The following is a 115343-nucleotide window of genomic DNA, read 5'->3' on the forward strand; positions in this document are numbered from 1 at the left end:
ACGTTGTAAATCGTCAGCTGAATTTCCGAATGTTCAGCAAGATCGTAACGAATCGTCGTCGTTGGATTGAATGGATTCGGGAAATTAGGATACAAGCTGAATGTTTTTGGAATCGATGCATCGGCGCCGTTTTGAATGCTTTCGTTGTAGAATACCTGGTATTTACCAAAGACATCGATGGTCGCATTGGCCGTTTTATCGACCGTGTTAACGGTCGTCGGTACGTATGTCAGAGCATTCTTATCGATGCGGTAAATGGCAATATGCGCAGGATTCATGTTCGCGAATTCGCTATAGGCGAACGAAACGGAAGCGGAGGTGCCGGGCTTCCACGCGACCGGACCGACGGTATAACTTTCTGACAACGACGTCATGTTGGATTTTAACTGAGCGCCTGGATTGTGCAGAATGGTCAGATACACATCGTCTTTGAAAGAATTCGCCGTGACGGTCAGAGTCATTTTTTCATCCGGGCTTTTCAGGACAGCCGATTGGCCTGCTTTGGCGAGCACCGCTGCCAACGTGCGATTGATCGTTGACGTATTGTACGTGGTGTCAACCGTCGCCATTTCAAACGTATAATTGCCTGCCGAAGCCAGTTTGAAACTGGTGTTATACACATGTTTGGATTCATCCGTTGTCGTAACCGTCAGGTTTTCTACCGATGCATTCGGTTTCGTAACTTTGGCGGTCGGGACGGATCCTAATTTTTCATCGGCGACGTAGACCACATTCAGATATTGCGTGAGTACGTTGTCCTGGAAGAAACTGATATTGACATCAGGTCCGGCCACATCGTTTTGAACGCTCATTTCAATCGGAATAATGATTTCCGGCTGATCCGGGTCGGAGCTCTTGATCGTCATATCGGCGAAATAGCTTCCGAGCGCGAGAGTATCGGATTGGAACTTGAGCGTGACCACTTGATTTTGCCCGGCTAAGATGGTGCCGGATGTCTCTACAGCCTTGACAAACGCCGGTTGGTAATAAAACGCAACGGCCATGCTGTCGTGCAGCGCAAACTGATAAGCCGTGGATTTTGTGAGCGATTTGCCGATTGTCCGGGCTTCTTCACCGCCTCCGCCGTCGTAGCCATCTTGAACGACTAATCCAACGGTTCCGTCGGCGTTTTCCAATCCAATCGTACCGGTAGCCTGATCAATACCATTGATAAAATTAAGATATTGATAAGTGATACGTCCGTCGGAATGAATGATCACTTCGGCATTAATTTGAGGTGTTTCAGTGCAACATTCACTGTAGTTATTAAATTGAATGACTAATTCACTGCCATTCGATTCATAGAATACCGTCGCTGTTTCGGATGGATATAAATCAGTCCAGAACCAAGGCAGAATGTTGTTGGGCGTGTTAGTACTTGGAATGATGTTATCGGAATAATTATCAAATTCGTCCGTGCTGTCCGGACCTTTGAATCCAAGGAAACCGTTGGACGAGACGTAGAACGAATCGTAAGTCGTTCCGTAGAAATTGAAACTGAAGCCGATGGGGAACGGTCCCGCAAAACTGTCGTCCGATAACTGATCATCGATCTGGGTACCGGTCGCGCTGACATCTTGCCAGTCAAAGAGAGGTCCTCCTTCTTCATCGCTGGTGATCCAATTATATCCGTACGAATCCGGGCTGTGTTCACCGGTTTGAATATTAACGCTCCATTCCAATTCACCTTCACCGGTATTCGATATCGTAAACGTTTTGCTGGCGCTGTCATTCGGCGCAACATTTTGCCGGATCGGATCCGTGACGACGGAAATATTCGGAGGTAACACGGTCATGTGGATCGGGATGGATTTGACCGCGTCGACGGAATCTTTATCGTTGCTCATTACGAGCAGATTGGCTTCGAATTCGCCGGCATTAAGTCCGACGGCGCTGAAATTGAGCGTAATGTGAGCCGTTGAATCGATTTGAACCGCGCCACTCAACGGATCAGGATAGAGCCATGCGGCGCCATTGACAACACCGTGGCCTTCGTTGGGGAACCATTCTTCAGGTCCTTCTGTACCGAACACACCCGAAATATTCATCACGCCGTCGTCGTTGCCAAGATCTTCCAATGGAATGCTGAATTCAAGGGATGTAGGCGTAACGACAACCGGATAAGAGGCGACGTCTGTTTCCAATCCGGTATCATATAGCCCGATAATTCCTTGTCCTAAATCGAAGAATTGGATTTCAAATTCCGCACCGATGTCTTGCCCGGGAAGTCCATACGAAGGTGGAATACCGGTTGAAGGGTTTTGATCGATATCCAGCGACATATAGCCGCCAGTACCATTCGGATTAAAAGGTGAGGCGAATTCAATAACCATATCCACCGTTCCATTGCCCAAGCCGCCACGGACAAACGTAATGTCCGTGTAGGACGGCGCATCACCGGTCGGATCTTCGATGACAATCGGTAACAGTGAACCTTCCGGTACTTCTTGCGCGCCATTGGTAATAGCCGTTTTGCTGGCGGTAGAGAATGTTTTGTTCAAAGGCTGTTGTTTGTTGCCCCAAGGTTTAACATTTCGCAAAAGATTTTTTTGAACAATTTTTTCTTTAGAAGGTTTTTTAGCGGCTGTTTTACCGGCGATAATTTTTGATTGAACCGATTTTTGAAAAGCCTGTACCTCGCTTTGTACAGGTTCGATCTGCAGCCGATAATATAATACTCCTACGCCGACGTTGCTGATGTCCAGCGTACGCTGAAGTTGTCCGCCAGCCGGAACGCTGACATCAAAAGACAGCGGTGAAATACTAATGTCGCTTTCAAAACCGAAGGCAATCGCGTCAAGTCCGGCAATCGATTCGCCCAACGTATCCGTTAGTCCTGACGATGTGTCTATGGTAACAAGATAATTAACGGCGCCAGATTTGAGGGAACCGAATAATTGGCCGGTAATCGGATTAAAATCCATGGCATTGATTCCTGACGGAACATTACCGGCTGTTCCCGGAATGATCGTACCCGCTCCGGTCTCAGGATCAAGCTCTACAAGTCCATTGGCATCGTCTGGTTTTGCAAAGATCCGTCCGGTATTCGGATCGATAGCTAGCCCGTTGCCTCCGCCTTCGAAACCGCTGAGGCCAATCGGCGTTCCAAAGCCATTTAACTTATTAATCATCCACAGTCCTTCCACGGCGCTGCAGCGATCACTGTAGCCATACAGGATATCGTTAACAGGATCGTAAGCCAAATCAGGCATACGCCCGCAACCATCAACGGGAGGGGCAATAATTTCATTTGGAATAATTTCTGTTCGAATTGCTTTTCCTTCGCCGCCCGCGCTCTGACTAATGATGCCAAGTAATTTGCCTGCGCCAGTCTTGGGATCGATTTCTATATAAACAGATGTGTAATAGCCAAACAACGCATCGCCATTGGCCGAAGCAACTAAACGGCCGTTGCCCAGTATAGCCATACCGGTGACATTATCGAATCCGATCGGACCGATTAATGTTGCTTCGCCGGTGGCTGGATCCAATCTATATAAACTACTCGGGCCAACACCGCTTCCTCCAAAGCCTTTGGATGCTCCGTACATAACGAGTTGGCTCCAGGCTTCTGATGCACTCATCGTGAGAGCGATCATTAGTACCAATAAAACTTTTGAATATATCTTCATGGTCATACTCCTCTTAAGATCGATGAATGTTTGAATCACAGCACAACCGAACGAAGTTGTTCGATGGCATCGGCCAGATCGGCAACATACGTGGGGCTTGCTGAATTGAGAGTATTGCTCGGATTCAGTATATCCACCATGGCTTCGGCGCTTGCAAAATCAGCATTCAAATAATGCGCACGAGCCCGTATCCAGAGCATATCCAATTGATTAATTGAATTATCGCGTGAAAAAGTGTATGACGTCGGTGTACCCGATGTAATGGTAATGAACGCGTTGACCGCTGAAATAGCATTGGTAAAATTATTTAGATTCAGTTCTGCAAATGCTTTTCCGGCATTACCGTCCGTCGTTGAACCATGGGTAACAGCACTGTTGAAGTTTGTGAGTGCAGAATTAAGATTATCGGTTTTCAGATTCGTCCATCCCGATCCAAGAAGTGCATCCGCATAAACGGGATCCAGAGAGATGGCTTGAGCAAAATCCGTGGCTGCACCAGCATAATTGTGCGCCTGATATTTGATCCAGCCGGATTCCGTAACTTCATACGAAAGCGTTGACAAACTGACCGGAATACTGAAGACCGGGTTATTCGGAGCATCGGATGTAATAACGATCGTGTCTTTACGCGATAAGGTTTGATTTAAATTGAACCGAAACGTAATTGCCTTGGTCGTTCCGCCGCCAATGATGATCGGGAAGGGGGTCGTGATCGTCAGGATATCCGTACTGTGGAAAGTGATGGAACTGATGATGATGTTGCTCTCGCCGGTATTAGCGATTACAATACTCGTATCGATATTGGTATTAAGTGGCAGAGACGTGAACGAGAGCGAAACTGTATCGAAACTAATAACAGCCGGATTATCGTCCTCTCCGCATGCAAACAGAAAAAGAACGAGCGCCAGCCAGATAGTCAAATGCGTCATGATTTTAGTCATGAAACACCTCCCTGGAAAAGTGTAAAAAATGGATTTTTGTTATAGTAAAAACGCAAAAGTGGAAATAGCCTGCATTGGGATAAAAGGGTCCTCAGGCTGTTTTCTTGGGAATGAATGAAAATACCACACTATGCCCGGAATAGCAAACGGAAAAAATTATTTTTTATCAGGCAATTTTTTTAATTCCAGTTCCGTAAAATCAAAATCAGGATTCGGAATGTTAATTTTCATTTCAGAAACTTTGCCATCGGTATCCAAAATAAAATTGACAAATCCTTTTGGTAAGTTATGGTCATCGAGTTCGATCCGGAACGTGTCATAATGCCAGTGTGAAAGCGTTCCAGTGTAACTAGCAGTTGGTAAAAACCGGATATTTAAACCGTCTTTGCTTGTAGTCACTTCTACGTTACCGTACATTGATCCACCGTAAATGCCGGCGTATTTGTCGAGAGGCAAAGATGGTTGTGTGTTTTTCACGCGGTCTTGTTCGATCTTTTGTTCGTCAGCTTTTTCTTTTGCTTCGTATGCGCGAACGAGATTCAGATACTCCAGACTCCAATCTTTCTTAGTCGCAGCCAAAAATGCATCCAGAATCGTATATTCCATTGCCGACGAAAGACCGCTGATGCTGTTGGTTAAGATAATAAAACCGAGATTCTCTTCCGGTACGAGCGCAATTCTTGAAATCATGCCATCCATTCCGCCACTGTGATCGAGGATTTTCCTGCCTTGATAATCAAAGGTAAACCATCCCAAAGCCACGGCACGGAAATGTGTCGACGGAAATAATTTCGTCGAAGACATAGTAATCGGCAATAACGTATGCGGCGTCCAGAGTTCGTGCCGTGTTGCGGCACTGACAATCCAACGGCTTGTGTCCGGGCTGAGCCACATTTTAATCCATCGGGACATGTCATGTACATTGGAATTAATTGCAGCATCCGCTCCGGCGTTGTCCACATTACGATACGGTACTGTAACAACTTGCCCGTTCCATGTTGTGTGCGGGGTTGCGACATTAGGATTACCTTCCAATGCACGGATGGACATATTAGTTTCATTCATACCAAGCGGTATAAAAATATTTTCGCGAACGTATTCATCCCAGGTTTTCCCGGTAAGTACAGGAAAAAGCTGTCCTGCTGTAATAAACATTATGTTTTGATAACCGTAATGGCTGCGAAAACTATAGGCCGGTTTGAGGTATCGCACACGACGCACCACTTCTTCACGACTATAATTTGTTCCGTACCAGATCAGATCTCCTCCGTAAGTTGCTGAACCGCTACGATGGCACAAAAGATCACGTACGGTCATTTCACGAGTGACATACGGATCGTACATCTGGAAATAAGGCAGGTGATCGGTAACTTTGTCATCCCAATTCAATTTTCCTTTTTCGACTAAACGGCCGAGGCAAGCCGTGGTAAATGCTTTGGATAGCGATGCAATCGCGAAAAGTGTATGCGAATCGACCGGCTCGTTTTTGCCGATCGTGCGGGTACCGTATCCTTTAGAAAAGATTACTGAATCGTCTTTCACAATTGCGATAGCCATTCCGGGAACATTCCAGTCTTTAACGGCTTTAGCAAAATAAGCGTCAAGCGCTTTCAAATCCGTTTTTTTCTGTGCCATAGCCGGAAGCGAGAGCATCAAGCTGATCAAGAATACCATGAAGAATTTCATTATAGCAACTCCGAATTAGTAGTCATAAATTATGTATAGGTTAATCTATCAACTGTCAAGTGAACAGAACTCCAATCGTAAGTCGGACTGCTTACAATCTTTCTTTTTTCGTCAAGAAACCATGATTCGCTCAACCCGTTTTTCAGACAAACTGCTTTCAACCATTCTTCTTCTTGAGGATGCAGTGTCCTGTCAGAGCAGGCGAGAGTCAACGCATCATGGATAAAATATTGGGCGATAAGCGGATCGTCGAACACGGGTGGTGTATCAGTAATATGCTCGTTTTGTAGGATGTTATGGACTGCCGTTTCGCAAAATTCTTTTTCAAAACTCAACGCTTTGCCAATACGCAGCATCAATATGCGTTCCGTATCAGAGATGAAGCGATCTTTACGAATGAGTAATAGCAGCCCTTTGAAATACAGGCTTCTGTCCGAAAGTGAAACATGCATGACAAATCCCGTTGCTAGTGTAGCAGTTAAACATACAAATTTAATTCTTAGAAAAAAACTAATTATATGAATCGCGCTAAAATTTACAGTTTTCATTTATACAAAAAGTTGAATGTAAGATAAATATTACCTATTTTTCGCGCGCACAAAATTTAGCATTCAAAATTTGAATAATGGAATCAGTTCGTACGCCTTCGCATCGCGGTTTGATTATTTGGTTGATGACCGGATACGTCATGGTGTTACTGATGGTGATGATTGGAGGTATTACACGGCTGACGGGATCAGGATTGTCTATAGTAGAATGGAATGTGATCATGGGAGCCGTACCACCGATGAATGATCATGAGTGGGATAACGCTTTTGAAAAATACCAGCAATTCCCACAGTATCAATTGATCAATGCGCACATGACGGTTGAGGATTTTAAATCTATTTTCTGGTGGGAATATATTCACCGGTTGTGGGGGCGATTGATTGGATTCGTGTTCGTCATTCCGTTCGTTTATTTTCTTGTCAAAAAACAGCTGACCTCCGGCTTGATCAAAAAATTTCTGTTCGTTTTTATTCTCGGAGGACTGCAAGGGGCGATGGGTTGGTATATGGTTCAGAGCGGGTTAGTGGATAATCCGTATGTCAGCCATTTACGCCTTACGGTACATCTCCTGCTTGCACTTGCCATTTGCACGGTGTTATGGTGGCAGTCACTTGAATTGATGGCTGCTGGAACCACTCGCCGTTCGCATGTACTGGTTCGATGGACATTGCTATTCATGTTGCTGACGGTTGTGCAAATTATTTTCGGCGGAATGACAGCTGGACTTAAAGCCGGTCATGTTTACAACACGTTTCCCAAGATGGGCGATGAATGGATTGCTTCGGGAGTATGGCAAATGTCGCCCTGGTGGATGAATTTTTTCGAAAATCCATTTATGGTTCAATTCCTGCATCGTTCGGCAGGTATTTTGGTTACGATTTTAACGCTCGTTTTTTGGTGGAAGGCGGGCCGGTTATCATTGGAAGACCGGATCCGATGGAGAATTCTTGCGGTCATCGCAGCGGTGGCCATACAATTTTCTTTAGGAGTGTGGACTTTACTGGAGCGCGTGCCGGTGATACTCGGCGTGCTGCACCAATTAGGTGCCTTTATTTTATTCAGTATACTTGTGTGGCTTTATCACGGATTAAAAACGGAAAAAATATGAGTGAAGAAAAATCTTTTTTTTGGCCTCCTGTGTGGTCGCGTCAACACGGCGCGTATTTGAGTTTGATGACAAGCTGGCTGATTGCTGCCGGGATTAGTGCCTATTGGTCGGTATGGCATGCCGTGAGTTTGATTTTTTTATTAAGCGGCATCAATTTCGGCGACATTTTCCAGGAATGGTTGAAAAAGAAGTTTCGTAAATTGTCGCCCGAAAAAATGGTCTGGATGACGGTCTACGGCGTTATCGCGGCCGTATCGGGATGGCTGCTAGATCAATATACTCTAACATTTCGCGTGATCATGCCTCTGGTGGCGCTTGCCGGAATTTTGTACCTGGCTTTCAGCTTAAACCGCCAGCATAAAAGTTTTTTTGCCGAACTGTTGGTGTTTTCGTGTTTTGCATTGTCAGGATTAATCGCCATTGATCCGCAGGAAAAACTTCAGTATGAAAAAGTAGGCGAGTTATGGCTCCTGATGACGGTATATTTCGGTGCAACCGTTTTGAGCGTGAAAGCCCGTGTCGGGAAAGTGGCGTGGAGCGAACTCATTACGTATGTAATTTTTACAGGATTAATTATTTATTGGATTCTGGGTATCCATACCATTGCATTTGCAATAGGTGCGCTGGTATGGATCAAAGTACTCCCGATTGGGTTTGCATTGGAATGGTACCGTGCATTGCCGCTTAAAGCTATCGGCTATGCTGAAACCGGTTTTTGCCTTTTATTAGCTATCGTCGCGATTGTCGGCTATCGTTAGCATTTTTTTGTATCACATCTTATTGTTTCATGACAAAGGTCATTGTTTCATGTATATTTAGAATATAACTTTCTAGTGAAAGAAAGTTAAACGGAGTTTTATGTGCGGTTATTATATTACTATATAGTCATTTAACTTAATAGGTATTTAACATTGTAGACTAATTCTGAAACGGTTTTTAAATGAAAGATGATTAACCATGAGGAAATGGGTACTGGCATCAGCATTATCGGGCCTTTTTGCCATTCTGGTTATCGGTTCTTTTTCGTCAAAAGGATACGAGCCGACCGAATTGATGAAATTAAAAGAAAAATATTCCGTAAAACGCTCGCCGTCAGTCGATCATTCGCTTTTTGTTTCTTTACAAAAAAAATTTTCCTCGCCTCAGGAAGTTACGATAACATGTATTTCTTGCCATAATAAACGTCATATTGAAGTGATGCAATCCAATCATTGGAATTGGGAAAGGGAAGAATATGTCCAGGGGCGCGGGATTGTCTACCTGGGCAAAAAAAACGCGATCAATAATTTTTGCATCGGCACACAAGGGAATGAAACCAGTTGCGCCAAATGTCACATCGGGTATGGCATGGATTCGAAAGGCAGCGTATTTACCGATTCTTCCAATGTGGATTGTTTGGTTTGCCATGATAATACGGAAACTTATGTAAAGGCTTCGGAAAAAGGCGGCGCTCCTCCGGCTTCACTGAATCTCAATCTTATTGCGCAAAGTGTCGGCACACCGAAACGAAGCAATTGCGGTGTATGTCATTTTTACGGCGGAGGTGGTAACAACGTGAAACATGGCGATCTTGATATGGCGATGTTCGAGCCAACCAAAGTGCTTGATATCCACATGGGGACTGACGGCTCTAATTTGTCATGTGTGGATTGCCACACAACTGAAAAGCATAATATCTCAGGTAAGATTTATTCTTTGTCATCAATGAATCATCAACGTAATACTTGCGAACAATGCCATACGGCCAATCCGCATGAGGATGCCGTACTCAACGAACACACATTAAAAGTTTCATGCCAAAGTTGTCACATTCCGATCTATGCTAAAGAAAATGCGACGAAAATGTATTGGGATTGGTCTACAGCCGGTAAACTGCGCGACGGGAAACCCTTCGTTGAAGAAGACAGTATGGGCAATCATATTTACATGTCGATTAAAGGTAGTTTCGAATGGAAAAAAAATGTAAAACCCGATTACGTTTGGTTCAATGGTACGGCATCGCACTATCTTGAAGGGGATTCGATTGCAGATTCATCTACGCCGCTCGTACTCAATCCGTTACATGGTTCATACGCCGATGAAGAATCCAAAATTATTCCGGTCAAGATCCATTCGGCCAAACAGCCGTACGATCCGATCAACAAAATTCTGATACAACCAAAATTGTATGCCGATAAAAAAGGCGAAGGTGCTTTTTGGAAGGACTTTAATTGGCAAACGGCTGCTGAAATCGGAATGAAGGAGGTTCATCTTCCTTTCAGCGGAAAAATTGATTTTATAGAAACTAAGATGTATTGGCCCGTCAATCACATGGTTGCATCCAAAGAAGAAACCGTTCAATGCCGCGAATGCCATACGAGAGATAACGGCCGCCTGGCTTCATTAACAGATTTTTATATGCCGGGAAGAGATTATTCCAAGCCGGTCGAAACCGCAGGACAAGGACTTTTGTTGTTAACTCTTCTGGGAGCTTTTTTTCACGGGTCAACCCGGTTCATCATTAAGAAAAGAAATCAAAGAAAGGATAAAGAATGAGCAAGAAATCTGTTTATGTGTATCGTTCATTCGAACGGTTCTGGCATTGGTTTCAGGCAATGCTGATTTTTTTCCTGGCTTTCACCGGATTTGAAATTCACGGTACTTACAGCTTTTTCGGTTTCAGAAATGCGGTGACTTATCATAACATTGCAGCCTATTTATTTATAGCGCTGATTATTTTTGCGATATTCTGGCATGTCGCAACGGGCGAATGGAAACAATACGTTCCGACTTTTGTTCATATTAAAGCACAATTGAATTATTATATTTTTGGCATTTTCAATAATGCCGCTCATCCGGTGAAAAAAACAGTACTCAGTAAACTCAATCCATTGCAGAAGCTGACTTATTTTGGTCTTAAAATTCTGGTAATACCGGTGATTGTCAGTTCCGGTTTGTTATACATGTTGTACCGCTATCCGCAGCGTTACGGCATAGAAACGCTTAACGTTCAATCACTGGAAACGATTGCGATCATTCATACCATCGGAGCTTTTTTGTTAACATCGTTTGTCGTAGCACATTTGTATTTGATTACTACGGGTGAAACGATCACTTCCAACCTGAAAGCTATGTTAACGGGGTATGAAGAATTGGAAATAAAAGACGATCAAACATCACCATCCATCGAGTGAGGTTTTATGGAAGAAAAAAATTATATGAATCCTTACTTAGCCGGCGCTTTGTTGGGGCTTTTATTACTGGCAACAATTTACATGACCGGCCGCGGACTGGGAGCGAGCGGTGCAATTAAAAGTTTTACGGTAGCGACGGTGGAGACTCTGACGCCAAGTCATGCTGAAGGAACTAAGTTTTATGAAGAATATGCGCAAGAACATTCAGGCAATCCTTTAAAGAGTTGGTTGGTGTTTGAGGTAACCGGAGTATTGATCGGAGCTTTTCTGTCGGGTCTAATTTCAAATCGTTTGGCGCTTTCTATGGAATTTGGGCCGAGATCGACGACACGTATTCGCATCGCCGGCGCTCTCATTGGCGGCGTTCTCTGGGGACTCGGCTCGCAACTCGGAAGAGGATGTACCAGCGGCGCCGCGTTGAGCGGTATGGCGGTTATGTCGACCGGAGGAATCATTACCATGTTTGCCATCTTTGCCGGCGCTTATTTATTTGCATATTTATTCAGAAAGTTTTGGATTTAAAGGAGTGATATATGGGTCCGTTAGTACCTGACATTATCGGTAACGATCTGAATTTAATCCTGGCTCTAGTAATCGGAGTGTTTTTTGGGATGATATTGGAACAAGCGGGATTTTCGACATCCAAAAAATTGGTTGGTTTGTTTTACGGATATGATTTTACCGTATTGCGCGTTTTTTTTACGGCCGGCATCGTTGCAATGATTGGTGTAATGATCATGGAGCATTATGGGCTGATCGATATTAATTTAGTCTATATCAATCCAACTTATGCATGGTCGGCCGTTATCGGCGGACTGATCATGGGTTTGGGTTTTGTGGTTGGAGGATTTTGTCCCGGAACGAGTGTATGTGCCGCGGCCATCGGGAAAATTGATGCCATGATATTCATCGGAGGCTCATTTTTGGGAGTTTTGTTTTTTGCTGAAGGATATCCGTTGTTTGAAGATCTGTACAAATCCTCATTCTTCGGCAACCCGCGCTTTTTTGAAACGCTCGGAATTTCGCAAAACATGTTTGCATTCGTCATGGTGGTTGTAGCCTTGGCTGCATTTTGGTTCGTATCCATCATTGAAAATCGGGTCAATGGCGTACGACAAAAAGTGATACAATTTACGCCGTATTATATCAGCCTTGCGTCTATCGGTCTTATGATAGCTTTGTCTGCCTTCATGTTTCCTGAACGCAAAACGATGTTGGAAAACCTGGTTGAAAATCCTGGCGTCATTAGTTCGTATGAAATAAAAACCATGTCAGTGGACGAATTTGCATACCGGTTGATGGACCCTGATAATAAGATGCAGGTGATCGATTTCCGGTCGCCGGAAGCGTATTTTAAATTCAATTTACCGAAATCAACTTTGTTTTCTATCGATAATTTGTTTGAAAAAGAACCTAACCGCGTTTTAAGCGTTCGTCACAAAATCAATGTGATCGTTGCCGATGACGAGTTGACTGAAAAGAAATTAGCGATTATGGCCAAAGAAGTGGGATACGATCGCGTTTGGATTTTAAAGGGAGGATTGAACGATTTTAAAGAAAGCATTCTTGGTTTCAAACAATTGTATGAACCCCGCACCAAACAAGAAGCGGATCTTTTCCGCTTCAGAAACAAAGCCAGTAAAGAAATTCCACTATTGATCCAACAAAACAAATCGGCCGGTCCGGTTAAGAAAATACAAAAGCGGGTTGTTGGCGGCTGTTGATATCCTATTTTTATTACAAACCAGAATCTTGACGTTTGCCTTTGAATGTCTGATCAGATGCGGACGGTCGTTTCATAGTGAGCAATGCTTTCAGATGAAGATCATTCTCGATATCGTCATTATCCATTTTGAATGAAAAATCGGGGGCTTTAAACCAGTTTCGACAACACTTTATTTTTCGTGTTAGGCTTGTCATGCTGATTGTTTCTCCATTTTAGGGTTATAAAAATTTTGATTTAAAAATTTAATGATTCCTTCCTTATAATTTGGAAATTCATATAAATTTCTGTGCGTTCCTTCCTCAAGAATAATCTGTTCTTTTATCGTCGAACCCGCTGAATTCCACAAATTTTCAAAATGATCGAATTCGATGAATTCATCTTTGCGGCCGTGTGCGATGAGGACGGGTATTTTGATTTTACGAATGATGTTGCCAGGCGCCCATTCATGCGGATTAAAACGAAAACGCAATTTCCAAAATAAAAAAAACAGCGAGCCGAACGGAAAGTAGGGAAGCCGGCGCGCGTGAAGCATGTCCCTTATCATCAATTTAAATAATGCAAAGGATGAACTGGAAACAAGTGCGCGTATTTCCGGATGACGGGATGCAAGGATAATGGCCGTAGCTCCGCCCATTGAGTGTCCAAAAAGTGCAATGTTTTCAACATCCACATCGGAACGCGTCCGGAGATAAGCGACAGCGCTTTCAGCGTCTTCTGTGAAACGAATGATGTTCATATAGGCGATCGGATCGCTTTGACCATGTCCTCTTGCGTCGTAAAGAAATAAATTAAAGCCATGATCGTATAAATATTTTGCATGCGGTAACATTCCTTGTGCGTTCGATTCCCAACCGTGAAGGAGTACGATGAGTGGAATTTTTTTCAAAGTAGAATTGCCCGGCTGCTTGATCATCCATCCGTGAAGAGTCATTCCGGCACTGGGAAAGAACACTTCTTCAAACGGCAGCTCGTACATATCGGGAGATTTATTTTTCCGCCGATGTACAGGTTTGAGTGAATAGTGAGACATCAGATAACTGAGAACAATGATCAGCGCGACGATCACGGTTACGATAATCATTAAGATGTTCATGCAGCATCTCCTGTTTTATAAATTGACCGATTGGTCAAAGTTAATTAAAAAAAATTTACGGTTTTAAATATAAACGAACTGCTTCTAATGTAGTTTTCCGGTACATTTCAAATGTTTCAGGTTCATCAAACAACCATCGGATACACATTCCATCAAGCAAGGATCGGGTCAAAGCAGCCGATTCAGCCAGATTGACTTTGCGGAATACTTTCTTTTCCATGCCTTCCTTGATAATTTGGTCATGTAACTGGCGGCATTCTCCGAGATAGTAAATATTAAATTTCTTAAATGCTTCGTTATGTGAACTCTGGCTTAAGAAGTCCAGATAGACTTTATAAAACTCTCTGTTTTCATGAATGCCGACGAACGCCGCTTTGACAAAAGTTTCAATTTTTTCCTGTGGTGTATTGACTTTACTGACTTCCACACGCGTATACCGCTCAATTTTATTGACTAACCATTCAAGGACATTTAAAAACAAAGCCTCTTTATTTTCAAAATAATATAGAATAATCCCTTTGCTTACGCCTGCGCGATCGGCTACATCCTGTAAAGTCAGATTAGTAAAGCCTTTCTCGCCAATCAATTTGTAAGTTGTTTTGACTAAATGTTTTCTTTTTTCCTGCTCTTTGTCGGCAACCGCTAGCATTGACTGATTTTCTGGTGATGTAGTAAAAATTGACCCTATGGTCAATTATAAGGTACTATCGGTACGATGTCAAGTAATTTTTTGTGATAGTTGGGATGAGTTGCCGCCAGAAGTGTTGAACTTAGTTACAAACAGTAAACAGTTGCGTTCAAAAATTCATCACACTTAAGTATCGGCATTGCTGAGTTTTTGAATAGAGTTGTTGTTGGTAAGCTTGATTCGTAGAAAAACTCTACAAACGTGACCGATGCATTATTCTGCATAATACCACGCAAGCGCCGTATTCATAGTCCTTTGCGGATGATGAATAAAATTGGCACATGAATTGAATTATTTATCTCTGCAAAATCTATGAAAGGAGGCGTCTATATGGTAGCATTATTTGTGGTCTTGACCTTCACATTCTTCATCATCCTTGATATACTGATCACCAAGGCTCAAAAACAAACACATCCTGCTTTAAGCAGCGTGTATAATACTCCCGTATTTGACCGGCACAGTCTGGTCGTTCCGAGCGAGGTATTTCTTTCGAAGGGACATACGTGGGCGAAAGTGATGAGGGATGGATTTGTCAAAGTCGGCATCGATGGCTTTATTGCCAAAGCATTGGGACATCTGTTCGTGACGCACATGGTGCCAATTGGCACGCATGTGAAACAAGGCGATGTTATTATGCTGGCTTGGGTTGGACGTAATAATCTGCAGTTTCGTTCGCCGGTTGACGGCGTTGTCGAATCGGTGAATCCGGAATTAACCGGTACCGGTCTCAAAAATGGTTACAGTAAACAATGGGGTGTGATGATTCGCCCGACGAATCTGATGGATAATATCCGCGGCCTGAAGTATGGCCAGGAAATGACCGAATGGATGCGTTTGGAATTCAATCGCCTGAAAGAATTTTTGGGTTCACACACACCGCAGGTTGCAATGGCCGGTGTGACGATGCAAGACGGCGGTACCGTCATGGAAGGCGCTGTCAGTATGATCAATGAAGAAGGCGTCAAAGATTTTCAGAACGAATTTTTAACAATGTGAGGGTATCATGGCAAAGCAACTTGGACTTTTATTCGATGTGACGATGTGCGTCGGATGCGGCGCGTGCTATGAAGCGTGCAAAACGCAGAATGAGTTACCCAAAACCAACGATGAGCCGCTGAAAGATCATTTGTCTTCCGAAACTTATACAGTGGTTGAACAATACGGCGACGTCTACACGCGTAAAATGTGTATGCACTGCGTCGATCCGACGTGCGTGTCGGTGTGTCCGGTGGGCGCATTCCAAAAAACCGAAATTGGTCCTGTATTATACGATGCGGACAAATGTATCGGCTGCCGTTACTGCATGCAGGCATGTCCGCACCATATTCCGCGATACGAATGGAGCAGCATGAATCCGCGTGTTCGCAAGTGCAGTATGTGCTATGAGCGCGTGAAAGAAGGATTACCGACGGCGTGCGCGGAAGCATGCCCGACGGGTGCTACGCAGTTTGGCGAACTGGATGAACTGAAGGCCATAGCGAAAAAACGCATTGAAGACAATCCGGATACCTATTACCCGCACATTTACGGACTTGAAGAAGCCGGCGGCACGAACGTCTTGGTTCTATCACCGGTTCCGTTTGAACAACTCGGGTTTACGGCGAATTTACCGAAGAAGCCGTTGCCAACGTACACGATGGCCGCTTTGGAAAAAATTCCCAGTGTGGTCGGCATCGGCAGCGTCTTCCTCGCCGGTATGTTCTGGCTGACCAAACGGAAAAACGAAATTGCCCAGGAAGAACAACAAACCAACGGGAATAACGGCCATGAAAAATAATTTTATCAAAACGCTGACCTCAAAAATAACGTTTTGGGGAACCGTAGCGGCGGTGATCGTGGCTGCGGGTTTGTATTCGACCTTTCTTCGTTTCACTCAGGGACTCGGCGGCGTGACGAATCTGAACGATGCTTTCCCGTGGGGACTGTGGATCGGATTCGATATTTTATGCGGCGTCGGTCTGGCGGCCGGCGGATTTACGATCTGTGCCGTCACCCATATTTTTAACATTGAAAAATTCAAACCGCTTACGCGCCCGGCTATTCTCACGGCATTTCTGGGCTACGTCATGGTCATTTTCGCCCTGATGTACGACTTAGGAAGGCCATGGGCGATCTGGCATGCGATTATCATGTGGAATACACATTCGGTCATGTTCGAAGTGGCATGGTGCGTGATGTTGTATACGAGCGTTTTATTTCTGGAATTTAGCCCGATTTTGTTAGAGAGATTCCGGATGAAAAAAACACTTCGAGTCATTCGGATGGCATTGATCCCGATCATGATTCTGGGAATTTTGTTATCGACGCTGCATCAATCGTCACTAGGATCACTGTACCTGATCGTTCCGAATAAAATGCATCCGCTGTGGTGGTCGATGTTCCTGCCGGTGTTTTTCTTTCTCAGCGCGGTCAGCGTCGGATTTGCGATGGTCATTTTCGAGTCGTATCTGAGCGCCAAAGCTTTCAATCACGGATTGAAACTTCCGTTGCTCAGTCAGATTGCCGGCGTGATGAGCGTCGTGCTCATCGTTAATCTGGCGGCCAAATTCATCGACATGGCGTATAGCGGCGATCTGCCATACTTGCTGGTTAAGGGACCTGAAACGTATTTATTCTATCTTGAAATGCTGATCGGAACTTTAATTCCAGTGGCGATTCTCAGTGTGAAAAAATATCGCTCCGATAACAAATGGTTGTACGTGGCGGCGGTGATGACCGTCGGAGGCTTCGTGCTCAATCGGATGAACGTTAGCGTAACGTCATTGGAGGCTTCTTCATCTGTGGCGTATTTTCCAGGCATTTATGAGATCAGCATTACATTGATGTTGGTCGTACTTGGCATGCTGGCGTTCAGATTTATCGTACAACATTTCCCCGTGTTTGAAGCGCACAAAGAACTGCCGGAAATTATCGTCGATGCCAAAGCGTTTCACGAAACGGAATTGTCAATGCAGCATAAGTAGCCGCAATGGTTTTTGCGGGCTCGGTTATTAAGATTATTTGTGTCGGCAAAATTAATTTAAAGTAACGGCTATGAAAACTTTATTAACCGATATGAAGTGCGTGTGGATGACGTCCAACGTCGTTGAATATAAATTATGCGACCGGGAGTTCGACTGCGAACATTGTCCATTCGATAAAGTCATGCGTAATCGCGCGAAAGAGTTGACACAACCGAATCATACTGATCTCATCGATCCTATTCTCAATTATCTTTTGAAGGAATGTCATTACAAGCGTTATATTTACCTGAAACATCATCTTGCCCTTCGCCGCCGTTCGGAGAACCGTTACGAAATGGAAATCAGCCCGATTGCAAGGCGATTGCTCGAAGACGGATGTTCGGTATTTTCCTGCAAAGCGGATGAAAACGTTCGTCGCGGGCAAGAGTTCATGGAAATTGTCGGCGCATGGGGCCGAGTTCGCGTTAAAGCGCCGCTGGATTTCAAATGTGTCTACCGGCGCGAAGACGATCCGTTTACGATCGGAACGATCGAAGCTAAGCCGGACGAAGTTGCGCAGGTACGATTGACGCCGCACGCGTGGCAAAAATCATTGATCGATTTGTCACGAATGCTCAGCCAGTTACGCCTCACAAGGCCTAATGTCGGAATGACCATGCAGGATGGGGGCACGCGGCTTCAATTCTTATATCAATATATTGGTGCAGATCATTATCTGAAAATCTTGCATCGCTTATTTAATGACACGGGTTAATGTCTCTCCAAAGCATCGAGAGTCGGTGAGTCGAATATTCTTATAGCACTTTTCAACAAGATCAACCGGATTATAATTCGTTATTAAAAATTTAATAATTATTGTAGAAAATTTCATCAAACGAAATTGAGACGCAATCCCAACAAATTGAATTTTGAAATGCATGATCATTGCCATTCGCGTTAATTGTCGGTACCTTGGAACGGACATCCGGAAGTGGTTCGGTTATGGCAGTCCGCCTTCGAAATAAATTGAGCTTCAGGCTGATCGTAGTCATCTCGTTGATCCTGTTAGCCAACCTCGCGATATATACTTACATCACGGTTTCGCGCCTTGAAACCGATCTTACCCGAACGTATTCCCAAAATGTGTATGCCATCAGCGATGTGATCAAAAAATCTACACGCTACAGTATGCTGCTCAACCGTCGTGAAGATGTGCATGAGATTATCAAAACTGTCGGGCGGGAAGAGAATGTTGAAAAAATACGCATCTACAATAAACAAGGTACGATCATTTTTTCAACGGACACATCTGAAATCGGACGCGACGTTAACATGCACGCCGATGCCTGCGTGATGTGTCATAAAGAAAATCAGACGTTTGCGCAAGTTCCGCTGACTGAACGTATTCGCGTGTACACCACGGACCGGCATCGTTTGCTGGGATTGATCAATCCGATTGAAAACGAACCGGAGTGTTACAACGGCAGTTGTCATGCACATGCGGCCGAACAAAAACTGCTCGGCGTCCTCGATGTCGTGGTTTCCGTGGATCAACTGGATCGTACGATCGAGGCGAATACGCAAACGATCATCATAGCGTCGATGCTGGCGCTAGTCGTAATCGCTTTGTGTATCGCACTGTTTATTACGTTTTATCTCAATAAACCGATCCATGAAATTACGGCCGGTCTTGAAAAACTCGGGCATGGGCAATTGACGCACAAAATTCCTGTGCGTTCGCAGGACGAATTAGGCGAAATGGCGAAAGAATTCAACGACATGTCGTTCAAACTCGATCAGGCGTATAAAGAAATCAAAGACTGGTCGGAAACACTTAACGAAAAAGTTCAGCAAAAGACCGAGGAGTTGAAAAAAATATACGGCCAGGTCATTCAAATCGAGAAACTTGCATCGCTCGGAAAATTATCGGCCACGGTTGCGCACGAGCTCAATAATCCTTTAGAAGGCATTCTGACGTATTCCAAGCTGATTGCCAAAAAATTGTCCAAGCTACAGCAAAACGGCGAGTACGAAAAAATCCTGGAATATCTTTACCTCATAGCGGATGAATCGTCGCGTTGCGGTAAAATCGTGAAAGACCTGCTGCTCTTCTCGCATCGGGACGACGAACAATTTATCGAATGCGATGCGGCGGCGATTGTCGAAAAATGCGCCACACTGCTCAATCATCATTTTGAAATACATAACATTACGTTCGAAAAAAAAATCACCGTGCCGCTCACATTGATGTGTAATCCGCAGAAGATTGAGCAGGCATTGATCGCGCTGATGATGAATGCGATCGAGGCGATGCCGGCGGGCGGGCGATTGACGGCGGAAATTGCGCAGAGAGAGGACACAGGCATTCTGCGTATCCGGGACGAAGGAACGGGGATTTCTCCGAAAGACCTGCCACATATTTTCGAACCATTTTACACTACCAAAGACACCAAAGGTACTGGGCTCGGACTGGCCGTTGCATACGGGATCATCACGCATCACAAAGGACACATCGAAGTGGAAAGCACGTCCGCAAAAGGCACCGTCATGGCCATCCAATTACCTTTACCAAAGAAAGCGAGCTGAGGAGTATGGCAACGCAGGCAAGAATCTTAGTCGTCGACGATGAGAAAATCGTCCGCGAATCGCTGCACAACTGGTTTGAAGAGGAAGGATATTACGTTGAAACGGCCGACAGCGGCGAGGCAGCGCTTAAAAAATTTGAGAAAGGGAAGTGGGATCTGTTTCTCTTTGATATGAAAATGCCCGGCATGAGCGGGTTGGAGTTACTCGGCAAGATCCGGGAAGCTGACGCCGACGCGATGGTGATCATGATCACTGCCTTTGCTTCCGTGCCGACCGCGATCAAAGCGCTGAAAGACGGCGCCTACGATTATATCACCAAACCGATCGATCCGGACGAACTCAGCACGATCGTCGAAAAAGCGATTCGCCAGAAAACCGTGCAGATGGAAAACGTGATGCTCAAAGAAAAAATCGACGAGATCATTCGTCCCGACAATCTGATCGGTGAAAGCCCGCAAATGAAAAAAATATTCGAGCTGATCAATAGCGTGGCGCAAACCGATACGACGGTGATGATCCGCGGCGAAAGCGGCACCGGTAAAGAACTCGTAGCGAAAGCGATCCACATGAACAGCAAACGAAAATATTTCCCAATTGTGACGGTGAATTGCGGGGCGCTGGCGGAATCGTTATTGGAGAGCGAACTTTTCGGACATGAAAAAGGTGCGTTTACCGGCGCGCATTACCGCAGGAAAGGTAAATTCGAACTGGCCGACGGCGGCACGATTTTCTTGGACGAAATCGGTTCCGTAAGTATGAAAATGCAGGTAGAACTCCTGCGCGTGATCGAGTCGAAACAGTTTATGCGTGTCGGCGGAACGGAAACGATCCACAGCGATTTTCGTACCATTGCGGCGACGAATGAATCGCTCGAAGATATGGTGAAATCCGGAAAATTCCGTGAAGATTTGTATTACCGGTTGAACGTTTTTTCAATTGTCATTCCGCCGCTGAGAGAGCGCCGTGAAGATATACCGGTACTCGCGCATTATTTCCTTAATAAGTTTAACTCGGCGATGAATAAGAACGTGAGCGGCGTTTCACCGGAAGCGATGGAGTTTCTGTCAACCTACGAATGGCCCGGAAACGTGCGCGAACTTGAAAATGCGATTGAACGCGCTTTGGTCGTGGGTAAATCGAATACGATTCGCGTCGAAGATCTGCCGTTTCACGTTCCGGCCGGAGACGTTGCGTTCGACAACGCCGATCAAAGTCTTGCGGCGATGGAGAAAAAACACATTATTCGTGTATTGGATGGCCATCACTGGAATATATCCCGCAGCGCCGAAGCGCTCCACATCGATCGCGTCACGTTGTACAATAAAATCGAGAAATACGGACTCCGAAAAGGACACGAAAAAGTTTGATCCTGCTAATGAAAATTTTGTTCGGATGATATGACGATTTATCTTTCTCCAATAAAATTTTCCAACGTTGCTTTATTAAAGCGAATTACGGAAGCCTTGTCTCATCGTTATTCAGTCGTGCCGCTGGATGTATCGCTCGAACTGGATGGCGTTTATTCCAAAGACCGCGGGCAATATTATTCCACGCAGCTCATTGCACATGCAATCGACCATGCCAATCATCTTGACGGAAAGTTGTTGATCCTGGTCGAGGTCGATTTATTCATACCTGTTTTCACATTTGTTTTCGGGGAGGCGCAATTGCGCGGACCGGTGGCGATCGTGTCGGTGTGCCGTCTGCATGAGGAATTTTACACGGGCCGGACGAATGAGGAATTACTTTTCGAACGTTCGATGAAAGAAATTTTGCACGAACTTGGGCACACCTTCGGTCTCGTTCACTGTAAAAGTTGGGACTGTGTGATGCATGCGTCCGCGAGCGTGGAGGAAATCGATATCAAAGGCGGGGGATTTTGCGAGGAGTGTGAGAGAAAAGCATTTCATTAGCGGAACGTCGTCTCAAATTGCTTCGACGTCGCTTCGAGTCCTGAGCGGAGTCGAAGGATCGAGAAGTGACAAACGTTCCCTGCGGCTACGCCATGTGTTTTCTCATTGACTTGGTTGTCATTCCCCCGACACGTCGGGGGAATCCAGAAATAGTTCCTTCGATAGGATCAACTTTCTTTTGGCAACGCGCCAAAAGAAAGTTGCAAAGAAAAGCGCTGCGGCTGTAATAAAACCGCCGGAATCCGAGTTCGCTTACTGGTGGCGGAAAATAGTTCCTAAATTTTAAAAATTCGAAAATAGATCATCTATTTCACATTTTCCGCTGGATGAAGTCGCGAACTCGTGTTCAATAAGTCGGCGGTTTTATCAAGGCCGGATTCAAATACATGTAAAATGGAATTGTCATTCCCGCGAAAGCGGGAATCCAGAGAGTTGAGGTTGCGACACGGCTAGCGTGGAAGAAATTGATATCAAAAGCGAGAGTTTTGATTTATAAAATCGTATCGATAGTTTGCAATACTTCAATCGCTTGTTCACGCTTGACACTAGGAAAAGCGATAAGAAATTCCTTAAGCCTCTCTCCGGTCACGATATAATCGAATAAATGTTTTACTGGCACTTGCGTACCGCTAAAAGTTGGCTCTCTGCAGATTTCATGCGATATTGTAATGGCATTACACCCTAAAAAAGCATTGTTAAGGAGACTGTGTTCTTGAATTTCTTTTTGAAGAGTGAGCTTAACAGATTCAAAATTTTTATCCATATCGGTAAAGACATCAAAAGAAAAAAATCTTATTCTGTTCATAATTATTGCAGTTTTTTTTGCAATATTAACTGATTCTTTAAATAGCATTTCTTCATCAACATCTTCAGGCATTATATCAATTGCTCTTGGGCCACCATGAACAGTTGATGATAATTTTGAATATTTAACGTAAATGAAAAAAAACTCAATTGTCCAATCGAATTTTGATAACATTGGATGGGAATTTATGTATTCGATCAGCTTACTGAATTGAAAATCTTTTCCTTTTTTTAATAGTTCTTGTTCTGAATAATGTTCAATGCTTGGATTTTCTTTACGAAAAATTCTCATGTAATCAAAATTTACAGTTTTTGCACTATTCATTTGAATTATACGATTAAGTTGCTTTCTCCATGCTTTGGCTAGATTAATTCTTTCATTCAAATCCAAGAATTCAATGTAGTCGTTTCCAGCATTATCGTTTTTTTCAGTGGAATATCTAAGATAGACATAGTAAGCGCGCACGTAATGTTCGAGTAAGGCTCTATAGAGGATGTTTAAAGAGTATAAATTGCTTTCTTTTGCCAATAAAAAAATGCTGTCTCTTATATCATCAGCATAAATTATTAATCTTATAAAAGTACGGACCGTATTTGGACAATTCGTAGTTTCAATTAATGAAAAAGCTTCTTCTAATTCACGCTCAAAAATCGAAACAATTTTCTTATCCTTCTTAATTATATGTTTTAATTTCATATTTGTAAAATAAAATCATTTCACTGCGATTGTTTCAGTATCTGTCGAAAAAACTATTACGTTTTGGCTGTTCAGGCCTTACTATTTTGAAAAGGATAGTATTACTTCCTTTTCGTTCGGTAGTGTATCCATATTTTTGTGCAACTTGTTCAATATACCTTTGAGTTGATCCTGGTAGTAATCCGAGTTCATTATCGACGTCTGAAAACGAAATAACTTGCGTATTTAATTTTGAGGGTCTCGCACTCATCCACGATTGAATGGCTGACAGTATATCATTTTCATCGTAATTGAAATTAAATATGGTCGATGTTTGGCTATCACCTTCCGGTTTAGTTGTTGTTTGTGTATCAGTTTCTGGTTTGCTTATTGCAGGGTGAGATTTAAAAAAAGAATGGGCAATCCATAAGATTAATCCGACAAGAATAACAATCCATATGTCAATTTTAAATGTAAGAATAGAGCTGACGCTTTTTGTAAAATCAATATTTAATTTTTGTAGTATTGAATAAATCGTCAATAGAATTCCGATGACTACAGTTGCAATAACCTTACTCCAAACTGGATCCTTCCATACGGAAATTCCATATTGGATCAATTTTTTTATTCCGAAAGCCATATCGCTTTACCTTTCAATTTTTCCATTTTCATTTCAAATACCACAACAACCCCACACTCACCGAGCTGAACGACAGATCGAGATTAAGCGCATCTTTGTGGCCTGTGCCGTAGGAATGTTTAGCGATGGTATGGGAGTATCGAGCGTCACCCCAGTTTAATTCAAGCGACAGGCGGTCGGTAAGGAAATGATACGCACCTGCGCGCGCGCCTGTAAATAAATTCCATTCATTGTATCGCTCGATGTCGTCGACGTATTCATACTGACGCGCGTATCCCACGCCGGCTTCGGCCCGAATAAAAATTCCTGTCTTTTCATTAAACGGATAATGATGCCGCCAGTATGGATAGAGCATAAACTGGTGAAAGCCGATTCTTTCGCCGGCAAAGGTAGTGCGATAGTAGTTGTACGATACTCCTGCGCCCCAAGCGCTTTGGTCGGAATAAAAGTGCACCCATGTCGGATTGGTCCACATGCTGAGATATTCATCGCCATCTTCATCGGACAGGATGGTAGCATGGGCGACTGCGCCGATGGCGTTTTTGCCTTTGAGGTCTTGTGCTTGTGTGCCTGCCAACGGCAGGAAAATGAACAGGCCGAAAATTAATAACCGCATACATTTTCTCCACGATTTTTGAGACCCTTTGAACGATTAGTTTTTTGAGCTACGAATTCATTCAAAGAGTGACAGAGAACTTTTGAATGTCGTAAAAATTTACGTCAGGTATGTGCGAAAAGCAAATTATAAAAGAGAGCAGAACTTAAACCAGATCAGTCCGGCCTTTACGAATGCGATCGATCATATATGGATTCGGAAAAATTAGTCGCTTTGTTTTTTAATACCCAGTATGACGTGCGCGACGGCAAGAGTTAAAAGTAAGATGGATACGATCACGCTGATTTCAGCTCTTCCGGAATATCCCAGCACTTGCCCGAGAAACAATACAAACATGGCTAAAGCCATACCGAAGTGAAGAGACTTTTTTTTATTCATGGTTGATTTCCTGATGCAAGGCGAAACTCAAGGAGATTCAAATTTACGGATGTTTGATAAACGTGCCGTCGCGAAGTTCGTTCAATGCCGTTCTCAATTGATCTTGCGTATTCATCACGATCGGTCCATACCATGCGACCGGCTCCTCGATAGGTTTACCGGATACGAGTAAAAAGCGAATGCCCTGCGGACCGGCCTGAACTGTAATTTCATCACCGCTATCGAAAAGGATCAGCGACCGATTTCCGGCGTCGTCGTAATACGTTTTCTCCGTTCCTGCACTTTCCGTGAGAATAGGTTGAGGCGATGAAGCGTCGCGGAAATTGCCTGATCCGTCGAACACGTACGCAAATGCATGACGATACGTTTCGACGGGCAATGTTTTACGTTTTCCGGGAGGAACGAATATGTCGAGGTATCGCGGATCGGCGGCGATGCCGTCGACCGGGCCGTTTTTGCCCCAGAAACTGCCGCAGATGATCCGGACTTTCGTTCCGTCGTCATCGGTAATTTCGGGGATGTCTTTGGATTGCACATCCTGATATCGGGGTGTGGTCATTTTCAGAGATGAAGGAAGATTGGCCCACAGTTGAAAACCGTGCATGCGGCCTTTGGGATCGCCGTGCGGCATTTCCTGATGCAGAATTCCGCTGCCCGCCGTCATCCATTGCACGTCGCCGGCTCCGAGTTTTCCCTGGTTGCCGAGGCTGTCGGCATGACTGACGTCACCGGCGAGCACGTAAGTAATCGTTTCGATGCCGCGATGCGGATGCCATGGAAATCCTGCAAGGTAATCGTCAGGATTTTCGTTACGGAAATCGTCGAACAGCAAAAACGGATCGTACTCTTCCGTATCGCCGAAACCAAACGCGCGCCGGAGCTTTACGCCCGCGCCTTCCATAGTGGGTTTAGATGTGATGATCTGTTTAACGGGTCTTATGGACATAGCGTGTCTCCTTTGGTCAAGTCAGATAAGAGAACGCAAAGAAATGAATGAAAATTCCGGCGGTTAACCACTAAGGCACAAAGACACCAAGTTGTGGCTGGTGTCTTTGTGGTTCGGCGGTTAATTTTTCTTAGTGCCTTAGTGTTGAGCAAACTACAGATGTTCCGGAGCCATTTCCCATTTTTCCGGAGAGCGCCACAGAGCGGAGAGAATAAGTTCGCGCATCCAGAGAAATTCTTTTGGAAGCCTGTCATAGAGTTTATAAAACAATTCTTCATGCGACAGGATTTCTTGTTTCCACATTTCGCGGTCGACGGACATGACGTTGTTGAAATCTTCGCGCGTGAAATTCAATCCGCGCCAGTCGAGATCTTCGTAGCGCGGTACCCAGCCGAGCGGATTTTCTATGGCAAAGGCTTTACCTTGGACGCGTTCGACGACCCATTTTAAAATCCGCATGTTTTGACTGTAACCCGGCCACACGAATTTTCCTTCGGCGTTTTTGCGGAACCAATTGACTCCGAAAATGCGGGGAGGATTGGGTATTTGCCGTCCGAAATTGAGCCAATGATTGATATAGTCTGCGGCATGGTAGCCCATAAACGGCAGCATCGCAAAAGGATCGCGGCGAACTTGTCCGACGGCTCCCGCGGCGGCAGCCGTGGTTTCCGAGCCCATAGTCGCGGCGAGATACACGCCGAAATTCCAGTTGAATGCCTGATAAACGAGCGGAACGGTGGTGGCTCTGCGTCCGCCGAAAATAAATGCTTTGACCGGAACGCCTTTAGGATTTTCCCAGTCGGCATCGATGCTCGGACATTGATTGGCTGGAGAAGTAAAACGCGCATTGGGGTGCGCCGCCGGTTTGCCGCTCTTCGGATCGTGCGGCTGGCCTTGCCAGTTGATCAATCCTTCGGGCGCTTTGTCCGTCAATCCTTCCCACCACACGTCGCCGTCCGGCGTTAATGCAACGTTTGTAAAAATCGTATTCTTGGCTAAGGAAGCCATGGCATTGGGATTGGTTTTTTCATTGGTGCCGGGCGCAACGCCGAAATATCCGGCTTCCGGATTAATGGCGTACAATTGCCCGTCGTCGCCTTCTTTGATCCATGCGATATCGTCACCGACGGTCGTGACTTTCCAGCCTTCAAATTCTTTCGGTGGAATCATCATGGCAAAATTGGTTTTACCGCATGCGCTGGGGAATGCCGCAGCGACGTACACTTTTTCGCCTTGCGGCGGCTGCACGCCGAGAATGAGCATGTGTTCGGCCAGCCAGCCCTGATCGCGCGCCATGACGGATGCAATGCGCAGTGCAAAACATTTTTTACCGAGCAAAGCATTGCCGCCGTAACCGCTGCCGTACGACATGATGGACATTTCTTCCGGGAAGTGGACGATGTATTTGTCCGAAGAGCACGGCCACGCCACGTCTTTCTTGCCGCCGTCCAAAGGCATGCCCACCGAATGGAGCGCTCTGACGAAAGAATTATTGCCGAGAACATCCAGAACTTTTTTGCCCATGCGCGTCATGATGCGCATATTGACGACGACGTAAGCGGAATCGGAAATTTCAACGCCGATATGGGAAATTTTCCCGCCCAATGGTCCCATGCTGAAAGGAATCACGTACATCGTACGTCCGCGCATACAACCGTCGTATAATTTGCGCAGTTTGGATTTCATATCGGAAGGTTCCATCCAGTTATTCGTCGGGCCCGCGTCTTCCTTGCGCAAACTGCAGATAAACGTCCGGTCTTCGACACGCGCAACGTCGCCCGGATCGGATAACGCAAGATAGCTGTTCGGTTTTTTGGAAGGATTCAGTTTTTTAAACGTTCCGCTTTTGACCAATTCTTCGCAAAGACGGTTATACTCTTCGTCGGATCCGTCGCACCAATAGACGCGATCGGGTTTACACAATTCTGCCGTTTCTTTGACCCAGCGGATCAGTTCTTCGTTTTTCACATGAGAAGGAATTTCCATTGTTCGGAGTCTCCTGTTTTAATAGCTCATTTTAATATTAGATACCCTTGGCGGCTGCAGTCAAAACTACGTCCGTCGGGAAATATGAAAGGTGGTCCTCATAAATAACTACCCGCTTTCCATCGGCTTTCGGCGGGATAGAATGGCATAAATTTATTTAATTATTAATCAGGAACAATAAGATTCTGTGGAAATTATAAAAGGGAAGGAACTGATTATCGATAGAGAGCAGCGCTTCAATTAAGTCGCTTTTCTAAAGTGAGCTCGTACGGGAGGCGTACGGAATTTTTCATTGCCCCAAGGATTTCTTGCCGTTAAAAAATTATTCCAGGCGCTTATAGCCGTTTTCATTCTCAGAGCGGTGGTATAACTGGAACCGCCATTGGAACGAGGATGACGGCGATATGGAATTGACGTCATTGTAAGCCCTGTCAATCCCATCAAGGTAAGAATGTGCGGCTGTCGAATCGGATTTTCTAACAGTCGTGTAGCCATCATCCGATCCATCGCCATAAACAACCCCGAATGCAAAGGAAGGCGGCCCATCGTTAGAAAATAAAGCATGGTTTTAAATAAACGGGCGCTGATCCTTCGTCCCAGGGATTCGTATGCGCCATGTTTGCCTGCAAATACAACATGGTAGCCTGATTTCAGTTCTTCAAGTATGGCTGGTATAAATTCAGGCTCGTCCTGCAAATCGGCATCCATCGTTACGATCGTTTCACCGGCCGCGTACGCAAGCCCCGTCATCAAAGCAATGTTCTGCCCTGCATTTTCTTTTAGCGCAACGACTACAATTCGCCGGTCGGCAGAAGCCAATTCAGTTAATATCGAAAACGAATCTTCAGGACATGCATCATCGATAAACAGGATTTCAAACGGTTCTTGACGTTTTTCAAGCACTGCGATCAGACGCTTGTACAATTCTTGTAACGTAGCGCGATTACGGTATACCGGTATTAAAATAGTCAGAAGAGGCGTCATTTAATATCCCAGGTTTCGATCGACCATGTTGAGAAGCGGTAATTCGTGGTAAAATCGGCGAACATTTTCAACAAACAACGGTTCCCATTTATGCGGTGCCGGCTCGATGCTCCGGCCCACGTGAGGCGTGAGAAGTATTCTTGGATCCGACCAAATCCAATGATCTGTCGGCAAAGGCTCCGTTTCGAATACGTCCAGCGCCGCTGCAGCAATATTACCGTAATCCAGAGCGGTTTTGAGAGCTGTTTCATTCAAAGTCCCGCCGCGGCCGATATTGATGATATGCGAATTTTTTGGTAGTGCACATAATTCATCGCCCGATACGATGTGATAAGTATGTTTCGTTTTTGGAAGCGCCATGATCAATATGTTCACGTGGCTGAGCATCGATTTCCAATGATCGGGACCACATACTAAAGTACCGTTTAGCAATCGAACAGGTTTGCCGGGATGATTCAACCGAACTCCTATGATCTCGGAATTAAATGCACGGATTCGTTCGGCAATACTTTGTCCCACGCCGCCCCAGCCGAGGATCATGACGCATTGATCGGATAAACAGCGCAAGGTACACCGTTTCCACTCGCTCTTTTTCTGAGCGTCTCGTAATTCCGGTAAGCCGCGCAACAACGCCAGCGTCATCGCCAGAGTATGTTCGGCCAGTTCTTTGTCGTAAACGCCCCGAGCGGACGTGATATCAATTTCAGGACGATCTGCGCAACCCTCGAGAATGATGTCCGTACCCATAGAATTGGACTGCATCCACCGAAGATTTTGCGCGTACGGCAGCGATTGAAGAAAATAGCGATTGCCTAAAACCGCATCGGCATCGGCAATCATACGAGCCGCCGAAGGTTCATCGCTTGCAACTCTCCATTCTGTTTCCGGTGCAACCGCTTTTAGCTGATCAAGATGCTCAGCGTGCGGCGGATACATGAGCAAGACTTTCAGGCCTGGCCTGACCATGCGGTATCTCCTGTATTAAAGTCTGAAACTGAATACGATTAGCTTCCAGTACGGATTGATCCGAATGGAATAATTCTTGAAGGCTTTGTCGAATGTGTTTTACGCAACCCGGCAAGAGATCTTGTTGAACATCGGCGATGAACGAACGGCGCAGAAAGCTAAACTTACAGCGAAGCCTTGCCATTTCACTCATCAGAAGCCGACAAGGGATTGGAGTTCCTTTTTCCGGCAGCGTAAGACCGGCCAAACCAAACGTGCCTTTAAAAAAACGACGGACATGATCGACAGTTCCGTCGGCAAAAGGCGAAAAGAGATTGGCGGAAGGCAAACCCAAGCGGATCCGGTCAATGCGAAGATCGTTGAGACCTACGTAAGCTCGCGACAGCGGTAACTCGGCCAGATCTTTGAGGATGGTAATAGCGTCGCACGTTTCGATCATGATCCCAACGCCACAACGTTCTCTTACATATGTAATAACCAAATCGATTTCTCTTTGCGAACGTACCATGGGTACCAGGATCTCGTTCGCTCCCGCGTCCAGAGCTTTTTCGATTTCGTCCGGCGTGTTGCTATCAACGCCATTGATGCGGCAAATAATAGGATGATTACTTTCTTTTCGTAGCTTAACAAGATCGTCGTATGTATGATGGTTGATCTGAGTATCAAATCCATTTTGCCGGCTTTTTTTGTTCTGGTTTTCCCAATCAACGATCAAACCGGTCACGCCGGCTTGCAATGCGGCCAGCGCAAAGGGAAGATTATGATAGAACAGCCAGAGTTCAAACGGAGAAGTTTTCATACTATCTCTCCTGGTTTTCGAGCTACTAACAGGCAACTTGCGCCTATAGAAACAGATTTATTGTTACGGATATGTTTCAACTCGCGTTCAAGAAACGTGGTGATGAATGAATGTATCATCCCGGTATTCAAGACATGTTCTTTCCTTTTTGTCGCCGGAGTTATCGGCTGACGATAGCCCATGCGGCTTGGCAGAGTACGACTGATCCAAATCGGTAGAGGAAGTATTGAAAAAAAATACGTCGAATACTCTGTGATAAATCCGGCTGATGTCGCAACGTTTGAAAGTTGCTTTAGGGAATACCTGCGATAGTGGCCAAGGTGTTCATCGTTGAACGACCACAACCATTTGTGCGCCGGAACAGAGATATACAAACGTCCTCCCGGTCTCAGTATTCGATGTATTTCGGTCAATAATTTTTTTTCGTTTTCAATATGTTCCAGAACATCGAACATGCCGGCCGCCGGTAATGAATCGGTCATAAAAGCAGCTTCCTCCAATGTTGCCCACACAACCGTATCGATGCCGCGCGCGCGGGCATTTAAAGCGCCTTGCCGTCCGGGTTCTACGACAATCGTTGTATAACCGCATTGCTTCAGATGAACGGAAACGACGCCGTTGCCTCCTCCAATGTCGAAGAGAACTCCGGGCGGAGGATAGTTTCCGAGCATCGCAGAAATACATTGATTGCGGTGCATATACCAGAACGAATCCATTTCAATATCATTACAAACGGCATTACCGTTGTCTGGGTATGAAATTTTATCGCCTCCACGGGCAGCCCAGATTTTTTCCGGCAAAAATGTCAAACGTTGAGAGTAGTCATTCATATCGGTCATCATACAGCCGGTTTCCTTGCCGTAAATAGCTGAAAGGGTAGAGCGAATTTCCACAATGGTATTTTTTCAAAAACCGACTCGAGGGGAAGACCGATACCGGGCAGATTGGTGATAAAGCGAGGGAAAAAACCAAAACGTTCCAATCGTGTATCGGTCAATCCGGCATTTTTCATCGAACGGAACATCAATCCTTTACGCATCTTGACGACACCTCCGTCGCCTTCCCAGGTCATGCCCGGCGTAAATGTAATTTGAAAATAATACAACGGATTCAATGCGTTGGGTTCCAGGAATACGATGCGCCCACCGGGTTTGAGCATATGAAAGCATGCAGTGAAGCATGCCTCCAGATCATGGACATGATGCAAAACAAAAAAACCTGTGATGACGTCAAATCGTGCTAAGAGTTGAGGAGGGAATTTAATGATATCACTTTCGTACAATGGAATATTGTAGCGTCCGCCGTCATATTCGCGAAATTTTTCAAGCAAAAACGGCGATAAATCCAATCCTTCAACCTGAATGCCACGCCGAGCCATTTCAAGCGTGTATTTTCCCATTCCACATCCTAAATCCAAGACACGCTCTGATTGAGTAATTTTAGAGCAAGCCAACAAACGATCGACCTGCCGAACTACGTACGGACTGGCTTCGGGAACCATACTGTCTTTGATTTTTTTTCCGAAATAATCCAGTTGTGTTTGGTTGTGGGTTTCAATCATCGTGTCAGGGGTATTCATAAAAATCTCCCGGGTTCTTGGTTAAATATTTCATTTGGATCTTTTTTTCGTACACGGCAATACACATAGTAAATGCCAAGGCAGGAAAATAAAAAAACAAAAAGATGAACCGGCAACATTCGGCGCGGATCGTTGGATATTAAATAAAAGAGAGCGTAGAAATAAATGAACGCCACCAGAATGACATTGGTCCGCCTGAAAAAAATTATTATTCCGGGCAACGCCATGTATCCGAATAATAACCCAACGAAACTGGCGGCAAGCCAAACGGTGTTTCCCTGCGATTTGTAAAACGAGTGTGGGCGCAAATGGATTCGTTGGTTATCTCTTTTTACTACCCATAAACTTTCAAGCCAAGCCATGCGCCATCGTTGCCACGCTGTTTTAGCTACGGCCGGTATAGATAGGGACGTCGTTCCATTGATTGACGTCTCTGAAAAATATCCAGAAAAAGACCGTTCAAAACGTTCTTTCTCCGAAAGCGCTTTCCATCGGATGTACTCTTGTTCAAATTTGGCTGAATCAATAAAACCACTCGCGAGGTCTTGCTCAAGCTTAAGATAAGAGTTTCTCACCTCAAACGTGTGGCTGGTACCCACTGAACGAAGAATACGCCAGTCCGGATAGAATAAATAAGTGCGAATCAGCCATGGACTCAACATTACAAGCATGATTCCTGCTACCATAGCCGTGTAGGCTAAACTTATCTTCAAATCTTTAAAATAAATCCAAAAATATATGAAGGTCAGCACCGGCATAATAATCGTAACCCGAAGAGTCAAAGCCGATATACCGAGTGCTACAGAAAATGCTATCAGCCATTTTCGATTCCGTTCAAGCAAAAGCCGCGCAAAAAAATAATTCATTCCGACAATCACAAAGGCCTGAAAAGTTTCTCTCAATAAGAATGTTGAAAAGATAGCGAGAGGAACATACAATGCTCCTGCCATAGAAATCAAAAAAGCTATTCGCGGTTTAAGAATTAATATCAACGTACCATAGAACCAGATACAGGTAACAGAACTTATCAAGGATTGAATAATTTTCACCCATAGGATTTCAGGATGATTCTTGATGTCCTCACGGTTGTCTTGCAGGTAAGTCAGATTTCCAAATTGCGCATAGATCCCATAGATTCCGGCCACAAAAAATGGATAAGCCGGCTCGCGAAAAAAATATGGTTCAAAGGGCGGTTCAGTGCTTTTGGAATATCCATTTCCGGATACGATATTCACGGCTAAGTTGTGATAAACGATTCCGTCACTTGGCAAATAGTCGACGTCGTACCATGTGCTAAGACAAATACGAAAGACTATGGCAGTTGCCGCAATGGTAATAACCGCACTACGATGGTTGTTCTTCAGGAACTTCATCGTAATAATTAATTTTTAATGTTAAAAAACGGGTCTGGTTGGTTGCTACGAATGTATGGTATGAGATATCAAATTACAAGAATATTCTAACAAGTCATTTCAAAATTTGAAGGACTATGACAGAACCGAATCATATATAGATTCCAGCCGTTGGTTGGTGATGCGAATGTCGTAGTTACGTTCCATTTTAAGCCGGGCGTTCTGTCCCATATCGTGACGAAGATGGTCGTTATTTAAAATATGTATCAAACATTCCGACAAAGCATCGACATCACGCTCTTGAGCGAGGAACCCGTTGATGCCGTCGTCGATAATTTCAGGAATGCCGCCATGTCGCGAGCCGATGACCGGGACACCGCAGGCCAGAGATTCTTTGATGATACTGGGTATGCCTTCTTTATCTTCGTTCTTCGGAGTCACACTGGGGGCTAAAATGACCCGTGTTTGACGTAAAATTTTGATGACATCTCTGGGCATCAATTCACCCGTAAACGTAACACGTTTTTGGATTCCGTGATCACGGATAACTTGTTCGTATGCGCTTCGCAGAGGACCGTCGCCGACGATGGTTAATTCAGCATCACCGGTTTTGCGCAATGTTTTGGCGAACGCACGAATACCGTATTCGAATCCTTTTTTTTCTACAAACCGGCCGATCATGACGACGTGTTTTTTTGTGACAGGTTCTGCCGGAGGCACGAACATACTCAAATCAATGCCTGGACGATGGACGAGTAATTTATTGCGCGGGCACCCGATGGAAATCAACATGTTGAGCAAATCGTCTGAAACGCAGAGAAATAATCTCGCTGTTTCCAGTAACTCATCGAAATGGGCGGTGTAATCTTTCCAGTGTCTTTTAAATTTTTCTTGTCCGCACAGGATCGTAACATCATGACCATGCATAGTGACAACCAGCGGTAAACTATATTTACGCGCGAACGGCGCAGCGTATGTTCCGTTGTATCCGAAATGAGCGTGAAGAAGATCAAAATGTGACTGCCTGAATTCTTTTTCGAATGACCAGCTTTTACGGAAGCGATTGTAAATAAACTTTTCTAATGGTTTTTTTTGGCCGGGAATTTTTTCAAGATAAATCACGCGATGACCTGGAAATCGCTCCGTATTACGCCATGTCCGGGCGAAAACCGTCGGCTCGTACCGTTCATGATGTTTCAATTCTTCGTGAATGAACGTTTCGGAATAAGGGAGGAAATTATTGCGAAATACTGCAACATATTTTTTGGCATTCATGATTAATGATCTCCCATAATGCGACGATCCTGTCGTGTTTTTGCAAAACCGAAAAACCGAATGAAGTAGTCCCGGTCTTCCCGGCGGATTAATCCCAATAATGACCCGGCGACAATGAACACGACGACGTAAATTGTGGCTCCGGCTCCGACCATTAAAATTTCTTCAATGCCTGTCCACCGAAGTCCATACTTAACTCCCGCTGCCAAAAGTAATGAAAGCACGGTAACCTTAAAATGAAACGAGTAGGGTAAAAGACGGCTGACAGGTACATGCATGACTTGTGAAATCTTTCTGAGCGCGAGAAAAAGAGCAATTAAGTTGGCTGTCAATGTTCCGATCGGAGCGCCATAAAGACCAAAAAATTGGATAAAGATTAAATTAAAAACAATGTTCATGCCGATGAGATTTAAGCTGCGCCACAAAACATTGCGCGATTCGCCAAAAGCTTTAAGAAGTCCGCTGTAAGAGCTGATTCGCGTGTACAGTGTGAGCGTGTAAATTTGAAAGACCGTGACGGCCTGTTCATATTGTTTCCCGAAAACGAGATGCATGAATTCCGGTGCAAATACTAAAAAGAATGTTGCGATAGGAACCAACAATAAAATCACTTTTTCTCCGACCAAAAGCCATTGAGTCTGCAGCTCTTTGATTTTACCTTCATCAAAAAGTTTAGTGTATTTCGTCAGATAGACGGCCGTAATGCTGTAAGGAATTTTTAACACCATCGGAATTTCCCAGGAGCCGACGGTGTATTCGGCAAATGTCGCGCTGTTGAATAAAAACGCTACGATGTAATTGTCCACCTGTTTGTTGATCCGGTAAGCGAGATTGGCAATGCCGAGCGGAATACCGAACTGCAACTGTTCCGCCAACAAGCCATCGGGCAAAGAAGTCTGACGGTTGGCCAGATCGCGGCGTAACAGCCAGATGCTTCCGAATAACCTGATTACGGCATACGCCAGAAAACTATAAGTGAGCGGCCAAATGGGCTGTTCGAAACTATAACATGCGCCGATCATAATACCAATATTCAATACGGACATGCCGATATTGAAAACCGACGAAGCTTTGACGCGACCGACCGCGATAAGAAAATCCGGCGTCATCGATGTGACCAATTCAATCGTAATCGTGATCAGAAATACAACGGCGATTACCGGATCGGAAAAGAAGTACACAAAAAAAGCGCCTGAAATTAATCCGGCACAGAAACCAGTCAACGTCAGGATTTTCAGCGACTGTATTAAAAATCGTCCGCGTGCCGTTTCGGTGATTTTAGGAATGAAATAATAGGGGTTATCACTGAATCCGAGATTGCCGAGAATAACGGCCGTTTTATAGATCATGACCAATTTGAAAACGTCGCCTAAAACAGCGCGATCAAGCAACCGCGCCAGCACGATCAGGATCAAAGCTTGTGCAGACGACGTGATGATGTTACTGATTAATACGATTCCGGCTTTTTTGGAAGTAGTGGTTTCTTTCATACGGCGGTGCGCTTCCGGATAAATGTAATGATCTTTTCTGCACGATGGGTCCAAGTTAACGTTGTCGCTGTAGCCGAGGCGTTTTTAGATACATTTTCCATGAGGTCATGATCCAAAAAAAGTTCGCGGATCGTCCATGCATTCACACGAGGTCTGTCAGGAGGCAATAAAATTGCATTCAGAGTATGCTTTAGAATTTCGGACGTATCGTCCATCAAAGGCGCTATAATCGGAATGCCGGCGGCAAGATAAATGAAAGTCTTGATCGGCAAAACGGTCTGACCGCCTTCTAAAAGCGGTTTGGCCGTCGGAGGAATAATGAGTGCATCCGCGGCAAAAAGATACGATCCTAATTCCGTTGGAGCCAGCCATGGTATGACTGTATAATTATTCATGCCGAGCGATTGAGCATAGTTTTTCAGCCGATGGATGTCGGCAGTATGTTTTCCGCCGATGATGTAAAAATGTATTTCCGGAAGAAATTGCGCAATTTCCAAAATCGATTCGACATGTTTTTCACGGCCGATATTGCCGGTGTAACAGATGATTTTTTTGTTTAGATCAATATTCAATCGCTGCCGGGCTTCAATCTTGCTGATATTTGCCGGAACTTCTGTTTCGTCGTAACCATTATAAATTGTTATGATTTTTTCTGGCGGGGCGCCGAGAGCCAGTAAGTGTTGCCGTGTCAATTCCGAATGCGTGATGACGCCTAAAAAATTATTATGTTGCTTTGCCAGCATGGCAATCCGACGATTATTTTTTTCATCTGCCGTATATCGGTACGTTTCGAAGATAACCTGCGATCCCCGCGCAAGAGCCAGCCTGAGATGGAGCAGATTGCGAACATATACTACGTCGTACGAAAGCCGTGCGATGTATCGGATTGCCAAGCGGCTGAAAATCGGACGATGCATTCTTTTGAGCAACGGCAGGGGAGAAGGGAGTTCGTTTAAACAAAGCTTTTCAGATAATCCATAATATTTACGGATTTCCAGTAAGCGTCGTGTTTTGTCCAGTCGAATCTTGTCCCATGGTATCGGAAAAAATAAATCAACCGATATTCCGGCTTTTTGCAAAGCGTCGGCAGTCTTGGCAATTTGTTTCGTCGCGACAGCGTTCGACGGAAATTCCAAATCGGAAAAATAAGCGATGCGCAATTTTTTCACATTTTTGACAACCGGTTTATCGATTGCCGTTGAACTATGTTCGTTGGAGTGTATCATGATGCCGCCAGATAACCTGTTCCTTGACGTGTACGGTTGAATTCATAAATATACCGGCATCCATAATAAACAAAATTGGATGGCGTCCAGAAAATGATTCCGTAAAATCCCCACAACGGATGTCCGGCCAGCGTGCATAACAACAAAGTCCACATGGAGATATTGCGATTGGATTGAACAAGCCGGAACCACACATCAATTTTGCGATAGTCCTGGACGGTTTCATGATGCCGCTTCATAAATAACCATCGGACCACCCGGTCGAGAAAATACGTCGGGATGACCCAGTACATCGCCAGAAACGGCAAGGTCTGTGTGTTGCCGCCTGAAAAGTACAGTGCCATAGCAATGTAATAACAATTAAGATAAATCGTATCGGAAACGTGATCGAGTTTATCGCCGAAATTAGTTGTACGCAAAGTGAGCCGGGCGAGTTTTCCATCCACGCCGTCCGTGACACCTTTGGTGAGCGCCATAGCCAATGCGATGGCGAAATGACCGGTATAAAAAAACGGAATGGCGCCGAAGGCAAGAAAAATATTGAACACCGTGACGTGATTCGGTTGAATTCCGGTATGGCATATCCACCGGGTCAAAGCAAACTCAAAGGGCGGGTGAATAAATTTGGCAATGAGATCATTTGTTCCTTTGTGAACGGAGCGTTTCAGATATTCGTCGGCCAATTCGAGATCGTCATCGCACGTTACAGCGATCCAATAGACCGGCTGATATGAGCGCAACCGGCGATAATAAGAATCCATTTCACGAACGTTGATTTTCGTTAGATCGGCGCGTAGCTGATCCGGCTTCAAAAGATGCTGAAACGTTTTTGCTTCGGCAGCTTTGACCACGGCTATCAACGGATAATTTTCGCCGGAATCGAAAGCGATGGCCGGTACGGTTGCCCGGCAGAATTTATCGGTCAAACGTTCATCGTATACGCAATGCCCTTCGAGTAAAAGAATCAATTGCTCGGATGCTACAACTTCGGAAGGGATGTTTTTTAGATGATCGATCCATTGGACATTAGCGTGCGAATAACGTTTTTGAAAATCGGGCCGGAGCATTTGCGATGCGTCAGGGGATGCTGCAACCGTAATGTGATGGATACCGCTTTCAAGAACCTGGCGTATAACTCTTTCCATGAGCGTCATTCCCCAAAGCTTTTTAAACGCAAAAATATGGGTCGCATCGATCCAAACGTGTGTGACTTTCATTGTATTTTCTGTGCTTTATATTGTTGAATTTTTTTAACGGTTGCTTGTACATCCGAGAGAGTGTCCACATCCTGCCATAGCTTTCCCTCAATATTCTGAGCAAACATTTTTCCCGCTTTGATCAATTCTCTGACGCCACCGGACAACGAATATTCGTTATGTCCGATTGCGGTTTGAAGCGCTGCAAAAATGTCGAATGACTTGAATCGGAAAATTCCGCAGTCGATCGCATTGTATGATTCGAGGTTCTTGCCGATCGCAAGGATCCGGTTATCGGCGTCCATGCGAACTTTTGTTGCATCTTGGATATCATTAATGTTATGGACATGGCTGTCGACGGCAAGCACGTTCGGGAAGTCGGCATGAATGATATCCATCAGGATGTCTTCGCTGAACCAGTGATCGGCCATAGTCAGAATAAATTCTTTCGAATGAACCACGTGGCTGGCGCAGAAAACAGATGTGCCGTTGCCTCTCTCCCAATCGTCATTGTGTATGAAACTGATTTTAACCGGAAAAGTGAGTTTACGAATCGAATGTCTGAGCCGCTCGCTTTCAAATCCCGTAACAATATATATCTGTTCGATGTCGGCGGCGATGAGATTATAAATGATATACCGTATCAACTTCTGACCGAGGATGGGAATCAGGCATTTGTGGGATACGTTGACGTTGGGGATGATCCGCGATCCATTGCCAGCTGCAATGATGACCGCTTCATGAGGTCGGTGAGGATTCATAAATTAACTCCGGTTATTTTGAAGAAGTGACTCGGCAACCGTCATACATTTTTGGGGCCAAGTTCTTAAGTTTGGTTTTATGCGAGTTAACGTTTCACATGATGGTGCAACACGTATTCATTTTGCAATACTGCCAGAAATAGATGGCTCGTCCGACTAAAACTAATGGCTCATTCTTAAGCAGGACTTAATTCAGCATTAGAAAACTTTAATTTTTGAATTATTGATTAACGCGGGAATTCAGCTTAATTTTGACCCAGACGGAGGAGGCTTATGCGGTTATTATTGGTCGAAGACGATAAAAAAGTAGCATCGTTTATCATCAAAGGTCTGACTGAATCCGGATATGCGGTGGATGTGAAGTCCGATGGACGTTCAGGGCTGGATGCGGCGCTTACGGAACCTTATGATCTTGTTATTCTGGACTGGATGCTGCCTCAACTGGATGGCATTGCGGTTTGCAAAGAAATTCGTAAAGAAAATATTTATCTGCCGATTCTTTTCCTTACGGCTAAAGAATTAGCCTTGGATAAAGTAACAGGACTGGATTCAGGCGCGGACGACTACCTGACCAAACCGTTTTCTTTCATCGAGTTGCTTGCCCGCATCCGAACGCTGCTGCGCCGCGGTTCTCGGGCCGTCGAAGAATTGTCCGCAGACGATCTTATGATGAATGTTGCAGAACGGAGAGTTTATAGAGGAGGAATGTTTATCGATCTGTCCTCGAAAGAATTTTCGATTCTCGAATATCTTTTACGCAACAAAAATCGCCTGATCACGCGTGCTTCATTGACGGAACATGTTTGGAATATCAATTTTGATCGTGGAACGAATCTGGTTGACGTTTATATCAATTATTTGCGCAAAAAGCTTGATGTCGGCAGTAAAAGACCTCTGATTCACACTATTCGTGGATCGGGGTATATTTTAAAGGACGTTCACGCATGAGCCTGAGTTTGCAGACAAAATTTATCATTATTTTTTTAGCATTGGGTATTTTCGTCGCAGGATTGACTTCGGGAATTTTTTATGGTGTATTCAGGCATTTGGTAGAAGTACACTTGCAATCTGAACTCACCGAAGAAGCGCAGGTTTTTGCAGAGTTAGTGACGACGCATGATGGACGAATCGAACTGAAAGAGAGCAATGAGTGGCTTGAATATGAACACATCAAAAATTCTGAATACAGCCGTTTTGTCACGATTACGGACATCACTTACCGAACGATCCGGAAAACCAATAACCTAGGTGTGTGGAATTTTCAAGATTACTATGATTTTCAACCGGTCAATTCAACTGAAGCGGTGAATATTGACATCGACTCTGTCCATGTATTATGTGTTGTCATGCCGGTTCGTGAAAATGATAAAACCGTGGCCTATATATTAGCTGCATCCGACGTTCACCAATTATCAGGATATGTAAGTGTATTGGAAGAAGCGGCGGGTTATTCCATTATTCCTGTGGTCATTATCAGCTTTATTGTTGCATATGTTTTGGCTAACCGCGTTATCCGTCCATTGAAAAAAATCCGAAAAGCCGCACGTGGAATAGACTGGCAGCATTTGGATCTGCGATTGGATACCGAGTCAACCGAGCCGGAGATTATCCGTCTGACGGAAACGTTGAACCGTTTATTTGAACGTTTAGAAAAATCATTTCATCAAATTAATGAATTTTCATCCAACGTTTCTCACGAATTGAGAACGCCGCTTACGATCCTGCGTGGTAATATCGAAGTAGGACTTTCAAAAGATCGTACGGCAGAGGAGTATGTACAAATATTAAGTGAATTGCAGGAAGAAACGTTGCATGTGATCAATATCGTTGATGCATTGCTGTTGCTGGCAAGGGCCGACTCCCATAAGATACGTATTGAAAAAGAACCGGTTGACCTGAAACACTATTGTCAGGAAGTTAAAAAAGACTGGGAGGTTCTGTGCAGTTTGAGACAACAAACGCTGACGTGCGCGGTGAACGATCTTCCGTTATTGCCAATAGACAAAAAATTATTTTATCAATTGATGTTGAATTTGGTGTCGAATGCGTCGAAATATTCTCCTATTGGATCGCCGATCCGGATTTCGGTCAACGTCAATAATGGTAAAACCAACCAAATAGAAATTCACGTGAACGATGAAGGAATAGGTATTGATCCTGACGAATTGCCGCGTGTATTTGAGCGCTTCTATCGTGTGGACAAAAGCCGTTCTAAAGAATTCGGCGGCTCCGGTCTGGGTTTGGCCATTTGCAAAATGATCGCCGAATTGCATGGCGGCTCGATCAGCCTTTTAAGCGAACGGAATAAAGGAACGACGGCAAAAATTATTTTACCCATTTGAAGATCTAATCGATATCAAGCAGGAATTTTAGAATTTTTTCTATTTCATGTCTTTTTGGTTCAGGTAAAGTATGAGCGATTTCCTTATATGGATTCATCGAGATGCTGGCTCCCAGTTTTTTAAATTCTGATTCGGCAACCAAAGCTGAGCTTTCAAAATTATCTTCAAGCATTCCATGACCGATGTAAATCTTTTTACCTTGCAGGAGTTGGCTATTTTGAATGCTTGTCAGGCTTTTTGGATCAAATGACGCGCCTAGGGCAACGATTCCTGAAAACACATGCGGATACTTTAGTCCCAAATAATATGACAAACTTCCACCGGCTGAGAAACCGCCGATAAAGATTTGGCGGGATGCTATTGGAATTTTTTTCTGTACTTCGTCAATAGCCATGCGAATATTTTTCTCTGAACCTGTAGTCCACGACCAACCTGCTCCCGGAACGGCTTTTTCTCCCTGTGGTACCAATACTATAATTCCAAGAGAGTCCGCAGCCGGTTTCCACAAATCAAGAAAAGCATCAGCACGGTCGCCATATCCGTGTAAAGCTATAAACAATGGCCAAGTCCGTGATGACGAGTAGTTTGATGGTATGGAAAGTAAAGCCAGGTTCCTGCCCGAATCGGAGACTACTTCCAGAACATGCGTTGAATTTGGTTCAAAAGCCTGATAAGACGGACTGCAAGCAAGTATTGAAAAAATTGCTATAGGTATTATAAATTTCACAACGAATAGTATTCTCATAACAGCGCTTTTATCAAAAGATCACATTCTTTTACAAGCTTAATTCAAATAAAAATGTATTACAATCAAATTCAGTTGATTTCATGGAGTAAACTAAGTAAATACTTTACAGAAATTTCAAAGAAGGGAGCGATTTGTGAAACGGATATTTTTAATCACAGCAGCTTTTTGGTTTACGGCTACAATTGCATCGGCTCAGGATAAAATTGCCGAGCCGTCTTTACATGATCAATACATAACATCTGTCCTGTGGCAACAAGTTTCCGGCGAATACCGGGCCTTGTGTTACCAGGCATTCAATTGGGCGCGCGTTGCGTTGGATCAACAAATCGCCGGACCCAAAAAAACGAAACCTTTTGCTGTGATCGTCGATGTGGATGAAACAGTTTTGGACAATAGTCCATACAGTGCGCGGCAAATTCTTGATCGTCTGAATTATCCAGCCGGATGGGAAGACTGGACATTATCTGCAACCGCACGGGCCGTACCGGGCGCTTTGGAATTTCTTCAGTATGCCGCGTCCAAAGGCGCCGATGTTTTTTATGTCACTAACCGGAATGTTCGCGAAAAAAATGCTACGATCGAAAACCTGAAAAGCCTTGGATTTCCCAATGCGGATACGCTCCACGTTATGGTCAAAACCACACAATCGGGAAAAGAACCGCGCCGGCAAAAAGTAGCTGAAACTCACGAAATTGCTTTACTCGTTGGAGACAACTTAAATGATTTTTCGGATGTATTCGAAAAGAAATCCGTCGATGATCGTTTCAAAGCTGTTGAAAATGCCAAAGGATTATTCGGCCAAAAATTTATTGTAATACCCAACCCTATGTACGGAGACTGGGAAAACGCTCTGTATAATTATAATAAACTGACAGAGAAAGAGAAAATCGATATTCGTAAGCAAGGATTACGAACAAAGTAGTTAAAAATTGGAATGGAATAAAAAAACCGTAATGATTGCTATTACGTTTTTTTCTTGGTCGTGCCTAAAACTTCACACGCGTGCCCGGATTTTGCCCGTTGCATAGCCGATAATCAAAAAGATTACAGTCATGGCGACGATGGTCGGTCCGGATGGTAAATCCTGAGTGAACGAAACGAACAATCCGGCCGGTATTGATAGTCCCGATGTTAAAACTGCTATTATGAAAATATGCCGGATATTGTTGGATAGCTGAATAGCTACGATTGGCGGGATCACCAATAATCCGAATACCAATAAAATGCCGGCCGACTCAATCGCGAGAGAAATTAAAATTCCAACCGTTATGTAAAATACCACATTCCAAACTTGGGGCCGATAACCCAATGTTTCAGCCATTTCCGGATCGAAAGCAATGAACATAAATTCCTTATAAAATAAAAAATGTACGCTTCCGATCAAAACCAACGCTCCCAGCAAAATATATATGTGATCCACGGTGATGGTAAGAATATTGCCGTAGAGCAGCATCATCAGATCGGCGTCGCCACGCGGATGTTTGGATAAAAGCAGGATCGAACCGGCGGACGCAATAATGTAACCGAGCGCAAGGAAACTGTCCTGCGGGATCTTTTTAGTCTGAAGATTCATTGCAAAGATCCACACGCCGATCAGCGTCAGAACCAATGCGGCGATAAACGGATTGAGTCCGAACAATATGCCGAGCGCAAAGCCTGACGATGAAATTTGAGCCAACGATGCTCCGACGAATACGATTTTCCGTAACACGATATACACCCCGAGAAACGAACACATCACACCGACTAAACAGCCGGTGATCAATGCACGTTGCATAAAATCAATTTCAAAAACATGAATCAGCGTTTCCATCTTATTCTCCGACTTGAATCACATTGCGTCCGCGTAACGTGTCGACGTGAACGGGAATGTTATATAATTTAGATAAATTAGCACCTGAAAGAATTTCACTCACGCTGCCTACCTGGAATGCATTGTTCTCGACCAGTACAATTTTCTCCACGTAATTCGCTACTTCGTTAAGCAAATGACTGACCATAATAATCGTGAGCGAGTCTTTGACGTGCAATTCAGCGATGAGATCAAGAATTGATTTTTGCGAAATCAGATCCATACCGTTAGTCGGTTCATCGAGGATCAAAATATTCGGTCTCGTAGCCAATGCCCGTGCAATCAATGCGCGTTGTTTTTGTCCGCCGGATAAGTTTTTGAATAAAACTTTTTCAAGATGTTCAATGCCCACGTGTTTGAGGCATTCTCGTGCCCATTCACGGTCTTTACGCCTGGGACTAGCGAACATTCCAATATTTTTATAAGTACCCATCAACACGACTTCCAAAGCCGAGAAAGGAAAGATCGTGTCGAGATGTTCCTTCTGCGGAACGTACCCAAAGTCCAAGTGATCTGAATTCCGGACACAGGTTCCGCTGATAGGTTTTAAAATGCCCAGAACAGAGCGAAGAAAAGTTGTTTTGCCGGAACCGTTTGGGCCAACGAGCCCGATAAAATCATTCTCGAAAATCGTACAATCAATGTTTTGCAAAACGGTTTTGGAGCCGTAGCCGAGAGTACAATTTTTTAATTCGATCAGAGCTTTTTTTTCCATGATTACACCTTGATTAAAATCATGTAGAGCGGAACAGTGTCCGCTCTACGTACAACGATCTTCGTCTTGTCAATTCACGCCTTTAAGAACGGCGACAATTTGTTTCAGATTATAGTCAAATATGTCAAAATACGTATAAACGCCTTCGATACAACCGACCGACGTCGCAAGCTTGATGGCTTTTGCGCCCGTTTGCGATGCCAGCGATTTGGGAGCCTGATCGCTGAAATACGGCTGATATCCGATCAGTTTAACATTATCCGATTTAATAAGGTTCGTCAATTTGTATAAATGCGACGGCGTAGGCTCCAGTCCCGGTTTAGGTTCGACGAAGCCGACTATATCAAGCCCGAATGCTCGGGCGAAATAGCGCCAGTCGTCATGGTATACGATTACCTGAGAACCTTTATAAGGCTCCATCAATTTAGCCCATTCGGCAATTTTTATTTCCGTCAGCTTCTTAAATTGCGATAACCGTTCATTGAAAAAAGGAGCATCGGAAGGCGACAATTTACACAAGGCATCGCAAATTTCCGAAGCGATGATCGTACCATTCGCGGGATCGAGCCAGTAATGCGGATTGCCGTACGGATGCACATCGCCATGGCTGGCATCTACTTTGAATGTCGGAACGTCGAGCTTGTCGATATCTTTGGAGCAATCGACAATTAATAAATCTGAATTACGCGCGCCATCAATCAGCGGATCAGCCCAGATGTCCAGGCCCATACCGATTTTAACGTACATTTTGGCTTTTTTGATGCGCAGCATGAAACTGGGTAACACTTCAACCATATGAATGTTCTGGCTACCGCGTGCGATGCTCGACGATTGAATTTTATCGCCACCGATCGCGTCGGCTATGGATTGGAGATCCGTCGTACTCGTGACAATCTGAATTTGTGCGGAAACATTAAAACCAAAAAAAATGCTAAAAAAAACAGCCAACAATATTTTATTCATAACCTTACTCTTTCAAATTTTAATTTTTGATTAAAACGCATGCGCTTTATGAGGGCCGAGTGAAAAAACAGTCTGCAACATCACTGCACTAAACGATTTTGAGCCTTCGGGTTTGGTATTCGATACGACGAGACGAAATACCAACGTTTCTTCAACTGGGAGGAAATTAAAATTGACCGAAACCATTCGCGTAAGATCCTTGTTGTCGATCGTTTGCGAAAGATCGAATTTCGATCCGATTTCAAAACGCCGTTTGAACTGATAGTTGGCCGCCGTATAAAATCCCCATGTACTTAGTCCTGCCGAACGGCTCCACAGTCCTTCAGCCCATAACGTAAATGAGGTGTATTGATCTTTACGCCATTTGTATTTTAGATCGCCGTTTAAATATTTAAACCGTTTAGAAGTGCTATCACTGATGCCGGTTGCGGCGCTGATACCGGTTTCCAGTACAGTGTAATCCGATAAGGTGAAAAACGAGTTCATCCGGCTTGCATAGAATAAGTTATTTCGTTCGCCGTCAAGGCTATTGCCTGTGCCGATAGTCGCGCTGATTTTAGTATAGACGTCACCTGTAGGCAGCAGTGTGTTAAATTCAACGCCTTCGTCTTTCAATCCTTCATCGCCGAAATAATTCGACTGATAAAGAGGTCTGTACACAAAAGGATATGCATGCGGATGTGCCGAGTTGAGTTTACTGAAGTCAACGAGAAATTTTCCACCTTTAATATTGAAATTCAGTGGAAGGCCTTTGAGAATTGTAAAATACGCTTCTTCAATATCGACCGGTTCGTCTTCTTGACCTGTAAAAGCGACAAAAACATCCGCTCGTGCATACGGATTCAGTGGAGCTTGAATGGCTAGTTCAACTTCTTCAAGATTGAAATTCAAGTGGTTCTTATCCTCAGTACCGGGTTCGTTGTGCCATGAAGTCCTGAAATCTGGAATGACGCTGATATCAGGATTAACCTGGGTTTGTGAAAACGATGGACGATAGCCGATAAAAAATATTAAACAAAGAACGACCAAATTTTTCATAAGTTTTTCTTTCCTTGATGAATAAAAAAATCCCGTTTTGTTTAAAACGTGATGAGGACCGCAATGTGGAAACGAATAAAAAATTAGGCTAGGGGAGAACCGCGTCCGGGAGCTGAAGTAAGAAATGGTTTTGAAAATGCTATGCGGGAAGTGTGGGTTAGAAAGGAGAGATAAAACTCATTTTTAACCGGAATCCATGCATTAAGAGGTAATAGAAACCGTTGAGTAGAATTTTTACATGTAATGCAATGATGGTCGTAATCAAATCCGGCAGTAAGATGTTCTTCACATCCGGATTCATGTAATTCATGTTTGGCGGCATGCGGTTTGACACTTTCGGCGTCAACCGTAACCTGATGCCGGTGAAAAAAGGCAAACGTAGAGGAACATGCAAGGCATAAATAAACCAGCGCAATGGGCCACGTCAAAGCCCGGGTATGTCGCAAGCCGGCGAGGATCATTCAATGGCCTTAATGGTGCCGGTAGCGTACGAAATCTGCCATTTTTGCGCAACATCTTTGCCGGTAAGATCTTTTGTGGGATAGAGTGTCATGACGTAAGGAGAACGAGCGACGTTTGACTTATCGGCGAGTTTCTGACCGCTTGAAACCGGCCATGCGAAAGCTATTGGAGTAGGTTTGACGACGGTCAGCGTAATATCGGCTTTAATGATTTGAGTGCCGGCCTTTTCTAATTCAGCGAGCTTGGCTTCGTGATCTTTCACCAGTTTAGCGTAATGTTCTTTGCCTAATTTATCGAGAACATCCGTCGCGGTATTGGGATCAAGTTTGGCCAAATCCTGGGCGAAAGCCGTTGAAACCGATACAATTAATAAAGTAAAACAAACTCCAACAATGTTTTTCATGGCGCGTCCTCTCGATAGTTGTTTTTGAGTTGCCATTAGAGTACAAAAAATGTTTTCCACAAACAAGGGAATTTTTGGGGCAAAAAAACAAGATTGAAATTTCATGATTTAAGGACAGTCCCGGTTAAAAAAATATTTTATCAGGAATAATTGGAGCCGATACTGCGATATATTGTCCAAGAAAGGAAAATTATTCTATGTTGATACATAATGTTGAACGTAGTTTTCATGAGAACGATGGTTTTCGTCGAATGTTTACACCTGATCATCTTACATTAGGTGTTTTTTTTCCGATTGAAGCGTTTACGCTTGATCAACCGACCATGCATAATCAGGTTAATTTAGCTAAGCAGGCAGAACTTGGCGGTATGGCTGCTTTGTGGTTTCGTGATGTTCCGCTGCGCGATCCGAAATTTGGTGACATCGGGCAGATTTTTGATCCGTGGGTTTATCTTGGATACATTGCAGCTCAAACGTCCACGATAGCTTTGGCTACGGGAGCGATCGTTCTGCCGATCCGCCATCCTCTACACACGGCAAAAGCTGCGGCTTCAGTCGATCAATTGTCCAAAGGGCGTTTGGTTTTAGGAATTGCTTCGGGTGACCGGCCTGTCGAATTTCCGGCATTTGGCGTTGAGATGCAATTCCGAGGCGATTTATTCCGGGAACATTTACGGGTGTTCAGACAATCTTTGTCGGTCACCTATCCGACGATTTCAAGTTACTATGGAGCGATGGCCGGGGCGGATCTCGTGCCGAAGCCTTTTGCGTCGTCGATTCCGACAATGATCGTAGGCCAAAGCCAGCAGGAATTATCGTGGATTGCTCAAAACGGTGATGGGTGGTTTATGTATCCGCGGCCCGTAACTCTTCAAAAAAATGTTGTCGATGAGTGGAGGAAAATTGTTGATGCCGAAAAGCCCGGCGCTTTTTTGCCTTTCGGGCAATCCTTATATATTGATTTGAATGAAGACCCGTATTATCCGGCAACACCAATTCATTTAGGTTATCGGATAGGAAGAAATGGATTGACGGAACTATTAGGACATCTTCAAATGATTGGTGTGAACCACGTGATTTTGAATTTAAAATATGGCCGCCGTCCAGCCGATGAGGTACTGGATGAATTAATAGAGTACGTAGTTCCCCATTTTCCAGCCGTTCACACGAACAGTCGAAGTGAAAATCACGTTCATCTGGCTGTCGGTGGATAAGTGATTTTCAGTGGCGGTGCAAATCCTTGTGCAGAACTTTGCGTGTTTCACTGAGGCGTTCATCCGGTGGAAGATCGTTCAACGATTTGTGGAGGATTTCATCGTTTTCGGCTCGGAGCAGTTTGATCATATAGTCGATCACGCTGGACGGGAATATGGATTCACGCTCGTAAAATTTTCTTTTATCGTTAAGAATTTTTGAAGACTCGACGCAATTTTTCGCAATCACGGGCAGTTGTTCAAGAAGGCTTTTATCTTTAAAGATATTGCCCTTCACGTATAATTTTTCTGCAAAAGAAATACTTTCCTGATGCGCAAGACCCCAGTCCGCCGCCAAAGTAATTCCGGCAAGGAGAGGATGAATAAGCGCGCTTCCGTCCGGCGTACGCAATTCAACCGTCTGGCCGTTGGCGCCGTTGGTGCTTAATGCCGATTCCTGCGGATTGACGGTTTTGGCGAGGTGGTGCGTTTGAGTCCATCCGAGAGGTACACGGATCATCGCACTGCGATTCAGGTCGCTCCAGCATACGCGGGTAGGCGCTTCCTGATCGGGAACGAGTCTCAGATAAGATGATCCGACCGTATTGCCAAAGGCCGTCAGCGAATCGGCATACGTACATAATCCGCCGATAAGTTTTATTGCTTCGACCGATAAATGGCCGTCGGCATCGCGCATGATATTACGACCGTTTTTCCGTATTTCCATATGGATATGTAAACCGTTACCCGCCACGCCTTCTTCGATTTTCGGCGCGAATGTCGCGACGCAACCATGTTTGTGCGCCACATTACGCATCAGCCAGCGCGCAACGATTAAATGATCTGCAGCGTCGGTAATTGCCGTGGGTAAAAATTCTATTTCCAGTTGTTCCGCCTGTCGTCCACGAATCTCTTCCAAATGACTAAACACATGTTCCACGTAACCGACTTCGCTATGGGCATACTTTACTGCGCCTGTGATCTGGGCGATGTGGCGCATCATTTCATTGAGAACAGGGCCGTTTTTGACGAAAGGTGCTGACGCGTGGTAACCTTTTTGTTTCGAAGCATGATACATAGGATCGTTCAAAGGGCTGAGGAGGAAAAATTCCAATTCTCCAAGAGCGTACAACTCGAGTCCGGTGTTCTTTTTGAATAATTCATAAGCATTGTGCAGAATATTGTCCAGTGCGAACGGCGCTAATTGCCCGTCCGGCGTGATATAACGGCACACAAAATCAAGGCTGTTGTCGTCAAAAGGATTGAGGAAGGCGGTTTTATAAACAGGAACAACGTAGAGATCGGACAATCCCGCGTCGACCATGCCTTTGAAAAGAGACGACCCGTCAACGCGTTCGCCTTCGGCGAGGATTCTTTCCGCATGGCCCCTCGAAGTGATGGGTAATTTCAATTCCTTGAGCTTTCCATCCAGTGCCGTATAATGAAATGTAATCCGTTCGATGTGCTTACGTTCAATGACGTTGATCAGATCGGCCCGTGTAAACTGATCCGGATTTTTTTCAACGATCCTGCAAATGGGGTTCGACAAAGCATAATATGGCGTCATAATTTCTCCGGCTAAGTAAAATCAAACCGATAGAAAATAAGAAGACAGACGGGGAAAAACTATGATTCTTGTCAGGTTTGGGGCGTTGGGAAGTTGACACCGGAGAGCACAGAGGTCGCTGAGTTTTAAAAAATAAATACTCTGTGTTCTCTAATGTGGATTTTATATCAGCTTTAAATGCGACAACATTGCGCGCATTTTTTGTTTGTTGGCGTCCTGCATGGGCACGAGAGGAAGGCGATAATTTTCCTCGATCATTCCCATCATCGCGAGCGCGCCTTTGACGGGAATCGGATTGGATTCGATAAAATTCAAATTCATCAGATCTAAATAGCGATAATGAATTTCCTGTGCTTGGGGAAAATTGCCTTGGCGCGCAAATTTTACGATTTCTGCCATGGTCTTTGGGATCACATTGGCTGCAACGGAAATAACGCCGTCGGCGCCGATACCCATCATCGGCAGTGTCAACGCATCATCGCCGGATAATACCAGAAAATCTTTTCGGCGATGATTCAGAATTTCCATAAATTGCCCGAAATTCGCAGAAGCTTCTTTAACGCCGATGATATTTTTAATTTCCGTCAGCCGCAAAATAGTTTTAGGCTCGATGTTGCTGCCGGTGCGCCCGGGAACATTATATACAATCGCCGGAATTGAGATGGATTCGGCAATAGCTTTGAAATGTTGAAAAAAACCTTCCTGTGTCGGCTTATTGTAATACGGTCCGACGAGTAAAACGCCGTCCGCACCGAGTGACTGGGCTTGCTCGGAATATTTGATTGAGGTCGCTGTCGCATTGGTTCCCGTGCCGGCAATGACCGGAATACGTCCTTTATTTTGCTCGATGACAATTTGAATGACGCGTTTTCGTTCGTCGGCGTCCATTGTGGCCGATTCACCAGTCGTGCCGCAGGGAACAAGAAAGTCCGTTCCTTGGTCGATTTGAAAGTCAACCAACCGTCGCAAAGATTTTTCATCAATGCTACTGTCTTTTAAAAAAGGCGTTACGATGGCAACGCCGCTGCCTCTAAGCTTTTCAATATTCATAGGTACCCTGCTTGTTTTACAAATTCAACATATCCGACAATGTGTATAAACCTTTTTTATTACAAATCCATTCCGCAGCTAACACTGCCCCAAAAGCAAATCCGCTGCGATTTCGTGCCGTGTGGATCAATTCAATACTGTCAGCCGGTGAATCAAACAAAACGGAATGCGTTCCCGGAACGGAGCCCGTACGAATGGAAGTGACGTGAAGCTGTTCCGGGGAAATTTTTCCTTCCGTCTTCGCCGTTAATATACTTTTTTTCCGATTAATTTGCCGCAGAAGAATTTCAGCAATACTCAGAGCGGTTCCGCTTGGGCTGTCGGCTTTTTGATGATGATGAATTTCCTGCAGCGCAACGTCATAATCTTCAAAATGATTGAAAAATGTTCCGGCGGTTTCTACAATTTTCATAAATACATTAACGCCTATGGAAAAATTAGACGCGTACAAAAGCCCGATATTTTTTTCGTGTACGATCGTTTTAATTTTTTCGAGATGAGTGTTCCATCCGGTCGTTCCGATCACAATGGGTTTTTGAGCTTGAGCACAGATTGTTACATTCTGGATTACCGCGTCCGCAGATGAAAAATCGATACACACGTCTGCGTTTGAAATTTTATCGGTAGACATCAGGCGCGATTTTGAGAATGAACCAATGATCGAATGTCCTTTATCGCACGCAATGCGCTCGATTTCTTTTCCCATTTTTCCGTAACCAATCAGAACGATATTCATAGTGCACCTATTCGAAAATGGCGGATGGAAGCGGGCCGGAGAAAAACTCATCGTGCAAACGTCTGACGACAGCGTCAGCATCGGATTGCGCGATCACAAAAGTCAGATTAATCTCCGAAGCGCCTTGCGATATCATGTTCATATTGACGTCACGGATCGCGTTAAACGTGCGTGCCGCAATGCCGGGCGTGTAGCGCATTTGTTCGCCCACAAGGCATACAATAGCACGTTCCTGCTCGACGGCAACTTGAGCAAAACGTCTAAGCTCGGCAACCGCTTCTTCCAGGCGATCTGAAAAATCAATGGTCAATGAAACACTGACTTCAGTGGTAGAAATAACGTCGACGGAAATCTTCAACCGTTTGAATACTTCGAAAATCGAATACAAAAATCCGTGGGCCAGTAACATGCGCGTCGATGTGATGTTGAGAATCGTAATATTTTTTTTGTAGGCGATCGATTTAATGACGCACGTGTTCAATCCTTCCAGCGAGCGATCATGTTTCGCGGTAATCAACGTGCCGGATGATGCCGGGTTTTTGGTATTGAATACGTGTACGGGAATATTGCATTCAACGGCCGGAATGATCGTAGCCGGATGTAAAACTTTCGCGCCGAAATAAGCTAATTCTGAAGCTTCCTGAAAAGTCATGACTTTCACTCGTTTAGCTCCGTTCACCATTTTCGGATCCGAAGTGAGCACGCCGTCTACATCCGTCCAGATTTCAATATCTTCGGCATCGAGTGCAGCGCCGAGCAAAGCCGCTGTATAATCCGATCCGCCGCGTCCGAGCGTCGTTGTAATGCCGTCTTTGGTATTACCTACAAATCCCTGCGTCACGATTAATTTTCCCTTTTCCAAAGCAGGCTTCATGTGTTTTACCGAATGTGTTTTCAATAAATTTGTATCCGGTACTGCGGCGGTGAATTGATTATCTGTAAACATCACATCACGTATATCCAGCCAAGCCGTATCGATTCCGGTTTCACGAAATGCGGCCGCAATGATCACTGAAGATAATAATTCGCCTTGTGCCGCAAACATATCGAGCGAGCGGTCCGTGAGTTCGCCCAGCAGCGAAATACCGTCGACAAGACTTTGCAGTTTATCAAATGTCATCTGCAGAAACGCGTCAACTTTTTCCCGTTCGGCGGGTTGATGGATCAACTCTGCCGTAATACCGGAGTGCCGCTCGTGCAATTTTCTTAGAATCGCTTCGGCGTTATGTTTCTGTCCGGCTACGGCAAGACGGGCGCTTTCCAATAAATGGTTGGTCGCACCGGCAACGGCCGACACGACAACAACCGGTCGTTTGGATAATTTATTTTGAACAATATGGATGACGGAGCGGATAGCCGCCGCATCCTGAACCGACGTTCCGCCGAATTTCATGACGATCATAGATTACCGGAAGATGAGTTATAATAATTTTTTTGCGTAGAGTAATTCCGCATTAAGTACGGCCGCTCCGGCCGCTCCGCGGATCGTGTTGTGGACAAGACAAGTAAACTTAAAATCTAAAACTTCACACGGACGAATACGGCCGACGGAAACCGCCATGCCTTTTTCAAGATGGATATCCAATCGCGGCTGAGGCCGGTTAATTTCTTCATGAACGATGATCGGCCTTTTGGGCGCCAAGGGTAATTCCAGTTCCTGAGGTACACTTTTAAAAGTGCGTAACCGCTGTTTGATTTCATCCACAGTGGTAGTTTTTTTTAGTTTGACGGATACCGACGCAAGATGACCGTCAAGAACAGGAACGCGATTGACCGAAGGACTGATCACGATTTTAGAAAATTCAATACGCTCTTTGTTTAACTTTCCAAGGATTTTCAAAGGTTCGGTACGAATTTTTTCTTCCTCTTCGCCGCCGACGAAAGGAACAATATTGCCTAAAACGTCCATTGAGGCTACACCGGGATAACCGGCGCCGGATATGGCTTGCATGGTCACGGCCGTCATTTTCTCGACGCCGAAATTGCGGTCAAGCACATGAATAATATTCAGAAACGCCATGATCGAACAGTTGGAGTTGGTAATAATAAATCCGTCTTTGAAACCGCGATTTTTTTTCTGAACGTCAATGAGTGCGAGATGATCGGCATTGATTTCGGGATATATCAGCGGAACATCCTCAGCCATACGATAATTTTTGCTATTGCTTACGACGGCATAACCGTGGCTTGCAAAATCTAATTCGATTTCACCTGCAACGGAGGAATCCAAGCCCGAAAAAGCTATCCGGGCATCGAGTGACGGTTCGCAAGACTGTACAGTCATGTCCGCAATGCGCTCGGGGATCGGAGTATCGAGTTTCCACTGGACGATGTCGCCGTATTTTTTTCCTGCCGATTTTTCAGAAGCGGCTAACGCGGTGATTTCAAAAAACGGATGATGATCGAGTAACTGAATGAACCGTTGTCCGACAATGCCTGTTGCACCCAATACGGCTGCTTTGATCTTATTCATGTCTTTCCTTTTTTAACTGAAAACAAAATATACGTTTTCACTAAAAATGTCAATGAGACATTGTGCCCGAAGCGGTTGCTTGATTTTAGAAATGCGTTTACCTACATTCAGCCGCGTTTTGAAATAATCGATCATACTTTGCGTTACGAAACTGATGCCGTCCATTTATCTCGATCATCACGCGACTACGCCGGTTGATCCGCGCGTTCTCGATGCCATGTTGCCTTATTTTTCCACGCACTTCGGCAACGCCGCGAGCCGTCAGCATGTTTTTGGCTGGGAAGCCGAAGAAGCCGTGACGATCGCACGCAAACACGTCGCGGAGTGCATCGGCGCCGAAGCGAGTGAAATTGTTTTTACGAGCGGCGCGACCGAATCGAATAACCTGGCGCTCAAAGGGTTAGCCGAAATGTACGGACAAAAAAAAAGGCATTTGATAACGACCGCGATCGAACATAAATGCGTATTGGATGTTTGTGAACATCTTGAGAAATTCGGTTATTCCGTTACTATTTTGCCCGTTGATGAACAAGGGTTTGTTGACCCGGACGATATTAAAAAAGCCATTACGCATGAAACGCTTGTTGTATCCGTTATTATGGCGAATAATGAAATCGGTACGATCCAGCATTTGAAAGAAATCAGTCAAATTACCCGTGAGCGTGGCGTTTTTCTTCATTCCGATATGGCACAATCATTTGGAAAAATTGATGCGGAAGTGAATGAACTGGGGATTGATCTGGCGTCAATTTCGGCGCATAAAATTTACGGGCCGAAAGGCGTTGGCGCGTTGTATGTTCGTCGTAAAAATCCCCGCGTTAAAATTGCGCCGCAAATGGACGGCGGCGGTCATGAGAATAACATGCGCTCGGGTACTTTGAATGTTCCGGGTATCGTTGGGATGGGCAAAGCAGCCGAACTTGCGCGCATGGAATTCGAAGAAAATTTTTGGAAATACGTCCGGCTTCGTCATCAACTTTTTGAAGGTTTGCATACACACATTCCGGAATGTTCATTAAATGGCCCTGATATTTTACCCGAGTCGGTGCTTCGATCCTACGGAACGGCACAAGAAGCATCTAAAAGAATTCAACGACTGCCGAATAATTTGAATATGAGTTTCGGATCGGTTCCGGCGGATAATCTGATGATGGCGGCAAAAGAAATTGCCGTATCAACGGGTTCGGCCTGTATGAGCGCAACCCGTGAACCGTCGTACGTATTAAAAGCCGTCGGCTTAAATGATGACATATCCAGAAGCTCGATCCGATTCGGTATTGGCCGTACCAATACAGAGCAAGAAATAGCTTATGCCGTTTCACGGTTGTCACAGGCAATGGCAATTTTGAATTCCGCTTCGTCTGCTTAAAAAATGAAAGGAATTACGCTTGTCCGATAAGAAAAAAATATTGCGATTATTTCATTATGGTTTATTCATTCTAACCAGCCGTGGTCATGATCAGACTGAACCCAAGCCGTACGCCGCATCGACCGTAACGTGGGTTTCGCAAGCTTCCTTTGAACCGCCATTGATCATGCTCGCACTCAGAAAAGAAAGTTGGGCCAACGAAGCAGTACGGCAAAGCGGGGTTTTTGTTCTGAATCTCGTTGGAAAAAGCAAAAAAGAAATGGCCGGAAAATTTTTTAAAGAGATTAAAATTGCCGGCAATACTATCAATGGTTTTGAATTCGAACTTACTGAAAATGGCATGCCCGTATTTAAAGAAGCCGCCGCCTATATTGAGTGCAAAACGGTTGATCGAAGCGAAAAAGGCGATCACGATGTGATCATCGCGGAAGTAACGGATGCAAAATTATTAAAAAATAACGAGGAATTGCTGCTGCTCCGCGATACGGGATGGAATTATGGAGGATAAATCAATGTATTATAACCAAGTCAAATCAATACTTAAAATAACTTTTAAATTACTATGAAAAAAATTGTATCGTCAGATACTCTAAGGGCGGAACGCATTGCGCCAGGACAATATCAAACAGAAAAATTTCCTGTTCTTACTTACGGGCCGACGCCTCGTATTGATACTAAAGAATGGAAGTTGGAAATTTTTGGAGAGGTTGAACAAAAAATCATAATGAATTGGGATCAATTTATGGATTTGCCCAAGGTTGAAGTGTTTGCTGACTTTCATTGTGTGACGACATGGAGCCGGCTGGATAATCGATGGGAGGGCGTGCTGTTTAGTGAGATTGTAAAATTAGCCGGAGTGAAACCTTCAGCGAAATTTGTAATGCAACATTGTTACGGCGGGTATACGACCAATTTGCCGCTCGAAGTCATGATGGATGGAGACGTGGTGTTGGCTTACCGGCATGACGGTGAGTCATTGCCTATCGAACATGGAGGGCCCATGCGGGTGATTGTGCCGAAACGGTATGCGTGGAAAAGCGCTAAATGGGTTCGTGGCATTGAATTGATGGCCAATGATCGTGAAGGATTTTGGGAACGCAACGGTTATAGTAACAGCGCCGATCAATGGAAAGAAGAACGCTATTGGGAAGAAAAATAAAATTTCATTATTTTAAATGAACATCCGGTAAAAGGATTTATGAGACTAAAATTTTTTTTATTAATTGTTTTATGTATGCTGACAGCCAGCGCGTGCCGCAATCGAAGAGAAACGGCAAGGAAGGAACTTGAAAAACTTGGCGTTGAATTTACCGATCAGTCTTTCCTAGAACGCGTTCGCAAAGGTGATGTCATTCTCGTTGGGATGTTTTTGAATGCGGGCATGGATCCTAACATCCGTTTTACGAAAAGTAATGATTCGAATGCTACGGATGAACTCAATAACTCAACGCCATTGATGATTGCCGCCCGTGAAGGTCATGTCAAACTCGTTAGGATGTTCCTTGCCAAAAACGGTGATGTCCGCGCCCGGGCGACCAACGGACAGACGGCTTTGATGTATGCCGCGCGGTATGCTCCGCGTGAACTGGTAGCCGATTTGATCGCGGCCGGTGCTGACATTAACGCCAAAGACATTGATGGGAAAACGGCTTTGACTTTTGCTGTATTATTGGATCGGGGCAATATCGTCGAACTTCTGCTGGAAAATGGAGCGGATCCCAACGTCAAAGATCGGTTTCAGTTTAATCCGCTCATGCAGGCGGCGATCAAAGGCAAGCCGGAGATATTAAAAACTTTGTTAAAAAAAGGCGGAGATAAAATGTCGTTGACTCCGGACGGTAAAACGATTCTGATGCTTGCTTCCGAATATGGCCGTGCTTCTGCCGTGCGATTACTCTTAGAAGAAGGAGTCGATGCAAAAGCAAAGGACAAATCAGGCAAAACAGCGGCACAAATTGCAGAAAACAAAGGACATCCGGATATTGCGGCAATGATACGATCGGTTAAAAATTAACCCAAAAATACCCCAAATTTTTGAAACTTTAATTGCATATTCCGTAATTGTATATTGCGCAATTGTAAATTGCTAAATTGCATTGTTGTTCAAGCACCTAATTCTCTCTTTACCCATCGCATTGTATTTCAGTCTTCAAGCAGGAGGATAAATGAAATTTTTTACAATTTTCATGTTCCTGGGGGTGTTGTTAAATCTGTCAGCATGTGGAAGAAAGATCGATTATGAGAAGGAAAAAGCGTCAATTTTAGAATTGTACAAAGCGGTCAATCAGGCTCATTTCGACCACGATGCTGTTAAATTTCTCGCTTCATCGGCCGATAAGTGGTATTCAATCGGTAACGGGGAAGTAAAGATCAGGACGAAACAAGAAGCTGCGCCCGGTCTAGATCAGTATTTAAAAAATACGCGATTTCTTGAAGTGACGGATGTCAATTCGCCGATTATTGAAATTTCCGAAGACGGCAAATCGGCCTGGTTGATCGGCGAAGTCAAGGTTCGCGGCATTCAACGTAAGAAAGACGGTACCGAAGAAGAAATTGCTTTCCGGAGCTCGTGGTTGTCCATTTACAAAAAAGAGAAAGACAAATGGCAACGGGTTGCGACATCGGCTTCTGCTCGCGATGAATTTGCCAAAAGTGATTTTCGGGAGTCTTTTTGAATCGTCCGACCGTGCTGATGGTGCCGGGATATACCGGCTCAGGCCCTGACCACTGGCAGAGTCTTTGGCAACTGCATCATCCGGAGTATCGCCGCGTGGAACAACGCGATTGGGATCATCCGGAGCGGGATGAATGGGTGAGTGCGCTGAATGAATCTATTCTGGCGATTCAAGGACCAATTCTGCTCGTTGCGCACAGCCTCGGATGTCATACTGTAGCATGGTGGGCAGGGCAGTTCCATGCTGACGTTTTCGCTGCGATGTTAGTCGCTCCCTCTGATCCCGACGAACCTAACTTTCCTTCTGCTATTCGTGGATTCCATCCGGTCAAGCTTCAGCGATTTTCATTTCCTGGTTTGGTTGTAGCCAGCACCAACGATCCGCTGGTAACAGTAGAGCGGGCAAATTTTTTTGCCGATTCATGGGGATGTGATTTTAAAAGCGTCGTGAATGCCGGGCATATTGCGACAGCTGATGGCTACGGCGCTTGGAATGAAGGCCATGTGTTACTCGAAAATTTAAAAATTTTAAATAACGGGCACTAATATGTTGATATGGGTTATAATAAGTTTCTTCGTTATCTCCGACGAATCAGCTCAGAGTGTTATGCAAAAAGCAGAGACACATTTTTACGAAGGGCGCCTGGATCTATCGGTTAAATTACTGGATTCGTGTCTTTTGAAAATTGATCGGTCGGATAAATTGACTCATGCCAAGCTTCTCATCAAACGCGGTAAGATGTACGCGTTTCAAAGTTTTACATCCAACGTAGGTTATGAAGAAGCGTTGGCGTCGTTGTTCGAAGCCCGGGAATTGCTTGACACTACGCGCGATTTTGGCGAAGAAGCCGAAATGAATACCTGGCTGGGGTTTACTTACTATGCCATGCGATATAACCGTGGCGAAAGTGATTATGATCGCCCTGCGGATTTCTTTCAGAAGAGTTTGGTTTTAAGCAGGAAAATTAGTGATGCACGCGGCGAAGCGGAAGCCATTTTCTATAGCGGTATCATTCATGAGCGCCGTCAAAGCGCCGATCCATTGCCTTTTTACAGGCAAGCAGAATCCATAGCACGCCAGAATGGATTCAAACTTGAATTGTCCTATGCCACGAGGCATATCGCGTTTTTGATGCAGAAGGAAATGAAATTGGAAGAAGCTTTGGAGCTATTTACTGAATCACTGAAATTGCGCGAAGAGATCGGTTTTAAAATTTATCTTCCGTTTTCATACCTGAGCGTGGGCGATGTGCTGTTAGAGATGAATCGCGTTCAGGAAGCGCTGGAGTACTTTGATAAAGCGCACAGACTGGCCAGTCAGCTCGACAGCAAACGCGTTGTTGCCATTGCGTTGCTATCGCTGGGCCAAGCCCACAAAAGCCTAAAAGATCTGACTCGTGCCCGTCACTGTTTTATTGAAGCCAAAGAACTATCGAAAGCAATTCAATACAAATCCGGCGTGGACAATGCCGAAAAAAATTTAAAAGAACTTGATGCGAAATAACGGTACTGCATAAAGTTTTACTTCCTGCCTTATATCTTCCTGTTTTCCAAAAAAATCCTTAAAAAACATGAAACTTTAAAATTGCCATACGTATGATTTTATGTCTGCGAGAATTTCTATTTACTTCCGTTCTTAGATAAAGATTCAGAATATATTTCGTTCCATGCAAGGAGGAATCATGAAACTATCCCGATTGTTTTACCTGTTGGTCCTTTGTCTGGCTGCGGGCGGAGGATTTGCCCAGAACAATGAGACCAGTGTCGTTGATGACGACGTTATCGACCAAATCCGAAAGAAATATTTTTCTAATTCAAAAAATTTCATGATCGTCCAAGGTGACTACGAAATGAAGTCCGGCCGTGTAATCGATAAAGACATTTTGGTTGTTAACGGTAATCTCCGTATTGCCGGTACACTCAATGGCAGCGTGGTCGTAGCTAATGGTAATATCGTTTTGGAAGGTGAAGGCGAAATTATTAAAAATGCAGTAGTCATTCATGGAAAAATTATTGTTGAAGACGCCAAACAAGTTGAAGGTAATCAGGACGAAATCGATTGGAAGGATTTGAATGACGTCGGTAATACGCGGTTGGTCATTCCACTGGCTGAAAAACCGGAACTGCCTGAATTGCCGGTTATTGACGAGAATAAAATAGAATCGATCCATGACAATATGCAGTCACTGAGCGAAGAGATGCGCCAATTGGCTGAACAAATGAAGGCCCGGCAGGATGAATTCACGGCCGAATTCAACAATCGCTACAAACGCGAAATGAGGAAGAATAGAAAGAAGCAATGGGAAGAAAAGGATTGGGACGAGGATCAGGACTGGAACGAAAGCGAAAATTTGAATCAGAATGAAAATTGGAATCGGGATGAAAATTGGAATGAAAATCAAAATCAAAAGTGGAATCGTAACTGGGAAGACGAAAACTCGGGCGATGAGGAAGAATCGTCCGACGACGATGATTGGCAGAATAAACACAATCGTTGGGATGATTTTTCCGATGTAGATTTTACCGATGAAATTCAAACCTTTCAAAGAAAATACAAAACGAATTATTTTACATTTGATTACAATCGCGTTGACGGAGCGTATTTGGGTTTGAAAATTGAAAAGAATCACAAAATATATAAGAACAAACCATTTAATCTTTACGGTGAATTGGGATACGCTTTCAGCCGAGGTAAATTTAATTATCAATTAGGGTTGGACAAATTTTGGGGAAGAGCTTTCCGTTTTGAAGTTGGAGGAGAATTTCACGATTTGACCGGAACACAGGACGATTGGTTGGTCGGGCATTATGAAAATATGTTCAATGCTTTATTGTTCAAGAACGATTATAGAGATTATTATCGTACGCGTGGCTATGGCTTTCATGCCAGTCAAAACCTGAATCCATATTTGAAATTAACGGCGGGTTACAATACCGATGAATATTCGTCGTTGCCGAATGAAATTCGGTGGGGGCTGTTTTTACCAAAAAAAGATTTTCGAATCAATCCTGCGATCGATGAAGGTACCATGGTGACGGTTTCCGGCTCTGCCGAATTTAATAATTTATCCGAATATCATTGGAAGCGTAAAATAACCAAACGTCGGGGATGGAAGTTTGAAGCGCGCGGTGAAAAAGGTTTGGACAAATTGAATTCAGATTTTCAATTTGCAAGATACACGATTCAAGCTGCCCGGTATCAGCCATTGAGCCGTTGGGAAAATCTTGATGTCAGAGTAATGGCAGGTGCGGCGACAGGTGACGTACCGGCCCAAAAATTATTTTACCTGGGCGGTATTTCGACGTTGCGCGGGCATAACTTCAAAGAGTTTTCCGGTAACCAGATGGCGTTGGCTAATGTAGAATATAGAATCAGTTCCGGTCGATTCAGCGATGATAAAATTTTCTTGCTCGATCCGTTCAGCGTGATTTTGTTTATGGATGCCGGCTATGCCTGGAATAATAAAATATTCAGCTATCGCGATGTAGCAAAAGGGGTGAATCTGAACGATATGGAAACGGATTTGGGCGTTGGTTTCGGCGATGAGAGTGATTTTTTCAGAATCGATGTAGCTAAAAACATATCAGTGAAAAACAGTTCGTATAAGGTCAATTTCAGAATCAATTACGCTTTCTAAATTATTTCCTCCATAGCAGCCAATAAAAAAACCTCGCGAAGATATTCGCGGGGTTTTTTATTGATTATTATAATTTACTTTGATATAAAGTGTATGGACTGTGCCGCTATACACTTTAGGAGCATGTTCCATACACTTATAACGTTATCAACTCATTGAATTTTTTACTGATAAATACGTGGCATAGAATTTTCATAGCTTCTTTACAGCAGTCAAACTTGGCCAACTTCAAAGCATAAAGGAGTATGATCATGATTTTGAGAAATGAAAAAAAATTATTAACAAATCAGCTGATAGGTACGGCATTGTTGTTATTGACAACAATTATGCTGTTGTTTTTTATTGGATGTGAAAAGAAAGGTAATCTTGTCGAGCCAGGAGATGGTAACCAAACATTGATTATTTCAAATCAAAAATTGTCAACTAATCCCGAAGAGGACACTGGTAAAGAACTTCCAAGATATGATAGTGCACTTACAATTTATTATTCGAAAACTGACGCACCGTCCTATAATGATGAGACGCTTTACATATCGTTAGGAATTGTCGATAATCAAAATTACCAATTTGTTAATTTTGGGGATGCCACCATTGGAGGCACTCCCATTGAATTGCGTAGCGATAGTATTGCAAGCGGAATGTATTTTTATCATTCAATATTCGGAAACCATTTTCCAAATCCTATTCCATTAGGATTAACATTTCAAAACCAGCCCAATGTCACTTTTGCAAACTCATCTCAGATAAACAATGTGAATGAAACCCTTAACACTCATCCCGTTATAACATTTCAAAATATTGGAGCTAATCAAACTATTGATATCACCGAGGATCTAACCATCCATCTTTCTGGGGATCTACACCATGGTGGAGTTGGTATCTGGCGTGAAGGTATGGATAACTGGAGAACCTTTGAAGTTACCGAATCTACCAACATTATTATCATTCCCAAAGAAGAATTACAAGCCTTATACAGCCTTTATGGTCATGATAATTTTCATTTCATGGCTTTTGATCGATCAGTTATTCAGACAATTGAATGTACGGATAAGAGTATCAGCGGCAAAAAATATTACCTTCCTGTTGTTTATGCCAATTATCATTGGCTTCAATATCTAACATTGACTGAGTAAACTTAGTTAGAACGGCGAAAAATAAAAAAAAATTTTTCGCTGTCCTCATTTCTTTATCTGAAAATTATGAGAGGCACTGTTATAAAAAATATCTCTATTATTATCTGTTTCGCGACCTGTTTTTTTTTAAATCCTTTTTTAAAAGCAGGTGAAAGCTCATCAAAGTTTGAAACAATATCCATTCAGTCCGGAGATATTGAACAACTTGGTGGATGGCCGATTACGCGAAGATGGTATGGCATTACGCTTCAAAATCTCAAAACCGCTGGTGCAAAACGGATTTTTATAGATTTAGCATTTGTCAAAACAGATTTAGTTCATCCAGAATCAGATGATTTTTTTTATGAACAGTTAATTAGTTATCCGGACGTTTATATTTTAACTGATGCTGAAACTAATCTAATTTTGGGAGGAAAAAATATTTCTGAAAATAGATTATATCATCCTTTTTCTGATGGATTAAAAGCTGATCATAATGGCATTCAATACAAGTATGGTGCGCGCACACTTCCAGACTTTTTTGTTTCTCATCTTTCATCAAATGACATAGTAACTGTATTCCCTCAGCGATCAATACAGGCTGGTTACACATTAATCCAGGCGATACGCGGTGAAGTGAATTGTAAAGATCGCGATGTTATTATCTATCTGGACTATCCCGGCGTAACGTCGTATGTCGTTGGTGATAACGGGCTTTCAATGTCAACTTCTGAAATTCAGATTCAAACGATTGCAGCAATTGAAAACAGAAATTACAAGATTTTGTGGTCAGAGTGGAAAGTGTTTTTTTGTTTTGCCATTTCTTGGATCGTTTTGGCAGGTTGGTTCTTCAAGAAAAAAGTAATATTGTGGGGGGCTTTGTCCGTAGGTGTGTGGTTGCTCACATTGATCTTTTTACTTTTAACAAAAATTTACTTTGAATCTTTTTGGTATGGAACGTCTTTACCTGGAATCATTTTGATGTTAATACCCATTGCAAATAGAAGACAGAAACAAAATGAAGCCGTTACACGGACGCTTTCTACGCATGCTTCATTATCTGAAGTAGAAGATTTGCGCTACAAATTGAATTATTACGAAAAATTATCCCATCAAATTCAGCCGCTTGAAATGGATGGAATTTGCGAATCTTCCGGGATTTTTTTTCACCGTAATTCCCCAATGGCGGATATATTGAATAAATCCGATCAGGTTGCTAAATCCGATTTACCGGTAATGATTATAGGCGAATCAGGAACCGGAAAAGAAAAGCTTGCACAATTTATTCATCAGCGTTCTGTACGGGCACAGAAAACGTTTATTGCCGTGAATTGCGGGTCACTGAATGAAAACTTGATTGAAGCCGAGCTTTTTGGATATGAAAAAGGAGCTTTTACTGGGGCAGTACAACAAAAGATCGGACGTTTTGAAGCAGCGGATGAGGGGACACTTTTTTTAGATGAAGTTGCCGAGACCAGCCCTGCTTTTCAAGTTAAACTTCTGCGTGTTTTACAAGAAGGTGTTTTTGAACGAGTAGGCGGAGTAAAACCAATTGCTGTTAATGTTCGAATCATTGCGGCGACGCATCAGGATATTGCTAACGCTATTGCAAAAGGAAAATTTCGTGAAGATCTTTTTTATCGTCTCAACGGGTTTCATTTTGAGATTCCTCCGTTGCGTGAACGTAGGATGGATATTGAACTGATTTTTAGGCAGTTTTTATTTGAACTGGATTCATCACTTCAATTTTCTCCCGCGCTAGTTGAGTGGTTATCTACGCAAGTCTGGCGCGGAAATGTTCGGCAACTACGTTCTGCCATCCAGCGAGCCGTTATCAATGCCCGGATGCGCCAACGAAAGTTTATAATTCCGGACGATTTTGAACTTATCGATCCGGTGACACAATTGAAAGAAAATTCAGATATATTGGCCGATCAGATTTTACAGTCTTTCCGGAAGTATGAATTCAAGCATCGTAGTATCTCGGCCGTAGCCAATGATTTGGATTTACACCGGACAACCGTAACCGAGTATTTGCGCGGTTGGGTAATGCGTGCCTACAATGAAAACAACGACGATCGTAAAAAAATGCTGCTTTATCTCAAAGGTGATTCCCACGTCAATGAAAAATCCTTAAGACAACGGATCGAGGAATATTATGGCTATATAGTTCAGCACATTACCGATGGAATAAAAAATAACGAGAACGATCAGGGTATTCGATTACGGTTTAAGAACTTACCAAAAAATTTTGAAGTCGACCTTGCGGTCATGATTGAAAAAGAAAGAAAGAAAATGAAATGAAACGTTGGATTATTTACTGGATCATTTCTTGTTTTTATTGTCAAGCTTACTCGCAATGGGTTGAAGAGACGACCGCGTATGTTCCGTTTCGCAACCAAACCGGTTTGGCTGTTATTGGCGATTGGACGGGCAACACTTTTTCAAGAAGCCATTATACTGGAACGAAATTGTTTTTTAACTATGACCGTGCCCAATGGGGGTTCAATGCGTTTTTAAATATTAACCAAGGCCAATTATTTGATGTGTTACCGGGGACACTTATTATTCAGCTACCCGATAGTGCCCGAATTATTGATGCAGATAAAATCAAATCGCATGCCGATCACTATGAGACCAATATTCCTATAGGAATTCAATTTTCTCGTCGGGATAAATTTTGGGAACTTCATTCGTCCGTCCAACTGCATACTCAAAAAGAAACAACGGAACGTCCGGAATTGGAATCGGTAACAGAGGACGTCTATTATGTCAATTTTGTTTCCAAACAACGCCACTCATTCGATATTTTGTTAAATACTTGGGCGGCCATTCATTTAAAAAGGTTTCAATTGTTTGGCGGTGTTCAGTCGATCTCTTTGGAAAAATCCAAGCCTGATTCGACTCATTATTTAGAAAACTTAAAAACCAAGCCGTTTTTTGGATTTCAATTCAATTATACAAGTGGAGAAGTTCTCTCTACGGTTAATCGGAGCGAATGGCAATTAGCGGGTATGCAAACGTTGACGTTTGATGGGAGATTGAATGCAAATCCGTTTCGAATTTCTGCAGCATATCGTCGGGGAATAAGTGAACTTGATTTCCAGGCAGTTCAATTATTTTTGACAACTTCTGTGACGCCGTTTTTACAAATTTTGATCGGTTACGAGAGAATATGGAATAATGAAAAAAAATTCAATGTCTCGCAATTCGAAGAATGGAAGTCTTCTGTTACGCCAGGAATGGACGGTGATCTTGGTACTCAAATGCCTCATACATCTTTTCGTGCAGGCTTGAAATATGATTTTGGTAAGAAGAAAGAGTCATTTCCCTTGCGTTCAGTGGATATGAAATTATTTCAGAATACAATCTATATTGCTAAAAGGGCTTTTTATGCCTACAACCCGATCGGAAGCATTGATCTTCAGAATACAGGAAGAAATCCTGTCTATGTACGCCTGATTGCGGAATCAAGTAACGGAATCGCCAAGTTTCAAACCGAATCAATTCGGATTGAGCCGGATGAAATCCGTACCATTCCCGTTTTTATTTTTCTTTCGGAAAAAGATTTGAGCGAATCGTCCTCCCGCGCGCTTATTAATTTGACGGCGGAAATAGACGGAAGGCAACAAGTGTTATCAAGTTTGCCGGTGACTTTTTTTGATGCGCACAGTTGGGATGGAGATACGTGGGAATTGAAATATTTTACGGCGCCCAATGATCCGATCATACAGAGTTTTGCAAAAGAAAAGTTAATCGAAATTATCGGACAAACAGAACACAGCGATCAGTCGGATAAATTAAAATTTTTGCAGAATTTCTTGACGACTATTGGCAACGGCCTCAAATATGTGCCCGATCCAACAACGACGGTGTATGTTGATCGCGTGCAATATCCGGTCGAAACTCTTCAGCGTAAAACAGGAGATTGTGAAGACCTCGCCGTCTTTGTTGCGTCAAGTTTAATGGCGATTGGAATTCAATGTGCCGTGGTTGATATCCGGCCTCAAACCGGTGTACAGTTACCAACGGCCCAAAGCGGAAGCGTCGGGCACGTGTTTTTGATTGTGGATACGGGACTTGAGGCGGACAGAATAGGGGAAACGGGCTTGGAGGAATTTCAAACTGTAATCAGAAAAAATATGACAGGGAAAAATACAATCTGGATTCCCATCGAAGTCACGTCTTTGTCAGAAGGTTTTGAAAAAGCATTTCGTGAAGGCGCGCGGGAGTATTATCAAAAAGTAATCGAGGAAAACGGCGTTAGCGAAGGCACCGTGCATGTTTATGATTTTTAAAAGGAGTGGAATGATATGAAATTGCTGACGTTTTTACTAGTTTTACACATCGCAGTGTGCACCATTGAAGCACAACAACAGTCGTTATGGGTTAAACTGGAGCGAGGCGAAAGCCTTTTTCTTGACCCTTCAGCCATGCAGTGGATTCCCATTTCAGCCAAACAGGCGCTGCCTTCCAAGACGTTTGTTTTGACTAAGGAACAAACTAAATTAAAATTATATAAAGAAACCGACGTATATGACACGCCTGATCGCGGATATTTTTTTCTGGAAGATGTCGTTCCCAAGAACAGGAGCGATTTAGTCGGAGTCCTGACGCAGATTGAAGGCGAACAACTCCCATCCATGAAGGTGGATTCGGTGAGTAAACAAGCCGTAGGCTTGACTTACGGTTTTCCCGGCTCGGAAAAAACATCCGTTGCTATCCCTTATCTTGATGAGCGATTGAATGCAATCCGATGGTTTTATAATCAAAAACGTTACGACGCAGCTCTCTTAAGTCTGAAAAGATTTTTAAGCCGGTTCCCAAATCAGTATTACTCTAGTTCGCGATTAGAAATGTTATTTGATCTGTATGAAAAAACTGAATTGTATGGATTCTTATTCGATGAGACGAATCGATTAATGGCGTTACAAAAAAATGAAGAATTCGGACCGGTAATAGTCCGATGGAATGAAACCGCCAAAAAATATTTATTGAAAAGGTAAGTTGTATTCTCTTTTATTTAACTGTAAATACGACTTCTTCGCGCTCGTGTGACAAAATACTCCAGCAAACAATCGTAATAACCGCTTAAAAACCGCCTCTGCATGAGCCCTAATCCTTTGGCGTTCCCAAAAATTTTAAGAGCCAAGTAGATTTTCTCATTAAAATTCATTTGGATAATATCCGGTCTTTATATATATTCGCACAATTTTTAAGAATACCCGTTTCAGTAGTTTTAATACGGAACATTCAACATCATCATATAGGCTGGAGGATTTTTAGCATGAATATTCACGAGTATCAGGCAAAAGAAATTCTTAAAAAATACGGTGTTCCCATCCAGGAAGGTATTCCCGCCGCCACTGTCAGTGAGGCAATGGACGCTGCACAGCAATTGAAAGCCCGTGGCACCAATGCTTGGGTCGTCAAAGCTCAGATTCACGCAGGAGGCCGCGGTAAAGGTACAATATATAATGTGAAAGAACGTAATGAAGTCATTATCCACGGCGGCGTGAAATTCACAACAGATATGGAAAAATTACGTGAATATGTCACTAAAATTCTCGGTAATGTTCTGGTCACTCATCAAACCGGACAAAATGGAAAAATTGTAAAAAAAGTTTTGATTGCCGAAGGCCTCGATATTGCACGTGAATTGTACGTCGGCGTCGTGCTGGATCGAACCAAATCACAGTACGTTGTCATGGCATCTACCGAAGGCGGCGTGGAAATTGAAAAAGTCGCTGAAGAACATCCTGAGAAAATCATCAAAGAATACATCGATCCTAAAGTCGGTTTCCGCCCTTTCCAGGCGCAGCGTCTTGCTTTTGCCTTAGGCTTGGAAGGTGATATCCAGAAAAATTTTGTAAAATTTGCTATGGCGCTGGTGAAAGCGTTCGATGGTACCGATGCTTCTTTATTTGAAATCAATCCATTAGTCGTCACGAAAGACAACCGTGTTGTTGCGCTTGATGCGAAGATCAATTTCGATGACAATGCCTTGTATCGCCATGAAGACATAGCATCGTTACGCGATCTCGATGAAGAAGATCCGTTAGAAGTAGAGGCGTCGAAATTTAATTTGAACTACGTCAAGCTCGACGGTAACGTCGGCTGTATGGTCAATGGTGCCGGTTTGGCGATGGCAACGATGGATATTATCAAACTCGCCGGCGCGGCTCCTGCTAATTTTCTCGATGTTGGCGGCGGCGCTAATCCTCAAACGGTTGAAAACGGATTTCGCATCATTCTTTCTGATCCGAACGTGAAAGCTATTTTGATCAATATTTTCGGTGGAATCGTTCGCTGCGATCGTATTGCCAATGGCGTAGTGCAGGCAGCAAAAAACACAAAAATTACGGTTCCATTGGTTGTACGTTTGCAAGGAACCAATGCCGTCGAGGCCAAAGAAATTCTGAAAAAATCAGGCATTCCAATGAAGGTTGCAACGGAATTGTCCGAGGCTGCGCATTTGGTTGTCGAGTCGATTCGCTGATTTTCTAAAGAAAGTTTTAATACATGTCCAAGAAAAGGCTGAATCATATCGAAATTACGGAAGAATTGCTTTTCCAACTTCCGAAAACCGAGTTGCATTGTCATCTTGACGGAAGTTGCCGGGTTCAGACGCTCATTGAATTGGCTGAGGAGCAAAAAGTTAAATTGCCCTTCACCGATTTGGCTAAATTGCGCGATCATCTTGAAGTGGGCGATAAAGCGAAAAATCTGGCAGATTATTTAAAGGGTTTTGCAGTCACGCTTTCGGTAATGCAGGAAGCGCCGGCGATCGAACGCATTGCATTCGAATTAGCTGAAGATGCGGCGAAAGAAAATGTTCGTTATCTTGAAGTAAGATTTTCGCCGATTTTGCATATCAATAAAGGCTTACGTGTTACGGAAATCGTCGATGCGGTCGTTCGCGGATTGGCGCGTGCTGAATCGAAGTACAATATTAAAACCGGTATCATTATTTGCGGCATGCGTAGTATCAAACCGGATATTTCACTCCGGCTGGCTGAACTTACTGTCGCTTACAAAAATCAAAAAGTCACCGCGTTCGACCTGGCTGGTCAGGAAGACGGTTATCCGGCCAAGGACCATCAGGAAGCTTTTGCATTAATTCTAAAAAATAACGTCAACGTCACGGCGCATGCAGGCGAAGCGTACGGACCGGACAGCATCAAACAGGCCATTCACGACTGCGGAGCCCACCGGATCGGGCACGGCACACGGTTAGTCGAAGACGGCGATTTGCTTAACTATGTCAATGACCATCGTATTCCGCTTGAAATTTGTTTATCCAGCAATGTTCAAACTAAGGCTGTGAAAGATTTTCAAGCCCATCCGCTACGGATATATTACGACTACGGTTTACGTGTGACGATCAATACCGATAACCGGCTCATGTCCGCGACTACGGTAACTAAGGAATTATACCTGGCCGCGAAAACGTTCGATTTTGCATTCGACGATATTTGTAATATCATTATCAATGGTTTCAAAAGCGCTTTTATGCCTTACCGAGATCGTGTGGTATTGCTCAATGCGGCATTGGAAGAATTGCAAAAATTCGGCTTTGATTCGGGTTATTTCGATAACAAAGCTGCTGCGAGCTAAACATCACGAAGAGTAATGAAAAAATTTCGGGACTGTTTCGAATGCTGAACAGTCCCTTTTTATTTTTTCCTGTTCAATGACACTATGAATCACCTTCTTGAAAAATTTCTGGATTATCTTTCTTTTGAAGAAAATCTTTCGGATAACACGATCGTTTCTTATCGTAACGATCTGCAACGTTATTTGGCATTTGCAAAGGATAATCGGGGATATACAGAACTGGCTCAGCTCAAGCAAAAAGATATTGCCGAATTCATCCAAATTTTAAATGCGCTCGGTTTGTCACCTACCAGTATTTCACGCAACGTATCGGCGATACGTTCGTTTCACAAGTTTTTGATTTTGGAAGAAGAACTCGAAAACGATCCGGCTGAATACATCGATTTGCCCAAATTACCGAAAACTCTTCCATCTGTTTTGGAAATATCGGAAATGGAAAAAATTTTGGATCAACCGGACACGTTGGATCATCTAGGAGTGCGTGACAGGGCTATGTTGGAGATGTTGTATGCGTGTGGATTGCGAATTTCTGAACTGCTGGGATTAAAGCAAACCGATTTTCAGCCGGCCTCAGGATTTGTTCGTATTTTTGGAAAAGGTTCTAAAGAAAGGATTGTACCGGTGGGGGAAAAAGCTATCGAATGGACCCTGTATTATCAGGAAAAAGTCAGGCCGCATCTTGCAGGAAAAGAAACATCGGCGGACGTGTTATTTCTCAATGCCAAAGGAAAAAAGATGAGCCGTATGGGCTTTTGGAAAATTCTGAAGAGGTATGTAACGATGGCCGGCATTACCAAGGAGGTTACGCCGCATACATTTCGCCACTCATTTGCTACGCATTTGCTCGAAGGCGGCGCCGATTTACGTGTGGTACAAGAGTTACTCGGCCATGCCGATATTTCAACCACGCAAATCTACACACACATTGATCGAGAGTATTTAAAAGAAGTTCACCGAACGTTTCATCCAAGGAATAGAAACTAAAAAACCCACGAAATTTCGTGGGTTTATTTTTTATTACTAATTTTAAAATTATTTTCCGTGACACCCGGAGCTTTTCAAACACCCCATACACAGATTGGCCAATTCCAACTTATGCATACAGCGCGGACATTTCATCAGGAATTGATTTTCGATTTCGAGTCCGCAACATTCGCATTTCCGCATAAACATGGAAGCGGATGGTTTGACGTCTTTTATTTCAATCGTGCACTGACTCATAAATTTCACATGATGAGTTGAGCGATGAGGCCGCCGACGAGAAACGCGATGAACCACGTTCCTAACCATATAATCGTTCCTTCTTTGGCGCCGCGTTCTTTGAAGAGGACCATGACGCTGGCGACACACGGTACAAAAAGCGTCATTGTCACGAGTCCGACCAGCACCTGAGGTGCACTCAGATCCATCGTCAGAAATCCGGCCGCGCCGAAATCGCGGCGGACCATACCCATGACGAACGCGGTAGCCGCCTCGCGAGGGAGAAGAAGCCAGTTCGTCGTCAACGGTGCAAAAAGATTTTGCCATACATCGAGTAATCCGGTGACCTGCATGATCGATACGATACCGGCGCCGAAGAAAAACCACGGCGTGGCTTCTTTCATGAAACCGATAGTTTTGATATAAGTCTTTTGTGCGACGTTATCGAATTTAGGTAACCGCATGGCCGGCAGATCGATGAGCAGCGCGGATGATTTGCCCGGCAGTACTGCATTGAGCACCGTGCCGAGAATGACAAGTATGGCAAACATAACGGCGCAATAGAGGAGAACATAGGTCCCGCCCGCGGCCGCTAATAATGCGGTGATAACGGCGAGTTGTGCAGAACAGGGGATAACAAAATTTAAAATCGCAGCCGCAATGGTTTTTTCGCGCGAGGTGCTGAGTAATCGTGTTGTAATAGTAGCCATTGTCACGCAACCGAAACCTAATAAAATCGGGATGACCGCACGGCCATTGAGCCCGACACCGGTCAGCAGGCGATCGACCAGCGTTGCAAGCCGCGGCAGATATCCGCAATCTTCAAGGATCGAAAGGAATCCGTAGAACCCTATCACGAGCGGCAGGAGAAGAAATACAAGATACGTTACGGTCATCGTCAAGACGCCGAATTCTCCCACAAGGACTATCGCCCATTTTTCAGAAAAATTATAATTGTAAGCAACCTTACGCGTACCGACGAATTCATTCATGCGTTGATATTCGGCGTCATCATTGTGAATACCGTTAGGAAAATTAAACGCTTGTGATTCCGAGACAATTTCTTCACCATTCGCATCTAATCCAAGCACATCCACGCTGATTTCTGCAGATGTGTAATTGGCGACAAAATCTTTCACGAAACGTTCATACATGCGGTTCCCGAGTTCTACTTCCGCAAATCCTACAACGTCCTGAGCAATCCAAACTCCAACAACTTGATACAATAAGAGGAGTACACCGAAGACGATCGGAATGCCGGATAACGGATGGATAGAGATTTTACCGAGCCATTCACGGAATGTGGAACGATTTTCATGTTTGACGACTTGCTGAATGATACTGTTAGCCCGCATACGGCGCTGGATGTAAGTTTCTTCGCGTTTATCCTGCGGCTGTACGCCGTGCCGTTGGGCAACAAAAGCATCACCTTCACGGATCATGAGAGCTTCCGGTTGGGAGCCGACCATCTTGAGAAGTTCGTGAAGCTGAGTGTGAAGTTTTTCATCCTGTTTACCCTGGCGCGCGTGTTCGATCTGAGCGACGATTTGATCCATGCCTTGTTTTTTGACGGCCGATGTCGGGATCACGGGAACGCCGAGAAGTTCGCTGAGTTTTTCCACGTCGATTGTCACGCCTTCTTTTTTAACTTCGTCCATGAAATTTAACGCAACAATGACGGGGAAACCCATGTCGATCAATTGTAACGTCAGGAAAAGATCGCGTTCGAGATGGACGGCATCGACGATATTGAGGATCACATCGGCGTCGAGAATGATATCGCGTGCCACGCGCTCTTCATCGTTAAATGACGATACCCCGTAAATGCCGGGTATATCGTACACGCGATGTTGTCCGAAGCGCCCTTCGGTAATATCAATAGTAGTGCCGGGATAATTGGATACGTCGACGTAGAGGCCGCTGAGATAATTGAAGAATACAGATTTGCCGACATTGGGATTGCCGGCAAGAACTATTTTTTTAGACTGTCTGACTTCGGTCGGTTCATCATGTTCGTGATGGCGATGATAGGTACCGACCGCAGAATGATGGCTCATAACATGTGCTTCTGGCTAAACCAAGTCTTCGATCGTAATTTCGTTGGCGATCTCTCGCCCTAAAGCAATTTCTTGTTTATGGTATTTTACAACCACAGGGCCAAAGGGAAGTTTCTGGTGACATTTAGCATGGCTTCCTTCACCAATTCCAAATCGGATGAGTTGTGTACGAACCTGTTCATCCGGAATTGAAACAAACTTGAAACTTTTGTTTCTTTTAATTTTAGATAATTTTGTGATCATGATTTAATAACCATTCGAAAGATTTCACAACCGTAATTGAGACTCCGTCTCAATTTATTTAAAATAATATATACTATTCCCATTCGATAGTCAAGGATGGAAAACAGGTTTTTCAGTCATATTGTTGTAATATTTTCAAGATTACTGCGGGTAGATAATGCTTGATACGCTACAGGTTTGCTAATTTTTTATTTGCATGGGAATTTTTTTTCTTTAAATTTATTCTAAGTAATGGACCTTTCGAGTTTTATTTTTTAGTATAAATGGAGGCAAAATAATGGCTGAAGTTCAAGAAGTCGTTCAGGACATTACCGTCACCGATCATGCGTTGGCGGAAATTACCAATATCATGAAAGAACAAAGCATACCCGAAAATTACAGTCTTCGGATCGGTATTCAGGGCGGCGGCTGCTCGGGTTTTTCATATTCGTTGGCGTTTGATGATCAGGTCGGTGAAAATGACATGGCTTATGAATTCGGAAAAGTCAAAGTGGTTGTCGATTACAAAAGCATGTTATATCTCAAAGGCGTTACGTTGGATTTTCAGGACGGATTGAATGGACGCGGATTCGTGTTCAATAATCCTAATGCAACGCGTACATGCGGCTGCGGTAGTTCGTTTTCAGCCTAACGCTGATTCATAATATTTTATTATAACCCGCGGGAATTTTCTCCCACGGGTTTTTTTTTGAATATAGAGTTATGAAAATGACAATTGCTAATTCCGTGATGAAGTATTATCTTCACGACGTCATTTTTAATTTTCTTTAGATAATTTTAGACAAGATATGGCGATTGATACGCGCGAATCCTCTGAAAAGAATATAATTTCCATGATCGATTTGGCCGGCGAAGAACTGGAATCGCTTTCCGTTCGCTATAAAGAGAACGTGTGGAATACGCTGGTCGGCCAGCCTGCTCCTGATTTACCAAAGCTTGAAGAACAGCTTTTGCATGCGATGACCAATGCCGAATGGCTTTCTTATCTGAAAACCCATCGCGCAAATGACACGCTTTTGTCGAGGCGCATGCACATTATGCGGCTTGAAGTGGAGCGTACGATGATCGAACGCAATGAACTGGTCGTCGACGTTCAACAAGCAATCACATTGAGTTTAAACTCGCCTGAAGTTTTCAAACTCCATCACATTCTCAACCATGATTCACGACGCGATCAGCGCCGCCTTGCACTCAAAAAGCTTGGCGAAACAGCCGAGTCCTTGCGATCGCTACTAGTAACGCTTGTATTGCGGCGGCAAGAAGCGGCGAGAGAAATAGGTTATCGTCATTACGGTGAATTATATCAGCATATTATCGAGGCGACTGTCGACGATGTTATAAAAACCTGTGAACCGTCGTTGCAGTCTTCGGCACCCATTTTCCAATCATGGCGTGAAGCGTCTGAAAAAACATTTGACGGATTTGAACATCACGATTTTCAATACGCTACGACCCTTGCTCAACGATTTCCTTACGATGAAAAATTTAAACCTGAAACGATCAATGTCCTGATTCTTTCAGTCTTGGACGAAATGGGATTTTCGGATTTGCCGGTTTCGACCTACGACGCAGGAACCCAGTTTCCGTCGATGTGTTTTCCGATCCGGGTTCCGTCCGATGTCCGACTTTTTATGTCAACGAAAACCGGATACGAAACCTACCGTCTTTTGTTGAAAGAATTCGGTAAAGCGTTTTACTATGCGTCTGTGGCACAGGACCCGTATGAATTTAAAACACCTAACTCCGTGATGATTGAAACTTGTGCGAACATTTTTCTCCGCCTGATGACGACGAAAGAAAAATTAACGCGAATCGGCTTGAGTTCGAGCGAAGTTGAGGGCGCGCTTGCTTACGAAGAAAAAATACGCGCGATTGAGCGTTTCACACTGGTGACATTGGTAAAATTCGAACGGGGATTATACGAGTCTGAAGAAAGGCAACTTAACGACTTGTGGACGACATTATATCACGATGGGTTGTCGATCGAGGGAACGATTACTCCGGATTGGCCGTTGCAGAGCATTTTTGTTGCTTCGCCATTTAAGGCGGCCGAATATTTACTTTCGGCAACATTGGCAGAAAAAATTGTCGGACCACTGACAGTACTATCCGTTGCCGAGCAGGGCGAATCGCTGCGACAAAATGTATATAGCTACGGTAATTCAAGATCATGGAAAGAGATTATAAAATTTTTTAATTAGTATTTTCAGCAGCATATTTAAGAGGTTTCATGATTCCCACGCTTTTTGAAATTCCGATTTTTGGAGGCATTCCGATTCATAGTTTCGGCCTGATGATGGCGATAGCATTTTTGACGAGTAGTTTTGTATTGAAAAATCTTTTCAAAAACGCCGGAATTAATCCTGAGGTTGCCGAGCAGGTTGTTTTGGTCGCTGCGATTGGCGGTCTTGCCGGATCAAAGCTGTATTATTTGCTGTTCGAAGCGTTCGATCGATTTGTCAAACATCCCTGGGAGATGATTTTTTCCGGCGCAGGATTGACATGGTATGGCGGTTTTGCCGTCGCGATGATCGGGATCATTTATCTTGTAAGAAAAAATAAATTACCGATCGTCCGCACGATCGACCTGATATCGATCCCTTTACCCTTGGGCTATGGGATTGGCCGGATCGGTTGTCATTTGGCCGGGGACGGTGATTACGGAAAACCGTGGGATGGTATTTTCGGGACAGATTATTCACGAGGCGTTGTGCCGCCGTCGCAAGCATTTTACGGGACTGAGATTGGCAAAAATTATCCGAATGGAATCGTTCCCGATCACACACTTGTTCATCCGACACCGATGTATGAAGCTGTTATTTCAATTTTGATTTTTTTCATTTTGTGGCAGTTGAATAAAAAACAAAAAACGGCAGGATTTATTATTTCGCTTTATTTTGTTTTAGGAGGATTGGAGCGATTGGGGATCGAGTTTTTACGTATCAATCCGGAAGTGATGTTTGGATTGAGCGGAGCACAGGTGATCAGTATCGCGCTGATTATTGCCGGATTGGTATGGCAAGCAAAATTATTGAAACAACCGGTTATTGCGGAAAGTAAATCAAAAAAATGATGTGGTCTCTTATCATATTATTGACGTTCGTGTTGCCCGACGCCGGTAGCAAATTTACGATTGCTCGCATTAAATATGGTGGCGGCGGTGATTGGTATGGCAACAAGACGTCGCTGAACAATTTACTCGCGTTTCTGAATACAAGTACCAATATTGTGTGCGATGATAAAGAAACGTTTGTCGAGCCGTCGGATATTAAATTGTTTGATTATCAATTCCTGTATATGTCCGGCCATGGAAATGTGAAATTCAGCGATACGGATGTCAAGAATTTACGAACGCACCTGACGTCGGGCGGTTTCCTGTGGTGTGATGATGATTATGGTATTGATAAATTTTTCAGACGTGAAATGAAACGGGTGTTTCCTGAATTAGATTTTGTGGCGATTCCTTTCTCGCACCCGATTTTTAAGATTATTTATCCCTTTCAGCAAGGTTTACCGAAGATTCATGAGCACGACGGCGGTCCACCGGAAGCGTACGGCTTGTTTTGGAAGGGTCGGCTAGTTTGTTTTTATTCCAAAAATACGGACATCAGCGACGGTCTTGAGGGGCCGGACGTTTTTCCTGAAGACGGAATTGAAAAACATCAAGCGGCATTAAAAATGGCGTCTAATATTGTTGTGTATGCATTAAGTAATTGATACTGGATTTTTTACATCATCCTAACTTTAAAAGGCAGATATGGGAAAACGATTATTGGATTGGCTGATGCTTATTCTAATGCCCATGACGTTATACTTGGTTTTCATTTGGGTGCCCAATGAAAAAACCATGGGTATTATTCAACGCATTTTTTATTATCATGTTCCTTCAGCGTGGGTTTCATTTCTTGCCTTTGGCTTTGTGTTCTATTTTAGTATCATGTATTTGGCAAAACGCGAGGAAAAATGGGACAAGTTATCGACAGCTTCGGCTGAACTGGGATTGGCGTTTTGTACGATCGTACTGGTGACTGGCCCTATCTGGGCCAAACCCGTGTGGGGTATTTGGTGGACATGGGACGCGCGCCTGACGTTAACATTGGTGTTGTGGTTGATTTATGTCGGTTACATGATGCTGCGGATGTACGTCCAGGAAGAAGCAAAACGTGCAAGACTGTGCGCCGTTGTTGGAATTATCGGTTTTCTCGATGTGCCGCTGGTGTATATGTCGATTCGTTGGTGGAGGACGCAGCATCCGGCCCCGGTGATGGCAGGCGGTGAAGATTCCGGGCTTGCGCCAGAAATGAAATTAGTATTTTACTTCTGTTTGTTTGTATTCAGTGTCTTGTTTTTTTATTTGCTGTACAAGCGGTATGAAATTTTAAAAACAGAAGAAGAAGTTAACGATTTGAATAAACAGTTGGAGAAGATGGAAGCGTGAGTTTTCTTTTGGCTTTCATAAACCAATGTCCGTATATTGACATACACTTTAAATAAAGGTTTTATCCGTGAAGCGATGGCTGATTAGCGTTTGTTTTGTGTGCGTAATGCTGCCAGGAATCCGGTTATCCGCCGGCGAAAAAGGTTTTCAGTTTTTACGCGTCGGTGTCACGCCTCGTGGAGCGGCTTTGGGCGAAGCCTATACGTCACAGTTTGGCGATGTCACCACGTATTTATATAATCCTGCCAATGTGGCCATGCTGACTCAGCGTCAGGCAGCCGTGGGATATATGAATCATGTGATGGATATCGGATCCGGTTACATAGCGTATGCTCAACCGACCGCAAAATACGGTGTCTTGGGCGGTGGAATTTTATATTTTAATTACGGCGATTTTCAGGGGTATGATGCAAATGGCAATGCGACGTCAAAATTCTATGCCAGCGATTTTTCTTTGAATGTTTTTCATGCCGATCAGGTGCGTGAAAATCTTTATTACGGCGCCAACGTCAAATTCATTCATTCTTCAATCGAAGATTATAATTCATCGGCATTAGCGATGGATGTTGGGATGATTTATGAGTACAAACCCTTGTTGGCTTCGATCGGTATGACCATCCAGAATCTTGGGTTTACCACGGATGCGTACGTAAAAAAGAAGGAAACATTGCCGTTAAGCCTCCAAATTGGCGCTACCAAGAAGCTCGAAAAAGCTCCAATTGCCGTTAGTTTTAATTGGTCCGATCTGAATTTGGCGGGATCGTTCGGCGAACGAATCAAACGATTTGCTATTGGAACTGAATTCAATCCGAAAGAGAATCTTTTTATACGTGCCGGATATAACCATCAGCGGAGAACGGAACTGGATTTGAGTTCCGATAAGACGCTCGATCGCCTGGCCGGATTTACGGCCGGTATCGGATTTACCTATCAACGTTACCGTTTTGATTATGCCTTTGCTTCGTGGGGAATTGGCGTACTCAATCGTTTTTCCATATCAGCCAATTTTTAATTAATCAATCTATGATACCTGCGACCGTATGCGACGTTCATTTTTCTGAATCCAAAAATGAATACGCTGTTGTGTTGAAAGAAATCGCAGGCAAGAGCACCGTGAGAATCCTGATCGGGGAATCGGAAGCCCGTGCCATTCGGCAGGAGTTGCACGCCACAGCTTATTCACCGACGACGCACGACGTGTTGAAAAATATTATGGATATCTATCACGCCAAAATTGTCAAAGTGCTGATTAATCAATTGAAAGACACAGCGTTTTATGCAACGATTACTTTGCAAGCCGGTGAAACGCGGACATCGATCTATGCTCAGCCCGGAGACGCCATTGCACTTGCATTGAAAACGCATGCATCAATTTTTGTCGGAGGCGATGCGCTCAACTTTGAAAATGAAGGTCACGTCAAAGAACTTGAGCGGCAATTGTATATGGCTGTAGCGTTGGAAAATTACGAGCGGGCGGCGGAACTGCGTGATGAATTGTATCGAATTAAAAATCAAAAACATTAAAGCGTATGAACATTTTTGAAAATCTTGATCTGAATCTTTTACTGTTTAATATGATTGTTGTTGCGGCCGTGGTCTATAGCATTGTCATAGAACTGTCCGCGATTTTGAATTACCTGGCGCGTACGAGCGGCAAAGACGGTTTTTTTGTGACGCGTATTTACCGGCCATCCGTGCGCATATATTTCATTTTATTTTTGATAACGGCAGTGATTGCACTCTCTTTGCAATTCTTTTCCGAAGATGCCGTTTCGACGGTGGCAGCTTTAGTTGCTTTGATCGTCGGGTTTGTTTTTTACAGTTATATATACCAGGTTTGTTTTATCAATAACGTAGGCATTGGAGGCGTTTCCCCAAGTCAGGAAATGGAAATTCAGTGGAATGAGATCGATGCTTACGAATGGAAGGAAAATATTTTACATCTTACATTGAAGAAAAAAATCCTTTCACGCCGCACGTTTAAATTTTACGATTCACACGCCATTGTCGAGGTGAATGAACGGTTGCGCCGCCTGACGCCTGTTGCCGATATGGTCCAGCCAGGATCCTTGAATCAAATCTGACCTATCCTTTTTTTCTTTTAAAAAATATCTACCGGAGATTGCGTATGAAGACGACGATTAAACGGCACAATAAAGTTTTATGGGTGTCGCTGATCATCCTGTGTGTTTCCTGTTTTGGAATTTATTTTTCATTGAATCCGGCATTCCGGAGTGTGGAAGAAAATGCTCTGGACATCATGTTTCAGCTTCGCTCGTCCTCGGAGAGTGAGCCCGTTCAGGATGTTGTCGTTGTGATGGTTGATGAAAAAGCGATTGCCGATGATTTTGGATATTACGATCCGCTTCCGCGGCGTTATCTCGCACGGTTGATCGATACGTTGGCCGCCAAAGGCGCTCAGTGGATCGCCATCGATATTGCTTTCTACGATCGGTTGACAATGCTCGATGCGGCCGGTGACAGCCTTTTACTTGAATCGTTCAAGAAGGCGGGGAATGTCATGGCAGTTTCCATCTGGCACCAAAATGATGAAGGCGAATTATATATACAAAATCCGGATTCATTTTTTCTTGCGGGTTTGAAAGGCGTCGGATATGCGAATTTGCAAGTTTCAGGAGGAGGCGGACTCGCTACGGTGCGAGAGGTCAAGCCAATAGCCACGATGCCGGACGGGCAAACGCATCTCGCATTTTCATCCTTGCTGTATTGCCTTTACAAAGGAATGTCCTTTGATGATTTTATTCAATCAATTAAAGGCGAGGCAGCTATTCCTCTGAGTAAAAAAGGCTCGATGGTTATTAATTATGTCGGACCGCCGGCGGAATGGAAAAAACAAACAGATGGATATTGGATACAGACGAAGGAAGGAAGTATCGTTACGTACCGAAGCAGCCGTCTGACAGGAGAAGCTTCATTGCCGACTGAATTGATCAGCGGTAAAGTGGTAATTATCGGTAATGGTTCGGAATTTGTACCTGATCGTTTTGTAACGCCGTACTACAGCGGTTCCAATTGGATGTACGGCGCGGAGGTTCATGCCAATGCATTTTTGACGATGCTTCATAAAACGTATATCCATAACGGATCGCTCATCCTGGTCGCCTTAATAATATTAATGCTGACGTCATTAATGGCGATGGTAACCGTACGCCTCGGCTTTGCAGCTGAAATTTCATTAGCAGTCATACTCACGCTTACAGCATGGACAACGTCTTATTTATTATTTGTGAACAAAGGCATCTGGCTTCCGGTCATGAGCATCGCTTTATCTGTGTGGCTATCGTATTTTGCCACATCGATCTATCAAGCGATAACGGAAGAACGCGGCAAAAAACAAATCCGCAATATGTTTGCACGATACGCACCGCCGGCGTATGTGGATGAATTAGTCAAAGATCCATCCAAACTTGAACTGGGCGGTGAAGAAAAAGAGATCAGTATTCTGTTTTCCGATATTGAGGGCTTTACGAGTATGTCGGAAAATTTATCACCGAAGGAATTAGTCGAGTTGCTCAATGAGTATCTGGGAGCAATGACGCATATAATATTTCAACAAGGCGGCACGTTGGATAAGTATATCGGCGATGCCATCGTGGCTGTTTTTGGAGCGCCGTTGCCGCAGAATGAACATGCATTACATGCTTGCTATGCCGCATTAGAGATGCAAAAAGCTTTGGCCGAACTTCGCCAAAAATGGTCACAAAAAGGATTACCGCCGGTTCGTAACCGAATTGGATTGAATACCGGTAAAGTTGTTTTTGGTAATATTGGTTCTGATATTCGTTACGATTATACGGCTATCGGCGATCACATGAATCTGAGCTCGCGGTTGGAAGGTGCTAACAAAAACTATGGCACGTATTGCATGATCAGCGAATTTACATACAATTTGGTTCGTGAGCGCGTGATCGTTCGTGATCTTGACGTGATCGTTGTCAAAGGAAAGAGTAAACCGGTCAAAGTATTTGAATTGATTGGACGTGCTAACGAACCTTTGTCTGCCGAACAACGGAAGCTGATCGAAATGTATCAGGAAGGTATCAAATTATACCGAAACCGGAATTGGCAAGAAGCTATCATCAAGTTTGAACAAGCATTGACGTTTCAGCATACGGATGAACCTTCGAAAGTATATATTCGCCGTTGTAAAGAATTTATGGCAAACCCACCGAATGAAGATTGGGACGGAACGTATCACATGACGTCGAAATAGCTTGAGTTTGCAAGCTATTTTAAATAATTTTGGTTTACTTCAGACGCACAGTTAGTATTTATGGCAACTTCAAAAATGAATTTTATAAACATATATATGAGGAAGAGTTATGCGAACATTTAGAACCCTTTTAACGGCAGCATGCGTATTCGCTTTTGTTGCTTCATCTTTTGCGCAGGACGTTGCGTTTTTTTCATCGATCAAAGGCACGGTCAAAATCACTGACGCCAAAGGCAAAGAAAAGAAAGCAACGACGAATACCAAGTTAGCCGATGGTGATCGGGTAAATACCGGCACCAATTCGAGTGCGACGATCATGTTCTACACCGGAAAAGAAATTGTTCTGGGGGCTAGTAAATCGTATACAGTCAAAGCAAAAAAAGAAGAGAATTCTTTTCTGTCAAGCCTTTACAGTACGTTGTCGGGTTTGATCTGGGGCGAAGGAAGCAATTCGTCGATGGCCGGAGCGACACGTGCGTGGGCCGGTGATGCCAACCGCGCTATCACCGCAACCTATCCTTCGGAAACGAAAATTCTTGAAGGTGAACCTGTTTTTAAATGGGTGGATCATCGTAAAACTCCCGGAACTGAATATATCGTTTCAATTAAGAGCGAAATTTCTGATTTCAAATATGAAATTCCAGTTTCTGGTGTAACGGAAGTCGTATATCCTAAAACGGCTCCGAAGTTAAAAGAAGAAGAACGGTACATCTGGATTGTCAAAGACGCTAAAGGCAAAGACGTTTCTCCTCAAGTGACTTTTTCACTGATCAATCCTGACGATAAGTCGACAATGGAAGAGGATTTGAAAGAAATTTTAAAAGTTTGTAATGGCGATAATACCAATCCTCAGTGGTATCTTTTGACCGCAGCTTTATACCGTGATTATGGACTGATGAAACAGGCTGAGAATTCTATATTGGCGTTAATTGCGTTGAAGCCTGATATGGCACAAGCTCACATCATGCTGGCGACATTGTATAAAGAAACAGGGCGTCTTGAAGAAGCAAAAGTTGAAGAAGAACTGGCACGTAAATTCAGTGAAGGAGCCGGTACTCAAAAAAAGTAATTGATAAAAAAGCCGATAAGAAAAAGAAAAAAAAGAAAAAAGAAAAATAAGTATTCAAAAAGCCCGTGAGCAATCGCGGGCTTTTTTATTTAAAGTTAAACTTGTTTTTTCGTACGGTTACGATTATTTTACTTGCCCTATTCTAATGACCAAAATTGATGATCTTACATTTTAATTTCTTACTTGAGGCGGAACGCATGCTGGCAATAATGATAAAAGGCTTTATTCTTGGATGGTCAGTAGCTTGGCCGCCTGGTCCTATCAATACGGAGATGATTCGTCGCGGACTCACTGGAGGATTTTGGAAGGCATACGTGGTCGGCTTAGGTGCTTGCACAGGAGATTTTTTGTGGGCACTGGTTGTAGCGGCAGGTGTGGGCGCTGTGCTCAAAGAAGATTGGGTGAGACCGATTTTGAGTGTGGTCAGTTTTTCATTGTTAATGTATTTAGCTTATACTTTTTTAAACGGTGCCTGGCGTGAGTGGAAAAAAAGAATGAAGGGAGAGCCAATGGCATTTGACGGCAAACCCCAGTCGGCTAAAGCCGGGTACTGGCTCGGTTTGACGATGGCGTTGGTGTCGCCGTGGAATATGGCATTCTGGCTGGCCGTGATGGGCTCTCAATCCGGCGAGATTTTGACATTGTTAGATTCAGTTATTTTGGCAATCTCGGTGGTAACCGGTGCAGCGACATGGGGAATTGTATTGTCAACTGCTGTGAAATTTGGAGCACGTTTTACAACGCCTGCTTGGGAAGTGATCACTCGTGCGCTAACCGGTTTACTCATGTTGGTATTTGCCGTCATTCTGATTGCTCGTTTTATTGAATCGTTATGATCCAACGCGATTATATTCTACGGATGCTCGATACGTTTGCGAAAGTTCTTGCGAAGGCGTTACTCCTTAAGGAACAAAAATTTTTTGATGATGCCGAGAAAGAGCTCGACCATGCCGGTCAACTATTATTTGGTAAAGATTATCCGATTATAAAAAATTTTTCTGAAGAAGATCTGATTAAACTGTTGACATCGGAAAATGGTTTTGATCGTGCGCGTTGTAAAGCACTTGCGAGTGTTTTTAAGGCGGAAGGAGAATTGCTTGAATCGAAAGGGTTAACCCCGTCGTCTCGCTATCGCCAGGCACTGGTTTTAAATATTGAAACTGTTAATCAAAATCCCAATGACCACGGATCAGTTTCAGACGAAATTTCTTGGCTGTTAAACAAAGTGCATCAAAATGAATTTTCCGGGTCTCTCAACCGGCGGCTTTTTCGATATTTCGAAATTATCGGGCGATACGACAAAGCCGAAAATATTTTACACGAACTTATTATTACCGGTGATCGCGATTCAAGAGACGCCGGAATTCTTTTTTACTCTCGTTTAATGCAGGTTTCTGACAATAAATTGCTCGAAGGTGGACTCACGCGTGAAGAAATTACTGAAGCAATGAACGAATTGGTCAAGGACAAAAATCCATAAAGGTAAAACAGGTCAGAGCATGACAGTTCAAGAAGTTATGAAAGAACTTCGTACCATGGGGACAGATCAAAACATAAAAGTTTATCGTCGGCATGGCATGGGCACGAATATGTACGGTGTCAGTTTTTCAAATTTGCAACAGCTAAGAAAGAAAATAAAAACAAATCATACTTTAGCGCAACAATTATGGAAAACAGGTAACGCCGATGCCCGCCACCTTGCGACTATGATCGTTGATCCCGAACTGGCTACAGAACGGCTTATTGATCGATGGACAAAAACGTTGTCCTATTATTTAATAGCCGATCTGCACGCAGGTTGGGTTTGTCAGACGCCGTGGGCAAAAAAGAAAGCTGAAGAATGGATTCGGGCAGAGCACGAATGGATTGGACGAGCCGGCTGGATGTTAATGGCGTATTTGGCTATGGATAAAAATAGTTTTTCAGATGAGTATTTTAAAAAACTGATTTCGGTGATAGAAAAAAAGATTCATCATGGAAAAAACTTTGCCAAACATGCGATGAATAACGCTTTGATCGCCATTGGTATTCGAAATAAATCGCTAAAAGAAGCAGCTCAACAAGCGGCCAAGCGCATCGGCAAAGTCGAAGTGGATCACGGCGAGACGAATTGTAAAACGCCGGATGCAGCGCTTTACATCGAAAAGGCATTTGCACGAAAGCGCTGATGATTGGCCATTTCGTTGTAAGCTTTAATACCTGTGAATTTCGATTCACAGGTATTTTTTTTGTTATGGTAATTGCCAATGAAAAAAATCATGAATAGGGTTTCAAGATTTAGGCTTGCAATTGTCTCGGTCATCGCATAGATTTTAAAATCATTTCCATCCTTTTATAACATTTCTTTTCACTTCAGAGGCGAGGACCCATGCCTGTAGAAAAGCCTAAGAAGAATTCACCCGTAAAAAAGTCTTCCGGAAAAACCATGCTATTTGGCGTTGAGGAATCCAAAGCGCTTCGTGCGAAGTTGTCGCTGCCAAATGAGACTCCGGAACATGCCAGAATGAAAGAATTTACACCCGGCGTTCCGCCGTGGCGCCGTTGGGGGCCGTTTGTGGCTGAGCGGTCATGGGGGACTGTACGCGAAGATTATAGCGACAACGGAGACGCATGGAGTTATCTCAGCCACGATATGGCACGCAGCAAAGCTTTTCGTTGGGGCGAAGACGGTATCGCAGGGTTTTGCGACCGATACCAGGTGCTGACATTTGTGCCGGCGTTCTGGAACGAAAAAGACCCGATTCTAAAAGAGCGGCTGTTCGGTCTGACGCCCAACGAAGGCAACCACGGTGAAGATGTCAAAGAATATTATTTCTATCTCGATAGCGTTCCATCTCATGCTTACAATAAATATTTATACAAATATCCACAGCGTGAATATCCTTATCGGCGGTTAATTGATGAAAACCGTTCACGCAACGGACAGGGCGACGAATTTGAATTGCTTGATACAGGCATTTTTGACGATGACCGCTATTTTGATGTATTTATCGAATACGCTAAAAATGGTCCGGAGGATGTGTACATCAGGATCGAAGTATGGAATCGGGGACCGGAAGACGCTCCGTTTCATTTCGTACCTAATTTTTGGTTTCGTAATAAATGGGGCTGGACTAATCCGAGAACTTCCGAGCCGATAATTGAAATAGGACCGAAAGGAAAAAATTTCGTCAGCGTAGTAGCAGACGATTCCAATATGGAACCGTTCAAAAATCTTCCGTTTCTCTATTTGCTAGGCAAGCGGTATTTATATGCCGAAGGTTCTCCTGCCATGTACTTTACCGACAATGAGACGAATACTGACCGATTGTATCATGCTCCAAACCCGAAACCGTATGTCAAAGATGCGTTTCATCGCTACATCATTCAGAAAGAAAAATGCATCAATCCGGAAAATCACGGAACCAAGTCGTGTTTCCATTATCAGCAAATGATTCCGGCCAAACAATGCAAAGTATTCCGGCTCCGTTTGACTTCGGAAGTATTGAATAATCCGTTTGATAACTTCGATGCGCTGGTGACTGTGCGACAGAAAGAAGCCGATGCATTTTATGAAAACGTTTATCCTCCAAAAGCCAGTGCTGAAGAAAAAAACGTCATGCGGCAGGCATACGCAGGACTTTTATGGACAAAACAAATTTATTTGTATGACGTCAATCGTTGGCTGATCGGGGATAACCCGGATTTTGCTCCGCCAGATTCCCGCCAAAATATTCGTAATTCTCACTGGAGACATTTGAATTCTATGCGCATTTTGTCCATGCCCGATAAATGGGAGTATCCGTGGTTTGCTGCATGGGATCTGGCGTTTCATGCAATCGCGTTTGCTGATATTGATATTGAATACTCGAAAGAAATGTTATGGGTGATGTTGTTCGAACAATTTCAGCATCCCAACGGGCAGATTCCGGCGTATGAGTGGGAATTTTCAGATTTAAATCCGCCTGTTCATGCGCGCGCCGTATGGAAAGTGTATACCATGGATAAAGAGAGAACGGGCAAAGGCGATCTGATTTTCTTGGAAAAATGTTTTCATAAATTACTGATGAATTTCGCGTGGTGGATCAATAAAGTCGATAGTTCAGGCAATAACGTTTTCGAAGGTGGCTTTTTGGGATTGGATAATATTACGGTTGTCGATCGCAGCGAGAAATTGCCCGGCGGCGCGACGCTCGAGCAGTCTGATGCAACAGGATGGATGGGTATGTTCTGTCTGAATCTGATGCGCATTGCGTTGGAATTAGCCAAATACAACAAAGTTTACGAAGGACTGGCTACAAAATTCGTACAGCATTATATCTACGTCGGCGCCGCTATGAAAAATATGGGTGCACAAGGCATAGAATTATGGGATGAAGAAGATGGGTTTTTCTATGACGTACTTGTTTATCCCAACGGCCAAGGTTACGAAAAATTTCAAGTGCGTTCACTCGTCGGTTTAATTGCCATGTATGCCATCGATGTGCTGGAGGATCGTGAATGCGAAGAGAACAAAGAATTTATCAGCAATTTGGATTGGTTTATCCGCAACCGACCTGACATTGTTCAGCGTTGCGTATATAGTGATGAAACCAACGGACATCGGCGGCATATTTTGTCAATTGTCGATTCGCATCAATTAAAACGGATTCTGGAATGTATTACCGATCCCAATGAATTTTTATCGGCGGCAGGTTTACGAAGTTTATCGAAATATCACGAGAAAAATCCGTTTTATTTTGGTGATAAAGTTGTGCATTACGAACCGGCGGAAGCTATCAGTAAAATCAAAGGCGGTAATTCCAATTGGCGAGGACCGATTTGGTTTCCAACAAGCTATTTTATGATCAATTCGCTGGTGAAGTTTTCCGAAGCATTTGGAAAAGATTATGGCATCCAGCACGAAGGAAAATTAATTACGCCATATAAATTGGCCGAAGATCTTGCAAATCGTATGATCAGAATTTTTCTGCCCGATGAAAAAGGGCATCGCCCCGTTCATGGCTCCAGCAAGAAATTTCAGACTGATCCGCATTGGAAAGACTATGTGCTTTTTTATGAATACTTCCATGGTGATACAGGACAAGGGCTCGGCGCATCGCATCAAACCGGGTGGACTGCTTTGATCGCAACATTGATCAAAGAATGGAGGCAATGAGTTTCGATACAAATCGCCTTTGACAAAACATGACAAAAGTCATTTGAATCTATAGAACCCTTTTTTACAATGGAGCGTTCAGAATCAGGTTTTAATTAGGCATAATGGATGAAATCAAGAAGGATAGTTACTCGTACCCACCGGTAGCTGTCCTTATTTTATGTTAAGGAGGTTTATGAAAATCGTCATACCTAAGGAAACGTTCCCGGGAGAAAGCCGAGTGCCGATGATACCGCCCGATGTGGCGAAAATTGTCAAACGCGGCGCTCAGATTGAAATAGAAACAGGCATGGGAATCGGCTCTAATTATACTGATCAGGATTATATTCAAGCCGGTGCATCTGTTTCAACCGATCGCAAAAGTATGATCGCTTCAGGGGATATTGTTTTACGGTTACGAAAACCCGCCGTTGCAGAAATAGGATGGCTGAAAAAAAATTCTATTCACGTCAGCTATTTGGATCCGTTTACTGAAAAAGATTTGGTTAAAAAATTGGCCGATGGAGGCATTCATTCCATTTGTATGGAAATGATACCGCGTTCGACGCGCGCCCAAAAGATGGATGCACTGAGTTCGCAGGCCAGTCTTGCCGGTTATGTTGCTGTGATTCTCGCGGCGGAAAGGCTTAATAAAATATTTCCGATGATGATGACGCCGGCCGGTACGATCAATCCTTCGCGCGTATTTATCATCGGTGCCGGCGTTGCCGGATTACAAGCCATTGCGACGGCCAAAAGACTCGGCGCCCGTGTTGATGCTTTTGATACGCGGCCGGTTGTGGCCGAGCAAGTGCGTTCGCTAGGTGCTAAATTTGTCGAAGTGGATCTGGGTGAGACCGGTCAAACCAAAGACGGTTATGCTAAGGAACTTACACAGGAACAATTGGCCAAGCAACGCGAAGCGATGACTAAGCAATGCGGATTGTCCGACGTTGTGATCACAACAGCGCAAGTTTTTGGCCGAAAAGCGCCGATCATTATTACCAAGGATATGATTGCAAGAATGAAACCGGGATCGATCATTGTCGATCTTGCCATCGAAGGCGGTGGCAACGTTGAGGGAGCGGAACCGGGTAAAGAAGTGGATTTCAACGATGTTAAAGTGTTGGGAATCCAAAACCTTCCGGGAAAAGTTGCTGTGCACGCCAGTCAAATGTATTCAAGTAATTTGACCAGTTTAATTCTCGAATTTTGGGACGATGCGACAAAAAGTTTCAAGCTTGATCCCAATGATGATATTCTTAAGAGCGCGTTGGCAACATACGATGGCCAAATTTTCAGTGAAACTTTGAAAAATATTTTCAAATAGGGAGATACTATGCGCATACTGCTTCTTATTTTAACAATTATATTTTCGGCGATGCCGGTATTGGCCGGTGAAGCCGGAGACCCGGCCGCTCATCAAGTGAGCGACGAAGTATTACTATTTTTTTTATTTATTTTGGTGATTTCAATTTTTCTCGGATTCGAAGTGATTTCAAAAGTTCCCTCTTTATTGCATACACCGCTCATGTCCGGATCGAATGCCATTTCAGGAATCACGGTTCTCGGTTCGATGATAGCAGCGGGACTTGGCGAAGGACATGAAATCAGCATGATGCTGGGAGGTTTTGCAGTCGGATTTGCAATGATCAACGTGGTCGGTGGCTATTTAGTGACGGATCGCATGCTGCACATGTTCAAGAAAAAAGACGGCGCAGCGAAAGGAGGCAAGTCATGAAAACGGAAACGTTGGTTAATTTAGTCTACATCTTTTCGGCAATTACCTTCATCCTCGGATTTAAGATGATGACGTCGCCGCAGAATGCACGCCGAGGAAATATTATTTCTGCGATTGGTATGACAGCGGCAATCATTGTAACCGTCATGCTGCCGGAAGTCATTTCTTTTACGTGGCTATTGGGGGGCATCGCAGCTGGTTCTCTCGTAGGCATTTTATTAGCCTACATGACACCGATGACCGGTATGCCGCAAATGGTTGGATTGCTTAATGGTTTCGGCGGATTGGCCAGTTTACTGGTCAGTTGGGCGGAATATCACCTGATGCCTGAAACGAGCCATTACCGAGCGTTTGTCATTTTTTTAACACTGATGATTGGTGCCATAACTTTTTCAGGTAGTGTCATTGCATGGGCGAAGTTGGAAGAAAAATTTATCAGCGGCAAAGCCGTGGTATTCAAAGGTCAGCATATCGTCAATGGATCTATTGTTGCATTAATCGTCCTGGGCGGCATTTTATTTACGATGGAACCCGGTTCAGGGTACCAGATTTATATTGCAATGGTTGTCTTATCATTGCTTCTGGGCATCATGCTCGTGATACCCATCGGTGGCGCCGATATGCCGGTTGTAATTTGTTTGTTGAATAGTTATTCAGGGATGGCCGCGTGCGCATCGGGATTTGTTGTGATCAATAACCTTCTGATTGTAGCCGGCGCTTTAGTCGGAGCAAGCGGGATCATTCTGACGATCATTATGTGTAAAGCTATGAATCGTTCGGTGGCTAATGTATTTTTCGGCGGATTTGGCGCGACGACGGCAGGACAAGGCCAGGTAATACAAGGCGAAGTTAAACCGATGAGTGCAAGCGATGCGTATTTGGTTTTGGAGGCCGCATCATCCGTTGTATTTGTACCCGGTTATGGGCTTGCAGTTTCGCAGGCACAGCATACCGTACGTGAGCTGGCCGAACTATTGGAGAAAAAAGGATGCGAAGTGCGTTATGCGATTCATCCGGTTGCAGGCCGTATGCCCGGTCACATGAATGTATTATTGGCAGAAGCGAATGTGTCTTACGATCAATTGATGGAAATGGATGCGATCAATCCTATGATGGAAACAATCGATGTAAGTGTGATCATTGGCGCTAACGACGTAGTCAATCCTGCAGCGAGAGAAGATAAGAGCAGCCCGTTATTCGGGATGCCGATTATCGATGTCGATAAATCCCGTACTGTTATTGTTCTAAAACGTTCGATGAATCCCGGATTTGCCGGGGTTGATAATCCTTTATTTTTTAAACAAAATACTCGGATGCTTTTTGGCGATGCAAAAGCCAGTATCCAGTCGTTGGTTAATGAATTCAAAGGAAGTCATTAGCGCTTTATTTACGAATAGCTTTTGAATGAAAAACTCTTAGTCATAAATGATGACTAAGAGTTTTTTTTCGTGACATATATTGGGCATTGATCGAAACAGAGCTTTTATCAATATTTCATTGCTCATGAAATCATTCCGTATTACATTACTTAACTTATGAAGTATTTTACATGGATAATCGTTGCAGCCATCTTCGCGTCGTGCGGAACGAGCGGCAGCATTGGTATTGGCCGGTATTACCGAAAGACTCAAACTGAAAGTTGGGCCAACATGGGCGGAAATGCAGGCCGGACCGGTTTCCGCAATACACCCATTCAGCCTCCGCTGGAATTAGCGTGGAAAATTTCTGTTTCTTCTGCTGTCAATGAGGCCATTGCTGCTAAAGACAGCATTATTTATTTTGGAACATTGGATGGCCGCATGTATGCTGTCTGGATGAGCAATGGGAAGATCATCGGTCGGATTCGGTATACGCACCCGTCGTCGGCAGGCATGTGCTTAACCGGTAATTCAGCCGTTTACGGCTTAAGCAATGGTAAAAATACGCTCATTGCTTACAATTTGATGGAACGAAAACATACCTATGCTAAAGATCTCGGTGCTATTGAATCGAATCCGCTTGTCGCCGATGACTATATCTATGTCGGATCGCAAAATAAAAATTTTTATTGTGTCAATTTAAGCGACGGCAGCGTGAAGTGGAAATACTCTCTTAAAAAACCGACCAAATCGTCTCCAAGCGTTCATACCGTTAACGTTTTTTTTGGATGTGACGACGGAACAGTTTATTCGCTGAATCGCTATACCGGGCAATTAAACTGGGCATTCAAAGCCGACGGTCCTGTCCAAAGCGCACCAGTGATTGATGATCCGTATGTGTTTGTAGGAACTACGGATGGTAATTTTTACGCGCTTAATTTATCCGATGGCTCGGTGAAATGGCAATTTAAAGTGGAGAATCCTTTACCGGGAAATATTTTTGCTTCGGCATCGACGGACAACAACAGAGTTTATGTTGGTTCAACGAACGGTTATTTATATGCGCTCAACAAAAACGATGGAGCCGTGGATTGGCAATTTAAAACGAATGGTGTGATTAGTACGGCACCGTTAGTGACTCCGACGTATGTTTTCGTCGGATCACAGGATAAAGTTTTTTATGCGATTAATTCAACTACCGGGCTTGCCGAATGGCAATACAAGACCAATGGTCGGATCAAGACCAATCCGGCCCGTTTAGGTGATTATATTTTTATTGCAGCTGAGAACAATAACGTGTTTGCGTTTCGTCCGGCAGGATTAGGAATGAAATGACAAAAAAATTACTACATATTATTTTTTTATTTTCCGTTTGTCCTACCGTTTTATGGTCGCAAAAGGATGAAGGAAAAGGCGTGGTGATTTTGACTTCCTCAATACCGGTTGCAGGCGCCATAATAGATGACAGTGTGCACGCCCGTGATTTGCCTTATCAAGTCATGCTTTCGCCAGGTTTACATTCGATCGTGGTCAAAAATCCGCGCCGTTTTGATTATCTTCAGACCGATTTCTTCCGTAGCGTAGAAGTTCGTGCAAATGAAACAATAACCTTGGCAATTGAATTTCCGATTCTAACTCTCGTCAATTCCTATCCACACGACGCTTCGGTTATAGCCGGCGGAATTTCACTCGGGAATACGCCGATGCCGCTTGAATTATTACAATACAAGAATCAATCGCTTGTATTACAAAAATCAGGATACGATGATTTTAGTTTTTTTGTAACGGATTCAGTTCTTCAAAAGAATTCTATCTTGATAACGTTGACTCCAAAAGATCCCTACGCATCCAATCGCCATGATAATGAATTCAAGACTGTAGAATGGAAAGAACGGGGGATTGGGAAAAACAAAAATTGGTTGATTATTACAGCGATTTTGGGAATTACATCGGGCGGATTTGCAGCTTATTATAAAAACAAAGCAGATAATTCGTTTGAAAAAGCGAAAAGAGCCCGGCGAACAGGGGATCGCGAGCTGCAGGCAAAACTTGAGAATCGTACTGAAAAATACGACCGTTATTCTACCATTGGTTTTATCGGATTGCAGATCAATCTTGGAGCCGCCGTCTATTTGCTTCTGAAGGCCAAATAAATGAAATCGGCTCAGAATTCAAGCTCGATACCAACCGGGCAGTGATCCGAGCCCATAACTTCCGGCATTATCCACGCGTTTTTGAGATGAGGCAAAAGGTTATCAGAAATAAAATGATAATCGATCCTCCAGCCTACGTTCCTTTCACGCGCACGCGTTTGCAAATCCCACCACGAGTACTGATTCGCTTCTTTATTAAATTGTCTGAAAGTGTCGATGTAGCCATGTTCGACGAGCTTGTCCATCCACGCCCGTTCAATTGGCAAAAATCCGGAAATTCTTTCGTTCTCCTTCGGGCGTGCGATATCGATTTCTTTATGAGCCGTATTATAATCGCCGCAAATGACAAGTTTTTTCCCTTGTGATCTTAAGCCATCGAAGTGTTTGAGAATTTCTTCGTAGAATTCCATTTTATAATCGAGACGTTCTTGATCTTTTTTTCCGTTAGGGAAATAAATATTAAATAAAATAAAATTATCATGATCGGTCATCAATACACGGCCTTCAGAGTCGAATTTTTCAATTCCGAACCCGTATTGAATTTTTTTCGGTTCAATTTTGCTGAATGTCGCCACGCCGCTGTAACCTTTTTTTTGTGCCGAGTGGTAGTAGGCGTGATAATGATCGGGTTTCAGTAAAGATTCATCCAATTGATCCGGCTGAGCTTTGGTTTCCTGCATACCGATGATATCGGGATCAGTTTTTTGTAACCAATCGAAAAAACCTTTTTTTGCTACGGCGCGCAATCCGTTCACATTCCATGAGAGAATTTTCATAAGTCCGTTCCGAAGTAGATAAATAAAAATTTGCGCACGCAATTTAAGAGAACGGGCTAAATCATTCAAGGTAAACTTTTCCGGACTTTCTCTCTTGATATGAATAAATTTTATTCTTATTCTTTTACGTTATTTTAACCACGACCCATTATGTTTCAGCATCGCGTTGCACGCAACCGCGTTTTATATTTTATTATCTGGCTTGTTTTGCTTTCCGCCTTTGCTTACCTGGTGACCAATTACCAACTGGAGTTTTATCAGTTATTGTTCTTGGCCGTGATTTTCCTGTTGCCGGGCCGTTTGGTCAAATATTTCTGGAGGGATTTTTTCAGAGGCAAAAAACAATTAATACGCGGTAAATACGATCGTTCAATCGAATTATTTAATAGTTTTCTCCAAAAAATACAAACTGTGCCGTTACTGAAATGGCTGATGTTTTTTTCGTCGGGTCTTTATTCCTTTAAAGTAGAAGCCGTAGCACTGACGTATCTAGCGATAGCCTATTTACATAAAAAAGAATTGGACTCTACGGAAAATCATTTAAAACGTGCATTGACTATTGATACGAAATATACACTGGCTTTCAAATATTATGCCGTGCTGGCTTTATTTCGCGGCGATGAAATCCAGTCCCGCCATTATTTGAATGAAGCGCTGCGTCATGGCCTTCCAAAAACTTCCTTTGATGAATTTCGTCAATCCATTCAAAAAGAATTCAATTTTTAAATCCAATTTATGATTTCAAAACTTCTTGTTTTTGGCAGGATGATCAAATTTTCTCATACGATTTTTGCCCTGCCGTTCGCGCTCACATCAGCGGTGTTGGCGTCACGCGAACATCCTCTGAGCATCGAAAAAATATTTTGGATTGTTATGGCGATGGTCGGTGCGCGAACAGCCGCCATGGGATTTAATAGAATCGTCGATGCTTCATTTGATGCAAAAAATCCAAGAACGGCCAATCGAGAAATTCCGCGTGGCGTAATTGAGAAAGGTACAGCCGCATTGTTTGTCACTTTGTCGGCTGGATTGTTGATAGTAGCGTCTTATTTTTTAAATGAGCTATGTTTTTATCTGTCACCGTTGGCGTTGGCGATCGTACTGTTTTATTCTCTGACTAAAAGATTTACATCCTGGTCGCATGTTTTTCTGGGCATTGCGCTTGGTGTCGCACCCTTAGGGGCGTGGATCGCATTAAGCGGCGAATGGAATTGGTTTGCGTTTATGCTCGGATGCGCTGTACTGGCGTGGGTTGCCGGGTTTGACATCATTTACTCGTGTCAGGATTATGAATTTGATAAAGAAACCGGATTATTTTCCATTCCTAAAACATTTGGAATCTCCAATGCGCTTTGGATTTCGCGATTATTTCACTTGTTATCTTTTTCATTGTTGATACTGGTCGGGTATTTTCTTGTTTTGCAATGGTTATATTTCCTTGGCGTTATTGTAATTGGCGCTATGCTTTTGTATGAACAGCTTTTAGTCAAGCCGCACGACCTGTCGAAAGTGAATATTGCTTTTATGAATATGAATGGAATCATCAGCGTTTTATATTTCCTTGTAACCGCGTGCGACGTGTATTGGATATGAATTACTTACTTATTTTTATAGGCGGAGGTATTGGCGCAGTCAGCCGTTACGCGTTACAAGGTGCAGTGTATCGATTTACAGACGCCTCGTTTCCTTATGGAACATTTATCGTTAATGTTTTGGGATGTTTTCTTATCGGGTTATTTGCCGGAGCGTCGGAAAAATTTATCATCGATTCACAATGGCGAGTTTTTCTAACCATCGGTTTGCTCGGCGGGTTTACCACTTTTTCATCGTTTGGATATGAAACGTTTGCGTTGTTTCGTGACGGTGAAATTTTCTTTGCAATGGTCAATATGATTGGCAGTATGATCATCGGATTATTGGCAGTGTGGTTCGGATTTTTTTTGATTAAATAATCATGAAGAAAAACGTATGAAAATCGAGGGTGAAGGAAAATTGCTCCGGATTTTTGTCGGAGAATTGGATAAATACGGCAATCAATCGCTTTATGAAGCTATTGTATTCAAAGCAAAAGAACTCGGTTTGGCCGGTTCGACGGTTTTACGGGGCATCGAAGGATTCGGAGCTAATTCGAGAGTGCACACGGCCAAAATACTACGATTGTCCGAAGATTTGCCGATCGTGATCGAGATTGTCGATACTGAAGAAAAAATCAGGTTGGCATTGCCTGAATTGGATAAGCTCATTTATGATGCAAATTGCGGTGTACTGATGACACTTGAAAAAGCCGAAATTATTAAATATACCCCCAAACGTTGATAGTATGGACGATATTGAACTACTTCGTCAAACGTTTACATTAGCCCGCCAGTCACAGTTGAACGGGAACCTTCTTTTTGCATCAATTTTGGTTGATGCAAAAGGTCAAGTGATTGCAAAAGCCGAAAATACAGTTGTTACAGACAATGATCCTCTAGGACACGCTGAAGTCAACCTTATTAAAAGCCTTCGGCAATCCGTTGATTTTAATTTTTTGAATTCTTGTACGGTGTTTGCCAGCCACGAACCTTGTCCGATGTGTACCGCGGCGATCTATTGGAGCGGTATTGGACGTTTGGTTTACGGGCTCAGCAACGAGCGTTTTTATGAAATAGTCGGCGAATCACAAAAATCCATTGGGCTAACGCTTCCATGCCGTACGCTGTTGGCAACCGGCGGGCGAAAAGTTGAAGTAATCGGGCCTTTATTGGAAGATGAGGCCGCGGAATGGTACCGGCGTTATTGGAAATAACGGATGCCTGTCGATGGCCTTAAAATCAACATTTATCGGGTCTTATTTAAAAAACATCTCTTGACATACGTATCTTTTTGATGTATCTTTTTTTTCAGTAACTTACAGTTTTTTTATCCGTTAACTAACCGAAAGCATTGGTGGTTTTTGTATGTCGTTGGGCGGGCATGTGCTCGTATTAAATCAGAACTATGAGCCGATGACTATCTGCCATGTCAAGAAGGCGATTATTCTCATTTTCCTAGGTAAAGCGGAAATTATCGAAGTGATGGAAGGCAAGGCTATTTGCTCGATTTCACAATCATTTCCTTATCCGAGCATTGTCCGATTGAGTGATTTCGTTCATCGTCGTCAAAGAGGAATTATGTTGTCCAGGAAAAACATCTTGAAGCGGGATGCTTTTCAATGTCAATATTGCGGAACGAAATCGCGAGCGATGACGGTGGATCATATAATTCCAAAAGTTCGGGGCGGTAAGGATTCGTGGGAGAACCTGGTGACGGCCTGCATTCAATGCAATAATAAAAAAGGCGATCAAACGCCTGAAGAGGCCGCGATGCCGTTGCTGTCCAAACCCCGTAAACCGCATCATCTCAGCTTCATCCAAAGCCACGCGTATACAACGGATGTTCGATGGAAGCCTTATTTATTTATGGCTTAATTATAGATCGGCAACGTTTTGCGCACGAGACATCAACAATATGAGCGAATTGAGTTAGAGTTTTTCACTCCGGAATATTCTCCCTCGTTATTTCATTATGGTTGTTTGATTTCAACGAATTCTAAGGAAAGGACTATTTAAAATTGCCACGGATTTTTAGCGGAATGCGCCCGACCGGTAAATTGCATCTGGGTCACTTAGTTGGCGCTTTGGAGAACTGGGTTAAACTTCAGGATTCATACGAAACGATTTACGGAATTGTTGACTGGCATGCGCTCACGACGGGCTACAAAGACACGTCCACGTTGCAGGAAAATATTTTTGATACGGCCGTAGATTGGATTTCCGTCGGTATCGATCCGGCACGGAGCATTATCATGGTGCAATCCCACGTCAAAGAACATGCGGAATTGCATTTGCTTTTGTCGATGATCACGCCGACGCCTTGGTTGATCCGTAATCCGACGGTGAAGGAGCAAGCCCGTGCCATGGGGCTTATCGATGAAACGACCGATGAAAATATGATGAAAATTGATTTTGGGCATTTGGGATATCCTGTGTTACAAACGGCGGATATCCTTGTGTATGAAGCGGATACGGTGCCGGTGGGCGAGGATCAGGTACCGCATATTGAAATCAGCCGTGAAATCGCCCGTCGTTTTAATTTTTTATACGGCGCCAATGGATATCAATTTCCGGAACCTCAGCACAAGCTCACGCCCACGCCCCGATTGCCGGGCGTTGACGGCAATATGAAAATGAGTAAAAGTCTGAACAATTGCATTTACCTGTCCGACGACAACGATACCATCCAGGCTCAAGTAAAAAAAATGGTGACCGATCCGCAAAAATTGCGAAAAAACGATCCCGGCCGGCCGGAAATATGTTCGGTCTTCACCTATCATAAAGTTTTTAACAATAACGAGGCTCCCGCGATTGAAGCTACTTGCCGTACCGGCGAACTAGGATGTGTAGCTTGCAAGAAAAATCTGGGCGAAAAAATTGCTATAAAACTTGAACCGTTCAGAGCAAAGCGTCGTGAATTGGAAAGCAATCGATCCGGTGTTGAAAAAATTATCAAAGAAGGATCGGATCGCGCTCGCGAGATTGCTTCCGGGACTTTGCAAAAAGTACGTCACGCTATGCGCCTCGTGTGATTTTGAACAGAAGTCCAAGATTTCGGTATGAATATTGAACAATTAATAATTCCTTTTTTTGTATTCTTTTTTCTGGGCATAGCCGTATTAATTTTCCTTTTTGGTATCAGGCAAAAACAAAAGTTGCGTGAAAATTTTGCTGTATTTGCAGAAAAGCTCGGATGCCCGGCACAGATTCCGCAAGGGTATTTCGGCGGATTTCCTTCTTTGTCAGGGAATTATCGCAAACACGCTTTAAGAGTATACATGTTCACACGAACGTCAGGCTGCGGTAAAAATCGTTCCACCACGACGTACACCGCTTTCACAATCAGCGTTAATAATTCGGCTAACTTTGAATTCAATATTTTCGAACAAGGTTTTTTTACGACGCTGGCTACCAAGCTTGGGATGCAAGACATTCAAATCGGCGATGAAATATTTGATAAGGAATTTATTATCAAATCAAATAATGAGACGATGGTGACCAATTTTCTTTCTCCAGGGATCAAGCAACAGTTTCTTGAAATGGCCGAACGGTATACGGCTTTCGGCGTTAAATTAAACGGCCAGCAATTTTACTATGAAGCGGCGAATACACTGGCTTCAAGCTCTTTTGGAGAGAAGCTCGAAACTTTAATTAATTTTATGTGCGATCTGGCCGATCGCGTCGAAGAAATTCAACGGGGGCATTGGCGATGAGAATAGTTTGTCTTTTACTAATTTTTATGGCCTGTCATTTGGCAACGGGTCAGGAGTTAAGCATTCCCAAAGTTTACGATACTGATTTGTTGACTAAAGAATTTCACCAGGGCAGCCGTACCGAATTGGCCAAACGACTGTTGCCTAATAGTTTGGTTTTGCTTTTAGCTTCGGAACAGCGGATTCGCAGCGAAGCTTCGTATTACAACTATCGATATAATAACAATATATATTATCTTACCGGTATGCAGGAGTCAGACTGTGCTTTTATGTTTATACCGGATGGTATCCGGTTGGCCGATGGAGGAAAACCAATTTTTTCGGTGTTATTCGTCAATCCGCGTGATTTAGATAAGGAAACCCGTAACGGCCGCCGATTCGGAACTAGCGGGACAATGCAAATTCTGGGAGTAGATACGGCTTTTGTTAATGATGATTTCGCATTGATTTTCAAAAAAATTACGACGCAATTGTCAGCCAATAAAAAACTAGATAACGTATATTTGCCTGACATTTATACAGCTATCGAACATCAGCCATTGAAGCGTATGACTGAAGTACTCTTGAAATACCGGAGCGATCAAACCGGCGATAGAAAATTTCATGACATCGATCCTATTGTTAACGAAATGCGCTCGATCAAAACGGAAGATGAAATTAAATTGCTCAAAAAAGCGATCGGAATTTCAGTGGACGGACATATACAAATGATGAAAAGCACCGAGCCTGGAATGTTCGAATATGAAGCACGGGCGGTCGGGGAGTACATTTTTACAAAAAACGGTTCCGAGCATGAGGGCTACGGTTCGATCTGCGGCGCCGGTGAGAATAGCGTTATTCTGCATTACCGTCCTAACCGCAAACCGATGAAAGACGGTGAATTGCTGCTGATCGATATGGCGGCGGAATATCATGGCTATACGGCCGACGTCACACGCACGTTTCCGGTCAACGGAAAATTTTCTACAGAACAATTGGCCATTTATCAGATAGTGCTGAATGCACAAAAAGCCGGAATAACAATGATCAAACCCGGAGCAAACTACGGAGAAGTTTCGGCTAAAATTACGGAAGTGCTGGAGAATGGCCTCCTCGATCTTGGATTAATTAAAGATCGTAAAGAAGCCAAACGGTATACCTTGCACGGATATATGCATTCCATAGGCCTGAACGTTCACGATCCTCAGGGATTTGCAACAGACTTTTCGCCGGGATATTTCACGACTGTTGAACCCGGAATTTATATTCCGGAAGGCAGCCCGGTCGATAAAAAATGGTGGAATATCGGTGTGCGTATCGAGGATGATATTTTGATAACGACCGATGGCGCAATTAATTTAAGCGAAAAAGCGCCGCGTGAGCCGAAAGAAATTGAAGCGTTGATGAAGAAAAAAGGAATCGGCAATATTCCATTGGATTACGAAAAATAATATGTCGCAAGCTTACAAAATAAAACTACAAAATTTCGAAGGCCCGCTGGATCTTCTGCTTTTTTTCGTCCGGAAAGATGAACTGAATATATACGATATTCCGATCTCACGGATTACCAAATCGTACTTGGAATATCTGCAATTGATGACGGATTTAAATCTCGATATTGCGAGCGAGTTTATTCTGATGGCGGCAACGTTGATGCGCATCAAAGCGAAATCGATGCTCCCGCCCGATCCCTCCGAAGAGGAAGAAGAAGAAATGATGGATCCGCGCGAGGAGTTGTCCCGCCGTCTGATCGAATACCGTCAATTTAAAGAAGCCTCCAAAACGTTGTCAGAACTGGATGAGTATTGGCGAACAGTTTATCGCCGTACGTATTTTAATTTTGATTTACTGCCGAGAAACGAAGAGGAAGCGATCGGGCTAAAGGATATTTCGTTTTTTGATTTATTGACCGCTTACAAAAAAGCGATGGAGAAAAAACCGAAACCGTTTTTTCATCGCGTCGAGCGCCTCAATGTCACGATTGAGCAGCAGATTCAGTATATCATGGATTTTTTCCGTGATCGCAATTGTTATCTTTTTACGGAACTGTGCGAAGCCATGGATAAAATAGAAATCGTCGTAACCTTCCTGGCTCTTTTAGATTTGGTAAAAAAAGGAGATATTGCCATCCGGCAGGCGTCGATTTTTGACGATATTTGGATTTACAAAGCTTCTGAATTCAAAGATGATGCATTGCCGGAACTAGCGTCTCAGGAAGATGCGGATGTTGCTGAAACGGATATTACAACAATTTCTCCTGAAGTGGAGCTTTCAGAACAACCGATTTCTGCAGATGTTTCCCATGAAGAGGTGCTGATTGAAGATGAGTCGGCTTTGCCTCAAAATGAAAATACATTAACGCAAATCGGCGTCGAGCAAGTCATTGAAGCTAAATCTGATATTGCTTCGTCGGTTATTGAAAATGAAATACAAACCGAAGAAATTCTATCACAAAACACTCAAACAGATACGCTAGCAAAAGAAGATTTGCAAGAAGAGTTTGTCTCCGATGATAACGTTGCACCGCAAACTCACGATATGTCAATCGAAGATGATAAGATGTTTAAACCGGTTGCCGATCAGCATGAAGAAACTCAAAATGAAATTCAAGACTCTGTTGTGAACGTAAATGACGGTACATCAGATGGTGCTTTAAATCACGAACTTATCGAGGAAGAATCAGCAATCGAAGATTTGGAAGAGGCGAATGATCTTGAAGAAGAAAAAAGAAAAAAAGAAGAAGCAGATGAACTCAGGGAAGAAGAAGAATTAATCATGGCCTCGTACTTTCCAGAAGGATTGACCAAACAAGTCGCCGATCAACCAGTTATTGAAGATGAACAAACGGTTTCGGATCTTACTGAAGAGGAGGTCCATAAAGGCGTCGTCGAAAGTAATATTGAGTCCGTGCAGCCAAATGAGCCGAAAATGGTTGAAGAAATTGATAGTCAAGGCGTGATTGAATCTGAAGACGAAATACAAACAACTGATTCATCCGAACAGAAGAGTATTGATACTGTAGAATTCGAGGCCATCGAAGCAAAAACTGCAACGGAAGTATCGAAGCCCAAACAGGTTGATGACGAAAATATTCAGAAAAATTCAGTGATAAAAAACTTTTTTAAGAAAATTGTTTCGTTTGTTAAACGGATTTTTTCAAAATAAATCAGGAGGATGCAAGGGTTTTGAGCTACGAGCCTATTATTATTGACGGTGTTGACGTCAAACATGTTGTTGAGGCAATTGTATTTGCATCGACCGAACCGTTGCCAATCGAAAAAATTGTCGAGTGCATTCAGCGTGAAGAGATCAGTAAAGCGACAGTTAAGACGGCGATTGACGTGCTTAACAAAAATTACCAAGAACACGGCATGGCCGTACGGATTGTCAAAATTGCCGGCGGTTTTCAATTTGCAACGCACCCGCAGTATGATAAATGGGTTGCACGGTTATTTGCATCTAAAGCTGAGAAAAAATTGTCGCAATCATCGTTGGAAGTGCTGGCGATCGTAGCATATCGGCAGCCGATCACGCGCTCTGAAATCGAAAAGATCCGCGGCGTCAATGCCGATTGGACCTTGCGGTCGCTCATGGAAAAAAACCTGATCACGGTGGTCGGGCGTGAAGATGCACCGGGCAAACCGCTTCTCTTCGGCACGACTAAACAGTTTCTCGAGCATTTCGGCCTCGATGCCGTTTCGGAATTACCGAAATTAAAAGAAATCGAAGACATTTTGCGTGAAGACAAAGAATTTGCCGAAACAATGGAATTTGATTTTACCGGTAATAAATTAAAAGAAGCCAATACGGAAGTATCGGCTGAATCAGCTTCCGGCAATGATCAGGAAGCGCAGGTTGATAACATCGTTCAATCAACTGAGGCCTCGGAAGAAAAAAACGAGAATGCCGGATAGTTCAAATGATGATCAATTGTACTGAACAAGGTAAGAGGTGAGTTATGGAAAACCGATTATTAAAAGATTATACGTGGGTAGTCAATCAGGACGCTCCGTGGAAACATTTGAGCAAAGATATTTCAGAAGCCAAAGTTGCGTTGATCACAACAGCCGGCTTGTATCCCTGGAAACAAACCAAACATTTTAATTTGGCCGATGAAAACGGCGATCCGTCATTTCGTGAAATTAAAAAAATCATTACACAGGAAGAAATCAGGATTTCACACAAATATTACGATCTGAAAGATTCAGTCAACCTTGATTTTAATTGCAATTTTCCTTTGGACCGTTTATTGGAGATGGAAAAAGAAAAAAAGATCAGCGCTGTTTCCGAATCGCATTTCAGCGTGATGGGTGAAACCAAAGATCCGAAGGCGATTATCAACGATACCGTTCCGAAAATCATTAAATTATTACAGAAATACCTCGTGGACGTCGTGGTGATTACGCCGGTAGGCGCGCTTGGACACCAGACGGCGGCACTGATGGCTCGTGAAATCGAAGAAGCCGAGATCAGTACTGTCATGGTCAGTTCGCTTAAAACTGTTTGTCAAAATGCTAAGCCGCCGAGAACCATTCTGGTGCGGTTTCCTTTTGGCCAGCTGTTTGGGGCTCCGTTTGATGTAGAGACTCAGAAAGAAATTCTGGCTGAATGCCTCATACATATTAAATCGATTCGTGAACCCGGGGAAATTGCCGAGCTGAATTTACGTTGGCGTGACTCGTACGCCAAAGCATTGGCCGCAAAACCCGATCTGAAGTCATTGGCCAGTCACACCGTAGATACTGATGCAAATAACGACAAACGTAAAATTTCAGCGGAAAAATTCTGATGCGCCTGAATCGATTTTTAGCTGAAGCCGGACTGGCAAGCCGAAGAAGCAGTGAAGATATTATTCTCGAAGGCCGTGTGACGATCAACGGGCATCCGGTGTCCGATCTTGCAACGGAAGTGGATCCGGAACTTGATCAAGTCATGGTCGATGGTAAGCGTATTCATCTCAAACAAAAAAACATTTACATTTTATTGCATAAACCTCTGAATTACGTCACGACGGTAAAAGACGAAAAAGGACGCGACTCGGTTGTTGACCTGATCAAAATCAGTGAGCGGATTTTTCCTGTAGGGCGTTTGGATTATGACACGACAGGGCTTTTGTTGCTGACCAACGATGGCGAATTATCTTTCCGGCTTACGCATCCGAAATTTGGTGTTGAAAAAACCTACATTGCCGTTTTAAATAAACGTATTACCGAGAAAGAACTCATCATTCTGCGTAAAGGCGTCCGGCTGTTCGACGGCACAACCTCGCCGTGTAAGGCCAAAAAATTAGCCAAAGAAGCGGTTGAAATTACGATCCACGAGGGCAAAAATAAACAAGTTAAACGCATGTTCCGCAAGCTAGGGTTTAAAGTGCGCCAGCTCTATCGCATTCGTTATGGTCCATTGATGCTCGGTAAATTGAAATATGGCCAATGGAGAAATCTTAAACCTCAGGAAGTGGATGCGTTGAAAAAAATCGTTGGTTTGGCGTCGTGAAAAAAATAATCATTACGCTGGATGGTCCGGCTGGTTCCGGAAAAAGTACCACGGCCAGAGAAGTAGCCAGAAAAATCAATTACACGTATCTTGATACCGGTGCGATGTATCGTGCCATAACGCTCGCTGTATTGGAAAAAAAAATCAACCCGAGCCATGTTGCAGATATCATTGCTTTGCTTCCTGATGTACAGCTTTTATTAACGTACGAAAACGGGACGCAGAAAACTTTCTTAAACGGGCGTGATGTTTCCGAAGATATTCGCAGTATTGCCGTTACTCAAAATGTCAGCGCAATTTCCAGTATACGCGAAGTCCGTCAATTTCTCGTGAAACAGCAGCGCGAGATCGGAAAACAGGGTGGTTTTGTAATCGATGGCCGTGATGCCGGTACCGTCATTTTTCCGAATGCCGAATTGAAATTCTTTTTAACGGCTAACGTTGAAGAGCGCGCCAAACGCCGGCAGACAGAAATGGCCGCTAAAGGTACTCACATATCGCTGGAAGATATGATAGCTGATATTCGTTCACGCGATGAACTGGACTCAAATCGTGAGGAAAGTCCTCTTGTGAAAGCGGCTGGTGCGATTGAGTTGGATAATTCAGCCATGACCATTGACGAACAAGTGGATTTTGTCGTAAATACTTTTAAAACGCGGTTTGGTAATTAAATAACCGTAATTTTTTTTGCTTTAGATTTTAACCTTCTCCTTGTCTATATTCCCGTAGCCAACGTTTTCACTTTTTCATAGCTTAAATATTCCAAAAACTGACGATGACGTTTACTTCCCGAACCATTATTTTGCTTTTTCTTTCGGCAGTATGCATGTTGTATGGTGTCATCGATCCGGTCGCAGTGTATGTATCCATCGGGATCGTCCTACTAACGGCTTGTGGCTGTATAATTGAATTTTTTCAAATTCCCAATGATCAGCAGATTCTGGTTTCGCGTCATGTTACGTCCAAGCTGGCGTTAGGCGTGCCGAACACGGTCATACTTGATATCGAAAATCGTTCCATGCAGAGTCTGTCGTTAACGATTCGTGACGAGCCGCCGGATGAATTTGAATTAAGAAACGTGATTTTCAGAGAGCGGTTGAAGCGCCGCGAGCGGAAGGAATTGACGTATCGTATTACACCGGATCAGCGCGGCGATTATATGTTTCATCATATCAATGTTGCCTGCGACGGTCCGATTTTCGGTTTGATCCGGAGGCCATTGGTTTACAATGCAGGTCAAGCGGTCAAAGTTTATCCAAATTATAAAGAGGTCAAAAAATTTGAACTGATGTCGATGCGAGGCAAATTAGCCGAAATCGGGATGCGACCGGTTAAGCAATACGGTTTGGGAACTGAATTTGAAAGTCTTCGCGAGTATAATCCTGACGATGAATACCGAAAAATCAACTGGAATGCCTCTGCTCGAACCGGAAAATTGATTTCAATGCAGTATCAATTAGAACGGAGCCAGCAGGTAATGATTCTGATCGACGCAGGCAGGCTAATGGGGACAACGGCCCTCGGATTGTCAAAACTGGATCATGCGATCAATGCAGCACTGATGCTGGCGCATATTTCCGTAAAGCGCGACGACCGAGTGGGCTTGCTGGTATTTTCACAGACCATCCAAAGTTATCTGGCTCCCAAAAAAAATAAATCTCAACTTGCGCTCATGGCCGATCAATTGTACAACGTCAAAAGCGAATTAGTTGAATCCGATTATGGGCGGGCTTTTGAATTTCTCAAACTTAAACAAAAACGCCGTTCGCTGATCGTCATTTTCACGGAAGTTTTAGATCGATACGCTTCACAAATTCTTATTAAAAATTTAGCCATGATGTATCCGAAACATTTACCGTTGTGCGTGATCATGAAAGATCGCTTGTTATCGCAAATTATGAATCAACCGGTCGATTCAGCCGGATCGGTTTTTGAAAAAGCTGTGACAGCCGAATTGATCAATGAACGGCGCGAAGCTCTGGCTTATCTGAAAACCAACGGCGTGATGGTTCTGGATGTTTTGCCGGAAGAACTGACGGCTGCTGTGATCAATCAATACATAGAAATTAAATCCAAAGCTTTATTATAAGTATGACAACAGGACATTTTACCGTTTATCGTTCTTCAGCAGGTTCGGGCAAAACGTACACGCTTGTCCGGCAATATCTGAAACTTGCATTAAGCGGTGAGCAGCCGTTCCATAGCATTCTGGCTATCACATTTACAAATAAAGCGGCATCAGAAATGAAGCAACGCATTATCAACGCGTTGCAGGCTTTTGCCGGTGAAGAAAAGTTAGATGACGTGAATGAAAATTTATGCCATGATCTTTGCGGAGATTTGAACATAAGCGAAGCCGAAATCCGGCAACGGGCACTACAATTACTCAAAGCCATTCTTCACCGTTATTCGGATTTTCATGTCAGAACTATCGACAGTTTTCTCCATAAAATCGTCAGAACTTTTGCGCGTGATCTCGGGTTAAATGTGAATTTTCAGATTGAATTGGAATCCGATCCGATGCTGGCTGAAGCAGTAGACCGGCTCATCCATCGCGCCGGCAATCCGGAATCGTTTACGCTGACGGCGCTGTTGGTTGATTTTGTTTTATCCAAGACGCAAGATGAAAAGGGCTGGAATACCTTTGATCGGGATATTTTTAAGGTCGCGCGTACGTTGATGGATGAAGATAGTTTTCAATATTTTGAAAAGCTTCGGGATATTTCATTGGATGCGTTTGTAACAACCGGCCGCGATCTTCGTCGTTTGAAAAATCAGGCCGATGAAACGATTACCGAATGGGCGCAGAAAGCTTGCGATCTGATTGCAGAGGCCGGCCTTACCGTCGATCATTTCCATCAAAAAGGAAGAGGCATTGCAGGTTTTTTTGAAAAATTGTCGATCGACGTCTCAACGGAAAATATTCAGTCAAATTCATACGTTCTGGATGCGGTTCATGAAGATCGCTGGTATTCGACGAGCTCCAAGGACGGGCGCGGCCGCGTAATTGACCGAATTAAGCCTGAATTGATTGCGTGTTATGAGCATATCAAAAAGCAAGTTCCGTTTTACATTTTGGTGGATGCCGTTTTACAAAATCTATATGCAACGGCTGTTTTGCAGGAGATCAATGATATTCTCGAAAATTTGAAGAAAGAAGCGGCTACGATTTTGATTTCCGATTTCAACAGACATATTTCGTCCGTTGTTCGTGACGAACCTACGCCTTTTATTTATGAAAGAGTCGGAGAAAAATTTTTACACTATATGATTGATGAATTTCAAGACACTTCCGCGATGCAATGGTTGAATATTTTACCGTTAGTGGAAAATGCGTTAGCCAATGGCGGAACAACTCTGGTTGTGGGTGACGGTAAGCAGGCGATTTATCGTTGGCGAGGCGGCGATCTGGAGCAATTTGACCGATTGCCGGAATTGCCCGGCAGCGAGACGGACGATCGCTTGAAAGAAACTGAATCCGCGCTGGCTCAACATTACAGGGAAGAGCCGTTGAAGTATAATTACCGAAGCTTACCGGAGATCGTCAGTTTCAATAATCGTTTCTTTGAATGGCTGGCTCGCTACAAGGAGACCGAACTTAAAAAAACGTATCACGATATCCGTCAGCTGCCAAAAAACGGATCTACCGGCGGTTATATTCATATTGAATTTTTACCGCGAGCTGATGAAACGACCATTGAAGATCGAGTTAACGAAAAATTATATGAAACGATTCAGTCGCTTAAAGAAGATGGCTATGCGTGGAATGACATCGCGATTTTGACGCGAAATAATGAGCGTGGCAGTGCTATTGCGCGATTTTTGATGAGCCGGAACATTCATGTAATTTCAGCAGAATCGCTTTTGATCGATCAGTCGGCCGAAGTCCGTATTATCTTATCAGTTCTGCGTTATCTTAACGATGTTTCAGATAAGGTCAATCGCATGGCGCTGATGAACGGTATTTTGACGACCGTCATCGGCCGCTCGCCAACGTCCGAAGACCGCCGGATCATGGCCGATGCCGTTCAAGAACGGAAACGATTTTTAGCGTGGCTTAAAGATCGCGGAATCGAACTGGATGAACGTCGATTGCTCCGCCAACCGCTTTATGAAATGACAGAGGATATTGTGAGATCGTTTTTGCCTACATTAATATCCAGCCCATTTGTAATATATTTTTTGGATGCGGTTCTTAATTATTCGATCAAATATGATAATACACTAATAAATTTTTTGAAATGGTGGGACATTCAAAAAGACAAATTGTCAATTGTTGCGCCGGATGAGACCGATGCCGTACGCGTGTCAACCGTACATAAGGCCAAAGGATTGGAATTCCCGGTTGTAATCATAGACGAAGCCAGTTGGCAATTCAAAAAAACGCGTGATTATATCTGGACGGAACTTCGTTCAAAACCGTTCAAAACGCTTCCAGCCGTTTTACTCAAGAGCAGCCCCATTCTGGAAGAGACCGAATGTAAAAAAGCTTATGACGAAGAATCGGATAAAAATTTTCTCGATCAGGCTAATTTATTATACGTAGCTATGACGCGCGCTATGGAACGATTGTACCTTTTTAGCGTGCTTACTAAAAAAGCGGTTGACAATAAAATAACCGAATTGAAAAGCGTCAACGATGTTGTAGTCTCTTTTTTACGCGGATCAATGAATTGGGAAGATGGAAAAATGATTTATTCTTTTGGGGACGCAGTTGCACCTGCTATGAGAAGAGCTTTAAAGCATTCGTCGGTTAGTTTGCAGGATTTTATAACCAATCCGAGGCTACCTCAATTACGTACGAAACGGTATTCACGTTTTCAGCCGTATGAAGATATCTCAAGACGAGAATGGGGTAAACTGGTGCACGCTGCCCTGGCGCAAATAAGAACACTGGATGACATTCTGCCGGTTTTAAATGCGGAAGAAAACGAAGGATGGTTGAACCCGGATCAAAGGCACGATCTGTCGGAAAAATTATTAAGGTTATTCAGTCATGAAATGTTAATGCCGTATTTTAAACATGGCGCTCGTGTGCGAACCGAAGCTGAAGTTTTGCTTGATTCGAAAGAATTGTTACGCATGGACCGTGTCATCATGTTTGAAAATGAAGTTGTCGTGATCGATTATAAAACAGGGGAAGAGGAAGGTGAAGAGCACACGGCCCAAATTCAACGGTATGGAGGCGCATTGGAGAAACTAGGATATTCATCCGTTAAAAAATTCCTGGTCTATATTGAAGATGAAAAAATTTTACCGGTAGCATGAAAACTTTTTTAGACGAATTGGCCGCAGAATTGACGGCGAAATACGATCATCTTGGCGATGTATGTGTGGTGTTCCAAAATCGGCGCGCAAGCTTGTTTTTCAAGCTCGCGTTGAAGCAGACGCTCGCACAATCGTCGTGGATGCCGGATGTGTATGCGATTGAAGATTTTAATCAGGTCGTAAGCGGTATCCGCGAAGCCGATGCACTACAAGCGTTGTTTGAATTGTACAGTTGTTATCAAGCCGCAGGCGGCAGTGATTCGTTTGAACAGTTTGTGCCATGGGGCGAAATGTTGCTGAAAGATTTCAATGATATTGACCATGATTTAGCCGACGTACAATCCTTGTTTGGTTCATTGGACAAAGTCAAAGCAATGGAACGATGGAGTCCCGATAGCGAAGATGTTACGCCATTTCAGACCCAGTTCCTGAACTTTTGGGGCTTACTTGCGCCTATGTATGAATCCTTACAGCAGAAACTAAGGGAAAGGCATCAATCGCTTGCAGGGCGTATTGCCCGTGAAGTTGCTGAGAACATCGATGATTTCTTAGCGCGGCACCAGTGGGAAAAAATTATTTTTGCGGGATTTAATGCGCTTACCGCTGCCGAAGAAAAACTTTTTAAAACTTTGACTAAAAATAATCGAGCAGATATTTTCTGGGACGTTGATAATTATTATCTGAATAACGAATTGCAGGAAGCCGGAAATTCCATTCGCCGCTATGTGAAAACCTGGATACCGCCCGATTGGAAATTTAGATCAGAACGATTGATCAAAGAAACCAAAGACGTTGAGATTATCGGTGCGGCCAAAAAAGCCGTCCAGGCAAAAGTAGCAGGTAATATTATTCGTCAATGGCTTGAAGAAGGAAAGAAGCCGGCAACCATCGCGGTCGTATTAGCTGACGAAAGCCTGTTACTGCCTCTTCTACATTCGATGCCGGAATCGGTTGAGAGCGTTAATATCAGTATGGGTTTATCGTTGCGATCGACGCCTCTGTATGATCTGATCAGTCATGTGTTTCAATTGCAAACAACAACGGGTAAACAAAATCAATCGAGGCATTCGTTTTATTATCTTGATATTTTACGTCTTTTGGCGCATCCGTTTGTCCAAAATCTCTTCAAAAACCGCTCTCTGATTCAAGAGTGTAAAACCAGAATTCTGAAAGAGAACATTGTCTTTGTTTCAAACGAAATGAAAGAATTGGAACCGATCGGCTTCTTATTATCGCAATGGGAAAATACCAATCATGCGATTTCGACATTCAAAGAATTATTACAAAAGCTTTCAGCCGATGCATCCATGGGAGTTATCGAACTGGAGATACTGACTGAATTTGGTAATATTGTCAACCGGCTGGAAGCATTGATATCTGCATTCGGAGTCGATATCGGCGTGAAAGGATTTCAGAACTTATTAAGCGGAGCGTTGAATTCCACGCGGTTATCGTTTTCAGGCGAACCGCTTGAAGGCATCCAGATTATGGGAGTATTGGAAACACGTTCATTGGATTTTGAAAACCTGATTGTCGTTTCGGCAAATGAGAATATCCTGCCGTCGGCGAAAGTGAATCATTCGCTCGTCCCGTTTGACCTGCGTAAAGGATTCGGATTATCGACGTATCTCGATAAAGATGCGATCTATGCATATAATTTTTACAGGCTTCTGCAGCGTGCCGTTTCAATTCGGTTGGTGTACGATACGGAACCCAACGAGCTTGGCGAAGGCGAGCAAAGCCGCTTTATCACGCAGCTTCTTCACGAATGGCCGAAAATCAATCCGAACGTACGAATTGTTCAACGCCTTGTAACGCTACCGGCTCAATCAACTTCATCGCCGGCCCATCCGCGGCACGCCATCACCGTACACAAAGATGAAGCAACATTGGAAATACTTGACCGTTATTTTGAAAAAGGCGTATCGCCAAGCGCTTTAAATAAATTCATTGCCTGCTCGCTTCAGTTTTACTTTCGGTACATTGCGCATTTGCTTCCTCCAGAAGAAGTGGAAGAAACGATCGAGCCGGATATTTTCGGAAATGCCGTGCACGCCGTGCTTGCAACAATGTACGAATCATGTCTTGGCCGAAACCTGACGACCGATGATATTGAGCCCATGCTCAAAATGACAGAGCCGCGAGTCACTGAAGCATATAAAAGTTTGTTGCATGAGGATTCATTGGACTCTGGCAAAAACCGGCTGTTGATCGATGTCAGCGTCAATATCATCAAAGAATTTTTAAATAATGAAAAAGCGCGTGTACAAAAAGAATCGGTCAGCGTTCTTGAACTTGAAAAAACATTCACGCGCATGATTACCGTGTCGTCGAATGGCCACGAAAAGTCCATTCGCTTAAATGGTAAATTGGACCGAGTTGAGAAGTCCGGCGATCTTATTCGTATCGTCGACTATAAAACCGGAAAGCCGGAGGAAAATTTAAATGTCGACGATTTTAAAAAACTGGAGGAGTTGCACGATCAATCCATCAAACGGCAGTTATTGTTTTATGCGTATGTGTTGGCCGGTGAAAAACAACTGGCGGCTATGGAATCCGGTGTCTATTTCTTTAGGGAAATTCGAAAAGGTTTTCGACCGCTGAGTGTTTCAAAAAACGCCCGGGTAGAATTAGGCGCTTTGATGGAATTTGAAAATTTATTAAAATCGGTTTTGGGAAGGTTAATCGATCCTAAAACGCCGTTCGAACAGACGGCGGACCGCACGCTATGCCAACTCTGCGATTATGCTACGATTTGCATGCGAGATCAGGCTTCACAGGAAATTTAGCCATTTATAGAGGTTATTATGACAGAACGTACCGTCATTTGCCCCAAATGCGGGAACAAAATCGAGCTGACAGAGGCTTTTACCAAGCAGGTTAGCAAAGAAGTAGAAGAAAAAGTTCGGGAAGAGTTTGGCCAAAAATATCGCAAGGCCGTGAAAGACGCGGAAGAAAAAGCGAAAAAACAGGCCGAAGAAGATTTGGCAAAACACCTCAAAGATCTTCAGGATCAATTACACACTAAATCCGAACGCCTGAAAGAGGCCGAAGAAAAAGAGCTGGCGTTATTAAAACAGCAACGTGATCTCGAAGATCGCGAGCGGACGTTTAAATTAGAAATGGAACGTAAACTATCCGAAGAACGGAAAAAAATCTGGGACGATGCGGCATTGAAGCTAACGGAAGAAAATCGACTCAAAGAGGCTGAACGCGACAAACGGGAAGCCGATATGCTCAAACAAATTGAAGAACTGAAGCGTAA

Annotated in this window: 107 protein-coding genes (1 of these 107 running past the window's edge); 69 read left to right on the forward strand and 38 right to left on the reverse strand. The window is 43.7% G+C overall.

Annotation, left to right across the window (positions count from 1 at the left end; translation table 11 throughout):
* The 4 genes from K1X84_00005 to K1X84_00020 all read right to left on the reverse strand — a co-directional run.
* Positions 1 to 3632, reverse strand: a 3632-nt coding sequence (locus K1X84_00005; protein MBX7149987.1) for a hypothetical protein, incomplete at its 3' end; no start/stop codon positions are given.
* A 35-nt stretch (positions 3633 to 3667) separates the two neighbouring features.
* Positions 3668 to 4573: a hypothetical protein gene (locus K1X84_00010; protein ID MBX7149988.1), complete on the reverse strand. Its 906-nt coding sequence runs from the start codon at positions 4571 to 4573 to the stop codon at positions 3668 to 3670.
* Between the two features lie 156 nt (positions 4574 to 4729).
* Positions 4730 to 6259 (reverse strand): serine hydrolase, encoded by a 1530-nt coding sequence (locus K1X84_00015; protein MBX7149989.1) that lies wholly within the window; start codon positions 6257 to 6259, stop codon positions 4730 to 4732.
* 29 nt (positions 6260 to 6288) lie between these two features.
* Complete coding sequence (locus K1X84_00020) at positions 6289 to 6711, reverse strand: hypothetical protein (protein MBX7149990.1); 423 nt, start codon at positions 6709 to 6711, stop codon at positions 6289 to 6291.
* A 173-nt stretch (positions 6712 to 6884) separates the two neighbouring features.
* Between K1X84_00020 and K1X84_00025 the strand changes: the two genes are divergently transcribed.
* The 6 genes from K1X84_00025 (at position 6885) to K1X84_00050 (ending at position 12813) form a co-directional block, all read left to right on the forward strand.
* Entirely contained in the window at positions 6885 to 7916 is a 1032-nt protein-coding gene (locus K1X84_00025) for a COX15/CtaA family protein (protein ID MBX7149991.1), read from the forward strand.
* Complete coding sequence (locus tag K1X84_00030) at positions 7913 to 8674, forward strand: YwiC-like family protein (protein MBX7149992.1); 762 nt, start codon at positions 7913 to 7915, stop codon at positions 8672 to 8674. The genes K1X84_00025 and K1X84_00030 overlap by 4 nt, the downstream gene beginning before the upstream one ends.
* 199 nt (positions 8675 to 8873) lie before the next feature.
* Positions 8874 to 10451: a tetrathionate reductase family octaheme c-type cytochrome gene (locus tag K1X84_00035; GenBank protein ID MBX7149993.1), complete on the forward strand. Its 1578-nt coding sequence runs from the start codon at positions 8874 to 8876 to the stop codon at positions 10449 to 10451.
* Positions 10448 to 11089: a cytochrome b/b6 domain-containing protein gene (locus K1X84_00040; GenBank protein ID MBX7149994.1), complete on the forward strand. Its 642-nt coding sequence runs from the start codon at positions 10448 to 10450 to the stop codon at positions 11087 to 11089. The genes K1X84_00035 and K1X84_00040 overlap by 4 nt, the downstream gene beginning before the upstream one ends.
* Positions 11090 to 11095: 6 nt before the next feature.
* Positions 11096 to 11611: a YeeE/YedE family protein gene (locus K1X84_00045; protein MBX7149995.1), complete on the forward strand. Its 516-nt coding sequence runs from the start codon at positions 11096 to 11098 to the stop codon at positions 11609 to 11611.
* An 11-nt stretch (positions 11612 to 11622) separates the two neighbouring features.
* Positions 11623 to 12813: a YeeE/YedE family protein gene (locus K1X84_00050; protein ID MBX7149996.1), complete on the forward strand. Its 1191-nt coding sequence runs from the start codon at positions 11623 to 11625 to the stop codon at positions 12811 to 12813.
* Between the two features lie 192 nt (positions 12814 to 13005).
* On the opposite strand, the gene K1X84_00055 is transcribed toward K1X84_00050, so the two are convergent.
* Together K1X84_00055 and K1X84_00060 are read right to left on the reverse strand one after the other, a co-directional pair.
* Positions 13006 to 13908, reverse strand: coding sequence for an alpha/beta fold hydrolase (locus tag K1X84_00055; protein MBX7149997.1), 903 nt, complete (start codon positions 13906 to 13908; stop codon positions 13006 to 13008).
* A gap of 55 nt (positions 13909 to 13963) precedes the next feature.
* A complete protein-coding gene (locus tag K1X84_00060) occupies positions 13964 to 14557 on the reverse strand; it encodes a TetR/AcrR family transcriptional regulator (GenBank protein MBX7149998.1) in 594 nt (197 codons plus the stop codon).
* A gap of 369 nt (positions 14558 to 14926) precedes the next feature.
* Here K1X84_00060 and K1X84_00065 point away from each other — a divergent pair, with 369 nt between their 5' ends.
* The 7 genes from K1X84_00065 to K1X84_00095 all read left to right on the forward strand — a co-directional run bounded on the left by K1X84_00065 (position 14927) and on the right by K1X84_00095 (position 22037).
* Positions 14927 to 15592, forward strand: a complete 666-nt coding sequence (locus K1X84_00065; GenBank protein ID MBX7149999.1) for a hypothetical protein — start codon at positions 14927 to 14929, stop codon at positions 15590 to 15592.
* 7 nt (positions 15593 to 15599) lie between these two features.
* Positions 15600 to 16373 carry a 4Fe-4S dicluster domain-containing protein gene (locus K1X84_00070; GenBank protein MBX7150000.1) on the forward strand — a complete coding sequence of 258 codons (774 nt, stop codon included), beginning with the start codon at positions 15600 to 15602 and terminating at the stop codon, positions 16371 to 16373.
* 4 nt (positions 16374 to 16377) lie between these two features.
* On the forward strand, positions 16378 to 17559 hold the full coding sequence (gene hybB, locus K1X84_00075) for a Ni/Fe-hydrogenase cytochrome b subunit (protein MBX7150001.1): 1182 nt from the start codon (positions 16378 to 16380) through the stop codon (positions 17557 to 17559).
* A gap of 70 nt (positions 17560 to 17629) precedes the next feature.
* Complete coding sequence (locus K1X84_00080) at positions 17630 to 18313, forward strand: hypothetical protein (GenBank protein ID MBX7150002.1); 684 nt, start codon at positions 17630 to 17632, stop codon at positions 18311 to 18313.
* A gap of 227 nt (positions 18314 to 18540) precedes the next feature.
* Positions 18541 to 20124, forward strand: coding sequence for a HAMP domain-containing histidine kinase (locus tag K1X84_00085; GenBank protein MBX7150003.1), 1584 nt, complete (start codon positions 18541 to 18543; stop codon positions 20122 to 20124).
* A gap of 5 nt (positions 20125 to 20129) precedes the next feature.
* A complete protein-coding gene (locus K1X84_00090) occupies positions 20130 to 21491 on the forward strand; it encodes a sigma-54 dependent transcriptional regulator (protein ID MBX7150004.1) in 1362 nt (453 codons plus the stop codon).
* Between the two features lie 30 nt (positions 21492 to 21521).
* On the forward strand, positions 21522 to 22037 hold the full coding sequence (locus K1X84_00095; GenBank protein MBX7150005.1) for an archaemetzincin: 516 nt from the start codon (positions 21522 to 21524) through the stop codon (positions 22035 to 22037).
* Positions 22038 to 22527: 490 nt separating this feature from the next.
* On the opposite strand, the gene K1X84_00100 is transcribed toward K1X84_00095, so the two are convergent.
* From K1X84_00100 to K1X84_00180, 17 genes are all read right to left on the reverse strand, one after another.
* Complete coding sequence (locus K1X84_00100; protein MBX7150006.1) at positions 22528 to 23538, reverse strand: DUF433 domain-containing protein; 1011 nt, start codon at positions 23536 to 23538, stop codon at positions 22528 to 22530.
* Positions 23539 to 23572: 34 nt separating this feature from the next.
* Positions 23573 to 24157, reverse strand: a complete 585-nt coding sequence (locus K1X84_00105; GenBank protein ID MBX7150007.1) for a hypothetical protein — start codon at positions 24155 to 24157, stop codon at positions 23573 to 23575.
* A 28-nt stretch (positions 24158 to 24185) separates the two neighbouring features.
* Positions 24186 to 24773 carry a hypothetical protein gene (locus K1X84_00110; protein MBX7150008.1) on the reverse strand — a complete coding sequence of 196 codons (588 nt, stop codon included), beginning with the start codon at positions 24771 to 24773 and terminating at the stop codon, positions 24186 to 24188.
* 204 nt (positions 24774 to 24977) lie between these two features.
* Positions 24978 to 25151, reverse strand: coding sequence for a hypothetical protein (locus tag K1X84_00115; protein MBX7150009.1), 174 nt, complete (start codon positions 25149 to 25151; stop codon positions 24978 to 24980).
* A 43-nt stretch (positions 25152 to 25194) separates the two neighbouring features.
* Entirely contained in the window at positions 25195 to 26097 is a 903-nt protein-coding gene (locus tag K1X84_00120; protein ID MBX7150010.1) for a pirin family protein, read from the reverse strand.
* Positions 26098 to 26250: 153 nt separating this feature from the next.
* On the reverse strand, positions 26251 to 28083 hold the full coding sequence (locus K1X84_00125) for a phosphoenolpyruvate carboxykinase (GTP) (protein ID MBX7150011.1): 1833 nt from the start codon (positions 28081 to 28083) through the stop codon (positions 26251 to 26253).
* A gap of 240 nt (positions 28084 to 28323) precedes the next feature.
* A complete protein-coding gene (locus K1X84_00130; GenBank protein ID MBX7150012.1) occupies positions 28324 to 29067 on the reverse strand; it encodes a glycosyltransferase family 2 protein in 744 nt (247 codons plus the stop codon).
* On the reverse strand, positions 29068 to 30033 hold the full coding sequence (locus tag K1X84_00135; protein ID MBX7150013.1) for a D-2-hydroxyacid dehydrogenase: 966 nt from the start codon (positions 30031 to 30033) through the stop codon (positions 29068 to 29070).
* The gene (locus tag K1X84_00140) at positions 29984 to 30832 is read right to left on the reverse strand and encodes a hypothetical protein (GenBank protein MBX7150014.1); all 849 of its coding nucleotides are present in this window, start codon (positions 30830 to 30832) and stop codon (positions 29984 to 29986) included. The genes K1X84_00135 and K1X84_00140 overlap by 50 nt, the downstream gene beginning before the upstream one ends.
* Positions 30829 to 31674: a class I SAM-dependent methyltransferase gene (locus tag K1X84_00145; protein ID MBX7150015.1), complete on the reverse strand. Its 846-nt coding sequence runs from the start codon at positions 31672 to 31674 to the stop codon at positions 30829 to 30831. Before K1X84_00145 ends, K1X84_00140 begins: the two co-directional genes overlap by 4 nt.
* The gene (locus K1X84_00150) at positions 31671 to 32411 is read right to left on the reverse strand and encodes a methyltransferase domain-containing protein (GenBank protein ID MBX7150016.1); all 741 of its coding nucleotides are present in this window, start codon (positions 32409 to 32411) and stop codon (positions 31671 to 31673) included. Before K1X84_00150 ends, K1X84_00145 begins: the two co-directional genes overlap by 4 nt.
* A complete protein-coding gene (locus tag K1X84_00155; protein MBX7150017.1) occupies positions 32408 to 33784 on the reverse strand; it encodes a glycosyltransferase family 39 protein in 1377 nt (458 codons plus the stop codon). Before K1X84_00155 ends, K1X84_00150 begins: the two co-directional genes overlap by 4 nt.
* 114 nt (positions 33785 to 33898) lie before the next feature.
* Entirely contained in the window at positions 33899 to 35038 is a 1140-nt protein-coding gene (locus tag K1X84_00160) for a glycosyltransferase (GenBank protein ID MBX7150018.1), read from the reverse strand.
* Positions 35039 to 35040: 2 nt separating this feature from the next.
* Positions 35041 to 36528, reverse strand: a complete 1488-nt coding sequence (locus tag K1X84_00165) for an oligosaccharide flippase family protein (GenBank protein MBX7150019.1) — start codon at positions 36526 to 36528, stop codon at positions 35041 to 35043.
* Positions 36525 to 37754 (reverse strand): glycosyltransferase, encoded by a 1230-nt coding sequence (locus tag K1X84_00170; GenBank protein ID MBX7150020.1) that lies wholly within the window; start codon positions 37752 to 37754, stop codon positions 36525 to 36527. The genes K1X84_00165 and K1X84_00170 overlap by 4 nt, the downstream gene beginning before the upstream one ends.
* Positions 37751 to 38971 carry a CDP-alcohol phosphatidyltransferase family protein gene (locus K1X84_00175; protein MBX7150021.1) on the reverse strand — a complete coding sequence of 407 codons (1221 nt, stop codon included), beginning with the start codon at positions 38969 to 38971 and terminating at the stop codon, positions 37751 to 37753. The genes K1X84_00170 and K1X84_00175 overlap by 4 nt, the downstream gene beginning before the upstream one ends.
* On the reverse strand, positions 38968 to 39711 hold the full coding sequence (locus tag K1X84_00180) for an NTP transferase domain-containing protein (protein ID MBX7150022.1): 744 nt from the start codon (positions 39709 to 39711) through the stop codon (positions 38968 to 38970). The genes K1X84_00175 and K1X84_00180 overlap by 4 nt, the downstream gene beginning before the upstream one ends.
* A gap of 273 nt (positions 39712 to 39984) precedes the next feature.
* Here K1X84_00180 and K1X84_00185 point away from each other — a divergent pair, with 273 nt between their 5' ends.
* Both K1X84_00185 and K1X84_00190 read left to right on the forward strand, forming a co-directional pair.
* Positions 39985 to 40659 (forward strand): response regulator transcription factor, encoded by a 675-nt coding sequence (locus tag K1X84_00185; protein ID MBX7150023.1) that lies wholly within the window; start codon positions 39985 to 39987, stop codon positions 40657 to 40659.
* Complete coding sequence (locus K1X84_00190; protein ID MBX7150024.1) at positions 40656 to 42053, forward strand: HAMP domain-containing protein; 1398 nt, start codon at positions 40656 to 40658, stop codon at positions 42051 to 42053. Before K1X84_00185 ends, K1X84_00190 begins: the two co-directional genes overlap by 4 nt.
* Positions 42054 to 42057: 4 nt before the next feature.
* On the opposite strand, the gene K1X84_00195 is transcribed toward K1X84_00190, so the two are convergent.
* Positions 42058 to 42798 carry a hypothetical protein gene (locus K1X84_00195; GenBank protein ID MBX7150025.1) on the reverse strand — a complete coding sequence of 247 codons (741 nt, stop codon included), beginning with the start codon at positions 42796 to 42798 and terminating at the stop codon, positions 42058 to 42060.
* A 136-nt stretch (positions 42799 to 42934) separates the two neighbouring features.
* Here K1X84_00195 and K1X84_00200 point away from each other — a divergent pair, with 136 nt between their 5' ends.
* Entirely contained in the window at positions 42935 to 43723 is a 789-nt protein-coding gene (locus tag K1X84_00200) for a 5'-nucleotidase, lipoprotein e(P4) family (GenBank protein ID MBX7150026.1), read from the forward strand.
* A 72-nt stretch (positions 43724 to 43795) separates the two neighbouring features.
* On the opposite strand, the gene K1X84_00205 is transcribed toward K1X84_00200, so the two are convergent.
* The 6 genes from K1X84_00205 to K1X84_00230 all read right to left on the reverse strand — a co-directional run bounded on the left by K1X84_00205 (position 43796) and on the right by K1X84_00230 (position 48234).
* Positions 43796 to 44614: a metal ABC transporter permease gene (locus tag K1X84_00205; protein ID MBX7150027.1), complete on the reverse strand. Its 819-nt coding sequence runs from the start codon at positions 44612 to 44614 to the stop codon at positions 43796 to 43798.
* A gap of 1 nt (position 44615) precedes the next feature.
* On the reverse strand, positions 44616 to 45368 hold the full coding sequence (locus tag K1X84_00210) for a metal ABC transporter ATP-binding protein (protein ID MBX7150028.1): 753 nt from the start codon (positions 45366 to 45368) through the stop codon (positions 44616 to 44618).
* A 69-nt stretch (positions 45369 to 45437) separates the two neighbouring features.
* Positions 45438 to 46331, reverse strand: coding sequence for a metal ABC transporter substrate-binding protein (locus tag K1X84_00215; GenBank protein MBX7150029.1), 894 nt, complete (start codon positions 46329 to 46331; stop codon positions 45438 to 45440).
* 30 nt (positions 46332 to 46361) lie between these two features.
* Entirely contained in the window at positions 46362 to 47369 is a 1008-nt protein-coding gene (locus K1X84_00220) for a hypothetical protein (protein MBX7150030.1), read from the reverse strand.
* A gap of 83 nt (positions 47370 to 47452) precedes the next feature.
* Positions 47453 to 47830, reverse strand: a complete 378-nt coding sequence (locus tag K1X84_00225) for a hypothetical protein (GenBank protein MBX7150031.1) — start codon at positions 47828 to 47830, stop codon at positions 47453 to 47455.
* On the reverse strand, positions 47827 to 48234 hold the full coding sequence (locus tag K1X84_00230) for a hypothetical protein (GenBank protein MBX7150032.1): 408 nt from the start codon (positions 48232 to 48234) through the stop codon (positions 47827 to 47829). The genes K1X84_00225 and K1X84_00230 overlap by 4 nt, the downstream gene beginning before the upstream one ends.
* A gap of 251 nt (positions 48235 to 48485) precedes the next feature.
* Here K1X84_00230 and K1X84_00235 point away from each other — a divergent pair, with 251 nt between their 5' ends.
* Complete coding sequence (locus K1X84_00235) at positions 48486 to 49448, forward strand: LLM class oxidoreductase (GenBank protein ID MBX7150033.1); 963 nt, start codon at positions 48486 to 48488, stop codon at positions 49446 to 49448.
* 7 nt (positions 49449 to 49455) lie between these two features.
* Here K1X84_00235 and K1X84_00240 read toward each other — a convergent pair whose 3' ends face one another.
* The 5 genes from K1X84_00240 to asd all read right to left on the reverse strand — a co-directional run bounded on the left by K1X84_00240 (position 49456) and on the right by asd (position 55253).
* Complete coding sequence (locus K1X84_00240) at positions 49456 to 50994, reverse strand: glutamine synthetase family protein (protein ID MBX7150034.1); 1539 nt, start codon at positions 50992 to 50994, stop codon at positions 49456 to 49458.
* Between the two features lie 162 nt (positions 50995 to 51156).
* Positions 51157 to 52044 (reverse strand): 4-hydroxy-tetrahydrodipicolinate synthase, encoded by an 888-nt coding sequence (gene dapA, locus K1X84_00245; protein ID MBX7150035.1) that lies wholly within the window; start codon positions 52042 to 52044, stop codon positions 51157 to 51159.
* 16 nt (positions 52045 to 52060) lie between these two features.
* Positions 52061 to 52780, reverse strand: a complete 720-nt coding sequence (gene dapB / locus K1X84_00250; protein MBX7150036.1) for a 4-hydroxy-tetrahydrodipicolinate reductase — start codon at positions 52778 to 52780, stop codon at positions 52061 to 52063.
* A gap of 7 nt (positions 52781 to 52787) precedes the next feature.
* The gene (gene lysC, locus K1X84_00255; protein ID MBX7150037.1) at positions 52788 to 54182 is read right to left on the reverse strand and encodes a lysine-sensitive aspartokinase 3; all 1395 of its coding nucleotides are present in this window, start codon (positions 54180 to 54182) and stop codon (positions 52788 to 52790) included.
* 18 nt (positions 54183 to 54200) lie between these two features.
* The gene (gene asd / locus K1X84_00260) at positions 54201 to 55253 is read right to left on the reverse strand and encodes an aspartate-semialdehyde dehydrogenase (GenBank protein MBX7150038.1); all 1053 of its coding nucleotides are present in this window, start codon (positions 55251 to 55253) and stop codon (positions 54201 to 54203) included.
* 154 nt (positions 55254 to 55407) lie between these two features.
* Here asd and K1X84_00265 point away from each other — a divergent pair, with 154 nt between their 5' ends.
* The 15 genes from K1X84_00265 to xerD all read left to right on the forward strand — a co-directional run bounded on the left by K1X84_00265 (position 55408) and on the right by xerD (position 72647).
* Positions 55408 to 56622, forward strand: a complete 1215-nt coding sequence (locus K1X84_00265) for an aminotransferase class V-fold PLP-dependent enzyme (protein MBX7150039.1) — start codon at positions 55408 to 55410, stop codon at positions 56620 to 56622.
* Positions 56623 to 56641: 19 nt separating this feature from the next.
* The gene (locus K1X84_00270; protein ID MBX7150040.1) at positions 56642 to 57130 is read left to right on the forward strand and encodes a flavin reductase family protein; all 489 of its coding nucleotides are present in this window, start codon (positions 56642 to 56644) and stop codon (positions 57128 to 57130) included.
* Positions 57131 to 57184: 54 nt separating this feature from the next.
* Complete coding sequence (locus tag K1X84_00275) at positions 57185 to 57781, forward strand: sulfite oxidase-like oxidoreductase (protein MBX7150041.1); 597 nt, start codon at positions 57185 to 57187, stop codon at positions 57779 to 57781.
* A 39-nt stretch (positions 57782 to 57820) separates the two neighbouring features.
* The gene (locus K1X84_00280; protein MBX7150042.1) at positions 57821 to 58636 is read left to right on the forward strand and encodes an ankyrin repeat domain-containing protein; all 816 of its coding nucleotides are present in this window, start codon (positions 57821 to 57823) and stop codon (positions 58634 to 58636) included.
* Positions 58637 to 58787: 151 nt separating this feature from the next.
* Positions 58788 to 59297 carry a nuclear transport factor 2 family protein gene (locus K1X84_00285; GenBank protein MBX7150043.1) on the forward strand — a complete coding sequence of 170 codons (510 nt, stop codon included), beginning with the start codon at positions 58788 to 58790 and terminating at the stop codon, positions 59295 to 59297.
* Between the two features lie 14 nt (positions 59298 to 59311).
* Positions 59312 to 59842, forward strand: coding sequence for an alpha/beta hydrolase (locus K1X84_00290; protein ID MBX7150044.1), 531 nt, complete (start codon positions 59312 to 59314; stop codon positions 59840 to 59842).
* A 61-nt stretch (positions 59843 to 59903) separates the two neighbouring features.
* Positions 59904 to 60800, forward strand: coding sequence for a tetratricopeptide repeat protein (locus tag K1X84_00295; protein ID MBX7150045.1), 897 nt, complete (start codon positions 59904 to 59906; stop codon positions 60798 to 60800).
* Positions 60801 to 60978: 178 nt separating this feature from the next.
* Positions 60979 to 62934, forward strand: a complete 1956-nt coding sequence (locus K1X84_00300; protein ID MBX7150046.1) for a hypothetical protein — start codon at positions 60979 to 60981, stop codon at positions 62932 to 62934.
* Between the two features lie 251 nt (positions 62935 to 63185).
* Positions 63186 to 64067, forward strand: a complete 882-nt coding sequence (locus K1X84_00305) for a hypothetical protein (GenBank protein ID MBX7150047.1) — start codon at positions 63186 to 63188, stop codon at positions 64065 to 64067.
* 615 nt (positions 64068 to 64682) lie between these two features.
* Complete coding sequence (locus K1X84_00310) at positions 64683 to 66350, forward strand: sigma-54 dependent transcriptional regulator (GenBank protein MBX7150048.1); 1668 nt, start codon at positions 64683 to 64685, stop codon at positions 66348 to 66350.
* Positions 66347 to 68344: a hypothetical protein gene (locus tag K1X84_00315; protein MBX7150049.1), complete on the forward strand. Its 1998-nt coding sequence runs from the start codon at positions 66347 to 66349 to the stop codon at positions 68342 to 68344. The genes K1X84_00310 and K1X84_00315 overlap by 4 nt, the downstream gene beginning before the upstream one ends.
* A 15-nt stretch (positions 68345 to 68359) precedes the next feature.
* Positions 68360 to 69052 (forward strand): hypothetical protein, encoded by a 693-nt coding sequence (locus K1X84_00320; protein MBX7150050.1) that lies wholly within the window; start codon positions 68360 to 68362, stop codon positions 69050 to 69052.
* A gap of 281 nt (positions 69053 to 69333) precedes the next feature.
* A complete protein-coding gene (gene sucC / locus K1X84_00325; GenBank protein ID MBX7150051.1) occupies positions 69334 to 70545 on the forward strand; it encodes an ADP-forming succinate--CoA ligase subunit beta in 1212 nt (403 codons plus the stop codon).
* Between the two features lie 23 nt (positions 70546 to 70568).
* Entirely contained in the window at positions 70569 to 71663 is a 1095-nt protein-coding gene (add, locus tag K1X84_00330; GenBank protein ID MBX7150052.1) for an adenosine deaminase, read from the forward strand.
* A gap of 84 nt (positions 71664 to 71747) precedes the next feature.
* The gene (gene xerD, locus K1X84_00335; GenBank protein MBX7150053.1) at positions 71748 to 72647 is read left to right on the forward strand and encodes a site-specific tyrosine recombinase XerD; all 900 of its coding nucleotides are present in this window, start codon (positions 71748 to 71750) and stop codon (positions 72645 to 72647) included.
* Positions 72648 to 72889: 242 nt separating this feature from the next.
* Here the strand turns inward: xerD and K1X84_00340 are convergent, their stop codons facing one another.
* Complete coding sequence (locus tag K1X84_00340) at positions 72890 to 74920, reverse strand: ferrous iron transporter B (protein MBX7150054.1); 2031 nt, start codon at positions 74918 to 74920, stop codon at positions 72890 to 72892.
* Between the two features lie 15 nt (positions 74921 to 74935).
* Positions 74936 to 75163, reverse strand: coding sequence for a ferrous iron transport protein A (locus K1X84_00345; GenBank protein MBX7150055.1), 228 nt, complete (start codon positions 75161 to 75163; stop codon positions 74936 to 74938).
* A 277-nt stretch (positions 75164 to 75440) separates the two neighbouring features.
* Here K1X84_00345 and erpA point away from each other — a divergent pair, with 277 nt between their 5' ends.
* From erpA to K1X84_00440, 19 genes are all read left to right on the forward strand, one after another.
* Positions 75441 to 75794 carry an iron-sulfur cluster insertion protein ErpA gene (gene erpA / locus K1X84_00350; GenBank protein ID MBX7150056.1) on the forward strand — a complete coding sequence of 118 codons (354 nt, stop codon included), beginning with the start codon at positions 75441 to 75443 and terminating at the stop codon, positions 75792 to 75794.
* A 157-nt stretch (positions 75795 to 75951) separates the two neighbouring features.
* Positions 75952 to 77364: a hypothetical protein gene (locus K1X84_00355; GenBank protein MBX7150057.1), complete on the forward strand. Its 1413-nt coding sequence runs from the start codon at positions 75952 to 75954 to the stop codon at positions 77362 to 77364.
* A gap of 29 nt (positions 77365 to 77393) precedes the next feature.
* Entirely contained in the window at positions 77394 to 78236 is an 843-nt protein-coding gene (locus K1X84_00360) for a prolipoprotein diacylglyceryl transferase (GenBank protein MBX7150058.1), read from the forward strand.
* The gene (locus K1X84_00365; GenBank protein ID MBX7150059.1) at positions 78233 to 78880 is read left to right on the forward strand and encodes a DUF4159 domain-containing protein; all 648 of its coding nucleotides are present in this window, start codon (positions 78233 to 78235) and stop codon (positions 78878 to 78880) included. Before K1X84_00360 ends, K1X84_00365 begins: the two co-directional genes overlap by 4 nt.
* Positions 78881 to 78920: 40 nt before the next feature.
* Positions 78921 to 79601, forward strand: coding sequence for a cytochrome c biogenesis protein CcsA (gene ccsA, locus K1X84_00370; protein MBX7150060.1), 681 nt, complete (start codon positions 78921 to 78923; stop codon positions 79599 to 79601).
* Between the two features lie 67 nt (positions 79602 to 79668).
* On the forward strand, positions 79669 to 80613 hold the full coding sequence (porQ, locus tag K1X84_00375; GenBank protein MBX7150061.1) for a type IX secretion system protein PorQ: 945 nt from the start codon (positions 79669 to 79671) through the stop codon (positions 80611 to 80613).
* 11 nt (positions 80614 to 80624) lie between these two features.
* Positions 80625 to 81125 carry a bifunctional nuclease family protein gene (locus K1X84_00380; protein ID MBX7150062.1) on the forward strand — a complete coding sequence of 167 codons (501 nt, stop codon included), beginning with the start codon at positions 80625 to 80627 and terminating at the stop codon, positions 81123 to 81125.
* A 5-nt stretch (positions 81126 to 81130) separates the two neighbouring features.
* A complete protein-coding gene (locus K1X84_00385) occupies positions 81131 to 81685 on the forward strand; it encodes a hypothetical protein (protein MBX7150063.1) in 555 nt (184 codons plus the stop codon).
* 44 nt (positions 81686 to 81729) lie between these two features.
* Positions 81730 to 83835, forward strand: a complete 2106-nt coding sequence (locus K1X84_00390; GenBank protein ID MBX7150064.1) for an adenylate/guanylate cyclase domain-containing protein — start codon at positions 81730 to 81732, stop codon at positions 83833 to 83835.
* A gap of 109 nt (positions 83836 to 83944) precedes the next feature.
* A complete protein-coding gene (locus K1X84_00395; GenBank protein ID MBX7150065.1) occupies positions 83945 to 84904 on the forward strand; it encodes a hypothetical protein in 960 nt (319 codons plus the stop codon).
* A gap of 197 nt (positions 84905 to 85101) precedes the next feature.
* Positions 85102 to 85740 (forward strand): LysE family transporter, encoded by a 639-nt coding sequence (locus K1X84_00400; GenBank protein MBX7150066.1) that lies wholly within the window; start codon positions 85102 to 85104, stop codon positions 85738 to 85740.
* Positions 85737 to 86384 (forward strand): hypothetical protein, encoded by a 648-nt coding sequence (locus K1X84_00405; GenBank protein MBX7150067.1) that lies wholly within the window; start codon positions 85737 to 85739, stop codon positions 86382 to 86384. The genes K1X84_00400 and K1X84_00405 overlap by 4 nt, the downstream gene beginning before the upstream one ends.
* Positions 86385 to 86403: 19 nt before the next feature.
* A complete protein-coding gene (locus tag K1X84_00410; GenBank protein ID MBX7150068.1) occupies positions 86404 to 87072 on the forward strand; it encodes a DNA alkylation repair protein in 669 nt (222 codons plus the stop codon).
* Between the two features lie 257 nt (positions 87073 to 87329).
* Positions 87330 to 90041 carry a glucosidase gene (locus tag K1X84_00415; GenBank protein MBX7150069.1) on the forward strand — a complete coding sequence of 904 codons (2712 nt, stop codon included), beginning with the start codon at positions 87330 to 87332 and terminating at the stop codon, positions 90039 to 90041.
* A gap of 175 nt (positions 90042 to 90216) precedes the next feature.
* Entirely contained in the window at positions 90217 to 91350 is a 1134-nt protein-coding gene (locus K1X84_00420) for an NAD(P) transhydrogenase subunit alpha (protein ID MBX7150070.1), read from the forward strand.
* 51 nt (positions 91351 to 91401) lie between these two features.
* Complete coding sequence (locus tag K1X84_00425; protein ID MBX7150071.1) at positions 91402 to 91761, forward strand: NAD(P) transhydrogenase subunit alpha; 360 nt, start codon at positions 91402 to 91404, stop codon at positions 91759 to 91761.
* A complete protein-coding gene (locus K1X84_00430; GenBank protein MBX7150072.1) occupies positions 91758 to 93140 on the forward strand; it encodes an NAD(P)(+) transhydrogenase (Re/Si-specific) subunit beta in 1383 nt (460 codons plus the stop codon). The genes K1X84_00425 and K1X84_00430 overlap by 4 nt, the downstream gene beginning before the upstream one ends.
* A 156-nt stretch (positions 93141 to 93296) precedes the next feature.
* Positions 93297 to 94454: a PQQ-binding-like beta-propeller repeat protein gene (locus tag K1X84_00435; protein MBX7150073.1), complete on the forward strand. Its 1158-nt coding sequence runs from the start codon at positions 93297 to 93299 to the stop codon at positions 94452 to 94454.
* A complete protein-coding gene (locus K1X84_00440) occupies positions 94451 to 95272 on the forward strand; it encodes a PEGA domain-containing protein (GenBank protein ID MBX7150074.1) in 822 nt (273 codons plus the stop codon). The genes K1X84_00435 and K1X84_00440 overlap by 4 nt, the downstream gene beginning before the upstream one ends.
* An 11-nt stretch (positions 95273 to 95283) precedes the next feature.
* Here the strand turns inward: K1X84_00440 and xth are convergent, their stop codons facing one another.
* On the reverse strand, positions 95284 to 96048 hold the full coding sequence (gene xth / locus K1X84_00445; protein ID MBX7150075.1) for an exodeoxyribonuclease III: 765 nt from the start codon (positions 96046 to 96048) through the stop codon (positions 95284 to 95286).
* A 150-nt stretch (positions 96049 to 96198) separates the two neighbouring features.
* Here xth and K1X84_00450 point away from each other — a divergent pair, with 150 nt between their 5' ends.
* The 18 genes from K1X84_00450 to K1X84_00535 form a co-directional block, all read left to right on the forward strand.
* A complete protein-coding gene (locus tag K1X84_00450) occupies positions 96199 to 96774 on the forward strand; it encodes a hypothetical protein (protein MBX7150076.1) in 576 nt (191 codons plus the stop codon).
* 9 nt (positions 96775 to 96783) lie between these two features.
* Positions 96784 to 97641: a putative 4-hydroxybenzoate polyprenyltransferase gene (ubiA, locus tag K1X84_00455; GenBank protein ID MBX7150077.1), complete on the forward strand. Its 858-nt coding sequence runs from the start codon at positions 96784 to 96786 to the stop codon at positions 97639 to 97641.
* On the forward strand, positions 97638 to 98000 hold the full coding sequence (gene crcB / locus K1X84_00460; GenBank protein ID MBX7150078.1) for a fluoride efflux transporter CrcB: 363 nt from the start codon (positions 97638 to 97640) through the stop codon (positions 97998 to 98000). The genes ubiA and crcB overlap by 4 nt, the downstream gene beginning before the upstream one ends.
* Before the next feature lie 16 nt (positions 98001 to 98016).
* On the forward strand, positions 98017 to 98364 hold the full coding sequence (locus tag K1X84_00465) for a DUF190 domain-containing protein (protein ID MBX7150079.1): 348 nt from the start codon (positions 98017 to 98019) through the stop codon (positions 98362 to 98364).
* Between the two features lie 4 nt (positions 98365 to 98368).
* The gene (locus K1X84_00470; protein ID MBX7150080.1) at positions 98369 to 98836 is read left to right on the forward strand and encodes a nucleoside deaminase; all 468 of its coding nucleotides are present in this window, start codon (positions 98369 to 98371) and stop codon (positions 98834 to 98836) included.
* A 151-nt stretch (positions 98837 to 98987) separates the two neighbouring features.
* Positions 98988 to 99497 carry an HNH endonuclease gene (locus K1X84_00475; GenBank protein MBX7150081.1) on the forward strand — a complete coding sequence of 170 codons (510 nt, stop codon included), beginning with the start codon at positions 98988 to 98990 and terminating at the stop codon, positions 99495 to 99497.
* Between the two features lie 164 nt (positions 99498 to 99661).
* Complete coding sequence (gene trpS, locus K1X84_00480) at positions 99662 to 100654, forward strand: tryptophan--tRNA ligase (GenBank protein ID MBX7150082.1); 993 nt, start codon at positions 99662 to 99664, stop codon at positions 100652 to 100654.
* A gap of 27 nt (positions 100655 to 100681) precedes the next feature.
* Positions 100682 to 101335, forward strand: coding sequence for a DUF3137 domain-containing protein (locus K1X84_00485; GenBank protein MBX7150083.1), 654 nt, complete (start codon positions 100682 to 100684; stop codon positions 101333 to 101335).
* On the forward strand, positions 101332 to 102765 hold the full coding sequence (locus tag K1X84_00490) for an aminopeptidase P family protein (protein ID MBX7150084.1): 1434 nt from the start codon (positions 101332 to 101334) through the stop codon (positions 102763 to 102765). The genes K1X84_00485 and K1X84_00490 overlap by 4 nt, the downstream gene beginning before the upstream one ends.
* A gap of 1 nt (position 102766) precedes the next feature.
* Entirely contained in the window at positions 102767 to 104479 is a 1713-nt protein-coding gene (locus K1X84_00495) for a segregation/condensation protein A (protein ID MBX7150085.1), read from the forward strand.
* 20 nt (positions 104480 to 104499) lie between these two features.
* A complete protein-coding gene (gene scpB, locus K1X84_00500; GenBank protein ID MBX7150086.1) occupies positions 104500 to 105228 on the forward strand; it encodes an SMC-Scp complex subunit ScpB in 729 nt (242 codons plus the stop codon).
* A gap of 44 nt (positions 105229 to 105272) precedes the next feature.
* On the forward strand, positions 105273 to 106103 hold the full coding sequence (locus tag K1X84_00505; protein MBX7150087.1) for a hypothetical protein: 831 nt from the start codon (positions 105273 to 105275) through the stop codon (positions 106101 to 106103).
* Positions 106103 to 106810, forward strand: a complete 708-nt coding sequence (locus K1X84_00510) for an rRNA pseudouridine synthase (GenBank protein ID MBX7150088.1) — start codon at positions 106103 to 106105, stop codon at positions 106808 to 106810. Before K1X84_00505 ends, K1X84_00510 begins: the two co-directional genes overlap by 1 nt.
* Positions 106807 to 107481, forward strand: coding sequence for a (d)CMP kinase (cmk, locus tag K1X84_00515; protein ID MBX7150089.1), 675 nt, complete (start codon positions 106807 to 106809; stop codon positions 107479 to 107481). The genes K1X84_00510 and cmk overlap by 4 nt, the downstream gene beginning before the upstream one ends.
* A 155-nt stretch (positions 107482 to 107636) precedes the next feature.
* Positions 107637 to 108899 (forward strand): DUF58 domain-containing protein, encoded by a 1263-nt coding sequence (locus tag K1X84_00520; protein MBX7150090.1) that lies wholly within the window; start codon positions 107637 to 107639, stop codon positions 108897 to 108899.
* A 2-nt stretch (positions 108900 to 108901) separates the two neighbouring features.
* The gene (locus tag K1X84_00525; protein ID MBX7150091.1) at positions 108902 to 112078 is read left to right on the forward strand and encodes a UvrD-helicase domain-containing protein; all 3177 of its coding nucleotides are present in this window, start codon (positions 108902 to 108904) and stop codon (positions 112076 to 112078) included.
* On the forward strand, positions 112075 to 114867 hold the full coding sequence (locus K1X84_00530) for a PD-(D/E)XK nuclease family protein (protein ID MBX7150092.1): 2793 nt from the start codon (positions 112075 to 112077) through the stop codon (positions 114865 to 114867). Before K1X84_00525 ends, K1X84_00530 begins: the two co-directional genes overlap by 4 nt.
* Before the next feature lie 18 nt (positions 114868 to 114885).
* Positions 114886 to 115343 carry the beginning of a DUF2130 domain-containing protein gene (locus K1X84_00535; protein ID MBX7150093.1) on the forward strand. 700 nt of this gene lie beyond the right edge of the window, so only the first 458 of its 1158 coding nucleotides appear in the window; the start codon lies at positions 114886 to 114888; its stop codon lies off the right edge, out of view.

Source organism: bacterium (assembly GCA_019695335.1).
Taxonomy (GTDB): domain Bacteria; phylum CLD3; class CLD3; order SB21; family SB21; genus JABWBZ01.

Bases quoted from the DNA above. Each gene is read 5' to 3' on its own strand.
- K1X84_00085 (MBX7150003.1), top strand. From the start codon at position 18,541: ATGGCAGTCCGCCTTCGAAATAAATTGAGCTTCAGGCTGATCGTAGTC.
- K1X84_00015 (MBX7149989.1), bottom strand. From the start codon at position 6,259: ATGAAATTCTTCATGGTATTCTTGATCAGCTTGATGCTCTCGCTTCCG.
- K1X84_00320 (MBX7150050.1), top strand. From the start codon at position 68,360: ATGAAATTGCTGACGTTTTTACTAGTTTTACACATCGCAGTGTGCACC.
- K1X84_00135 (MBX7150013.1), bottom strand. From the start codon at position 30,033: ATGGTCAGGCCAGGCCTGAAAGTCTTGCTCATGTATCCGCCGCACGCT.
- K1X84_00055 (MBX7149997.1), bottom strand. From the start codon at position 13,908: ATGAACATCTTAATGATTATCGTAACCGTGATCGTCGCGCTGATCATT.
- K1X84_00165 (MBX7150019.1), bottom strand. From the start codon at position 36,528: ATGAAAGAAACCACTACTTCCAAAAAAGCCGGAATCGTATTAATCAGT.
- K1X84_00175 (MBX7150021.1), bottom strand. From the start codon at position 38,971: ATGAAAGTCACACACGTTTGGATCGATGCGACCCATATTTTTGCGTTT.
- K1X84_00220 (MBX7150030.1), bottom strand. From the start codon at position 47,369: ATGAAAAATTTGGTCGTTCTTTGTTTAATATTTTTTATCGGCTATCGT.
- K1X84_00120 (MBX7150010.1), bottom strand. From the start codon at position 26,097: ATGTCCATAAGACCCGTTAAACAGATCATCACATCTAAACCCACTATG.
- xerD (MBX7150053.1), top strand. From the start codon at position 71,748: ATGAATCACCTTCTTGAAAAATTTCTGGATTATCTTTCTTTTGAAGAA.
- K1X84_00285 (MBX7150043.1), top strand. From the start codon at position 58,788: ATGAAATTTTTTACAATTTTCATGTTCCTGGGGGTGTTGTTAAATCTG.
- K1X84_00160 (MBX7150018.1), bottom strand. From the start codon at position 35,038: ATGAATGCCAAAAAATATGTTGCAGTATTTCGCAATAATTTCCTCCCT.
- K1X84_00435 (MBX7150073.1), top strand. From the start codon at position 93,297: ATGAAGTATTTTACATGGATAATCGTTGCAGCCATCTTCGCGTCGTGC.
- K1X84_00305 (MBX7150047.1), top strand. From the start codon at position 63,186: ATGATTTTGAGAAATGAAAAAAAATTATTAACAAATCAGCTGATAGGT.
- K1X84_00180 (MBX7150022.1), bottom strand. From the start codon at position 39,711: ATGAATCCTCACCGACCTCATGAAGCGGTCATCATTGCAGCTGGCAAT.
- K1X84_00380 (MBX7150062.1), top strand. From the start codon at position 80,625: ATGATACCTGCGACCGTATGCGACGTTCATTTTTCTGAATCCAAAAAT.
- K1X84_00050 (MBX7149996.1), top strand. From the start codon at position 11,623: ATGGGTCCGTTAGTACCTGACATTATCGGTAACGATCTGAATTTAATC.
- K1X84_00125 (MBX7150011.1), bottom strand. From the start codon at position 28,083: ATGGAAATTCCTTCTCATGTGAAAAACGAAGAACTGATCCGCTGGGTC.
- trpS (MBX7150082.1), top strand. From the start codon at position 99,662: ATGCGCCCGACCGGTAAATTGCATCTGGGTCACTTAGTTGGCGCTTTG.
- K1X84_00110 (MBX7150008.1), bottom strand. From the start codon at position 24,773: ATGCGGTTATTAATTTTCGGCCTGTTCATTTTCCTGCCGTTGGCAGGC.
- K1X84_00520 (MBX7150090.1), top strand. From the start codon at position 107,637: ATGTTGTATGGTGTCATCGATCCGGTCGCAGTGTATGTATCCATCGGG.
- K1X84_00510 (MBX7150088.1), top strand. From the start codon at position 106,103: ATGCGCCTGAATCGATTTTTAGCTGAAGCCGGACTGGCAAGCCGAAGA.
- K1X84_00470 (MBX7150080.1), top strand. From the start codon at position 98,369: ATGGACGATATTGAACTACTTCGTCAAACGTTTACATTAGCCCGCCAG.
- K1X84_00405 (MBX7150067.1), top strand. From the start codon at position 85,737: ATGATCCAACGCGATTATATTCTACGGATGCTCGATACGTTTGCGAAA.
- dapB (MBX7150036.1), bottom strand. From the start codon at position 52,780: ATGAATATCGTTCTGATTGGTTACGGAAAAATGGGAAAAGAAATCGAG.
- K1X84_00430 (MBX7150072.1), top strand. From the start codon at position 91,758: ATGAAAACGGAAACGTTGGTTAATTTAGTCTACATCTTTTCGGCAATT.
- K1X84_00090 (MBX7150004.1), top strand. From the start codon at position 20,130: ATGGCAACGCAGGCAAGAATCTTAGTCGTCGACGATGAGAAAATCGTC.
- K1X84_00070 (MBX7150000.1), top strand. From the start codon at position 15,600: ATGGCAAAGCAACTTGGACTTTTATTCGATGTGACGATGTGCGTCGGA.
- K1X84_00100 (MBX7150006.1), bottom strand. From the start codon at position 23,538: ATGAAATTAAAACATATAATTAAGAAGGATAAGAAAATTGTTTCGATT.
- K1X84_00230 (MBX7150032.1), bottom strand. From the start codon at position 48,234: ATGAAAAACATTGTTGGAGTTTGTTTTACTTTATTAATTGTATCGGTT.
- K1X84_00060 (MBX7149998.1), bottom strand. From the start codon at position 14,557: ATGCTAGCGGTTGCCGACAAAGAGCAGGAAAAAAGAAAACATTTAGTC.
- K1X84_00010 (MBX7149988.1), bottom strand. From the start codon at position 4,573: ATGACTAAAATCATGACGCATTTGACTATCTGGCTGGCGCTCGTTCTT.
- K1X84_00190 (MBX7150024.1), top strand. From the start codon at position 40,656: ATGAGCCTGAGTTTGCAGACAAAATTTATCATTATTTTTTTAGCATTG.
- K1X84_00025 (MBX7149991.1), top strand. From the start codon at position 6,885: ATGGAATCAGTTCGTACGCCTTCGCATCGCGGTTTGATTATTTGGTTG.
- K1X84_00195 (MBX7150025.1), bottom strand. From the start codon at position 42,798: ATGAGAATACTATTCGTTGTGAAATTTATAATACCTATAGCAATTTTT.
- K1X84_00475 (MBX7150081.1), top strand. From the start codon at position 98,988: ATGTCGTTGGGCGGGCATGTGCTCGTATTAAATCAGAACTATGAGCCG.
- K1X84_00275 (MBX7150041.1), top strand. From the start codon at position 57,185: ATGAAAAAAATTGTATCGTCAGATACTCTAAGGGCGGAACGCATTGCG.
- K1X84_00360 (MBX7150058.1), top strand. From the start codon at position 77,394: ATGATTCCCACGCTTTTTGAAATTCCGATTTTTGGAGGCATTCCGATT.
- K1X84_00045 (MBX7149995.1), top strand. From the start codon at position 11,096: ATGGAAGAAAAAAATTATATGAATCCTTACTTAGCCGGCGCTTTGTTG.
- K1X84_00065 (MBX7149999.1), top strand. From the start codon at position 14,927: ATGGTAGCATTATTTGTGGTCTTGACCTTCACATTCTTCATCATCCTT.
- K1X84_00495 (MBX7150085.1), top strand. From the start codon at position 102,767: ATGTCGCAAGCTTACAAAATAAAACTACAAAATTTCGAAGGCCCGCTG.
- K1X84_00410 (MBX7150068.1), top strand. From the start codon at position 86,404: ATGACAGTTCAAGAAGTTATGAAAGAACTTCGTACCATGGGGACAGAT.
- K1X84_00420 (MBX7150070.1), top strand. From the start codon at position 90,217: ATGAAAATCGTCATACCTAAGGAAACGTTCCCGGGAGAAAGCCGAGTG.
- erpA (MBX7150056.1), top strand. From the start codon at position 75,441: ATGGCTGAAGTTCAAGAAGTCGTTCAGGACATTACCGTCACCGATCAT.
- K1X84_00465 (MBX7150079.1), top strand. From the start codon at position 98,017: ATGAAAATCGAGGGTGAAGGAAAATTGCTCCGGATTTTTGTCGGAGAA.
- K1X84_00505 (MBX7150087.1), top strand. From the start codon at position 105,273: ATGGAAAACCGATTATTAAAAGATTATACGTGGGTAGTCAATCAGGAC.
- K1X84_00490 (MBX7150084.1), top strand. From the start codon at position 101,332: ATGAGAATAGTTTGTCTTTTACTAATTTTTATGGCCTGTCATTTGGCA.
- K1X84_00145 (MBX7150015.1), bottom strand. From the start codon at position 31,674: ATGATGACCGATATGAATGACTACTCTCAACGTTTGACATTTTTGCCG.
- K1X84_00225 (MBX7150031.1), bottom strand. From the start codon at position 47,830: ATGATCCTCGCCGGCTTGCGACATACCCGGGCTTTGACGTGGCCCATT.
- K1X84_00170 (MBX7150020.1), bottom strand. From the start codon at position 37,754: ATGATACACTCCAACGAACATAGTTCAACGGCAATCGATAAACCGGTT.
- K1X84_00150 (MBX7150016.1), bottom strand. From the start codon at position 32,411: ATGAATACCCCTGACACGATGATTGAAACCCACAACCAAACACAACTG.
- K1X84_00385 (MBX7150063.1), top strand. From the start codon at position 81,131: ATGAACATTTTTGAAAATCTTGATCTGAATCTTTTACTGTTTAATATG.
- K1X84_00265 (MBX7150039.1), top strand. From the start codon at position 55,408: ATGCCGTCCATTTATCTCGATCATCACGCGACTACGCCGGTTGATCCG.
- xth (MBX7150075.1), bottom strand. From the start codon at position 96,048: ATGAAAATTCTCTCATGGAATGTGAACGGATTGCGCGCCGTAGCAAAA.
- K1X84_00340 (MBX7150054.1), bottom strand. From the start codon at position 74,920: ATGAGCCATCATTCTGCGGTCGGTACCTATCATCGCCATCACGAACAT.
- sucC (MBX7150051.1), top strand. From the start codon at position 69,334: ATGAATATTCACGAGTATCAGGCAAAAGAAATTCTTAAAAAATACGGT.
- K1X84_00395 (MBX7150065.1), top strand. From the start codon at position 83,945: ATGCGAACATTTAGAACCCTTTTAACGGCAGCATGCGTATTCGCTTTT.
- ccsA (MBX7150060.1), top strand. From the start codon at position 78,921: ATGGGAAAACGATTATTGGATTGGCTGATGCTTATTCTAATGCCCATG.
- K1X84_00115 (MBX7150009.1), bottom strand. From the start codon at position 25,151: ATGAATAAAAAAAAGTCTCTTCACTTCGGTATGGCTTTAGCCATGTTT.
- K1X84_00440 (MBX7150074.1), top strand. From the start codon at position 94,451: ATGACAAAAAAATTACTACATATTATTTTTTTATTTTCCGTTTGTCCT.
- K1X84_00315 (MBX7150049.1), top strand. From the start codon at position 66,347: ATGAAACGTTGGATTATTTACTGGATCATTTCTTGTTTTTATTGTCAA.
- K1X84_00530 (MBX7150092.1), top strand. From the start codon at position 112,075: ATGAAAACTTTTTTAGACGAATTGGCCGCAGAATTGACGGCGAAATAC.
- K1X84_00215 (MBX7150029.1), bottom strand. From the start codon at position 46,331: ATGAATAAAATATTGTTGGCTGTTTTTTTTAGCATTTTTTTTGGTTTT.
- crcB (MBX7150078.1), top strand. From the start codon at position 97,638: ATGAATTACTTACTTATTTTTATAGGCGGAGGTATTGGCGCAGTCAGC.
- K1X84_00235 (MBX7150033.1), top strand. From the start codon at position 48,486: ATGTTTACACCTGATCATCTTACATTAGGTGTTTTTTTTCCGATTGAA.
- K1X84_00185 (MBX7150023.1), top strand. From the start codon at position 39,985: ATGCGGTTATTATTGGTCGAAGACGATAAAAAAGTAGCATCGTTTATC.
- dapA (MBX7150035.1), bottom strand. From the start codon at position 52,044: ATGAATATTGAAAAGCTTAGAGGCAGCGGCGTTGCCATCGTAACGCCT.
- K1X84_00345 (MBX7150055.1), bottom strand. From the start codon at position 75,163: ATGATCACAAAATTATCTAAAATTAAAAGAAACAAAAGTTTCAAGTTT.
- K1X84_00020 (MBX7149990.1), bottom strand. From the start codon at position 6,711: ATGCATGTTTCACTTTCGGACAGAAGCCTGTATTTCAAAGGGCTGCTA.
- K1X84_00095 (MBX7150005.1), top strand. From the start codon at position 21,522: ATGACGATTTATCTTTCTCCAATAAAATTTTCCAACGTTGCTTTATTA.
- K1X84_00240 (MBX7150034.1), bottom strand. From the start codon at position 50,994: ATGACGCCATATTATGCTTTGTCGAACCCCATTTGCAGGATCGTTGAA.
- K1X84_00390 (MBX7150064.1), top strand. From the start codon at position 81,730: ATGAAGACGACGATTAAACGGCACAATAAAGTTTTATGGGTGTCGCTG.
- K1X84_00425 (MBX7150071.1), top strand. From the start codon at position 91,402: ATGCCGGTATTGGCCGGTGAAGCCGGAGACCCGGCCGCTCATCAAGTG.
- K1X84_00105 (MBX7150007.1), bottom strand. From the start codon at position 24,157: ATGGCTTTCGGAATAAAAAAATTGATCCAATATGGAATTTCCGTATGG.
- add (MBX7150052.1), top strand. From the start codon at position 70,569: ATGTCCAAGAAAAGGCTGAATCATATCGAAATTACGGAAGAATTGCTT.
- K1X84_00035 (MBX7149993.1), top strand. From the start codon at position 8,874: ATGAGGAAATGGGTACTGGCATCAGCATTATCGGGCCTTTTTGCCATT.
- K1X84_00155 (MBX7150017.1), bottom strand. From the start codon at position 33,784: ATGAAGTTCCTGAAGAACAACCATCGTAGTGCGGTTATTACCATTGCG.
- K1X84_00365 (MBX7150059.1), top strand. From the start codon at position 78,233: ATGATGTGGTCTCTTATCATATTATTGACGTTCGTGTTGCCCGACGCC.
- K1X84_00295 (MBX7150045.1), top strand. From the start codon at position 59,904: ATGCAAAAAGCAGAGACACATTTTTACGAAGGGCGCCTGGATCTATCG.
- K1X84_00450 (MBX7150076.1), top strand. From the start codon at position 96,199: ATGTTTCAGCATCGCGTTGCACGCAACCGCGTTTTATATTTTATTATC.
- ubiA (MBX7150077.1), top strand. From the start codon at position 96,784: ATGATTTCAAAACTTCTTGTTTTTGGCAGGATGATCAAATTTTCTCAT.
- asd (MBX7150038.1), bottom strand. From the start codon at position 55,253: ATGAATAAGATCAAAGCAGCCGTATTGGGTGCAACAGGCATTGTCGGA.
- K1X84_00210 (MBX7150028.1), bottom strand. From the start codon at position 45,368: ATGGAAAAAAAAGCTCTGATCGAATTAAAAAATTGTACTCTCGGCTAC.
- K1X84_00300 (MBX7150046.1), top strand. From the start codon at position 60,979: ATGAAACTATCCCGATTGTTTTACCTGTTGGTCCTTTGTCTGGCTGCG.
- K1X84_00205 (MBX7150027.1), bottom strand. From the start codon at position 44,614: ATGGAAACGCTGATTCATGTTTTTGAAATTGATTTTATGCAACGTGCA.
- K1X84_00040 (MBX7149994.1), top strand. From the start codon at position 10,448: ATGAGCAAGAAATCTGTTTATGTGTATCGTTCATTCGAACGGTTCTGG.
- K1X84_00130 (MBX7150012.1), bottom strand. From the start codon at position 29,067: ATGACGCCTCTTCTGACTATTTTAATACCGGTATACCGTAATCGCGCT.
- K1X84_00140 (MBX7150014.1), bottom strand. From the start codon at position 30,832: ATGAAAACTTCTCCGTTTGAACTCTGGCTGTTCTATCATAATCTTCCC.
- K1X84_00280 (MBX7150042.1), top strand. From the start codon at position 57,821: ATGAGACTAAAATTTTTTTTATTAATTGTTTTATGTATGCTGACAGCC.
- K1X84_00355 (MBX7150057.1), top strand. From the start codon at position 75,952: ATGGCGATTGATACGCGCGAATCCTCTGAAAAGAATATAATTTCCATG.
- K1X84_00030 (MBX7149992.1), top strand. From the start codon at position 7,913: ATGAGTGAAGAAAAATCTTTTTTTTGGCCTCCTGTGTGGTCGCGTCAA.
- K1X84_00525 (MBX7150091.1), top strand. From the start codon at position 108,902: ATGACAACAGGACATTTTACCGTTTATCGTTCTTCAGCAGGTTCGGGC.
- K1X84_00415 (MBX7150069.1), top strand. From the start codon at position 87,330: ATGCTATTTGGCGTTGAGGAATCCAAAGCGCTTCGTGCGAAGTTGTCG.
- K1X84_00080 (MBX7150002.1), top strand. From the start codon at position 17,630: ATGAAAACTTTATTAACCGATATGAAGTGCGTGTGGATGACGTCCAAC.
- lysC (MBX7150037.1), bottom strand. From the start codon at position 54,182: ATGATCGTCATGAAATTCGGCGGAACGTCGGTTCAGGATGCGGCGGCT.
- K1X84_00485 (MBX7150083.1), top strand. From the start codon at position 100,682: ATGAATATTGAACAATTAATAATTCCTTTTTTTGTATTCTTTTTTCTG.
- K1X84_00400 (MBX7150066.1), top strand. From the start codon at position 85,102: ATGCTGGCAATAATGATAAAAGGCTTTATTCTTGGATGGTCAGTAGCT.